At 60.7% G+C, this 113,701-nt stretch carries 100 protein-coding genes and 22 pseudogenes (1 of these 122 cut by a window edge); 59 read left to right on the top strand and 63 right to left on the bottom strand.

All coding sequences use genetic code 11. The features are described from left to right. From NKH17_RS23145 to NKH17_RS23135, 3 genes are all read right to left on the bottom strand, one after another. Nucleotides 1-1,178 carry the 5' portion of a restriction endonuclease subunit S gene (locus NKH17_RS23145; RefSeq protein ID WP_352972375.1) on the bottom strand. The gene continues 133 nt to the left of window position 1, outside the view, so 1,178 of the gene's 1,311 nt are visible here — the first part of the coding sequence; it begins with the start codon at nt 1,176-1,178; its stop codon lies beyond the left edge, outside the window. Next, the gene (locus NKH17_RS23140; RefSeq protein ID WP_352972373.1) at nt 1,168-2,742 is read right to left on the bottom strand and encodes a type I restriction-modification system subunit M; all 1,575 of its coding nucleotides are present in this window, start codon (nt 2,740-2,742) and stop codon (nt 1,168-1,170) included. The genes NKH17_RS23145 and NKH17_RS23140 overlap by 11 nt, the downstream gene beginning before the upstream one ends. A 110-nt stretch (nt 2,743-2,852) precedes the next feature. After that, entirely contained in the window at nt 2,853-4,631 is a 1,779-nt protein-coding gene (locus NKH17_RS23135) for a DUF262 domain-containing protein (protein WP_352972371.1), read from the bottom strand. Nucleotides 4,632-5,084: 453 nt separating this feature from the next. Here NKH17_RS23135 and NKH17_RS23130 point away from each other — a divergent pair, with 453 nt between their 5' ends. After that, nucleotides 5,085-5,969 carry a hypothetical protein gene (locus NKH17_RS23130; protein ID WP_352972369.1) on the top strand — a complete coding sequence of 295 codons (885 nt, stop codon included), beginning with the start codon at nt 5,085-5,087 and terminating at the stop codon, nt 5,967-5,969. A 143-nt stretch (nt 5,970-6,112) separates the two neighbouring features. On the opposite strand, the gene NKH17_RS23125 is transcribed toward NKH17_RS23130, so the two are convergent. The 4 genes and pseudogenes from NKH17_RS23125 to NKH17_RS23110 all read right to left on the bottom strand — a co-directional run bounded on the left by NKH17_RS23125 (nt 6,113) and on the right by NKH17_RS23110 (nt 8,604). Then, nucleotides 6,113-6,457 carry a hypothetical protein gene (locus NKH17_RS23125; protein WP_352816399.1) on the bottom strand — a complete coding sequence of 115 codons (345 nt, stop codon included), beginning with the start codon at nt 6,455-6,457 and terminating at the stop codon, nt 6,113-6,115. Continuing rightward, nucleotides 6,457-7,546, bottom strand: a pseudogene (locus tag NKH17_RS23120) (IS5 family transposase). The gene NKH17_RS23125 and the pseudogene NKH17_RS23120 overlap by 1 nt, the downstream one beginning before the upstream one ends. 229 nt (nt 7,547-7,775) lie before the next feature. Beyond that, nucleotides 7,776-8,180: a DUF1889 family protein gene (locus NKH17_RS23115; protein WP_352972367.1), complete on the bottom strand. Its 405-nt coding sequence runs from the start codon at nt 8,178-8,180 to the stop codon at nt 7,776-7,778. Nucleotides 8,181-8,412: 232 nt separating this feature from the next. After that, a complete protein-coding gene (locus NKH17_RS23110) occupies nt 8,413-8,604 on the bottom strand; it encodes a type II toxin-antitoxin system VapB family antitoxin (protein ID WP_352972416.1) in 192 nt (63 codons plus the stop codon). A gap of 216 nt (nt 8,605-8,820) precedes the next feature. Between NKH17_RS23110 and NKH17_RS23105 the strand changes: the two genes are divergently transcribed. Beyond that, nucleotides 8,821-9,918, top strand: coding sequence for an IS1595 family transposase (locus tag NKH17_RS23105; protein WP_352972364.1), 1,098 nt, complete (start codon nt 8,821-8,823; stop codon nt 9,916-9,918). A gap of 175 nt (nt 9,919-10,093) precedes the next feature. On the opposite strand, the gene NKH17_RS23100 is transcribed toward NKH17_RS23105, so the two are convergent. Both NKH17_RS23100 and NKH17_RS23095 read right to left on the bottom strand, forming a co-directional pair. Further along, nucleotides 10,094-10,366 carry a hypothetical protein gene (locus tag NKH17_RS23100; RefSeq protein WP_352972361.1) on the bottom strand — a complete coding sequence of 91 codons (273 nt, stop codon included), beginning with the start codon at nt 10,364-10,366 and terminating at the stop codon, nt 10,094-10,096. 44 nt (nt 10,367-10,410) lie between these two features. Further along, nucleotides 10,411-10,647: a phenylalanine--tRNA ligase beta subunit-related protein gene (locus tag NKH17_RS23095; RefSeq protein ID WP_352972358.1), complete on the bottom strand. Its 237-nt coding sequence runs from the start codon at nt 10,645-10,647 to the stop codon at nt 10,411-10,413. Between the two features lie 305 nt (nt 10,648-10,952). On the opposite strand from NKH17_RS23095, the pseudogene NKH17_RS23090 reads away from it, so the two are divergent. Further along, a pseudogene (locus NKH17_RS23090) lies at nt 10,953-11,484 on the top strand (IS5 family transposase); the annotation flags it as partial. 91 nt (nt 11,485-11,575) lie between these two features. Here NKH17_RS23090 and NKH17_RS23085 read toward each other — a convergent pair. Next, nucleotides 11,576-12,568: a LysR substrate-binding domain-containing protein gene (locus NKH17_RS23085; RefSeq protein WP_352972356.1), complete on the bottom strand. Its 993-nt coding sequence runs from the start codon at nt 12,566-12,568 to the stop codon at nt 11,576-11,578. A 99-nt stretch (nt 12,569-12,667) separates the two neighbouring features. Here NKH17_RS23085 and NKH17_RS23080 point away from each other — a divergent pair, with 99 nt between their 5' ends. The 8 genes and pseudogenes from NKH17_RS23080 to NKH17_RS23045 all read left to right on the top strand — a co-directional run bounded on the left by NKH17_RS23080 (nt 12,668) and on the right by NKH17_RS23045 (nt 17,758). Then, a complete protein-coding gene (locus NKH17_RS23080) occupies nt 12,668-13,135 on the top strand; it encodes an ATP-binding cassette domain-containing protein (RefSeq protein WP_352457358.1) in 468 nt (155 codons plus the stop codon). A gap of 96 nt (nt 13,136-13,231) precedes the next feature. Continuing rightward, nucleotides 13,232-13,849: pseudogene (locus NKH17_RS23075) on the top strand (amidohydrolase family protein); the annotation flags it as partial. A 35-nt stretch (nt 13,850-13,884) separates the two neighbouring features. Then, the gene (locus tag NKH17_RS23070; protein WP_352972353.1) at nt 13,885-14,637 is read left to right on the top strand and encodes an SDR family NAD(P)-dependent oxidoreductase; all 753 of its coding nucleotides are present in this window, start codon (nt 13,885-13,887) and stop codon (nt 14,635-14,637) included. 19 nt (nt 14,638-14,656) lie between these two features. Beyond that, nucleotides 14,657-15,496 (top strand): transketolase, encoded by an 840-nt coding sequence (locus NKH17_RS23065; RefSeq protein ID WP_352453734.1) that lies wholly within the window; start codon nt 14,657-14,659, stop codon nt 15,494-15,496. Then, nucleotides 15,493-16,515 (top strand): transketolase family protein, encoded by a 1,023-nt coding sequence (locus NKH17_RS23060; RefSeq protein WP_502895560.1) that lies wholly within the window; start codon nt 15,493-15,495, stop codon nt 16,513-16,515. The genes NKH17_RS23065 and NKH17_RS23060 overlap by 4 nt, the downstream gene beginning before the upstream one ends. Nucleotides 16,516-16,621: 106 nt before the next feature. Further along, nucleotides 16,622-16,908: pseudogene (locus NKH17_RS23055) on the top strand (transposase); the annotation flags it as partial. A gap of 71 nt (nt 16,909-16,979) precedes the next feature. Then, a pseudogene (locus tag NKH17_RS23050) lies at nt 16,980-17,135 on the top strand (ATP-binding protein); the annotation flags it as partial. A gap of 266 nt (nt 17,136-17,401) precedes the next feature. Then, the gene (locus tag NKH17_RS23045; protein WP_352457361.1) at nt 17,402-17,758 is read left to right on the top strand and encodes a hypothetical protein; all 357 of its coding nucleotides are present in this window, start codon (nt 17,402-17,404) and stop codon (nt 17,756-17,758) included. A gap of 138 nt (nt 17,759-17,896) precedes the next feature. Here NKH17_RS23045 and NKH17_RS23040 read toward each other — a convergent pair whose 3' ends face one another. Next, nucleotides 17,897-18,865: a glycosyltransferase family 10 domain-containing protein gene (locus tag NKH17_RS23040; RefSeq protein ID WP_352453731.1), complete on the bottom strand. Its 969-nt coding sequence runs from the start codon at nt 18,863-18,865 to the stop codon at nt 17,897-17,899. A 611-nt stretch (nt 18,866-19,476) separates the two neighbouring features. Between NKH17_RS23040 and NKH17_RS23035 the strand changes: the two are divergent. Next, nucleotides 19,477-20,509 (top strand): annotated as a pseudogene (locus NKH17_RS23035) (site-specific integrase). 242 nt (nt 20,510-20,751) lie between these two features. On the opposite strand, the gene NKH17_RS23030 reads toward NKH17_RS23035, so the two are convergent. Continuing rightward, entirely contained in the window at nt 20,752-22,413 is a 1,662-nt protein-coding gene (locus NKH17_RS23030; protein ID WP_352457362.1) for a tannase/feruloyl esterase family alpha/beta hydrolase, read from the bottom strand. Nucleotides 22,414-22,604: 191 nt separating this feature from the next. On the opposite strand from NKH17_RS23030, the pseudogene NKH17_RS23025 reads away from it, so the two are divergent. After that, a pseudogene (locus NKH17_RS23025) lies at nt 22,605-22,914 on the top strand (integrase); the annotation flags it as partial. A 2-nt stretch (nt 22,915-22,916) separates the two neighbouring features. Here NKH17_RS23025 and NKH17_RS23020 read toward each other — a convergent pair. The 4 genes and pseudogenes from NKH17_RS23020 to nadE form a co-directional block, all read right to left on the bottom strand. Further along, the gene (locus NKH17_RS23020; protein WP_352972350.1) at nt 22,917-23,174 is read right to left on the bottom strand and encodes an aminopeptidase; all 258 of its coding nucleotides are present in this window, start codon (nt 23,172-23,174) and stop codon (nt 22,917-22,919) included. A 56-nt stretch (nt 23,175-23,230) separates the two neighbouring features. Continuing rightward, nucleotides 23,231-23,383, bottom strand: coding sequence for an aminopeptidase (locus NKH17_RS23015; protein ID WP_352453905.1), 153 nt, complete (start codon nt 23,381-23,383; stop codon nt 23,231-23,233). A 452-nt stretch (nt 23,384-23,835) separates the two neighbouring features. Continuing rightward, a complete protein-coding gene (locus tag NKH17_RS23010; RefSeq protein ID WP_352541528.1) occupies nt 23,836-24,918 on the bottom strand; it encodes a sensor histidine kinase in 1,083 nt (360 codons plus the stop codon). Between the two features lie 404 nt (nt 24,919-25,322). Further along, nucleotides 25,323-25,654, bottom strand: a pseudogene (nadE, locus tag NKH17_RS23005) (NAD(+) synthase); the annotation flags it as partial. A 1,013-nt stretch (nt 25,655-26,667) separates the two neighbouring features. Here nadE and NKH17_RS23000 point away from each other — a divergent pair. From NKH17_RS23000 to NKH17_RS22975, 6 genes are all read left to right on the top strand, one after another. Continuing rightward, nucleotides 26,668-28,734 (top strand): carbamoyltransferase family protein, encoded by a 2,067-nt coding sequence (locus NKH17_RS23000; protein WP_352972414.1) that lies wholly within the window; start codon nt 26,668-26,670, stop codon nt 28,732-28,734. A 583-nt stretch (nt 28,735-29,317) separates the two neighbouring features. Beyond that, nucleotides 29,318-30,502, top strand: a complete 1,185-nt coding sequence (locus NKH17_RS22995) for a glycosyltransferase family 9 protein (RefSeq protein WP_352972347.1) — start codon at nt 29,318-29,320, stop codon at nt 30,500-30,502. Between the two features lie 538 nt (nt 30,503-31,040). Further along, the gene (locus NKH17_RS22990) at nt 31,041-31,325 is read left to right on the top strand and encodes a type II toxin-antitoxin system TacA family antitoxin (protein ID WP_352453587.1); all 285 of its coding nucleotides are present in this window, start codon (nt 31,041-31,043) and stop codon (nt 31,323-31,325) included. After that, nucleotides 31,326-31,835: a GNAT family N-acetyltransferase gene (locus NKH17_RS22985; protein ID WP_352457366.1), complete on the top strand. Its 510-nt coding sequence runs from the start codon at nt 31,326-31,328 to the stop codon at nt 31,833-31,835. A gap of 187 nt (nt 31,836-32,022) precedes the next feature. Continuing rightward, nucleotides 32,023-32,244 (top strand): hypothetical protein, encoded by a 222-nt coding sequence (locus tag NKH17_RS22980; RefSeq protein ID WP_352972344.1) that lies wholly within the window; start codon nt 32,023-32,025, stop codon nt 32,242-32,244. 452 nt (nt 32,245-32,696) lie between these two features. Continuing rightward, nucleotides 32,697-32,879: a hypothetical protein gene (locus NKH17_RS22975; RefSeq protein ID WP_352457368.1), complete on the top strand. Its 183-nt coding sequence runs from the start codon at nt 32,697-32,699 to the stop codon at nt 32,877-32,879. Nucleotides 32,880-32,906: 27 nt separating this feature from the next. Here the strand turns inward: NKH17_RS22975 and NKH17_RS22970 are convergent, their stop codons facing one another. The 13 genes from NKH17_RS22970 to NKH17_RS22910 all read right to left on the bottom strand — a co-directional run bounded on the left by NKH17_RS22970 (nt 32,907) and on the right by NKH17_RS22910 (nt 43,707). After that, nucleotides 32,907-33,041 (bottom strand): hypothetical protein, encoded by a 135-nt coding sequence (locus tag NKH17_RS22970; protein ID WP_352457369.1) that lies wholly within the window; start codon nt 33,039-33,041, stop codon nt 32,907-32,909. A gap of 1,127 nt (nt 33,042-34,168) precedes the next feature. Further along, a complete protein-coding gene (rlxS, locus tag NKH17_RS22965) occupies nt 34,169-36,139 on the bottom strand; it encodes a relaxase/mobilization nuclease RlxS (RefSeq protein ID WP_352972341.1) in 1,971 nt (656 codons plus the stop codon). 185 nt (nt 36,140-36,324) lie between these two features. After that, on the bottom strand, nt 36,325-36,981 hold the full coding sequence (locus NKH17_RS22960; protein WP_502910619.1) for a lytic transglycosylase domain-containing protein: 657 nt from the start codon (nt 36,979-36,981) through the stop codon (nt 36,325-36,327). A gap of 17 nt (nt 36,982-36,998) precedes the next feature. Beyond that, nucleotides 36,999-37,547 (bottom strand): signal peptidase I, encoded by a 549-nt coding sequence (gene lepB, locus NKH17_RS22955; RefSeq protein ID WP_352468502.1) that lies wholly within the window; start codon nt 37,545-37,547, stop codon nt 36,999-37,001. Beyond that, nucleotides 37,544-37,813, bottom strand: coding sequence for a helix-turn-helix transcriptional regulator (locus NKH17_RS22950; protein ID WP_352468501.1), 270 nt, complete (start codon nt 37,811-37,813; stop codon nt 37,544-37,546). The genes lepB and NKH17_RS22950 overlap by 4 nt, the downstream gene beginning before the upstream one ends. 151 nt (nt 37,814-37,964) lie before the next feature. Then, a complete protein-coding gene (locus NKH17_RS22945; RefSeq protein WP_023672372.1) occupies nt 37,965-38,288 on the bottom strand; it encodes a DUF736 domain-containing protein in 324 nt (107 codons plus the stop codon). A 544-nt stretch (nt 38,289-38,832) separates the two neighbouring features. After that, the gene (locus NKH17_RS22940; protein WP_352706931.1) at nt 38,833-40,554 is read right to left on the bottom strand and encodes a ParB/RepB/Spo0J family partition protein; all 1,722 of its coding nucleotides are present in this window, start codon (nt 40,552-40,554) and stop codon (nt 38,833-38,835) included. Between the two features lie 77 nt (nt 40,555-40,631). Next, entirely contained in the window at nt 40,632-41,051 is a 420-nt protein-coding gene (locus tag NKH17_RS22935) for a DUF2958 domain-containing protein (protein ID WP_023800968.1), read from the bottom strand. Nucleotides 41,052-41,096: 45 nt separating this feature from the next. After that, on the bottom strand, nt 41,097-41,267 hold the full coding sequence (locus NKH17_RS22930; RefSeq protein WP_352706928.1) for a hypothetical protein: 171 nt from the start codon (nt 41,265-41,267) through the stop codon (nt 41,097-41,099). Continuing rightward, the gene (locus NKH17_RS22925; protein WP_352753281.1) at nt 41,264-42,226 is read right to left on the bottom strand and encodes an ArdC family protein; all 963 of its coding nucleotides are present in this window, start codon (nt 42,224-42,226) and stop codon (nt 41,264-41,266) included. Before NKH17_RS22925 ends, NKH17_RS22930 begins: the two co-directional genes overlap by 4 nt. Before the next feature lie 487 nt (nt 42,227-42,713). Next, a complete protein-coding gene (locus NKH17_RS22920) occupies nt 42,714-43,034 on the bottom strand; it encodes a sunset domain-containing protein (protein ID WP_352502726.1) in 321 nt (106 codons plus the stop codon). A 58-nt stretch (nt 43,035-43,092) separates the two neighbouring features. Next, nucleotides 43,093-43,320, bottom strand: a complete 228-nt coding sequence (locus tag NKH17_RS22915; protein ID WP_023679647.1) for a hypothetical protein — start codon at nt 43,318-43,320, stop codon at nt 43,093-43,095. A 135-nt stretch (nt 43,321-43,455) separates the two neighbouring features. Then, nucleotides 43,456-43,707 (bottom strand): helix-turn-helix domain-containing protein, encoded by a 252-nt coding sequence (locus tag NKH17_RS22910; RefSeq protein ID WP_023722035.1) that lies wholly within the window; start codon nt 43,705-43,707, stop codon nt 43,456-43,458. Between the two features lie 128 nt (nt 43,708-43,835). On the opposite strand from NKH17_RS22910, the gene NKH17_RS22905 reads away from it, so the two are divergent. Beyond that, complete coding sequence (locus tag NKH17_RS22905; RefSeq protein ID WP_352453619.1) at nt 43,836-44,105, top strand: DNA -binding domain-containing protein; 270 nt, start codon at nt 43,836-43,838, stop codon at nt 44,103-44,105. Nucleotides 44,106-44,200: 95 nt separating this feature from the next. Here NKH17_RS22905 and NKH17_RS22900 read toward each other — a convergent pair whose 3' ends face one another. The 12 genes from NKH17_RS22900 to NKH17_RS22845 all read right to left on the bottom strand — a co-directional run bounded on the left by NKH17_RS22900 (nt 44,201) and on the right by NKH17_RS22845 (nt 57,347). After that, complete coding sequence (locus NKH17_RS22900) at nt 44,201-46,108, bottom strand: putative bifunctional diguanylate cyclase/phosphodiesterase (protein WP_352902708.1); 1,908 nt, start codon at nt 46,106-46,108, stop codon at nt 44,201-44,203. Between the two features lie 303 nt (nt 46,109-46,411). Continuing rightward, complete coding sequence (gene ubiM / locus NKH17_RS22895; protein ID WP_352453626.1) at nt 46,412-47,593, bottom strand: 5-demethoxyubiquinol-8 5-hydroxylase UbiM; 1,182 nt, start codon at nt 47,591-47,593, stop codon at nt 46,412-46,414. A 423-nt stretch (nt 47,594-48,016) separates the two neighbouring features. Further along, nucleotides 48,017-48,169 carry a cbb3-type cytochrome oxidase assembly protein CcoS gene (gene ccoS, locus NKH17_RS22890; protein WP_352453617.1) on the bottom strand — a complete coding sequence of 51 codons (153 nt, stop codon included), beginning with the start codon at nt 48,167-48,169 and terminating at the stop codon, nt 48,017-48,019. Continuing rightward, a complete protein-coding gene (locus tag NKH17_RS22885; RefSeq protein ID WP_352668540.1) occupies nt 48,166-50,454 on the bottom strand; it encodes a cation-translocating P-type ATPase in 2,289 nt (762 codons plus the stop codon). The genes ccoS and NKH17_RS22885 overlap by 4 nt, the downstream gene beginning before the upstream one ends. Then, the gene (locus NKH17_RS22880) at nt 50,451-50,948 is read right to left on the bottom strand and encodes a FixH family protein (RefSeq protein ID WP_352902704.1); all 498 of its coding nucleotides are present in this window, start codon (nt 50,946-50,948) and stop codon (nt 50,451-50,453) included. The genes NKH17_RS22885 and NKH17_RS22880 overlap by 4 nt, the downstream gene beginning before the upstream one ends. Next, nucleotides 50,945-52,504 carry a cytochrome c oxidase accessory protein CcoG gene (gene ccoG, locus NKH17_RS22875; protein ID WP_352756846.1) on the bottom strand — a complete coding sequence of 520 codons (1,560 nt, stop codon included), beginning with the start codon at nt 52,502-52,504 and terminating at the stop codon, nt 50,945-50,947. Before ccoG ends, NKH17_RS22880 begins: the two co-directional genes overlap by 4 nt. A gap of 111 nt (nt 52,505-52,615) precedes the next feature. Next, nucleotides 52,616-53,479 (bottom strand): cytochrome-c oxidase, cbb3-type subunit III, encoded by an 864-nt coding sequence (ccoP, locus tag NKH17_RS22870; RefSeq protein WP_352516163.1) that lies wholly within the window; start codon nt 53,477-53,479, stop codon nt 52,616-52,618. 2 nt (nt 53,480-53,481) lie between these two features. After that, entirely contained in the window at nt 53,482-53,631 is a 150-nt protein-coding gene (locus NKH17_RS22865) for a cbb3-type cytochrome c oxidase subunit 3 (protein ID WP_023679629.1), read from the bottom strand. Between the two features lie 11 nt (nt 53,632-53,642). Further along, a complete protein-coding gene (ccoO, locus tag NKH17_RS22860; RefSeq protein ID WP_352756841.1) occupies nt 53,643-54,374 on the bottom strand; it encodes a cytochrome-c oxidase, cbb3-type subunit II in 732 nt (243 codons plus the stop codon). After that, the gene (gene ccoN / locus NKH17_RS22855; protein ID WP_352818623.1) at nt 54,365-55,996 is read right to left on the bottom strand and encodes a cytochrome-c oxidase, cbb3-type subunit I; all 1,632 of its coding nucleotides are present in this window, start codon (nt 55,994-55,996) and stop codon (nt 54,365-54,367) included. Before ccoN ends, ccoO begins: the two co-directional genes overlap by 10 nt. 45 nt (nt 55,997-56,041) lie before the next feature. Next, the gene (locus tag NKH17_RS22850) at nt 56,042-56,344 is read right to left on the bottom strand and encodes a hypothetical protein (protein WP_352453610.1); all 303 of its coding nucleotides are present in this window, start codon (nt 56,342-56,344) and stop codon (nt 56,042-56,044) included. Between the two features lie 256 nt (nt 56,345-56,600). Beyond that, nucleotides 56,601-57,347 carry a Crp/Fnr family transcriptional regulator gene (locus tag NKH17_RS22845; RefSeq protein WP_352453609.1) on the bottom strand — a complete coding sequence of 249 codons (747 nt, stop codon included), beginning with the start codon at nt 57,345-57,347 and terminating at the stop codon, nt 56,601-56,603. Between the two features lie 154 nt (nt 57,348-57,501). Here NKH17_RS22845 and hemN (NKH17_RS22840) point away from each other — a divergent pair, with 154 nt between their 5' ends. Beyond that, nucleotides 57,502-58,851, top strand: a complete 1,350-nt coding sequence (gene hemN, locus NKH17_RS22840) for an oxygen-independent coproporphyrinogen III oxidase (RefSeq protein WP_352902697.1) — start codon at nt 57,502-57,504, stop codon at nt 58,849-58,851. A 559-nt stretch (nt 58,852-59,410) separates the two neighbouring features. Here the strand turns inward: hemN (NKH17_RS22840) and queE are convergent. Genes queE through queC form a run of 3 tightly spaced genes read right to left on the bottom strand, consistent with a single transcriptional unit; the run spans nt 59,411 to nt 61,196 of the window. Continuing rightward, a complete protein-coding gene (gene queE, locus NKH17_RS22835) occupies nt 59,411-60,145 on the bottom strand; it encodes a 7-carboxy-7-deazaguanine synthase QueE (protein WP_352453860.1) in 735 nt (244 codons plus the stop codon). After that, nucleotides 60,142-60,498, bottom strand: coding sequence for a 6-carboxytetrahydropterin synthase QueD (gene queD, locus NKH17_RS22830; RefSeq protein ID WP_352457393.1), 357 nt, complete (start codon nt 60,496-60,498; stop codon nt 60,142-60,144). The genes queE and queD overlap by 4 nt, the downstream gene beginning before the upstream one ends. After that, nucleotides 60,498-61,196 (bottom strand): 7-cyano-7-deazaguanine synthase QueC, encoded by a 699-nt coding sequence (gene queC, locus NKH17_RS22825; RefSeq protein ID WP_352902693.1) that lies wholly within the window; start codon nt 61,194-61,196, stop codon nt 60,498-60,500. Before queC ends, queD begins: the two co-directional genes overlap by 1 nt. 609 nt (nt 61,197-61,805) lie before the next feature. On the opposite strand from queC, the gene NKH17_RS22820 reads away from it, so the two are divergent. The 5 genes and pseudogenes from NKH17_RS22820 to NKH17_RS22800 all read left to right on the top strand — a co-directional run. After that, nucleotides 61,806-62,195, top strand: coding sequence for a hypothetical protein (locus NKH17_RS22820; protein ID WP_352902691.1), 390 nt, complete (start codon nt 61,806-61,808; stop codon nt 62,193-62,195). A 32-nt stretch (nt 62,196-62,227) separates the two neighbouring features. Beyond that, a complete protein-coding gene (locus NKH17_RS22815) occupies nt 62,228-62,356 on the top strand; it encodes a hypothetical protein (RefSeq protein WP_023722056.1) in 129 nt (42 codons plus the stop codon). 92 nt (nt 62,357-62,448) lie between these two features. After that, a complete protein-coding gene (locus NKH17_RS22810; RefSeq protein WP_352541546.1) occupies nt 62,449-62,592 on the top strand; it encodes a hypothetical protein in 144 nt (47 codons plus the stop codon). A gap of 279 nt (nt 62,593-62,871) precedes the next feature. Further along, nucleotides 62,872-63,749, top strand: a pseudogene (locus NKH17_RS22805) (IS1380 family transposase); the annotation flags it as partial. Nucleotides 63,750-63,939: 190 nt separating this feature from the next. After that, a pseudogene (locus tag NKH17_RS22800) lies at nt 63,940-64,082 on the top strand (LysR family transcriptional regulator); the annotation flags it as partial. On the opposite strand, the gene NKH17_RS22795 reads toward NKH17_RS22800, so the two are convergent. Both NKH17_RS22795 and NKH17_RS22790 read right to left on the bottom strand, forming a co-directional pair. Further along, the gene (locus NKH17_RS22795; protein WP_352453892.1) at nt 64,069-65,274 is read right to left on the bottom strand and encodes a beta-ketoacyl-[acyl-carrier-protein] synthase family protein; all 1,206 of its coding nucleotides are present in this window, start codon (nt 65,272-65,274) and stop codon (nt 64,069-64,071) included. The pseudogene NKH17_RS22800 and the gene NKH17_RS22795 sit on opposite strands and share 14 nt — an antisense overlap. After that, entirely contained in the window at nt 65,275-65,550 is a 276-nt protein-coding gene (locus NKH17_RS22790; RefSeq protein WP_352458906.1) for an acyl carrier protein, read from the bottom strand. A 575-nt stretch (nt 65,551-66,125) separates the two neighbouring features. Between NKH17_RS22790 and NKH17_RS22785 the strand changes: the two are divergent. Together NKH17_RS22785 and NKH17_RS22780 are read left to right on the top strand one after the other, a co-directional pair. Continuing rightward, nucleotides 66,126-66,227 (top strand): annotated as a pseudogene (locus tag NKH17_RS22785) (LysR family transcriptional regulator); the annotation flags it as partial. 97 nt (nt 66,228-66,324) lie between these two features. Beyond that, nucleotides 66,325-67,648, top strand: a pseudogene (locus NKH17_RS22780) (IS1380 family transposase); the annotation flags it as partial. Nucleotides 67,649-68,350: 702 nt separating this feature from the next. Here NKH17_RS22780 and NKH17_RS22775 read toward each other — a convergent pair. The 8 genes from NKH17_RS22775 to panB all read right to left on the bottom strand — a co-directional run bounded on the left by NKH17_RS22775 (nt 68,351) and on the right by panB (nt 75,788). Continuing rightward, complete coding sequence (locus NKH17_RS22775) at nt 68,351-68,566, bottom strand: helix-turn-helix domain-containing protein (protein ID WP_352453550.1); 216 nt, start codon at nt 68,564-68,566, stop codon at nt 68,351-68,353. Nucleotides 68,567-69,025: 459 nt separating this feature from the next. Next, complete coding sequence (glmS, locus tag NKH17_RS22770; RefSeq protein WP_352610861.1) at nt 69,026-70,849, bottom strand: glutamine--fructose-6-phosphate transaminase (isomerizing); 1,824 nt, start codon at nt 70,847-70,849, stop codon at nt 69,026-69,028. A gap of 809 nt (nt 70,850-71,658) precedes the next feature. Next, the gene (locus tag NKH17_RS22765; protein WP_245278728.1) at nt 71,659-71,970 is read right to left on the bottom strand and encodes a DUF2285 domain-containing protein; all 312 of its coding nucleotides are present in this window, start codon (nt 71,968-71,970) and stop codon (nt 71,659-71,661) included. A 157-nt stretch (nt 71,971-72,127) separates the two neighbouring features. Further along, complete coding sequence (locus tag NKH17_RS22760) at nt 72,128-72,502, bottom strand: transcriptional regulator domain-containing protein (RefSeq protein WP_352496584.1); 375 nt, start codon at nt 72,500-72,502, stop codon at nt 72,128-72,130. Nucleotides 72,503-72,524: 22 nt separating this feature from the next. Then, entirely contained in the window at nt 72,525-73,157 is a 633-nt protein-coding gene (locus tag NKH17_RS22755; protein ID WP_352496585.1) for an acyl-homoserine-lactone synthase, read from the bottom strand. A gap of 93 nt (nt 73,158-73,250) precedes the next feature. Then, nucleotides 73,251-73,976, bottom strand: a complete 726-nt coding sequence (locus tag NKH17_RS22750; protein ID WP_352496586.1) for a LuxR family transcriptional regulator — start codon at nt 73,974-73,976, stop codon at nt 73,251-73,253. A 94-nt stretch (nt 73,977-74,070) separates the two neighbouring features. Next, nucleotides 74,071-74,931 carry a pantoate--beta-alanine ligase gene (panC, locus tag NKH17_RS22745; protein ID WP_352972329.1) on the bottom strand — a complete coding sequence of 287 codons (861 nt, stop codon included), beginning with the start codon at nt 74,929-74,931 and terminating at the stop codon, nt 74,071-74,073. Continuing rightward, entirely contained in the window at nt 74,928-75,788 is an 861-nt protein-coding gene (panB, locus tag NKH17_RS22740) for a 3-methyl-2-oxobutanoate hydroxymethyltransferase (protein WP_352496588.1), read from the bottom strand. The genes panC and panB overlap by 4 nt, the downstream gene beginning before the upstream one ends. 173 nt (nt 75,789-75,961) lie before the next feature. Here panB and NKH17_RS22735 point away from each other — a divergent pair, with 173 nt between their 5' ends. The 13 genes and pseudogenes from NKH17_RS22735 to NKH17_RS22675 all read left to right on the top strand — a co-directional run bounded on the left by NKH17_RS22735 (nt 75,962) and on the right by NKH17_RS22675 (nt 88,839). Continuing rightward, complete coding sequence (locus NKH17_RS22735) at nt 75,962-76,930, top strand: NUDIX hydrolase (RefSeq protein ID WP_023722073.1); 969 nt, start codon at nt 75,962-75,964, stop codon at nt 76,928-76,930. Nucleotides 76,931-76,996: 66 nt separating this feature from the next. Continuing rightward, nucleotides 76,997-77,973 (top strand): annotated as a pseudogene (gene nadA, locus NKH17_RS22730) (quinolinate synthase NadA). Continuing rightward, a complete protein-coding gene (locus NKH17_RS22725) occupies nt 77,970-79,511 on the top strand; it encodes an L-aspartate oxidase (RefSeq protein ID WP_352972326.1) in 1,542 nt (513 codons plus the stop codon). The pseudogene nadA and the gene NKH17_RS22725 overlap by 4 nt, the downstream one beginning before the upstream one ends. Beyond that, a complete protein-coding gene (nadC, locus tag NKH17_RS22720; RefSeq protein WP_352503117.1) occupies nt 79,511-80,365 on the top strand; it encodes a carboxylating nicotinate-nucleotide diphosphorylase in 855 nt (284 codons plus the stop codon). The genes NKH17_RS22725 and nadC overlap by 1 nt, the downstream gene beginning before the upstream one ends. A gap of 95 nt (nt 80,366-80,460) precedes the next feature. Further along, the gene (gene bioB / locus NKH17_RS22715; protein ID WP_352972412.1) at nt 80,461-81,459 is read left to right on the top strand and encodes a biotin synthase BioB; all 999 of its coding nucleotides are present in this window, start codon (nt 80,461-80,463) and stop codon (nt 81,457-81,459) included. Continuing rightward, nucleotides 81,456-82,595 (top strand): 8-amino-7-oxononanoate synthase, encoded by a 1,140-nt coding sequence (locus NKH17_RS22710; RefSeq protein ID WP_352972323.1) that lies wholly within the window; start codon nt 81,456-81,458, stop codon nt 82,593-82,595. Before bioB ends, NKH17_RS22710 begins: the two co-directional genes overlap by 4 nt. 11 nt (nt 82,596-82,606) lie before the next feature. Continuing rightward, nucleotides 82,607-83,242, top strand: a complete 636-nt coding sequence (gene bioD / locus NKH17_RS22705; RefSeq protein ID WP_352972410.1) for a dethiobiotin synthase — start codon at nt 82,607-82,609, stop codon at nt 83,240-83,242. Next, on the top strand, nt 83,242-84,507 hold the full coding sequence (locus tag NKH17_RS22700) for an adenosylmethionine--8-amino-7-oxononanoate transaminase (protein ID WP_352972320.1): 1,266 nt from the start codon (nt 83,242-83,244) through the stop codon (nt 84,505-84,507). Before bioD ends, NKH17_RS22700 begins: the two co-directional genes overlap by 1 nt. Then, complete coding sequence (gene bioZ, locus NKH17_RS22695) at nt 84,504-85,487, top strand: 3-oxopimeloyl-[acyl-carrier-protein] synthase BioZ (RefSeq protein WP_352972317.1); 984 nt, start codon at nt 84,504-84,506, stop codon at nt 85,485-85,487. The genes NKH17_RS22700 and bioZ overlap by 4 nt, the downstream gene beginning before the upstream one ends. A 68-nt stretch (nt 85,488-85,555) precedes the next feature. After that, a complete protein-coding gene (locus NKH17_RS22690) occupies nt 85,556-85,822 on the top strand; it encodes an aspartate 1-decarboxylase (RefSeq protein ID WP_352474706.1) in 267 nt (88 codons plus the stop codon). A 103-nt stretch (nt 85,823-85,925) separates the two neighbouring features. Continuing rightward, nucleotides 85,926-86,090: pseudogene (locus NKH17_RS33460) on the top strand (NrtR DNA-binding winged helix domain-containing protein); the annotation flags it as partial. A gap of 624 nt (nt 86,091-86,714) precedes the next feature. Beyond that, entirely contained in the window at nt 86,715-87,371 is a 657-nt protein-coding gene (locus NKH17_RS22680; RefSeq protein WP_352474688.1) for an antitoxin Xre/MbcA/ParS-like domain-containing protein, read from the top strand. 316 nt (nt 87,372-87,687) lie between these two features. After that, nucleotides 87,688-88,839, top strand: coding sequence for a porin (locus NKH17_RS22675; protein WP_352492857.1), 1,152 nt, complete (start codon nt 87,688-87,690; stop codon nt 88,837-88,839). A gap of 459 nt (nt 88,840-89,298) precedes the next feature. On the opposite strand, the gene NKH17_RS22670 is transcribed toward NKH17_RS22675, so the two are convergent. Genes NKH17_RS22670 through NKH17_RS22660 form a run of 3 tightly spaced genes read right to left on the bottom strand, consistent with a single transcriptional unit; the run spans nt 89,299 to nt 90,374 of the window. Then, complete coding sequence (locus NKH17_RS22670) at nt 89,299-89,706, bottom strand: S46 family peptidase (protein ID WP_352972314.1); 408 nt, start codon at nt 89,704-89,706, stop codon at nt 89,299-89,301. Then, nucleotides 89,651-90,007, bottom strand: a complete 357-nt coding sequence (locus tag NKH17_RS22665) for a S46 family peptidase (RefSeq protein ID WP_352972311.1) — start codon at nt 90,005-90,007, stop codon at nt 89,651-89,653. The genes NKH17_RS22670 and NKH17_RS22665 overlap by 56 nt, the downstream gene beginning before the upstream one ends. Nucleotides 90,008-90,011: 4 nt before the next feature. Beyond that, nucleotides 90,012-90,374, bottom strand: a complete 363-nt coding sequence (locus NKH17_RS22660; protein WP_352972308.1) for a S46 family peptidase — start codon at nt 90,372-90,374, stop codon at nt 90,012-90,014. Nucleotides 90,375-90,798: 424 nt separating this feature from the next. Between NKH17_RS22660 and groES the strand changes: the two genes are divergently transcribed. The 5 genes and pseudogenes from groES (at nt 90,799) to NKH17_RS22635 (ending at nt 95,318) form a co-directional block, all read left to right on the top strand. Beyond that, nucleotides 90,799-91,095, top strand: coding sequence for a co-chaperone GroES (groES, locus tag NKH17_RS22655; RefSeq protein WP_352453535.1), 297 nt, complete (start codon nt 90,799-90,801; stop codon nt 91,093-91,095). Nucleotides 91,096-91,160: 65 nt separating this feature from the next. Continuing rightward, a complete protein-coding gene (gene groL / locus NKH17_RS22650; RefSeq protein WP_352566725.1) occupies nt 91,161-92,816 on the top strand; it encodes a chaperonin GroEL in 1,656 nt (551 codons plus the stop codon). Nucleotides 92,817-92,983: 167 nt separating this feature from the next. Then, nucleotides 92,984-93,259: pseudogene (locus NKH17_RS22645) on the top strand (ABC transporter permease); the annotation flags it as partial. Continuing rightward, nucleotides 93,256-93,414, top strand: a complete 159-nt coding sequence (locus NKH17_RS22640; protein ID WP_352972305.1) for a hypothetical protein — start codon at nt 93,256-93,258, stop codon at nt 93,412-93,414. The pseudogene NKH17_RS22645 and the gene NKH17_RS22640, both read left to right, overlap by 4 nt. Nucleotides 93,415-94,235: 821 nt before the next feature. Further along, the gene (locus NKH17_RS22635) at nt 94,236-95,318 is read left to right on the top strand and encodes an HPP family protein (RefSeq protein ID WP_352452638.1); all 1,083 of its coding nucleotides are present in this window, start codon (nt 94,236-94,238) and stop codon (nt 95,316-95,318) included. Between the two features lie 448 nt (nt 95,319-95,766). Here NKH17_RS22635 and NKH17_RS22630 read toward each other — a convergent pair whose 3' ends face one another. Beyond that, a complete protein-coding gene (locus tag NKH17_RS22630; protein WP_352530290.1) occupies nt 95,767-96,051 on the bottom strand; it encodes a hypothetical protein in 285 nt (94 codons plus the stop codon). 853 nt (nt 96,052-96,904) lie between these two features. Here NKH17_RS22630 and NKH17_RS22625 point away from each other — a divergent pair. Together NKH17_RS22625 and NKH17_RS22620 are read left to right on the top strand one after the other, a co-directional pair. Further along, nucleotides 96,905-98,560, top strand: a complete 1,656-nt coding sequence (locus NKH17_RS22625; RefSeq protein WP_352595614.1) for an MFS transporter — start codon at nt 96,905-96,907, stop codon at nt 98,558-98,560. Nucleotides 98,561-98,592: 32 nt separating this feature from the next. Continuing rightward, nucleotides 98,593-99,142: pseudogene (locus tag NKH17_RS22620) on the top strand (ABC transporter transmembrane domain-containing protein); the annotation flags it as partial. Here NKH17_RS22620 and NKH17_RS22615 read toward each other — a convergent pair. Together NKH17_RS22615 and NKH17_RS22610 are read right to left on the bottom strand one after the other, a co-directional pair. Then, a complete protein-coding gene (locus tag NKH17_RS22615) occupies nt 99,117-99,734 on the bottom strand; it encodes a cold-shock protein (protein ID WP_352972302.1) in 618 nt (205 codons plus the stop codon). The pseudogene NKH17_RS22620 and the gene NKH17_RS22615 overlap by 26 nt on opposite strands. Before the next feature lie 259 nt (nt 99,735-99,993). Next, a pseudogene (locus NKH17_RS22610) lies at nt 99,994-100,210 on the bottom strand (3-methyl-2-oxobutanoate hydroxymethyltransferase); the annotation flags it as partial. 147 nt (nt 100,211-100,357) lie between these two features. Between NKH17_RS22610 and NKH17_RS22605 the strand changes: the two are divergent. Continuing rightward, on the top strand, nt 100,358-101,320 hold the full coding sequence (locus NKH17_RS22605) for an NUDIX hydrolase (protein WP_352469024.1): 963 nt from the start codon (nt 100,358-100,360) through the stop codon (nt 101,318-101,320). A 73-nt stretch (nt 101,321-101,393) separates the two neighbouring features. Here NKH17_RS22605 and NKH17_RS22600 read toward each other — a convergent pair. Beyond that, a pseudogene (locus NKH17_RS22600) lies at nt 101,394-101,603 on the bottom strand (IS630 family transposase); the annotation flags it as partial. 209 nt (nt 101,604-101,812) lie between these two features. Between NKH17_RS22600 and NKH17_RS22595 the strand changes: the two are divergent. Then, complete coding sequence (locus NKH17_RS22595; protein WP_352452632.1) at nt 101,813-102,097, top strand: hypothetical protein; 285 nt, start codon at nt 101,813-101,815, stop codon at nt 102,095-102,097. A gap of 166 nt (nt 102,098-102,263) precedes the next feature. Here the strand turns inward: NKH17_RS22595 and NKH17_RS22590 are convergent, their stop codons facing one another. Continuing rightward, the gene (locus tag NKH17_RS22590; RefSeq protein WP_352474847.1) at nt 102,264-102,950 is read right to left on the bottom strand and encodes an isopentenyl transferase family protein; all 687 of its coding nucleotides are present in this window, start codon (nt 102,948-102,950) and stop codon (nt 102,264-102,266) included. Between the two features lie 727 nt (nt 102,951-103,677). Here NKH17_RS22590 and NKH17_RS22585 point away from each other — a divergent pair. After that, nucleotides 103,678-104,014: pseudogene (locus NKH17_RS22585) on the top strand (PIN domain-containing protein); the annotation flags it as partial. Nucleotides 104,015-104,241: 227 nt separating this feature from the next. Here NKH17_RS22585 and hemN (NKH17_RS22580) read toward each other — a convergent pair. Continuing rightward, entirely contained in the window at nt 104,242-105,582 is a 1,341-nt protein-coding gene (gene hemN, locus NKH17_RS22580) for an oxygen-independent coproporphyrinogen III oxidase (RefSeq protein ID WP_352972299.1), read from the bottom strand. 517 nt (nt 105,583-106,099) lie between these two features. Between hemN (NKH17_RS22580) and NKH17_RS22575 the strand changes: the two genes are divergently transcribed. The 8 genes and pseudogenes from NKH17_RS22575 to NKH17_RS22540 all read left to right on the top strand — a co-directional run. Next, nucleotides 106,100-106,465 (top strand): hypothetical protein, encoded by a 366-nt coding sequence (locus NKH17_RS22575; RefSeq protein ID WP_352972296.1) that lies wholly within the window; start codon nt 106,100-106,102, stop codon nt 106,463-106,465. Nucleotides 106,466-106,628: 163 nt separating this feature from the next. Then, nucleotides 106,629-107,789 carry a porin gene (locus tag NKH17_RS22570; protein WP_352972293.1) on the top strand — a complete coding sequence of 387 codons (1,161 nt, stop codon included), beginning with the start codon at nt 106,629-106,631 and terminating at the stop codon, nt 107,787-107,789. Between the two features lie 14 nt (nt 107,790-107,803). After that, nucleotides 107,804-108,012: pseudogene (locus tag NKH17_RS22565) on the top strand (bifunctional hydroxymethylpyrimidine kinase/phosphomethylpyrimidine kinase); the annotation flags it as partial. 401 nt (nt 108,013-108,413) lie between these two features. Beyond that, nucleotides 108,414-109,946 (top strand): Fic family protein, encoded by a 1,533-nt coding sequence (locus NKH17_RS22560; protein WP_352549307.1) that lies wholly within the window; start codon nt 108,414-108,416, stop codon nt 109,944-109,946. A 15-nt stretch (nt 109,947-109,961) separates the two neighbouring features. Continuing rightward, on the top strand, nt 109,962-111,731 hold the full coding sequence (locus NKH17_RS22555) for a prenyltransferase/squalene oxidase repeat-containing protein (protein ID WP_352972290.1): 1,770 nt from the start codon (nt 109,962-109,964) through the stop codon (nt 111,729-111,731). Between the two features lie 203 nt (nt 111,732-111,934). Further along, a complete protein-coding gene (locus NKH17_RS22550; protein ID WP_352549373.1) occupies nt 111,935-112,021 on the top strand; it encodes an N-6 DNA methylase in 87 nt (28 codons plus the stop codon). Next, nucleotides 112,006-112,493 (top strand): annotated as a pseudogene (locus tag NKH17_RS22545) (phosphomethylpyrimidine synthase ThiC); the annotation flags it as partial. The gene NKH17_RS22550 and the pseudogene NKH17_RS22545, both read left to right, overlap by 16 nt. 3 nt (nt 112,494-112,496) lie before the next feature. Further along, nucleotides 112,497-112,991: pseudogene (locus NKH17_RS22540) on the top strand (FAD-dependent oxidoreductase); the annotation flags it as partial. Nucleotides 112,992-113,701 lie beyond the last annotated feature (710 nt).

Here is a 113,701-nt window from a genome sequence, read left to right as displayed (position 1 = left end):
TCGGTTAATTTATCAAACGCCGCGAGGATATCAGGGCCACCTAAGCTAACCCGGAGGCGGGCCAAATCCTGACGAGTGATATGTCCAAGTCCTGTTGTCTGCTTGTCGCGTGCAATTTCGATCAGTTCGGGCTTGAAGTGCTTCAGCATGGAAAACAGCACAGACAACGGCGCCTGACCATTCGACCTAACGGCGAAGATATGCTGGTTGAGCCAAGCGTCGCCGTTGACCCAGATGAACGCATCGATCGACGTGTCGGGACTGCCCGACCACGAAAAAAGCAGTTCGCCGGCCGCGATCTTGTATCGGTCGCCAAGGTCAGTATTTGTATGCTTGGTGCTGTCCGTAATGCCATTCTTCAACTCTGCGATCTTGATAACAGGCAAGGCGTCAGGTGCATCGGAGAAATGCATGTCCTTGTAGGCCGCACCATTCACCCAATCCGCCTGATCCAACATTGGTTGGAACTGCCATCCCTCTGGCAGGCCGTTGTCGCCGAGGCGATTGGGGAAAAGCCCGGCGGTGTCGGCGGGGAGCCCAGTATCACGACAGCCAGCCTGGACGCAGACCGGATCAAAATCCACAAACCAACTCTTGAACAGCGCCCGCGACATTTCTTCTAGCGTTGCAGCCACGCGCCGGTTCACATCAATTTTGTCGTCGAGAAAACCGAGCATTTCCCCAATTGCCATCTGATCGGCAGGATCAGGTAAGGTTATCCACATTTGGCGCTGATCCCCCAGACTCACATACTCTGCCATGTCGGTTTGACCAGAAACGCCCTTATACTGAGTGTAAAATTCGGCACCGGAAAGCCAGTAGTAAAGATACTTGGGATCGATCAAATTCTTGTCGAGTGAGCGCCAATAGCAAAGCTGGGGCGAGTAGATGAATGGTCGTGTATTCTGCTTCACGAAGGCGAATCGACCAACAGTTCCTTTCGAGGTAAACACCGTGTCGCCAGGGCGGCTGATCTTTTCTTCAGGGACAGGAATTGCAGAGATATCGATGTAGTCAGCGTCGTTAAACGAGATCCCTCCATCGATGTTACCAGCTCTTGCAAATGGTATTCCAGTAAGGCTCATTTCCGAGTTTTTCGCACGGTAGCCATCGCCGATGGCGAGCACCTTTCGCGAAATCAAGTCGCTAACGCGTAGGCGGGATAAGTCACCAGCCATGGCCAACCCCAGCAAGCGCCTTGCGGATGCGTTCGTCGAGCGCCGCGCCCGCGGCCATCTGCTCTCGCAGCGCCTTGGTCAGACGCTGCATTTTGGCGTCGAAGGGTTCATCCTCGACATCGGCTTCCGGCGTGCCGACATAGCGCCCCGGTGTTAGCACGTATCCCTGACCAGCCACCTCCTCGATCGCAGCTGCCTTGGCGAAGCCAGGCACGTCTTTATAGCGGCCACCAACCTCGCGCCAGGCATGATAAGTATCAGCAACCTTGGCGACGTCCTGGCCGGCCAGTTCCTTCAGAGTCCGCGAGACCATTGTGCCTAGTCCGCGCGCATCGATGAAAAGGATCTCCTTCGTGCGATCGCGCAGTTTCTTGTCGCGCGATATGCCGTTGGATTTGTCGCGCGTCAGAAACCAGAGACAGACCGGTATCTGCGTCGTAGAGAATAGCTGCCCAGGGAGCGACACGATGCAGTCGACGAGCCCGGGAAGGAACGTCTTCTTTCCATTCGCTTCCGCGATCTCAACTCCCTCGATCATGGCCCGGCGGATGTCGCCTTCGCCGGATTGCTGGCTCGAGAGCGAACCGTTCGCCAGCACTACCCCTGCATATCCATCGGGGGCAAGATGGTGGATGATGTGCTGAAGCCAGGCGAAGTTGGCGTTCCCGGCAGGCGGGACGCCATACTTCCAGCGGCTGTCACGCTTCAGTTTTTCGCCACCCCAGTCACTGTCGTTGAACGGCGGATTGGCCAGGACGTACTTCGCCATCAGGCCCTTGTGCAAATCCTCATGGAAGGTATCCGCCCATTTTGGACCGAGGTTCGCCTCGATGCCCCGGATGGCGAGGTTCATCTTGGCAAGTCGCCAAGTCGTGGCGTTGGACTCCTGACCGTAGACGGAGATTTCGTTGAGCCGCCCACCGTGCTCTTCCACGAAGCGCTCGGACTGCACGAACATGCCGCCGGAACCACAGCAAGGGTCATAAACGCGGCCCTTGAACGGCTCCAACATCTCGACCAGCAGCTTCACCACGCAGCCGGCGGTGTAGTACTGCCCGCCGCGCTTGCCCTCCATTTTGGCGAACTCGCCGAGAAAGTATTCGTAGACGCGGCCTAGAACGTCTTGCCCCTTGTGGGAGTCGTCAAACTTGATGTCGGAGAACAGCTTCAGCACCTCGCCGAGCTTGGTCTGATCCAGTTCTTGGCGCGCATAATTCTTTGTCAGGACGCCGCGAAGGCTGGAATTCTCGGCTTCGATATCGAGCATAGCTTGATCCAGCAACTCGCCGACTGTCGGCTTGGTGCTGGTCGCGTTTTCTTTGAGAAAATCCCAGCGCGAGCGATCGGGGACGTAAAAGATCCCGTCGGCGAGATAGAGGTCGCGGTCGTCGACAAGATCTCTTTCTTCGGGGTCAATGAGTGCAGCTTTGCGGCGGGCGTCGAATCGGTCCGAGATGTATTTCAGGAATATCAAGCCAAGCGCGACATGCTTGTATTCGCCAGCATCCATGTTGCCCCGCAGTTTATCTGCAGCCGCCCAAAGCGTCGTCTCGATCGGAGGCATCGTTTTCTCGGGCTTTTTGCTCGCGTTCTTGGTTCCGGGTTTACGTCCTCGTGGCACTGCTATTCCTGACTTCTATGTCTGATGAGTTCGATTGGACAGTCAAAGCGCTGTCATTCTGCTGCGGCGGGTTGCATTGGCAGGGAGGTGGGACTTCCAAGCATCGTGGTGAGCTTGCTTCGGAGCCGATCGCGCCTTTTGGCATAGAACGTCTCGAATTCCTGGAGGTCTGCCGCCAGTTCGCCTAACTCGTGTTTTGTTCGGTAGTGAAGCTGCGACGTGGGATCCGGCAAATGCGCGGAAAGCCATGTCATCGGCATAGACGCCCGCTTTTCATTGTTGATGGCGCCTTCGAGAAGCTGAAGGTTGGGCAGCGTGTTCGCGTGACGAGCGACCACATCGACGTCGATTTCATCGAATCCTTGTTTCTGAAGCCGAGCCGGCGTGAACCGGGAAATTGGATAGATATGGTCGACGTGGAATTGATTGCGCAGATCGACAAAGGGAAACAGCAGCGAGAGCAGCGGGAACGTCCGCTTGTCGCCATACTCCATATGGAGGAGATCCTCGATCTCGGCCGGCTCGAAGGTCAACGATTTTCCCCGTTGGCTCATCACTTGGCGCAGCTGTGCCACCGGGAAGGTCGCCGGGTCATTTGCTTGAACAACCTCGCGAAGGGCGGTCAGAAGCGTATCAAGCCCGCTTCCCCAAATACCGGATGCCTTTACGATCGACCTCACCAGCCAGTCTCTGATCGCCGCGCGATCACCAGCGAACTGGCTATGGGTGACGTAGTTCGCAGGAGCGTTCCGCCGGTATAGATAGTAAGCGATCGGCAACAGGGCGCTGTCGGCCCTCAGCGTTTGCCCATTGAGGCCGAAGCTGGAAGCCAGTTCTACGGTCCTGACCAGAGCCGCCCGAATCGCGAACCAATTCGTCTCCAGCGCCAGCATGTTGGTGGTCGTAAAGTTTTCGACCTTGAATCCTACTGAGGCGATATCAGCCAGCATCAAGCCCGCTTTGAGGACGAAGTCCTGACTGAGCGCGAATCCCGACCCAATGTGGTTCAACTCGTCCACGAGCTTGTGGATCTCCGCGCGAGCGTCAACCTGCTTCCACTGGGCAACGGCAATGCTAAGCAACAGGTCTGAATAGGAGAGGATCGTCCCTCCTGAATTGAGCCGGATGAAAATGTTGAGAACCCGCTCGAGGTCCTGGGTTTCTTCCTCGTAGTAGTTGACAAGGTTGTGCGAGTGGACGACCCGATGCAGACGGTCGACTACCTCGTAGGCTCGTTCTAAAGGATCACCCTCGAGTCCCCGCCTTCGTAATCCGGACAGCATTGCCGGGCCGTCTTTCATCCCGAGAATGTCAGGGACTAAAAACCAGTGTGCTCCCTCATCGCGCGCGGCTTGCTGATCGTCCAGGAACTTGAAGCGATAGCGGATCCCGTCCTCGTCAGGCGACGGGGGCGCCAACAAATCAAGGCGCAACGTCCGCACAGGGAACGCATCAGGATTCGTCCACCACTTATTCGGCTGCTTGATAGCCATCGACCCGCGCAGGCCGATATTGAGTGCCGTGAGCCTCTGCTGCCCGTCGAGGACGGCCGTGACGCTCTGATGATGCATCTTGCCCAATTCCGGGCAGTGCGCAGCGTCGCGCTGATGGTAGTTCAGAACGAAATCGTAAAATTTGAACTTCCCGCTGGTCACCGCTTCTACTTTCCAGAATAAGAAAGTGCCGAAAGGATAACCTTGCATCAGACTGTCGAATAGCCGCTCGATCTGCTCCGGTTTCCAGACAAACTCGCGTTGGATTGCAGGCAACACGTAGGCCTTGGTCTGAATGCGGCCGAGTACCTCGGCTATCGTGCCTCCTGGTTTATACAATGGTGCTTCCCCCCGAACCCTATTTGGCGACTACCCTAACGGGTTGAACCCATCCGGCCAATATGGACCCTGAAGATTGTGCGAAACGGGAATGAGTTTCTCCATCCTGCCGGAATGTCCCGGCCTGCGATCCACGCATTGAGCCCGCCGCGGCAGACTGGTAGGCAGTCAATCGAACTCCCATGTTAGGCCATACAGAAATGGACTGGATCGTACATGTCGCTTCGGATGATAAACGACGTGCTCCGCCCCCGCGATATCTCCACCCACTGTACACTCTGTGGACGATCGACAAGCCGACAGCCCCATACTCAGGAACATATCTTCCCGCTCTGGCTCCAACAGAAGCATGGGCTACTGAACGCGAGGGTCACCATCCCCAACTTTACCGACAAGCAGTACCGATCTGTCAAAATCGGGATTTGCGGACGGTGTAACAATAAGACATTCGGCGTGCTGGAAACCCGTCTCGCGCCGGCCTTCACAGCCGCCGATCCGTTCGACGCTGTGAGCAGGCAGGATGCCGATACCTTGGCTGTTTGGCTTGGCAAGATTCATTGGCTGATGGCGCGCAAGAGTCATTCAGCAGTCGATCACAGAACCCGTCACGACAAGACGCCCGAGCGCATTCTGCCCGGAATAGTTCTCGACGGCATGCTCTATGCTGCGATGTTTATGCGTTGCTTCGCCACCAACAAGGGCATGTTTTCCTGTCACCTTGGTGACCCGCCTGTCCCCGAGTTCTTCTACGAGGCGCCGTATTCGCTGTATCGCTTTCGGATCGACGAGCGCGACGGCCGATTCGAATCGTTCGACTTCCTGAACAACGCTGTCGTCGGGGGAGTGGCACTACGCAGCGGGAGCGTCGGTCTTATCTGCTTGTTCGACGGTGGTCTTCACCGACGATATTTGAGCGAACGGTATCGATATCTGCATGGCCGAGCTCTTCATCCCAAGCAGTTCGTCGAACTCTCCGCCCACCTTTTCTACGATCAGACGGTGCTGCACGAGGATGCGCAGAAGGTCACGTACTACTGGAACGAGCCCCTGCGCGCCGTCGTGGCTCAGACAAATACGCCGCGGACATGGAACCCATATTTGCAGGAGTATCACGACCCGGAACGGCACGCTCATATGCTGGGTTTTTACACGCAACAGGATCCCAAAGACATCCTGTCAGAGGACGGGAGGCTCTTTACATCGCTCAAACGCCTCGACGGGACATTCCTGCCCTTCGCCGTTACTGAGGAGGAGCTTGCGATCGCCCGCGGGGATCCAACTCTCCAAGTTCGGCCGCCAGCCGATCCGGCAATCCGTCGGCGGCTCTTTGAAGGTTGAGAAAGCAGTGTCGGCCACTGTCCGCCATCGCCATCTGAGCAGAATTCCTTCAGTAGAAATGTGCGAATAGCAGATTTTCTGCATAAGATCTCGGTTCTCTAGCACAGACAGAGACCGCGCCGTCTAGCAGGCTGTTGAAGAAGTCAGGCTCTTTCGCAAACGAAGCCTGAATCGTCGGCGTTGTGGATGTAGAAGTGGCCGACGAGGCGGCCTGCAGTGCCAAAGACAGCCCAGCCGCGGCCAGAGGCTGGGTCGTTCTCATCGTGCCCCTCCCACGAGAATTCCGCGCATGCTGAGCCATCACGGGTGCCATATCGGACGTCGAGGAAGCCCTTGAGTGCGCCGAAGGCGATCTCGCCATCCGCCGAGCCTTTGAATGTCAGATGCGCTTCCTCGACGAGATCGAGGAAGTCGTTATCCCAAACATCCATCTCGACGATGCGCCAGCGGCCGGCAAAGGCCTTGGCGAAGCCGGGAACCTTGGCCATCAGCCGGTCTCCGCCATGAGCTTTGGCAGTCGCACCAGATTGTAGGCAGCGGCTGTGAAGGTGAAGGCCCATCCGACACGGTCGCGGCCGCGGAACCTCGTCTTGTGCTGGCCGGCCACGACCTTGATCCAACCGAATGCCTCTTCAATGCGCTTGCGAATACGCTGACTGACAGCATAGCCGCTATGCCGGGTGGTGCGCCCGTCGATGGCCGAACTGCGGCCGCTGGTGTTCTGCGCCACATGCGGCGTCACCTTCATCGAGCGCAACTCGTTGACGAAGTCCTCCGCATCGTAGGCCTTGTCGGCACCGAGCGTGATCGCCTGCGGTCGGTCGGCGCGAGGCTCGACCATGTGCAGTGCCGCTACCCGCTCGGCATGCCCGTCGGCCAGTGTCAGGCAAGCATCAACCAGCAGGCCGTGGCGGTTCTCCATCAGCCCATGTCCCATGAAGCAGAGCTTGGCCTCCTTGCCTTTGCCCTTGCGATAGAGCCGGGCATCCGGATCGGTGGTCGAGGCATGTGTGTCGTTCGAGCGCTTGTGGCCATGGAAGTCCGCTTCCGCGTTTCGCCCGCCCCCTTCAGCCGGAGGCTCGCCCGAGCCGTCCTTCGGTTTGACGCTCTTCATCGACGCCCAGGCCTCGATCAGCGTGCCGTCGACCGAGAAGTGATCCGTGGACAGCAGCTTCTTCACCTTGGGCTGCGCCAGCACCGCGCTCAGGAACTTTGCGGCGATGTCGCCCTCCAGCAGCCGGTCGCGGTTTTTGGAGAACACAGAATGATCCCAGGCCGCATCGTCAATGCCAATCCCGACGAACCAGCGGAACAGAAGGTCGTATTCCAGCCGCTCCATCAACAGCCGCTCCGAGCGGATCGAATAGAACGCCTGTAGCAGCATCGCTCGCAGCAGCTTTTCCGGCGGGGTCGACGGCCGCCCCATCGGCGAATACAGCGCCGCGAAGTCCCGCTCCAACGCCGCCAGCGCCTCGTTCACAATCGTCCGAATGCGGCGCAACGGATGATCGCGCCGCACCCGAGCCTCGAGATCAATAACTGAATAGTTCGCCAGACCGGTCGTCCCCGCCGCGCATGCCTCGTTCTCCGAATCTCTCCGGAGACACTGAATCACGCTCACTGCTTCGCTGCGAGCCACTTTTTCAACAGCCTGCTAGGTGATTATTCTCGACGTCTTCCTTGGTCGGGCCCTTTCGCGATCATGCGGTCCGCTCAAAGGTCTGGACGATGCGATTGTGCCATGGAGCCATATGCCCGATCGTTCAATTGAACGATAACCGATAACCGCCGGCCGGCTAGACGCATTCACGAGTCGGCCTGCCAGCGCTGGTAGCGCCCTGCGGGATCGTGGATGCCCGAAAGGCTCGGTTTGGCTCTCAGCGCCCATATCTTCCGTGCCAATGCTTCGAGATCTGCGGCGTCCTCGGGGCGCCATCCACGCCGAATAGCCCAAGACTTGATGTTTGCAGATTGGTCGGAGTGTCCCTTGGTTCGGAGAATACGCAAGATCTCGTTTGCCATCGCCTTGTCACGAGGATGCCCCAGACCGGTCAACAAGTTAATCACGCTGGTTAGCGTTTCGAGGGCGCGCACGAACACAGGGTCGTCTATCAGCGTGGGCGGCGGAGTCTGTTGTGCCTGACCATGCACGATCGCGCCCCAGCGGGCCACCCAGCTGTCCGCCTGTCCGGGGATGTCGGGGACGGCCACTACGCCTGCGATGTTATTCAGACCATCGACGTAATCGAGGATTTTCGGCTCAGCATAGTAGACGACAACTACAGACTTACGCCACGCCAGAAAGGTAGATTTTTGGAGTCTTTCGTGTCCCTGAACATCAAAAATCCGGCCACCGTCGCTCTCGCCGACGAACTCGCGCGCCGCCTTGCTGCCTCAGGCTCGCTCCGAAGGATGGCTACAACAGCTGAGGTGTCGATCACCATCAGTTAGGGATTCCATGCTCGTCATAGCCGATGATCTCCTCGCCGCTGCGACTATCCAGTTCGGGCAATCGTGCCACTCTTTCTCGGATGGCGCGCAATTCTGCCAGCAGACGCTCCTGAGCGGTCTCTCCAAAGCCCAAGCGGTGCAAGCGCTCGCTCAGGGCCTGATGAATGGCTGCTGTCTTACTGATACCCTGGCGAGCACAGCGAGCGCTGTATCCAGACTATCGGCGGCCGACGCTTCGTAGTCAGGCATGATCATCAACTGCGTTATGGCACGGCCCACAAGAGGGCATCGCGATAAAAGTACGCCAAACAACGCCGCCTTTATCAACCAAAGACAGCAATATCCTTGTTATCTTTGGCCTTCCATGCGATTCTTCGGGCATGATCGGAAGGAGATGAGAATGCCTGAAACGGTGCTGGCACCGCTTTCCAATATTGGGACCACTGAAGAGATGATCGTGGCGTTCCGTGATGAGGAGCATTGTCGCCGGCTGCTGGAAAGCATGGTGTGGCCGGATGGGAGAATTTGCCCCGCCTGTGGTTACAAACGCTCGATCGCGATAGCCGGCCGCGATACGGGCAAGCGGCGTGCGCGGCCGGGTCTCTATCAATGCTCCAGTGGCGATTGCCGGTTCCAGTTCACGGTGACGACGCACACGCCTTTGCACTCCACGAAGCTTCCCTTACGTGTTTGGCTGAAGGCCATGTGGCTGATGCTGCAGTCGGATAAAGGGTTGTCCTCGGTGCGCCTGGCCGAGGCTCTTGGGGTGAGCCAGCCCACGGCCTGGCGGATGGGGCACGCGCTGCGTCTCATGGTGGCGCGCCAGCACATGCTCGACGGCACGGTCGAGGTTGACCATTTCCATCTCGGTGGAAGGCCCAGAAAGCATTCAGACGATCCACCTCCCGGACGCGGCCGGAAAGGTCAGGCGAATACCGAGAAAACGCCGGTCATGGCGATGGTGCAGCGACCGAATGACGTCACACCCGGCACTCCGGCCGGCGACGCGCGCGCCGCGGTCGTGACCGGCCTTTCGTTGCGCGCGGCGGAGCGTGCTGTCGAAACGCAGATCGAACCCCATGCCCGTTTGATGAGCGATGAGGCGAAGGCGTTCACGGCCATTGGCGAGAGCTTCGCCTCGCATGAGACCGTGAAGCATTCCAGCCACGAATATGTCCGCGACACTGTCCACGTCAATTCGGTCGAAGGTTTCAATTCCCGCGTCCGGCGGACCATCGCCGGCGTCTTTCACCATATCAGCCCGCAGCATGCCGACCTGTATTTCCATGAGATCGGCTTCCGCTGGTCGCAGCGTGTCATCACAGGAAGCGCCGTTCGGAAAACTCGGCACGGCCGGGAAATCATGCGGACCCTCTGGTCGCGGGTACCGCCGGCGCTGCAACTGTTGAGCGTCTTTCGTGCCGCCACGGGGCGTCAAATGCGCCGAAGCCCAGACGGCGGAATCATCATCAAATCAGCCGTAGCTGTCTTTGGTTGATAAAGGCGAACAACGCTAAGGGAGAACAAACGGTGATCTGATTTCGTTCGACGCTCGTTTTCGAGAGCCGTTCTGGGTCGTTCGCAATCAACTGTGTAGGCCAGCGGAGCGAGCAAGGAGCGCCAGATCCGGACAGGGCTGAGTGGGGTGTTTCTCCGAAAGGTGGGGCCATACCCTAAGGAACACGAGATGTAGTGGACTCGTCGATTCGCGCGGTTTCGATTCGCGCACCCGGGCACAACGCTTGGATAAGTCCCATCAGATGCTCTCCGGTGGCCGTCATCTGTTTAGCTGACATTGGGCCGAGGGCTTCCAGCACGAGCCACATGGCGCGGGTATGGACCGTGACCATGGTGCGCCGCCCCTGCCGCCAGTTCCAGCGGCGGCACGTGACACCGGCATCATCGCACCAGATGACTTCGCCCGGTTCGGGATGCTCGGTTACCACTTCACCTTGCTGGATCGTGTCGAATGGCTCCGCTCCCTTCGCAATTAAAAGTCTCGGGACCCCTGGTAAAGATCGAGATCCTCCCCGCCAATCGGAACGCCATACAACACGCTGACGGCATTGTAGGCATCAACCAGTGGGGATATCCGCGGGAGAGAGCCATCTTTCCGCACCCGCTTGAGAAGCGCGGCGGCCGAGCACGGCGTTCGATTGGCCTTTGTGCCGAAAGCCTCGTAGGCAACGGCCCACGCCCGCAAGATGCGCGTCCCTTTGGGCGTCATCGCGAAGCGCGGCCTGTTCCGCCGCCGCAATCGTGTCGTTCAACGCCTGTGCATCCGGCACGTCGATTTCAGCGTTCCGCACCACAATGCTGATCAGATGAAAATCCGGGTAGCGGGCCTTGATCTCGGGGTCAATCAATGGCGTGAAAGACATGGGAAGCTCTTTTCTCATGGGGAGGCTTTGCGCTGCGGGTCGTTCGGGAAATGTTTGAAGAAAGGTGCTTGTCGAGGCGTTGGTGCGTGGAACATTTTTCAAGGGTTTGCCGATAGGCAGGCGAGATCGCCAACGACATGATCTTCGCCCGATGCCCTACAAACACAATGCCAGCCGCCGTCACCGAGTCGCGAAGATGAAATTCAAGGTGACAAACTGGCCGGAATACGAGGCGGGCCTTCGGCGGCGCGGCAGTCTGACGCTGTGGTTGACAGAAGAAGCCTTGGCCAGGTGGCATGCGCCGCGAAGAACGACCCGCGGCGGCCAGCCCCGCTATTCCGATCTCGCCATCGAGGCGGTCTTGACACTGGGATGCGTCTTCGGGCTTCGTCTGCGCCAGAGCGAGGGATTGGCGACCTCGCTGCTCGATCTGATGGGGCTTGATCTACCGGTTCCCGATCACACGACGCTATGCCGCCGGGCGCAGATATGGGAACCATCGGCCAAGCGGCAGCGGCATCCCGAGGACGGTCCGCTGCATGTGCTGATCGATAGCACCGGATTTGAAAGTCTACGGCGCCGGCCAATGGCTGGAAGACAAGCACGGTGCCAGATCACGCCGGACCTGGCGCAAGCTGCATTTGGTTCTCAATGCCGACAGCGGCGAGATCATCGCCGCAACCCATTCGCTTGCACACAGCCTGCGTTTTGCCAGCTCCTCAACCGCAACGTGCTGTCAATCTTCGTCTTGCCATGTCTTGAACGCCGAACTGTTCACGCCATTGGCGCCGCTTTGTCATCCCGTGCCCCGAAATGAGGCCGTCGTTCGAACGATATGCGCAGTTGCTTATCCGCCAGAAACCGGCGAGCCAGATCGGTGTCGCGCTTACCCACGCGTGACACCCAGTCCGAAAACAGGCGAACCGCGCGCCGATTCATATGCCGCGAAGGACAGACCAGCCAGTATCCCGAAAACTCGATGACCTCGAACTCTATCGAGACCGGAACCAGAGAACCCGACACCAGGTCCTCGAATGCGATGGATGTGCTTTCCAGGACCACACCTGCACCGTCCTTCGCCAGTTGAACCGACATTGACGAACGGTCGAAACGATAGGGATACGTCATGCGGGCGCCCTGGATACCGTTGCACGGCAGCCAATAATCCCACCGGAAATAAGCCTTCACACTGTCGATCAACCGCGCATGGCGAAGCTGCTCGCGCGGATCCGGTGAGATCGCGCGCAGTTCGGCAAGATAGGAAGGCGAGCACATCGGCAGGATCAGATCGTTGACGACGCAATCCGAATAAAGGCCGGCCCAGCCGCCGTCGCCATAACGAAGATCGAGATCGATGACCTCCGTTTCGAAATCCGAGAAATTGGGCGTGGCGTCGACGCGCAAATTCCAGCTCGGATAGCCCTTGCTGAACTCGGCCAACCGCGGCGCCAGCCACTTCTCGCCGAAGGAAGGACTGACGCGCAGGCTAAGCTGGAAGCTTTCGCGCTGCCGCACAATGGCATTACGCACCTCGCGTATGGATTCGAAAGCCTGGGTCGTGGTCTGGAAGAGCCGCTCACCGTCGATCGTGAGCGAGAGATGGCGCTTTTCGCGCTGAAAAAGCCGCACCCCGAGTTGGTGTTCGAGCAGCCGCAGCTGCTGGCTAACCGCCGAAGGTGTCACCTGCAATTCCTGAGCGGCCTTTGCCACGCCGCCGAGCCGCGCGACTGCCTCGAAATGCGTCATCGAATTGAATTGATGTCTCACCTCGTCCTCGTCAGTTAAGCTCAGCTACACAGAATGTTAAGAAACGAAAATTGAGCCGAATGTCAATCGGTCGCACAGTGGTCCCGGAAGGAGATACAGGTGGAGCCGAGTTCAACCCAAAGCTTGGGTAGCGCCGGCAACGTGCCGGGAGTTGGACAGGTATTGACCAGGAAGCCCCTGATCGAAGCTGCCAATATCGAGAAGAGTTATGACGCAACCCGTGTCCTGCGGGGTGTGAGTTTTCAGGTCCGGGCCGACGAAATCCACGCGCTCCTGGGCGGCAACGGCGCCGGCAAAAGCACTCTCATCCGCATCGTCACAGGGCTGACCTCACGCGAAGCCGGCGAGATTGGCTTCGCCTCGTCGAAGGCCGACCACAACAGCCCGATCATCGCGGTGGTGCATCAGGAGTTGGCGCTGTTGCCCGAGCTGTCCGGTCGCGGAAAACATCGGCATTGTGCATGCGAGGTCGGGCTGGTCGCAGATCAGCCGTCGCCGCACGCGCGAAACTGCGCTCGGAGCGCTCCAGCTGATCGACCCAGCGATCGGCGAAGCGATCATCGATAATGCCGGCACGCAAATTGTCCCTCCACGAAGGCCAGATCAGATCGCTCGTGCCCTTTCCACCGGAGCCGTAGTGCTGCTTCTCGATCCCGGCGATGCATCGTCGGCTATGCCGACCTGTCCCAACCCGACGTCGGCGACCTCCTCGACCGCCACATGGAATATCCGAACTTCCGCGGCATGCGGCAGCCTATGAATTATCATCCCGACCCCGCCAAGACCTATCTGGCGCGGCCGGAGGTCAGTCGTACGCCCGAATGGCCGCGCGGCTTCCGGGAGCTGGCGAAGCGCGGGCTGAGCTTCGACCCGCAGCTCTACTATCCGCAGATGAGCGAGTTCCTCGAACTGGCGCGCGACTTTCCCGACGTGCAGATCATTCTCAATCACACCGGCATGCAGGTCGACGGCGCCGAGCATTTTGGCGCCTGGAAAAAAGGCATGCACCAGTTAGCGCAAGCGCCGAACGTCGCCTGGATCTCGGGCCTCGGCATGGGCGACTGGACTTGGACCACGTTCTCGATCCGTCATTATGTCGAGGAGGCGATCGCAGCCTTCGGCGTCGGCCGCTCGATGTTCGCGACGAACTTCCCCGTCGACAAGCTGTTCTCGAGCTTCGACGCCATTTTGAACGCCTTCAAGGAAATTACGATCGCCCACCCGCACGAGGAGCGGCTCGCGCTGTTCCATGACAACGCCGCCCGGTTCTACCGACTTTAGATCACCGGCAAACAGAAATAGCAGGAGAGTTCGAGTTGTTGCTGAAGGGCAAGGCCGTGGTGATTTCGGGGGCCGCGGGCCCCCGGGGGATTGGCCGCGCCACGGCAGCGCTGATGGTACAGCACGGGGCTCGCGTTGCAATACTCGACCTCGATGACGGGCAAGCGCGTGACGCCGCTGCGTCGCTTGGACCCGACCATATCGGCCTTGCGTGCAACGTCGCGGACCTCGACGCCTGCAAGAGGGCGGCGGCGCAAGTGACAGAAACCTTGGGCAGGATCGATGTGCTCTGCAACAATGCGGGCGTCACGCAGCCGGTCAAGACGCTGGAGATCAGCGCGGCTGACTGGGACCGCATCCTCGATGTCAACCTACGCGGCGTGCTCCATCTCAGCCAGGCATTCATCCCGAACATGCGCGAAAATGGCGGCGGCTCGATCATCTGCATGTCGTCAGTTTCGGCCCAGCGCGGCGGCGGCATCTTCGGTGGCCCACACTATTCGGCTGCCAAGGCGGGTGTTCTGGGGCTTGCCAAGGCCATGGCGCGCGAATTCGGTCCCGAAGGCATCCGCGTCAACTGCATCACACCGGGCCTGATCCAGACCGACATCACCGGCGGCAAACTGACCAACGCCATGCGCGCCGACATCATCAAGGGAATCCCGCTCAGCCGGCTGGGCGAGGCGCGCGACGTAGCCGGCGCCTATCTCTTCCTGGCTTCCGATCTGGCCAGCTACATCACCGGCGCCGTGATCGATGTCAACGGTGGGATGCTAATCCATGGCTGAGTGGACAACGGAGCTTGAGATGCCTCGCGCTGGCAGCAATGTCAGCCTGGCCGAACGAGCCTATCGTATCCGCCGACACGCCGTGCGGATGGGTCAAGTCCAGGGCCAAGGTTATGTCGGACAGGCGCTGGGTGTCGCCGACGTGCTTGCCGTCGCCTATTTCCATGCGCTTCGTTACCGGCCGGAGGACACGTTGTGGGAGGGACGCGACCGCTTCCTGCTGTCGATCGGACACTATGCGATCGCGCTCTACGCGGCTCTGATCGAAGCGGGCGTGCTGCCGGAGGAAGAGCTCGAAACCTATGGCAGCGATGAAAGCCGTATGCCGATGTCGGGCATGGCGCCATACACGCCCGGCATGGAGATCACCGGCGGCTCGCTCGGTCACGGCCTTGGCATTGCCGTTGGCATGTGCATGGGGCTGACGCGCAAGCGAAGCGACAGTTTCGTCTACAATCTTTTGTCCGACGGCGAGCTCGGTGAGGGCTCGACCTGGGAAGCCGCGATGTCGGCCGCCCACCACAAGCTCGACAATCTCATTGCCATTGTCGACTTCAACAATCAGCAGGCCGATGGTCCGTCGACGGCCATGCTCTCCTCCGAACCGGTGACCGACAAGTTCGAGGCGTTCGGCTGGCATGCGCAGCGCGTCGACGGCAACGACATCGAGGCGGTCCGCAAGGCCTTCGACATGGCGCGCGGCCTGAAGGAACCTCGTCCGCGTGTGATCGTTTGCGATACGCGCATGGCCAAGGGTGTGCCATTCCTGGAAACCCGCGACATCACGCATTTCATCCGCGTCGAACCGCACGAATGGACGTTAGCGCTCGAAGCTTTGGAAAAGGGACGTCCGCGTTGAGGTTGTCAAAGTTCGCGCCGCGCCACGCCGCCAATGCCGGTGAGCGCAAGACCACATCGGCGATGATCGCGTCGATCGCGCCCGATGGCGTACCGACACGCAATGCGCCGTTCGGGCACACACTGGCCAGACTGGCGCACCAGCGGCCCGGGATAGTTGGCCTGACGGCGGACCTCGCGAAATACACCGATCTCCATGTTTTCGCACAGGAGCATCCGGACCGCTTCTATCAGATGGGCATGGCGGAGCAGGTGCTGATGAGCGCCGCCGCCGGCTTGGCGCGGGAGGGTTTTACGCCTTTCGCCACCACCTACGCCGTCTTCGCATCGCGACGTGCCTACGATTTCATCTGCATGGCGATCGCCGAGGAGAAACTCAATGTGAAGATCGTCTGCGCCTTACCGGGGCTGACGACCGGCTACGGCCCCAGCCACCAGGCGACGGAGGACATCGCGATCTTCCGCGGGATGCCGAACCTGACGATCATCGACCCTTGCGACGCGCTCGACATCGAACAGGCCACGGAGGCGATCGCGGACTACAACGGGCCGGTCTACATGCGGCTTTCGCGCGGTAAGGTTCCTGTCGTGCTCGACGAAGACGACTATACATTTGAAATCGGCAAGGCGCGAATGCTGCGCGAGGGCGCGGACGTATTGTTCATTTCCAGCGGCCTGATGACCATGCGCGCGCTGGAGGCCGCGAAGGCGCTTGAAGCCGACAGGATCGGCTGCGCCGTTCTGCACGTTCCGACGATCAAACCTCTGGATACGGAGGCGATACTCGCTGCCGCGCGCCGTTCGGGACGGCTGGTGGTGGCGGCGGAGAACCACACCATCATTGGTGGCCTTGGCGAAGGCGTTGCCGCGCTGCTGATGCGCGAGAGAGTGACCCCAGTCTTTCGCCAGATCGCCCTGCCCGACGAGTTCCTCGACGCTGGCGCGCTGCCGACGCTTCACGATCGCTACGGGATCTCAACTTCCGAGCTCGTGCGCCGCGTCCGCATTTGGAGCGAATGAGAAGTAAGAGCTCTCCCCACACAACAGTTGAGTCATCGACCTTGACCTTGCCCCTCTTATCTAATCCGGTTTGAAGTTCGTTCTGGCCCATCGAGAGGACCAGGACATGAAACGTAGCCGCTTCTCTGAAGAGCAGATCATCGGAATTTTGAAGGAACATGAGGCCGGGGTATTGGTTGCCGATCTGTGCCGCAAGCACGGGGTCAGCGACGCCTCGATTTACAACTGGAAGGCCCGCTTCGGCGGGATGGATGTCTGCGAGGCTCGGCGACTGAAGGCTCTGGAGGACGAGAACACGCGGCTGAAGCAGCTTCTGGCCGACGCCATGCTCGACAATGCCGCGTTGAAGGATCTTGTGGGAAAGAAATGGTGACGCCCGCGGCCAAGCGGAAACCTTTCCAGCGACCAGATCGATCAACTTCAACGCCGACTGCAACGGACCAGGCGATCAAGGAAAGGTGCATCATGAAGCATTCGCGGAGCCGACAATAGCCGACGCCATTCTCGACCGGATCATCCACAACGCCCATCGCATCACCCTCGAAGGCGACAGCATGAGAAAGCAAAAAACACCGCCGCCCTTGACCGGCGCCGAAAACGGCGAAATCAATCGCAAATGACTTCAACCAGGCAACCGAGCGCCGACCCCATCCTGCTGTCCGCGAATTAGTGAAACTGCTGTCCGCGATTTAGCGGAACGACTGTCCCGTTTTTGCGAAATACGCACGTCCGACGCAGCTTGCGTTGACAGAGGCGGTTTCACGCGCAGTTGCAATAGCACTTCCGCCGGCCTATTTTTGTGGAGTTCAATTGTGGTTCGGCCAAGGGCGCTTTGGGCGCCGGACCGGCCCCGTGTAAACCTCATTAAAGAGAGACGAACCCTGCCATGGAAGAATTCTTATCGCGCATCGCCACTGGTGCCGGCATCGGCCCGGCTCTCGCAGAGAAGGCCGTTGGGTTAATGCTGGGTTTCCTGCAACGCCACGCGGCCGACGGTCCCGTTGCGCGCATGATCGCGGCCATTCCCGGAGCTTCGGAATTAGTGGCGAAGTATCATGGCAACGACCCAGAGGGCGGAGGCGGCCTCATGGGGCTCGGCCAGCAATTGATGAGTGATGGTCTCAGCATTCTAAAGATCGCCGCCATCGCCAACGAGACGATCGCCTTCGCCAAGGAACATGCCGGCGACGAACTCGTGGACGAGGTCCTCAATTCCGTTCCTGGCCTTCCCCAGTTCGTCTGATCAGCGGCAGCCGGGGGCGCATGACCTCGTGCGCCCGTGCCGGCCCGTCTGCGCAGGTAGGCATTCTCCGCCGAGCGCTCCGTACCGATCTCGCCAGACCACCAACCGCCGGGCACGCGAAGCGAGCGTTGGAGTACTTCATTCGTCTGTCCCAAAATCGACCGCAGGCGAACCGATGTGTATAACTTCCGGCGGTAAGGGTTTATCGTGAACGCTTTCGATGAAGCCCGCGAGATAAGCAAACGTATTGTATTTCTCAAGAACCAACCGCTTCGCCTCTTGTATTGCGCCGCGACGCTCCTTCCAGAGGTCCGAGTCGATGATTTCTTGAATTTTTTGGATTACGTTCTTGTCCTCTGGGTCAATCAGAACCATTGAGTCGGAAGGGAAGAACCTCGTGATTGCCGGGCTGCCGTAATAGATCGGCATTGTTTCAGCAACGAAGCAGTCCATAAGCTTCTCTGTAAAATAGTAATCAGCACGAGTATTCTCGAAAGCTATACTGTAACGGTACGGTGCGAGTGCGTCCCATTTATCTCCAATCAGCCGAAAACCTCGGCCGAACAGGTCAAAGTCGAGCTCCTCTCTCAGCCGTTCCAGAAACGCCAGCCGATATCGATGCCCTTTAAGCAGGGCGATGTTACTGGTAATCCATGAGAGCCGAAGCGGCTTGTCCACGACTTCGCTGACCAGAAGTTGGTCATATGTCTTTGTTACAGACCAAGACCGAGTGATAGGTGGAGACAAAACGAATCGGCGCTCTGCATTCTGCCGAGCAGCCAGCTCTGCGTCAGACGTCAGGACGATGGTATTTTTCCCCTGCCCTTCATGAAATGCGCGATGAGCTTTCGTCGGCGGTTCGCCGATTGCAAAAATTGTCCTGTTTGGACTCGCCTCGATATCAACAGGGAGCCCAAAAATAGAAGCAGAGTTAAAGACAATATGCCAATCGGGCGCGAAGGATGTCCTGCGTACAAAAGCGACATTGTTCCAGATTCCACTGCCCTTTGGAGTGAGATGGTGGATTGCATCATCCAAAACGCCCCAAGAATCCAGACATGTAGCAACAATGGGCGCCGGACGTTCCGTCAACAATTTGGTCGACAAAGCAGTTCCACCCCATTCACTTCCGTTGGACCGGGAGCAACTCGTGCATCGGGCGCAAGACCTCTCTGCACCTGAAATAGCTCGCGATCCTGATCGGTATCAAACACACGATTCTGTGCGACTTCGCGATTCTGTGCGACTTCGCGCCATTCGACAACTCATCTCTAAGACCGCGGGAATCCCTTCACTCGTGAAGGTACTCAATCGCCATTTCGGATTGCGGTAAGATTGGGCAGCATAAACCTTCCGGGACCCGCTGTCGAGGCAATTGTCGCTTTGCACCTAACCAGGTTCTTCCTCACTTTGTGTGGTGATCAGGCCGGTTGAGTGGCAGCATGCGTGCCCTCTAAAATATGGAAGTTGACTACATTCTTATTATTAATCGGGATATACGACCAGTTTAGAGGCGGCTCGCCTCTCACAGGCGACGTTTGCAGCGGCGACGGCAGATCGAGATATTGGCGGGTTGATGCCGGGGCTTTGTCCGAAATCTGTGGTCCGATTTCGGACGAAGTGACGGTCAAGATGTCCGAAATATGCTACGAATTTCGGACAAGCTTCATACACAAAGCGCCGCGGCTTTGCCCGACATCATCGATATCGTCATGCAGATGGGCGATGCCGACCTAGCCTCGTCCCCTCCCCTTCCAGCCATTGCCAATCCCAGCCTGCCTGCGCAGCTTGAGGCGCTCGCCGGCCGCGCGCGCGATTATATCGAGGCGGCGAGTTCGGCCAACACGCGCCGCGCCTACGCAGCCGACTGGAAGCATTTTTCGAGCTGGTGCCGGCGCCAAGGCATCGAGATGTTCCCGCCCGATCCTGAGGTCGTCGGGCTCTATATCGCCGCCTGCGCGTCAGGTACGGCCACTGGCGACAAAAAGCCCAACACCGTTTCAACCATCGAGCGCCGGCTTTCGTCGCTCTCCTGGAATTTTGCCCAGCGCGGCCAGCCGCTGGACCGCAAGGACCGGCATATCGCCACGGTGATGGCTGGCGTTCGCAACACCCACGCCTCCCCTCCCCGGCAGAAGGAAGCGATCCTGCCCGAGGATCTGATCGCATGTTCGAGACCCTCGACCGCGGCACGCTGCGTGGTCTGCGCGACCGCGCCATGCTGCTTTTGGGTTTCGCCGGCGGCCTTCGCCGATCCGAAATCGTCGGCCTCGACGTCGGCAGGGATCAGACCGAGGACGGCCGCGGCTGGGTCGAGATTTTTGCCGATAAGGGTCTGCTTGTCACATTGCGCGGCAAAACCGGCTGGCGCGAGGTCGAAATCGGCCGCGGCTCCTCCGACGTCACCTGCCCTGTGGTCGCTCTGCAGACCTGGCTAAGACTGGCGCGCATTGCGCACGGACCGCTGTTTCGGCGCGAGCCGTCGGTGCCGATCGCTTGAACGACCAGGAGGTCGCACGCCTGGTCAAGCGCACGGCGCTCGCCGCCGGCGTGCGCGGCGATCTGTCGGAGGGCGAACGGGCCAAGAAATTCGCCGGCCACTCACTGCGCGCCGGCCTCGCCTCGTCGGCCGAGGTCGACGAACGCTATGTGCAAAAACAGCTCGGCCATGCCTCCGCGGAGATGACGCGAAATTATCAGCGCCGGCGCGATCGTTTCCGCGTAAATCTCACCAAGGCGTCCGGGCTCTGATGCCCCCGTTTTGTCCGCTGGGATGAGGCGGTCAGATCTCAGGCGATAACAATTACCTCATCGAGCACAGCGAGCGCTGTGTCCAGACTATCGGCGGCCGACGCTTCGTAGTCAGGCATGATCATCAACTGCGTTATGGCACGGCCCACAAATTCCGGGTTTAGCTTTTCCAACCGATCCTTGGTCCGGGAGACCTGTTCCGGGAATGCGCGCAGATTGAAGCGAACAAATGACGAGGTCTCTTATCCCCGACACGAATAGCTCGCGATCTCATCGGGATTTCCCTTACCGCCATAGGCAGCTTGAGTGGGATAAGCGCAGATCGGCTGGTGCTTGCCGGGGAATGCCTTGCTGCCAGCCGCGAGAGAATCCGGAGCCTTGTCTTGGTTTATCCAGCCCTCGATGGCGGCCAAAGGATCAAAGTCGTCGAAGGCTTGGCCATCGCCGCAGTGGGTCATCCCCGGGATTATGAACATGCGCACGAAACGGCGAGTCGCTTCCAAATCGCCGCCGCTTGTGACCTCGACGACTTGCTTGTACCAGCGCACCAGATCGTTGGCTGAGAAGACCGGATCGGAAAGTCCCTGAAACAAGAGCAGCTTTCCACCGTGGGCAGCGAAGCTGGCGAGATACGTGCCGGTCGCATCATTGAGCTTGGCTGTATCCGCAACGCGTGCCGGATCCTTGTCGAAGTCGAACTTCAGGGGGTCAAAATTCGGCGCCGGGGGCGTCATGAAGTAGTATTGAAGCGAGCGGGCTCCCAGAACGATGTTATTTGCATCCGACTGGGAAGTGGGGGAATTGCCCAGCTTCCACATTCTCCAGTCCGCGCCCGCAACGCCCGTATCATATGGCCAATCGCTGTAAAGCTTTTCGCCATCGGAGCTTTCCGGACCCGCGAACGCGCGGCTCATGGACTGCACTTGACCAGCCGTGAGGCAGCTGTCCGTCTTATCGCCTTGGCAGGACAGGACCTTTGGGTCGAACCGGCACTGCTGCCAGGCGTTGATGACGCCATCCTCAATGCCATCGCGGGCATCACAGGCAGCGAGAACCGCCTTGGCGACGATGTTCAGATCCTGCTGGGAGAAGGCGCGGGATAGAATAGGATGGCCGGCCTCATCCTTGGGAGCGATGCTCATGTACTGGCGAGTATCCCAGGCTTCGGCAATGTTGGCGGCACTGAGACGAAAACCCGGGCTACCTGCAACAATGCCGTCGAACTCGAGCGGATATCGCTGAGCCGCTATCAACGCCTCACGACCGCCATTCGAGCATCCCATGAACACCGACTTTTTCGGAGCCGCCCCATAGAACTTGGCAATCACCTGCTTCGAGACCGAAGTGACTTTGCCAATGGAGGCGTACGCAAAATCAATGCGTGCGGCTTGATCGACCCCGAAAGCCGGATCGGGGCTTGGGTGCCCGCCATCCATGCTTACAACAGTGTAGCCGCGCAAGAGCCCGGGAGCCGCGGTCGAGTTCCGGCAAGGAATGGTCCCGACGGCCGGCGCCAGGAAGCCATCAACTGCGCCGCCGCCCTGGAAAAGGAACATGTCGTTCCAGGTCGTCGGAAGACGCACCTCAAACCGGGTGCCATATGATTGACCATCGACCCCCTGGCGTTTCCCGATAACACCTCGGACAAGGCAGTGCCCGCCCACTTTTACCGCCTGAGGCGAGGCGCCGGTGAATGCAGTGAAGGGATCTGCGGGGATCTCCTGCGGCTTTTGAAGGCTAGCCTCGGTAAAGATCACGCTTGGAATTTTGAGCTTGGCGATGGACCGGCACGCCTGATCCGACGCGTTTGCCGCCAGTGCAGGCGCACATACACATATGATCGCCAACATCAGTGCCAGCGTGCACCCGCGGTCCCGCAGCTTGAGCCCGTTAGCCAAGAACATACCCATCCTCCCTGGATGCGCCCGATAGCCCGAAAGCTGATCGCATTGGTAGCTAGTTGTGAGCTTTCACTAGGTTGTCCATCCGGTCCGAACCGGGAAAGCTGAGATTGTCGAAGCTTCAGTGACTCCAGGGGGACCGGATGAACATCCATAAGAATACCGGTCTGACGCCGCTCGGTCGAGAGCGGATTTTTTGCGCCTGGGCGCGCCGGCAGCACCTCGAGGTGTTGCCGCCTGATCCGCAGACCGTCGGCCTCTACATGTGCATCCAGAAAGGTTACAGGAGACAAGAAACCAAACTCTGTGGCGACGATCGAGCGCCGTCTCTCCTCCCTGGCGTGGAATTATACGCAGCGTGGCGAGCCGCTCGATCGAAAGGACCGCCATATCGCCACCGTGCCCGCCGGCATCCGTAACAGCCACGCAAAACCGTCTGTGCAGAATGAGGCCATACTTCCCAAAGACCTGATCGCCATGCTGGAGACGGTGCTCCGCAAGACCCATCAGGTCGCCCCAGGCCAGAGCAACCGGCTGGTCCCCGGGGAGGACGGAACGGTCGACCACTCCGCTTGTTCGACTTGTGTTCGGGCGACTATCCCGGCTTCTATGCATCGCGCTTCGGCGCGGCGAGCTTTGTCCAACGCGCCAAGCCTTTGAACCGAATCGCTGTAGACGGAAGTCGCGGCGAGCTTCGCGTTGTTGATCGGAGCATCGAACCAGGCGTCGTATCCGCGGTATCCACCCCATCGTCTGTCGCGCAATCTGTTGGCGAGCGCGTCCTCAGCCGTTCGATCGCGGCCGTCTTTGCCGCAAACTATTATATGGCGGCCGCCGATGCCATTCGGGCGCGCAATATCTCAGGGGTTGAAGGATCGTCGATCAGTTTTCCGATGTCTTGGCGGGCCGCGATGATCTGCACATGACCCTGCAAAGATTGCGCGTAGTAGGAAATACTGGTGCAACTGGTCACCCCAGGCGTCAGGATAATCGTAGAACCAATCGAACGAATGCACGCATCGCGGTTTGCCTACAGCACTGCTCTCCTGTCCCGATAGCGCAAATTCGCGGTTACCTCCGGCCACGAACAGTCGGACCAATTTTATTTGTAGGTTAGACCTTCGTCCTCGGCAAGATTGGCCAAGCGATGACTCGCTGCTGAATTGCCGGCCCGCGCGTGATGAGCGCGAAGGCGTCAGGTAGCCCCCGCCGTCAAGACTCAAGCCGCAACGCAATCAGGCGGGAGTGCCTTCCGCTAGGTGGGGATGGACTGGCCGCCGAAATCAGAAGCAGCAAGCCTGGAGCATAATGGAAGACCTCGACCATGTGAAGCAGGCCGTGAAGGGCGACCTAGCCTATTTGCAGCCACCTGCTCAAAGCCGCGACATGAAGCCAGCCGCCAGCCTGCTAGTCGACAGCAACCGTTCAGCTTGCTGCCGCCGACCGCTTGAAAACGATGGTCACCTTCGTCCCTTTGTTGGCGCTGGACTCGACGGCTAGCTGCGCCTTGGCGTTCTCGGTCAGCGATCGCGCGATCAGCGCTCCGAGCTTGCCTGGTTTGGGCCACACGTCGCCTTCCGGCAGGCCGATTCCGTCGTCCGCCACTATAACCCGGCAGCCGTCGCCATCGACGACGCTGTGCAGTGTTATCGTGCCGCCATCGCGGCCCCGGAACGCATGCTTTAGTGAATTGGTCAGCAATTCGTTTACGACCAGCCCGGCCGGCATGGCGACGTTTATTGACACCGGATATGTATCCACCTTCATATCCAGCCGGATTCCCTCGACCGCATGCGAGCTCATGACCGCGGACGCGATCTGGCTGAGATAGACGCCAAGGTCGACCTCCTCCTTCGGCTCGTCGGCCGTTAGCGTCTGGTAGAGGATCGCCAGAGCGTCGACGCGACCGGCGAGCCGCTCAAACCGTCTCCGGTCGGCCTCGGTCGCGTTGCGGCTTTCCAGCCGGATCAGCGCGGTGATCATCTGCAGGTTGTTCTTCACCCGGTGCTGCAGTTCGCGCAGCAGCGTGTCTTTCTCGCTGACACGCTCCTCCGCCGAGCGCTCATCTCCTGCCTCGCCATGGGCGGATACGTCGACCAGGGCCACCAGTCGGAAGCACACCTTGCCGTTGTCGTCTTCGATCACGTTCGAATAAACGTCGACGATCGCGGGTTTGTCCTCTCCGCGCTCCAGCTTGAAGGTGCCGACCAAATCGGTTCCCTCGACCACGGCCTCGGCAAGCGGCCTGTCCTTTTGCTGATGGAGGCCTTTGCCCAAAAGGGCTGCCCAGTTTGCTCGTGTGAGCCTGGCGGCTGTCAGGCCTGACAGTTTCTCGAATTCCGGATTGGCGTAGACCACGCGCTCTTCACCGGCAAGGTCCGAAACGGCTATGGCGATCGGCACCTGGTCGAGGAATTTCTTGAACTGTTCGCTTTCCAGTGCGGTTGCAAGGTCAGGTGTATCAAGTAACTGCTCGACCGCCTCAGCCTTCTCTGAATCCGATGTCATTTGCGCGCCTGTTCTGTGCGGATGATATCAACAATGCGGCGAGCCCGCCATCGCCAAAACTGGAGCTGCATCTCACGTTTCGCATCACGCATCTGACAACCAGCTCTGCATATCGTAACGGCCGCACGTCTAGCATTGCGACCGGCCGAAGGAGAGCGGCAAGGATCGGCTACAATCCAGGTGCCTGGAATGTCGAAGCGACCGGTCAAGTGGGTACGCTGCGGAAGATCGATAGAGCAGGCATTCAGGGAGAATGAGTTCGCGTGCCGGCCTCGGCGATACGTGCCGACACTGTCAACCTCATGACCGCATGCGGGCTGAAAGAGCAGCGCTTCGCTCCAGCGGTAATTCAGGCCGCTAGCTGCCTAACTGCGGCAAGCCCATCGATCGTGTATGTTGAGACGCTATTGCCGATGCCTAAATATCGAACCCGTCATGGCAATCGTTGTGACGGGAAGCGCTCGCTTATGGGCTGTGCTGGAATGCGCATGAAGTATACGCCTGTGCGCCGCTTCGTTGATCTCTTGGCCTTCGAGGAAGTCGTCAATCTCATCGTATGTGAGACCGGCACGAGGTTCTCCAGGTCGGCGGTCGGGATCTTTTCAACAAGATCAGACGGAGCGCCCAGACACACTGCCAAGGCGCGAACTCTGCGCTTGTTCAGCCCGGAAAGAGGAAGAATGTCTGCGGCACCATCGCCGAACTTGGTGAAGAAGCCCATCAAGGCCTCGGCTGCTTCGAAGCGACTTCTGAAAAAGAAGTGTGGGTTTGCTCTCATACCCTTTGCTGAAAAATGTTGTCATAGAGCGCATGGAATGCCACGCGCTTCGAATCGGAGTAGCCATCCGGGAAGCCTGAAGCCCCTTTGAAGCGCATGTCCGGCAGCTATTCATAGCGTGGATGACTTTGATCGAAACAAACGATTTCATAACTCTTCGGAAATCTTGCATGGACAAAAGCACGTCCGCACCGGTCACCCATCCAAAGGAGAAAATCTTCCATGCGCCCTGACGTGCAGTGGAGGTCGTGCCGAGAAGTGAGTTGCAACTGGCCGATCATGTCGGCGGTTCGACGCTAGTCGTCCCCAATGTTCCTGAGCTGCGAAGTCTTGCAGGCGAGCCAGCTGCCCAGCGCGATTCTGCTTGTGGCGGGCTTTTTGCCGCAGGCAGTCCGCTCGTTTGGGCAGCGGATTGGAGACCCGGCCGGCAGCGCTACCATACAACATCAGCGCACTTTACATCTACGCGGTATTGCCGGGCTTCCAGTCGGTGCCATGTTTGGCCGACGAATGACGCGATACGGCCTCCTGCACAAGCGAAGGCGTTATCGGATGTGCGACCGGGAAGCAGGCGGACAGTGCAGCACATGTCAGTCGCCTGTGCGACGGCCTTTCGGGGAATGAAATCGGGCCAGTTCACGGCGCGGCATTATTCGTCAACAGCCGCCCCTTCGCAAGGATATAGGCAGCCCGCGTCACAAGTTCGTGCTGCAGATGAAAACGGCATCGCCGGCATGCAAGTCAGCAGCCGCTCAAGATTCGATGATCCAGCCAAGCTCTCGGCGTCATGGAACGGCAGGCGCCACGATCGAAGCATCTCATGTTGATTCAGGCGGACCCTTATGAGGCGTTCTTTGATGCCGGTGATGCCTGACAGGCGGTTGCAGCTGCAAGCGACAACGCGGCCTATTTAGTTGGAAACGGTCTGAGGCAGGCCAATTTGGCTTGCCCGTCACTATGTGGAGAAAGAAATGCTGTGTCTAGGAATTAGCGGCGGACTTGACCAAGTCCATGAAAACCGATTCGAGCTTCGGAACGCCTTTATGCACGATGGCGCCGCGGTGCTCGTCCGAGACGGACGGGTGATAGCAGCCGTCGAAGAGGAACGCCTCAATCGGATGAAACACTCCAACAAGCTCCCAATTCGTTCGATTCAATACTGTCTGTCAGCGGCGGGGGTTCAGCTCAACGACATTGATCGTGTCGCGCTCTACGCCAGCGAGCCCTATGCCAACGCCATGCTTGAAGGTATGTCCGCATCCCACCCGGACATTCTCTCCATTCCGTTGGATGCTAAAACGTTGGTGCAGGATCTGTTAACGCGTGAGTTCGGCACTAAGTTGGACAGTTCGCGTATTTCATTCGTAAGTCATCATCAGGCGCACGCCGTGAGCGCCTTTGCAATGTCGGGCTTCGAACAAAGTCTCATTCTAGCGATTGATGGCTCTGGTGATTTCCTATCGGGCCTCTTGGCGGTAGGGTCTGGCACAGAAATTACGCAACTCGAGGCTTTCCCCGAGAACAATTCTCTTGGGCTGTTTTATCTCGAGACGATCCGCTATCTCGGCTACGGCTTGTTCGACGAGTATAAGGTAATGGGACTCGCGCCCTACGGCGACCCCGCTCCCTATCGCGAGCTCTTCGAGCAGTTCTACGAGCTCTCCGCCAACGGCGGTGGCTACCGTGTTCACCTCGACCGCATCGGTCCGGCGTTGCTCCGCAATATCGAGGTCAGGCGAAAGGGAATGCCCTTCACCCAGCAGCATCGAGATGTGAGTGCGTCACTGCAGGAAGCGCTTGAGCGGATCGTGTTCCACATTCTCCGGCATCACCGTGAGGCCACCGGCATGAAGCGGTTGTGCCTGGCGGGGGGGGTGGCCCACAACTGCACGATGAACGGTAAGCTGCTGTATTCAGGGCTTTACGAAGACATTTTCGTGCAACCCGCGTCTCACGACGCTGGCTGCGCATTGGGAGCTGCGCTGATAGTCTCTAACGAGATGGGCCGCCCCGCGCCGTGTGAGCGACTGCAGGAGGTCTATTGGGGTCCTGATCTCGGGAGCGAGCGCGCCGTGCAACAGGAACTGAATGCATGGGCCGGACATCTCGAGGTTGAACGCTCTGATGACGTGGCAAGCAGTGCAGCCGACTGGATCGCCAACGGCGCCGTGATCGGCTGGGTGCAGGGTCGTTCGGAGTTTGGGCCACGTGCGCTGGGCAACCGCAGCATTCTTGCCGACCCTCGGCCCGCCGCAAACAAGGACCGGATCAATGCGATGGTCAAGAAGCGCGAAGGCTATCGGCCCTTCGCGCCATCTGTGCTGGAGGAGGATGCGAGCGAATTTTTCGACCTCCCGGACGGTAGGCACGAATTTCCATTCATGAATTTCGTCGTTCGCGTGCGTGACTCAAAGCGCGCCTTGCTCGGTGCCATCACGCACGTCGACGGTACCGCTCGCCTGCAAACAGTATCGCGCAACGCCAATCCCGCGTACTGGGAGGTCATCAATGCGTTCAAGAAGCGCACAGGCACTCCAATTCTGCTCAATACGTCCTTTAACAACAATGCCGAACCGATCGTGGATTCGGTTGCAGACGCGATTGCCACCTTTCTGACGACAGAGCTGGATGGACTTGTGGTCGGGCCCTTCCTGGTAAAAAAGCGGGCTGCAACGCTGCAGGATTGGACTGCGCTTGCGGTTTCGTTGCCGCCCTATGTGTCCCTCCATCAAACCCGCGCTTACAAAGCGCCAGATCGTCGGGAGACTTACTGCGAGATCAGCACGACCCACTTCAGCAGTGACAGTGTACGAATTTCACACGACTTGTTTAATCTGCTGATGCGGATTGAGGGCGAAGCCGTGTTGGGAGATCTCCTCAATACAATTGCGCCGGATCAGGCTAAGCGTGAAGCTCTGATGGAGGGCCTGCGACGGCTGTGGGAGCAGCGCCTCGTTCGATTGCATCCCTCACAAGCTGCTCGCATGGATCAAGACTGCGATCAAACGCTGGACCAGCATAACAGGCTCTCAGCGTGATAGAGGTGCCGCTATCCAAGCTCGGCGAATAAAGGTGTTCATCGACGCCGCCTGCCAGCTCACCGCTGGCAGGCGGTCGACTTCATCACAGGGTTGATTCGTCCACTTCATGTTGGACGACCCGGACGCGCAGAAAAAAGCGCCTGCGGCGGGTCCTTTGTAACCACCATGATGCGGGACCACAGCGACAGGGCGTGCCGGAGACAGTCAATCCGGCCGGCGATGTCGTCGCCGGCGGCGACGGTCTCATTCAGGATCAGCATCGACCAAAGAGCGAGGCCACTGCCGTTATGCTCCGAGATCTGGGGACGGCGGCTTGGCGATCACCGTCTACTCGGCGTTGCCGAACTCACTGCATGCGAGACCGTGACGAAGCCCTTCACATTGCGGGTCGGGACATAGCTGGCTTTCTTGGCGCGCTACCATCGCTAGAGATGCAGACTTCGCCCAACAGCTCCTGCTGGAGCGCGGCTTGGATCTGATGGCAGAATTCTTGCGGAGACGCGGACAAAGTGGGGAGCACTCCAACCTACACACGCGTCACTGGGCTATCAGTGTTGACCGTATAATCTTCGGAATGGCAATGGCATATTTTACAAAGCACGACGGCAATCAAATTATATACCGCAGCTGGGAAGAGCCGGAACAGTCAAGCGCAAGGATGAGAATTTTGGTCCTCAAGCTTGATCATGTCGGCGACTTTTGGATGTCTCTAGGGCCTCTAAAGGACCTTCGTCAGCGTTTTGCGCATGCCCACATTACGCTGGTGGTGGGAAGCTGGAACATCGCTACTGCAAAACAGTTTGACCTCGCCGACGATCACGTTGCTTTTGACTTTTTTCCTCGCAACCCAAAAGTCAAAACGCGCAAAGAAGCCGCGGACATAAGGCCGCTGCTGACCGGCGAGTTTGATCTTGCCATTGATATGCGTGTTCCGGAAGAAACAAGGCCGATCTTGCTTGAAGTTCCCGCCAGGCACCGTGCGGCGATAGTTGATCCGTACAGCATGCATCAGATCGATATTGCGATAGCGCCATTCAATCTGAAACTGCGCAGAACCATTTTCTACAAGCTGGTCCAAAAAATAGGGCTTGCTAACAAAATCCCCCGTAGATGGCTTGATTGGTTCATTGACCGTAAGCAGGTGCGTCTCCAGCATGTGTCAGAAATCCTCCTCTTTCTGGTCGCAAAGGCAGCTGCCTATTTCGAAAGCGGAGCGGGTCACCCACAGAATTCGACTACAGGCAATGCCCCGATTGTCGTGGCTCCGTTCTCCAATTCCAGCCTGCGAGATTGGCCCATTGAAAGTTTTGGCAAAGTTGTCGCTGCTCTTTCGACCCGTGGTGAGGTGGTCCTCGTTGGCCGTGGCGAATGCCTGGAAGCGCTTGAGGAGGTTGCGAAGATGGCTAGGGAACGTGGGGCCGCGAACATTCGGACGGCTGTCGACTTGTCAGAATTGGAATTCAATTGTCTCGTGAATTCGGCCGCGCTCGTCGTTTCGAACAATTCAGGCACCGGCCATGTCGCTGCCCAGCTTGGCCGCCCTACTATCGGCATTTTCACGGCGTCACATCTACCGGAGATTTGGGGGTTTCGAGGTCCCTTGGTCAGCATGCTTATGAGTGTTATTGAATGTCGCGGATGTGGTCTGGACCAAGTGCGGCATTGTCCGGTCAAAGTCCGATGCAAGTTCGACATCACGCCGGATCTCGTGATTGCCGAGGTAAACGCCTTGATGAATCATTGTAAGGGTACGGCACAAGCTTAGTGGCTCGCGGTCACCACAACCGCGATTGCCCAGCCCTTGTCGCTGATTCAATCGCTACAATCATCTAAAGGCCGAAATTCAGAATCGAATCGACTTGTTCGAAGGACCGCAGTGGCGATGTCACATTGGCCGACAGGTGGCATAGAGCGGCGCCTGAGAATGAAAGTGCCGCCGCCCAGCCTTCATAGCCGTTCCTCCTTTGTTGCGTGACGGCCCGAAAGTCGCCATCGCGTCAGATGTTCATCAGGTTCGGGATAGCCGGGGCTCGTCCGGCGACAGTCATGGCAGCGACTTCGCTTCTGGACCCGCTCATCCGGCCGCCAAAAACAAATGCGCTTTCTAAGCCGTAATTGATCCGCCGGAGCTGACCAAAGCCACCTTGCTCTGGGTTGCGGCAATGGCGACTGGGGCGAGAAGCCGAGAAGAACCGATGCGGCGAGAAATCCTGAGACCATCCGCCACGAGACGTCGCCAGGGAACGTAGTATTGCGTTCCGCGTTACACTAACGTATATACGTCCGCAGCACAGGAGCGCGCCATGGCCACCACACCCACCAGGAAGGAAGCACCCGTCTCGATGCGGTTTCGCGACGATGATCTCACCATCATCGACCGCGGCGCGGAGCTGCTCGGCCTGTCGCGCACGGAGTTCATGCGGCGCGCCGCGCTGCACGAGGCGCAGGCGGCCATCCTCAACGAAACCGTCATCCGCGTGTCCCCGGAAGCCTATGACGCCTTCATGCAGGCGATCTCAGCCCCGGCCGCTGCGCCCCCGGCGAAGGCGGCCGAGCGGCTGCGTCGGTCCCCGCCCTGGGACCGCTAGGTGGCGCTTTCAGGCATCGAACTCCTCGACGACGCGCACCGCCTCGACAGCTTCGATTGCGGCAAGCCGGCGCTCAATGCTTGGCTGGCCGGCTTCGCGCGAACGAACCAGGCCCGCGGGTTTACCCGCGTCCTGGTCGTTCACGACGAGGGAACAGTCGTCGGGTATTATGGCCTCGCGCCGGGCGTGATCCAGCCAAATAGCGCACCGCGCGCCATCCGCACCGGACGCCCGCCCGATCCGATCCCCTGCCTGCTGATCGGACAACTCGCCGTCGACCACCGCTATGCCGGACAAGGCGTCGGTAGCGGCTTGGTCAAGGACGCGCTGTATCGCTGCGTCGCCGGCGCCGACATCGTCGGCGGCCGCGCGGTGGTGGTGCGGGCGATCGACGCCGAGGCAGAGCGCTACTGGCAGAGCTGGGGCTTCATTCCCGCGCGGGACAATCCGTCGGTGCTCATGCGCTCGATCCAGGACGTGAGCCTCTGGCTGGCCGACAAAGGCCACTAGCTCCGCGCGCGTAGCGCCTCCGGAAGCGGCAGGTCTGCGCGCGGGCCTGCCGCCGACCGGGCTCTAGTTGCGGCGTCCCGCCGCTCCCCGAGCCGGCTTCGCCGTCTCGGCGTTCGGGTGACCCCTCACGCAGGGCCAGAGGGAGACGGCGGTCAGAGCGAGGGAGCCCTGGAGAGAAGGGAAAGTCATGATGTCGATGATATTCATAGGGGGTTCACGCGAGATATTTGAGCTGATGGAACCTGCCATCGCTCGGATCCGCCCAATCGTTGTTGCCGTGCACGGCGTGCTGATTGGCGACGCGTCTGGAGCCGATGCCGAGGCGCAGGGCCTGCTCGCGGGCTACGGCTACAAACATGTCGGGGTCTTCCATGCGGCCAAGGAACCCCGCAATGATCTGGGCGACTAGGCTGCCTACCGGGTCCCGTCTCCTGAAGGTGCTAGAGGATACTGGATCTACGCCGCCAAAGACCGGGAGATGGCGCGCGCCGATTTTGGGATGATAGTCTGGGACGGCGCATCACCCGGCACGGCCGTCAACGTGCTTCGGCTCGCCATGGCGAACAAGCCGAGGTCATCTACGATCTGGCCAGGGGCAGCATGGCGACTACGCACCATGTCGTAGACTGGTGCGCCATTGCTCCGCGATGCCGGTCCAGACATTCGGCGCGCCAAGCCGAAGCCCGCATGACGCGAGGCGAGCGCCTGGCGTTGCCGGGATGATGGACGCGCGGTCCCGGCGGGTCCAACGCGATAGGCTTGATCCGGCCCCGCGCCCCCAACTCCACTTGTATGAACGGCCGGGGCCGGCCCTTTTCGAAACCGGCTCACCGCCGCGTGGCGTTGTGCAGGATGATTGTCTTGACCCGTCTCGCATCTGAAGCGGGTGCAAGCCTGCCGCACATGCCGCTGCTTGGTCATGCGAGGCATCGCTACCGTGGGGCGTGGCGTTCGCCGATCTCCAAACCGCTGTGCCGCCATACCGAACACGCAAGGCGGTTTAACCGCCAGGCTGCTGTCTGGGTGGAGATCCGCCTGATCTAAAGCGTCACCCACCCGACGGACAACATCTCACGACGCGCCGAGCAGCTTGGCCAAGAATCCGCACTGGCCGATCTCGCGCTGCGTGCGATCGCCTCCTCGATAGCATTGGAGCAACACCTTCTTGAAATCGGCCTCTGCCGGCAATTTTGTCGTAAAGCTCATGGTGGCGACTCCCGCACGCGCGCAGGACAGCCGGCAGATCGCGCATCTTGGCGATCAACCCTGCCATTCGGCCCGTCGTTCTTCTTTATTCCAATGGAGATCGTAATCAGGTCCGGCCGGTCACGGAGTGAAGTGTTCTCCCTTCGAGCAGCCACGTCGGCGCCGCTCAGAATCTTCGACGAGCGCGCCATGACAGCATCGATCTCCGCAAATTCTTGCCAGCAGATCGTCCTCACATCATCATGCCCTTGGCTTCAACCGGGCTGGTGCCCTCCCCTTCCCGGCTTTTTGTCCCGACGCTCGGGTCGCGTCGCCCGGCCCGGTCAAGGCCCGGCGCGATTGGTCGGGTCTCACGCCCAAAGCTGCCTCGGTGCCAGTAGCGGCACCGCATGGCCCCACCCAGGCTTGCGCCAGTAAAGCGTCGGCGAGCCAGCATCCGACGGTGCGTTCGAGCGATCTCATTCGGCGGCCATGATCGCGCACGTCACCATGCTGCAGCGGAAAGCTGCCGAAGCTCGTCTGGCCAGGTCGCTGACCGCCTCGTCGTCGCGGGCGACGACCGAAATCTTCCCCACCGCAGCGAGGTTTCTCCCGTTAGAAGATCCTCAGCGGGATGGGCTGCCAGTTCACGCCCGGCCAACAAGCATCCGGCCCGCGGGACAGACCTCGTCTCCCGGTCGTGTGAGCAGAAGAACATCGCGAAGTGCGGCTTCATCCTCGACGCCGCGAGCCTGCTCGCTATACCGCCCTAGGCGCTGTCACCAGGCGCCAGCCCACCTTTCTAGCTGGCGGACCATCTCATCGAGCGCGCCGATGGCCGCACGGTCAGTGATTGCAATGTCCTCAATGCGCCGCAACTGTTTGGGTCGGGGGCAGCCCTGCGCAACCAGGCCGGCACCGCCGTCGTCGGCGCGGCTTCCGTGGCACCGGGAAGAGTGCCGTGGTGGCGCAGGAGGGTTTTGGCTCAGAATCATGGAACACGATGAATCATCGCGGCGCTTTTTGTATAGCGAACGATAAGTCTTGCACGACCAGCCATTTATCCCTCGCCAAATCAATGCCGCGGGCGCAGGCGAACTCCGTCCGGACTAAGTTCAACGCGGGCAAAAGAAGTTGTGTAGGCCATGTCACGAAATGCTTGGTCCGCTTCTCTGCCGGCCGATGGTCCATGAAATCCCCTCCCCACCCACGACACCAGACACCTCCTTGCCAATATGCCGATCAAGTACTGGCCTCCATGGTACCAGCATGAACTCACGCGCCTTCTCGACTATCACGTACTTGCCGCTGGCAAGGTCGATCGAGCGGCGCAATCGACCCTCTATTCGATCACCAGGCTGCGCTTCGGAATACGAGAGTCCGAGTTCGTCAGACAGTTGACCGGCAACACGGTTCAGCTCACGTTGACGCAGGATCGAAAGCATGTTGGCGCGATAGACGATCCGGTCCTGCTCTTCCCGAGCAAGACCTTGCGCAATCAGCCACTGCCGTCGGCGGCCTTGCGCCTCTCGGACATCGCGGCCGAAACCAGAGCTGTGCAAGGCCTCCGGTGTGTCGGAAACCAGCTCTCGATCGAGCCAGGTGGCGCCGTCGAAGCTGACTTGTTGTTCCAGCGGCGTCGATGAGAGCTTGTCAACCGTGACAGGCTCGGCCCCGGCCCGCTGACGCTCGTAGTCAGACACACGGTCGAGATGATCCGGTGCGACGATCCAGGTGCCGTCCGGCTCGCGCTCGACACGACCGGTCGCCCGGCGGATCGCCTCCAGTCGCCGCACGTGCGTTTCGGCAAAGCGTTCGGTGGCCGACGGGTCATGCTTGAGATGGATATCGATGCTGTAGCGCCCGTCATGGGCCGTGGCGATCTCGGCAATTGTGCGGTCGACTTGCCTTGGCCCGGTGTCCCTCGGCGTGACCCGCACTATGCAGCCCTCTGGCGTCGGTTGGGTTGCCTCGCCTTTGCCGATATCAACATAGTGGCTTTTGCCGTCCACGGCGTCGACGACGAGGTAATGGCGGTCAGTGATTTCGTCGGCCAGGCCGCGCGCAACGATGCAGCCGACGACAGGCTGCATCTGCTCTGCAGATCGATCATGGATAACATAGTCGGCGGCACTGCGGGCGAGCCCCTTGCCGGTCAGTTCGCGGTGCATGGTCTTGATGATGTCGCCCCGCTCGCCGATGCGGCGCAGCGTCGCTTCAAGCTCGCCATCAAGGCGCCAGCGGCCCGAGCCGACTTCCTCAGCCAGACCCATCCGCTCGAGCTTGCGCAGGCGGCCCTGGTGCAGCGTCTGGCGAAACGTGTCTCGGCTGGCCGGTGAGACATGCCCATCATGGTCGCGCATGCGGAGCAGCTGCCGATCGATGCTGGTGAAGCGTTCCCGCTCCATTTCCTGGCGCAGGCGTTGCTCGATCTCGCGGTCCGTTCTCGGGCCAAGGTCGAGGCTGACCAGCTCGGCCGCCCGTTCACGGATTCCAGACGAGATGTAGTCTCGCGCGATGACAAGATTTTCGCCGCGGTCGTCCTTGCCGCGGACGATAATATGGGTATGCGGATGACCAGTGTTGAAATGATCGACAGCGACCCAGTCGAGCTTGGTGCCGAGGTCTTCTTCCATCTGCGCCATGAGGCGCCGCGTGAGCGGCTTGAGGTCGTCATACTCGATGCCGTCTTCAGGTGCGACGATGAAGCGGAACTGATGCCGGTCCCCATCGGCACGATCGATGAAGGCCTTGCCATCAACGCTGTCGCTGTCGGCGCTATAGAGCTCGCCAGGCTCGCCTTCGCGGGTGACGCCGTCGCGCTGGAGGTAGCGAAGGTGTGCACGTGCCCCGTCAACACCCTTGCCAGCCAGCTTGACGATACGCGCCTTGACGACGGCGCGCCGCTGCCGAAACGCCGCGTGGGGGTCGCGCGCTCTGAGAACGGCGGCAGCAGCCCCGCCGCGCCCCGCCCGGCTTCCGATGAAGCGGCCACGGCGACCGCTGCCGCCGCCGGCTCGGTTGATCGCGGCGCGGATCTGGCCGACGAAACGCTTGCCTGCCTTCGAGCCGCGCGATCCGATTTTGCCCAGGCTCGGCTTGAACTCTTCATCCTGCATTGAGCCTCCTAGTAATCTTGAGAAAAATCAAATCTTTGTCGGCAGAAGCTCTCCTGACGCTGAAGGCAGCCTCCATGAAAAACGATGTGCAGACAAAGACTTCGCCGCCTCCAGGAGGCGATGCCTTTATCTTGCCTTCCGCGGACCTGCCTCCCTGCCCCGCCCGACCCACGGTACCCCTGCCCTCACCTGCGATCCGGCCGGCCTGACCTTGCTCGCTCCGATCCGAGCGGCACCACAATTTGGCCATTCGGATCGGTCGCGGAAACACCGTTTCGCAGGAAAAACAGCGACTGCCCGGACGGGATTTCCGGCGCTTTTCCGGAACGGGATTTGCCGGTGAACGCGTCCATGTCGGCGGCCGAGATCCCCGCCGCCTTGAGCTCTTCCAGATACGAAACCGTCTCGCTGGGCAGCGGTCGCCCACGCTGCAAATGCTGTTCGTAGCGGTCCGGCCCAGCGTTATAGGCGGCAAACAGGCCGGGAAAGCCGAAGCGGTCATACATGGCGCGCAGATAGGCAGTGCCTGCCAGAATGTTGTCGCGAGGGTCGTGCGGATCGGCCCCCAGGCCAAGCTCTGCGCGCATCTCCTCATAGGTGCCGGGCATCACCTGCATGAGGCCAATGGCGCCGGCGTGTGACGCGATCGGCCGTCCGTCCACCATTGTCTGCCCCCGGCTTTCGGCATCCATGACGGCATAAATCCAGGGCTGTGGAATGCTGAATCGCCGGCTTGCTTCGGCCACCAAGGGCTGCCATCGTTGGAGCTGCGGACCACGGGAGATGGCGGCCGGCTGAGCGTCGGTCGCGGCGGAACAGGCGCATGGCGCTATCGCGACCATGCCCAGCATCAGGAGGGTTACTCGGTCCATAGCGGCACGAGCCTCCCGGCAATATTTTCGGCCGGCACCGGCCCGAAATAGCGGCTGTCGAAGGAGTGATTTCTATCGTTGCCGAGCAGGAAAAACTCGTCGGCGGCGAGCTTGCGGCAGGCATTCCACCAAGGCAGCGGACGGTGCTGCGTGTCGGTTGCCAGCCGGCGCGCGACGATCTCGCCGCCGATGATGATGGCGTCGCCGAAGGCGCAGACATGCTCGCCAGGCAGCGCGGCAAGGCGCTTGACCAGCGGCACATTGCTGGGCAGATAGAAGCGTTCGGCGGCGAGATCGGCGACCGGTTTTGGCGGGCGGACGAGCACCAGATCGCCACGAGCCGGTGATCCGGACGCGACGCGATAGAGGCCGACCGGCGCACTGGCCGAGGCGTTCCAGACCAGCCAGGGCGATGGGTTGTCGAAAGCGGCGAAGCCGATCAGGCCGAGGCCTATTGTGGCCACGGCGATCGTCTTGCGCGCCCGAATGCGCCGCAGATGGCTGCCGATCAGACGGATAGTGGGACGCCGGCTCATGAGCGGCCTCCCGCACCGGCCGAGCCGGAATCGTGGCCGCCATCCTCGGGCCTGGTTTCCTGCGCGCGCCCTTTCGACCAGTCGTCGAGCTCGTCGATGTGATACCGAACATAGCGGCCGTGCTTGCGGAATTGCGGGCCACCGCCTTTGAGCCGCATCTTCTCCAGCGTGCGCTGGGACAGCCCGATATAGAAGGCGGCCTGCGCGGTGTTGAGAAACGGACTGCCCTTCTTGGCACGGGCCGCGCGTTCGTTTTCGTCGTCCATGATGATCCTCGTTTCGCTACGGACAAGCGAAGGCGAGGATCGGCGAGCGAGATCGTTTTGGGGACGGGCGAAGAGTGGGGGGCGAGTTTTCGCCGCCCCTTCTTGAGAAGAGCCCCGCGCCGGTTGCGGCGCGGGGCTCGAGGCAGGCGGTTCAGTCGACCGGGTTCCAGATGATGGCGTATGTGTCGTCGTCATCCTGGCCGGCGGCGCGGCCGAGATTGGCGTAGAGCTTGCGCGGGCCGAACTCCGGGGCGGCAATCGACAGGCTCACATAGTCCTTGCCGGAGGTCTCGCCGGTGCGGATCCAGCCGGCCCCTACTTCGACCCCTTGCGTCAGCACCCGGAAGTCGGGATGGGTGTCGGCGCTCTTTGCCTGATTGGGCACGATGTCGATGTCGGCGCGGACGCTGAGCGTCTTGAGCTGGCCCTTGTAGCCGCCGTTTTCCTGTTTGGTGACGTATCCGATCGCGGTCATTTTCAGTCTCCTTTGGTGCTCGCCGGGGACCATTCCCCTGCGATGGCGGACCGTGATGGGCGCGTCCGGACCGCCGGAACCGGGACGGCCGCAGCGATAGCGGAGGACCCGAGCGGGCAGCTTTTTTGAAGCGAAGCGGCGCGAGGAAGCCGCCGCAGGCGGCGGGGAAAAAAGCTGCTGGCGAGGGTTTCGGGCGGGCCGGATCCGCCCATAGGTCGTCAAGCCAGCCGCAGGGGAATGGTCCTGAGACACCATGGAGACAGGTGGCGCGATCGGTGGCACAAGAGCGTGCGGCAATGCAGGGGGCTGGCTGCGCGGGCTCTGTCGGGAACCGGATCGGACAATTGGCCCCATGCGCCTGGCGCCTCGGCAAGCAAACCCGGCGTGGTGCAGGGCTGCCGAGATGGGCGCGAGTTGGCGCCGGGATTTCTCGCGCGCGGCACTGGCTCGACAAGACGACCGATCGGCAGCCGGTGCGGCCCGGAGCGGCGCGCGCGACCTGAGCGGCGGCACTCGAAAGAACCGCCGCTCGGGCCCTGATCGACTATTCGCGCGCGAACAGCGGCTGCACTTGTGTCCACTGATCGGCGGTGCGGAAACCGCCGCGGCTGGTGTAGCTTTCGGCGGGGAATTTCATCCAGCGCGGCAGCCAGGTCTCGAGCCTGAGGCGGCCATTCTCGCCCGCAAGGAAGTCACGGATGATCTTCTTTTGCGTCTTGACCTTCTCGGCGACATTGCCATCCGCGACCAGCTTGCCGCCGACCTCGGCCAGCATCGAATTGGCGATTTCCTTGTCGCGCAAGAGGTCGAAGAAGGCGTCGTCCGGTTGCCACCATGCGCCCATATCGACATTCAGATCGTTGCCGAGCGCCTCGATGACGGCGCTGCCGGCTGCAAGCGTCTCGGCCATGACAAGGGTGAGAACGCGCATGACATCGTCGTCGCACAGCGCCAAGAGGCGCGCGAAGACGCCGGCGATAGCAAAGGCGTCGCCATTGCCGCCGGCGACCACGCCATCCTCATCCGGTGATCCGAGCAGGGCCAACACCTCGCGCCGCTTTTTGCCGAATGCAGCTTCGGCCTTGCAGCCGGCAAGGCTGGCAGTCACCGTTTCGTTGACTGCTCGCTGTGGCTCACGGCGCACCTGCCACAGGCCGGAACCGGTGATGGCGTGCGCCACCACGAGGCGCAGCGCCACGGCGGGATGGTCGAGCATGGCCGCGCGCACGGCGGCATGGCGATGCAGATCGACATAGTTCTGCATCGGGCCGGTGAGTTCAGGGCGCGGCGGCTTGGCGGCTGTTTCTTCTTGCTCGCCGCCCTCGCGGGCGCGGCGGGCTTGCTTGCGTGACAGCCAGCCCTCGTGACACTCGACCTCGCCGCGATGCGTGACCGCGATGAAGACCTTGCCGCCCTTCTTCTTCGGGGTCTTCTCGTGGTCCCATGGGTGGAAATACTGGCCCGGCTCCAGCAGCACCACCTCGCTCCAGCCGTCGTTGAGATAGGTGTCGCGTCTGGCGGCAATCGCTTCGTTCTGCTTTTGCCAGAACAGGTCGGCATCGGCGAAATAGCTGTCATCGCCGAACAGGTCCGAGGTGATCAGGCCGGGATATTCGTCGATGGCAAACAGCGCCACCTTGGTGGAAATCGACTGGCCGCCGAACAGCCATTGCTTCAATTGAAAGCCACGCGGCGCGTATTGATCGGGATCGGCAGACAGAGCCAGCCAGTCCTTCTGCTGCGCCTTGGACGCCATGGTGAGATGGCGCACCGTCTCGGTATCGATCTCCTCGCGCCGGTAGGCTTCGCGGATTTTGGGCAAGAGGTCGCCAAGCGCCAGAATGCGTTTGACCTTCAGGTCAGTGATGCCGAAGGTCGCAGCGATATCGGGAACGGTGCGGCCTTGCCTGACGAGCCGCGAAAACGTCTCCCATTGCGAGACTTCGTCAGGATCGAGGCGGGCGAGGTTTTCGATCAGCGAGGCTTCCAGCGCATCGGCGTCGTCACTGTCCTCCATGATGGCGCAGGGCAAGGGATCGCCTTCGCCGCGCTCGTCGGCAAGCGATTTCGCGGCGAAATAGCGCCGCCTGCCGGCGACGATCTCGAAGGTTTCCGGCTGGCCGTTCGGCCGCACAAGGAGAGGCACCAGCACGCCGCGCGCACGCACGGATGGCAAGATGTCGGAAATGTCGGGCGCGCGTTTTCCATGGCGCATGTTGAGCGCGGAAATGTTGAGCTGATCCAAGGGGATGTGGGCAAGCTGCATGGTTACTCTCCTTCGCTTTGGTTGAGGTTGTCCCCCCGCAGAGGCCGAAGGCCGGCGCGGCGGGACGGTTTTTGCGCCTATCGGCGCTGCTGTTCCGCCGTGTCGGGCGGAAGCTCGGAATGGGGCTTTGAAAGGGCGTCTGCTGCCTGCCGCAGAAGTCGCTCGGCCTCGGTGATGTGGCCGCAAATGCGGGCGGCTTCGGCATAGACGGAGAGCGTAAAGCGCGCCTGGAAATGCAGGTCGCGCTCGATGCCGAGGCCAAGCGGACCTTTTACGGATGCAAGCTCGGCCAGACTGACGCTGCCGAGTTCGGGGAAGCCGAAGCCGAGATCGCAAAGGCCGAACAGCGTGTCGCCATCGGCGTCGAGTTCGCTCAGAAGCCACGTCGCGGCACCTGTGGGATTAAACAGTTTCACAACGGGAAAATGGTCGATGTCGGCGTCGGCGGCGCCATTGGCGAGCAGTCGTGCGCGCAGCGGATCGGTGATCAGGATCATGGAAAGACTCCTTGTCCGAACAGGTCGAGTTGATTTCTGCTGGCTTCATCGAAGAGGCCGATATCGAGCGGCTTTTGCGCCGCGCGCGGACACATCGGCGTCCATCAGGAGGGTGAGCCGATCGCGCGTGGTGATCGGCCGGACACCGGGAATGAGCATCTGCTCGCCTTGCGGCGTCGGCTCGCTCGCGGTCAGTTGAGGATCGCGCATCGTCATGCCGCAATCCCTTCCTGCGCCTCGCCTTCGGCATCGGCCTGAAGGCCAAACAGGAAATCGGCGGCCTTGGAGGCAAGACTGGCGGCACGGAAGATGGCGCGGTTGTCCTCGCGCAGCACCTTCAGCCATGAGCCGATGTAATCGGCATGACGCACGGTCGGCTCGATACCGAGATTGCTGCAGACGAAGGCGGCAGTGATTTCGGCGACCAATTCTTCACGCGCGTAAGCCTTGGAGCCGAACGAGCCGGAGAGGTCGCGAGCAAGCCGCGTCGGGTGGCCGGTCCAGTGGCCAAGCTCGTGAAAGCAGGTCCGGTAATAGTCGATCTGGTGATGGAACGCCGGCTGCGGCGGCACCTGAATGTGGTCGCTGCCCGGCATGTAGAAAGCGCGATCGCCGCCGATCCTGAAATCCGCACCGCTGGCGCGAATGAGCGTCTCGGCCTGCGGCACGATCTCGCACTGAGGCAGCGGCTCGGCGGCGGCATAGAGGTCTTCCGGAAGATTATCGCACTGCGCGACATTGAAGACGGTGAAGCGCTTCAAAAAAGGCACGGCCTGTGGTTCATCGCCCTCGTGGCGTGCGCGCTCCTTCTCGTCCTTGGGGACAAAGCGGTCGGCATGCACGATGGTCGTGCCGCGCTCGCCCTTCCTGACATTGCCGCCAAGGACGAGCGCCTGCCGGAAGGTGAGCCAGTTCTGGCTGGGATAGCTGCGCTCGATGACCGCGCCCCACAGGATGAGGATATTGATGCCGGAATAGGTGCGCCCAGAGGATGCATTCCTCGGCAGGCCAAGGCCTGCCTTTGCGCTGCCCCATGGCTTGACCCATGGCACGGTGCCGCGCTCCAGTTCGGCAATGATGCGGTCGGTGATCTCCTGATAAAGGCTGGCGCCCGGGCGCCCGCCCTTGCCTGCGCCAGCCTCTGTGCTGGCACAACGCTTGCTGTTTGCATGCATCGTCTCATCCTCCGCTCGCCAATCGCCGCGCCTTTCCCCGGAAGCGGGGTGGGCGGCGAGTCGCGACCGGAAAGGCCCGCCGTGGTAGGCGGACCGCATCCGAAGGACCGGAACGAAGAGGAGGACCCTGAGCGGCACGCGAAGGGTTGCGGGCTGCCGCGGCGGGCCTAGAAGGGAGTGCCGCCCACCCCGCGCCACCGGGAAAGGCCAACAGACAAACCGCGCCGCCCGCAAGGGCGGCGGCCGTCTCAGCCCGAAGGGCTGCCCACGCCAAGGGGCGAAGCCGAATGGCCGAGACCGCCTGAGCTTGCCGAAGAAAAGCGGGCTCGGTTCACGAGCACCTGGTGCGCGTCGTCAGGCGCGCGGGCGCCCGCCAGGACGGCAGGCTGGACAGATTTTTCGAACGGATCGCGATAAATACTTCAAATGAATGCTGCACCGAAAACATGTGCGATGCAGCATTTTCGCAAGCATTTACCACGGACGCTCAGACCCGAGACTTCCGCCACCCAGCCTTGCGCGCGGCTTCCTCCGAACAAAACCAGCGCTCGCCTTTCAACAGGTTGATGCGCGTCTCCCAGTAATATTCCTGTCCGGGAACATGATAGATGCGCTCGCCCGTGTTATAGCTGATATTGGCTTTGATGTTGCAGCCGAGAGCGGCAGGGCCGATTTCGAAGGCAAGAAAGCCAGCCAGGATTGTTCCACCAGCAACGATCTTTGCCCACAACGGAACGTCGTTCGAACGATGGCGCTCGCCATACCTGCGACGGTTGTACCGATTGTCCTGATAGCGATGGTTGCCCACGCCCCTTCCCTCCGAAGAGAGAGTGCGACGTTTGCGGCCTAGAGTCTACAAGTCGGGTCTAATTCACCGGTCCTGTTCCGAACCATTGAATGAACGGCGCATCCTTCCCCGTGATATCCTTCACCGTCTTTAACAGCGCTTCATGGGTGCGCTGGAGAGCCAGGTAATGGTTGCTGGTAGGTGATAGAAGCGGCTGGACGATGCTCTTGTGCAGCCGTTCCGCCTCCGCCAGAAAGCGCTCGATTTCAGCCTGTGAAAGCTGCTTGGAAAGTTTGGTCCTAGCCATTGCGATCTCCGTTGAGGAATCGCCCCACCTAGGATTATCATCCTATATCGGCATGGGTTGGTAAAGACCCACCCGCAGCGGAATGGCAGCTTGCCGAAGAAAAGCACGCTCGGTTCACGGCACCGGCGCGAGCCGTTAGACGCGCAGGCGCCCGTTAGCCCGCAGGCTGGACAGAATCTCGCACGGATCAGCGTCAAGCGCCGCAGTTAAGTCGAGAAACTCGATGACATCGAGACGCCGCTCTCCACCCTCGTACTTGGCCACGAAGGATTGGGGACGATCAAGCTTCTCGGCCACCTGCGCCTGAGTCAGGCCTTTGGCCTTGCGCAGGGAAACCAGCTGGGCCAGAAACCGCTGGTGGCGGGGCGAGCGAAGAGATTTGGGCATGTAGGCGAACCGGTCGGGTAAAGACCGGATCAGCGACTAATCCCGGTTTCGGATTATCCCATTTTGGGATATGCTGCGTTGCATCCAGCGCTCAACAGCCGAGGCTCGCAACAGGCATGAATCGATCAATGGGAACAGATGAGACTCGAAACTCAACTCTGTGCGACGAAGTCCCCTGGTCGGAGAACCTGACGGCCTACGATAGGCAGCATTTCACGATCTACCTGCGGATCCTGGATGCCTGCGCCGACAATGCCAGCGAAGAGGAGATGGCCGATCTCATTCTAGGCATCGACCCGGCCCTTGAACCGGTCCGCGCCCGCAAGGCTCTTCGCAGCCATATCGACCGGGCGAACTGGATGGTGACGACCGGCTACAAGGAACTGTTCGCCGGCTGACGCACAGCACGGATTGTCATGCTCTTCAAACAAGGAAGTTCAGATACCCGTCACTCATGAGCGCACGGCCGCGAGAGACGGCGCGGCGGGAGCGGTCACAACTGCTTCGCGTGCTGTTTGACTGCCATTTCCAGTGCTTGGCTCAGAGGCACAGCCTTGGAGAACAGGTAGCCTTGAGCGGTTCGGCAGCCAAGCTTGTGCAGGGTTTGCCGATCCGCCTCTGTTTCGACGCCCTCGGCCATGACCTCGATCCCGAGCATGTTACCGAGATCGATGACCGATTTGACAAGCAGTCGGTCCTCTCGGGACTTGGCCAAGCCGCGAATGAAGCCCTGGTCTATTTTGACCTTGCGTATCCGACTGTCCTTGAGCGATGCCAACGTAGAAAAGCCGGTGCCGAAGTCATCGAGCGCGATGGAAATGCCCGCATGTGAAAGCCGTCCGAGCTTTTCATCCACTCTGTCCGGGTCCACCGGGGATTCTTCGGTAATCTCGATTTCGAACATCGTTGCAGGGAGGCCTTTTGCCGCCAGACCATCCAAAACCATGTCGTCGATATCGCCGGCTTCCAGTTCGCGCGGCGAAACATTCATCGCCACACGGAAATCACGACAGTCAGCTTTCACCAAGCCGTCGATAAAAGCACAACAGTCGGCGAATACGGTTTGCGTCAGCAGCTGAAGCATTCCGGTTTCGCGTGCAGCTGTGATGATTTCGGGTGGAGAGATGGCACCATGAATCGGATGGGACCACCTCAGCAAGGCTTCAAAACCGACCACGGCCTCGGTGTCGAGTTTCACGATCGGCTGGAACCAAGGTTGCAAGCTTCTCGTCTTTATCGCCGAATGAAGGTCCCGTTCGACGGACTGGCGGCGTTGCAGTTCCCTGTCGAGTTCGGCATCGAACAGGCAAAATTCGTTCCTGCCACGACGCTTGGCCGTATAAAGGGCGATGTCCGCCCGCAACAACATTTCGGTCAGGCCCGGGCTTTCCGCCAGGTATATTCCTATCGATGCCCCGACACGGACGGACGCGACCTCGATATAGGGTCGGGCAATTTTGGCTATGATATTGGAGGCGAGATCACTGGCAGAAAGCGAAACCCTCGTTGAGGGAAAAAACAGCACGAATTCGTCGCCGCCGATACGAGCGAGCGTTGAGCCTTCCGGTGCTTCCTCCTCTATGCGGCGGGCGATCCTGACAAGCAGTTCATCACCGGTCCTGTGACCGTAGGTATCGTTGACGGATTTGAACCCGTCCAGATCAACCAGCATTGCCACGAAGGGGCCATCCGCGGTCTCGAAACGTCCGATTGCGTGTTCGAGGCCACGCCTGTTGAGAAGGGCCGTCAGGTGGTCCTGCCTGGAACTGGCCTTCATCTCCGCCGCAAGCCGCTCGGCCTCATGCCTCAGGCGGCTCGCTTCGCGGAACCGTGCTTGCCCAACAAACGAAGCTCGAACCAAGCCGCCCATGAAGAGCAGAACGGTAAAAGCCAGAATGTAGTCTTCAAAATTGCCTTTCGCCAAAAGGCAAGCCACCGTGATGAGGAGCGGAGGTGTGATGAAGTTGGTCGCCGCCGCGGCATACGAACTGCCGTATGTAACCGCACCAGCTGAAATGCCCGCCAGAATGACCAGATGCAGAGGTGCTTGAGGTGTCGTGTATCCAACAGTCAGGACGGCCAGGAAGGACCAGGCAAACCCTGCCAGAAGAGCAAGGATGCCAAACCAGCGAAGCCGCGGCAAAACCCCCACTAATCCGTCATGGCGCCCCGTTTCCTTTAGCTGATAACGCGCGAGTGCAAGGCGGGCGGCATTTATCGCATTGACGACCAGGAACCAGATTGCAGCTGCAAAGCCGCTGCCAGAAAGGGCGTGCACCGCCCAAATCAGGCCTGACAGGATAGCGCTTATCGGCATCGACACGAAGAGGCCGGCCCTCAGGTCAGCAAGCTGATCCTGACGGATTTTGGCCTCCAGCGTGTCTTCATTCTTCGGGGCCATGGACGGACCAGCTTGCTCCCATCGTTGTTCGCGAGGACAAGCCTACGCAGGCCCACTGAAGGACGGGTTAACTATCCAGCGGGGATAACCAGTGTGCTCACCATGTCTTCGGGGCGCACGTCTGCCTCTTGGCCTTGCCGTCTGACCATCGAGCTCTTGCCCGCACGCGTGCCTTGATCCGAATCATCCCAGGATCGGCAACGTCACCATGGAAGCAGCCCTACCAACGGCATCAACGCGCCCGGCGAGACAAAAGGAAGCCGGGCCGAGATAGCGTTCCAGAGCGGCAGCGCTGCCTGCGATTCACCGCCTGAGCATGGCCGAAATGCCAAGGCGGATAAAGGGAAGATATTGGGCAAAGCGAAGCCCTGCATGTCTTGCAAGCCGTGCCGCCGGGTGCTCGCCTGAGTAGAGAGCGACAAGTGCATTCGTAGCATGATAGAGCGGTGCCGCCGACAGACGCAGCCGGCTTTCGTATCTGCCGAGTATGTCGGGATCAGCAATGTCGCGGCGCTCGCGACATGCCGCCAGGATTCTATCGGCGAGTTGCTTCTGGCCACTGAGGCCGATGTTGAAGCCATGCGCGGTCACCGGGTGCATGCCGAGGGCAGCATCGCCGATCAGTGCCGCACTCGGAGCCCAGAACTTGTGCGCCCAGGTCGTGACCAGCGGATAGGCATGGCGGGTGCTTGCCAAGGTCATCTCTCCGAAGCGTCCTCGACACCGGCTCGTCGATTCCATGAGGAACAAATCGTCGTCGAGAGCAAGCAGTCTGTCGGCCTCGCTTGAGCGCAAAGTGAGAAGCAGCGACGACACGCCTTCCATGAGCGGCAACATCGCTATCGTCTGATGGTGATCGAACCATTCGACCGCGATCTGGTGATGGGCGCGCTCGTGCCTCACCCGGCAAATCAGCATGGAGTTGCCAAGCCGATTGATGTCGGCGCCAATGCCGAGCAGGTCGCGCGTCGCGGACAAACGCGAATCCGCTGCAACGAGCAGCCGAGCGGCCAATTGCCTGCCATCAGAGAGCGTTATGACTGCTTCTTTGTGGCTGGTTGTTGCATTGACGACCGAGCGGCCGCACAGCAGCTGGGCATGATCCTGGAAGTGGACAAGCTTGAACAGGGCGTCGCGGATCCGACAATTTGGGACCAGAATTCCGAGTGGTTCCCCAGATCCGCTGGGAGAATCGAAGCTCAGGGCGAAAGGGCTCGATCCGTTGAGCACGCGCGCGCCTTGTAGCGGTGATTTGTCCGAAGCGGGGATGGCATCCCAGGCGCCGAGCTCGCGAAGGATTCCAACCGATGCGTGGGTCAGCGCGATCTCGCGACCGTCGAAAGCCGGATTCGCCAGGCTTTCGAGCGACTGCCGTTCAACCACTGCCACCTTGAGTCGGCTCTGGGCAAGCGACGCGGCGAAGGAAAGTCCGACCGGCCCGGCTCCGACCACAATAACGTCGAATCTATCGACAGAGCCGGCCATCAGCGTGCCGCCATTGCGTCGGCTATCTGCGACGAAGGGCACTGGAACGCATCGCAATCGATCCACGGTTTGCGGCTCATCTCCCCAAGCGTCTCCACGCGACCTAACCGTCCGTTAGACATCCGTTCTCCGTTCAAAAATGCTCAATGAAACCATGCCTATGAAGAGATAACCCTGATGTGGATCAACCAGGCTCGATAAACGCGGCAACGGCGGGTTCACGGTCGACTGGTCGACCGCCACGCCATGGTCTGGTCAGGTCATCATGGAATGGCCGGCTTCCCGTTCGGTGCGGCCCTTTCCTGGCCGAAAGTTCGGCAACGTATTCTGGCTGATCCGTTCGCACCCGTCGCGCGCCGAAATCGGCATGACGCGAAGCAACCGCGGAAAATATTCGAGCGAGTCCTCGCAGGGCAGGCTGGGTCAACTGCGTTGCTCGTCGCGGTCGATCAGGATCCGCTCGGCGGCGCCATCGAGATCTTCATATTGGCCGCTCCTCAAGGCCCACAGGAACCCCGCCAGCCCAAGCGCTCCGAGGAACAGGGCCACAGGTATGAGGTAGGCGAGCGTCGTCATGAGGATTGTGCCAGTGCGCCAATGTCCGAGCGCCTGTCATGTCGGGCATCTTGCACCGATGCATTTGACACGAAACCTTGCAGACGTAGCGCATTGCCGATGACCAGGAGGGACGAGGCGGACATCGCGACCGCCGCGATCAGTGGCGTAACGTGCCCCAGAATGGCGACCGGCACGGCGATGCCATTGTAAACGATCGCGATGGCGATGTTCTGCCGGATCAGCCGTCCGGCCTTCCGCGAAATGTCTAAAGCAAGTGGGACCGCCAGAAGACTTTTACGCAGGAACACGAAATCCGCGGCGTTGCGACCGATATCCGCCGCCGTGGCCGGAGCGATCGAAACGTGTGCGGCGCCCAATGCAGGCGTGTCGTTGAGCCCATCGCCGACCATCAGCACCTTGTGGCCAGTTCGCGTCAATGCTTCGATGTGTTCGACCTTCCCGGAGGGAAGCAACGAGGGAACGAAGCGCTCGACGCCCAGTGCTTCCGCGACTTCGCCGCAGGCAGCCTCTGTGTCGCCCGACAGCATCTCCACCGACACGCCGGCGCCGTTCAGTTGCTCGATGGCCGCCTTGGCATCGGCACGCAGCTCATCCTCGAAATCGAAAGTCGCGACAATGACCCCGTCCTTCGTCAGAACGGTTCCGCCATAGCCTTGTTTGCCTTCGCCGCCGATCCGAGCTTTCCACTCACGCCATCCGCGGCGACCCAGCCGCCAGGTACTGCCCTCGCCGATGGCTTCGATGCCGAAGCCCGGATGCTCGCTGACGGACGCGAGTTTCGGCTGGCCGGCAAAGGCTGCATTGCCAGCGATTGCCTTCGAAAAGGGATGGCGGGAATGCGCTGCCATCTCGGCCGCCATGGCGAGCATCGTCGGATCGATGGACGGCGCATTGATCAGCCTGGGCAGTCCGAGCGTAAGCGTGCCGGTTTTGTCGAACAATGCCGTGTCGATCCCGGCCAGGCGCTCAATGGCGGAGCCGTCCCTGACCATGACGCCGCTTTCAAACAGCCGCCGCGCAGCGACCACCTGCACGATCGGCACGGCGAGACCGAGCGCACACGGGCATGTAATGATCAAAACGGCGATTGCGATTGTTATTGCCCGGTGCCAGTCGCCGGTCGCCGCCATCCAGCCGAGGAACGTCACAAAGGCGGTGAGGTGGACCACGGGGGCATAGAGCGCGGAGACGCGATCGGCGATCCTGCGATGGCGGGCGCGGCCGCCCTCTGCCGCTTCCATCAGCCGAACGATTTCGGCCAGGAATGAATCCTTCGCGGCGGCCGTCGCCTCGATGGTCAGCGGACCGGTGAGATTGAGTGTACCGGCCTGGACCTGCGCCCCCGGGCCCACCGTTCTGGGCGTGCTTTCCCCGGAAACCAGGGAACAGTCGAGATCCGATGCCCCGCCAATGATCCTGCCGTCGATGGGCACCCTCTCGCCAGCCGCAATCAAGAGCTCCATTCCTGGTTCGATCTCGCCAACCGGCAAGTAGTCGCGCGAACCATCCTCGCGCAGCACCATGGCGCCGCGCGCCGCCAGCCGAGCCAGTCCGTTTACGGCCGTCCGTGCCCGTTCCCGCATCACGTGATCCAGCGTGCGGCCGATCAGCAGAAAGAACAGCAGCGACACCGACGCGTCGAAATAAGCATGGTCGCCATGGTTGATCGTCTCGTAGAGGCTCATGGCGTAAGCGAGCGATACCCCGACCGCGATCGGCACGTCCATGTTCATGCGGCTGTGGCGCAGCGCATTCCAGGCCGAGCGAAAATAGATGCCGCCGGCGAAAGCGAGCGCAGGAATGGCAATCAAGGCCGAGACCCAATGGAACAGGTCGCGGGTCGCGCCTTGCGCGCCGGACCAGACGGAGACTGATAGCAGCATGATGTTGCCCGCCGCAAAGCCGGCGACCGCGACGGCGCGGATCAGTTCCGAGAGCGTCCTGTCCTTCCCGTCAGCCTCGGGATCGAACAGGTGCGCGCCATAGCCCAGCCGTCCAAGTGTGGCGACGAATGGCGGAACCTCGTCGCCGCGCCACCGGACCGAAACACGTTTCGTTGAAAGATTGACACGAGCGCCTTCGACGCGATCCAGCTTACCGATCGCCGTCTCGATCGTCTGGATGCAGGCGGCACAATGCACGGCCGGCACCGAGAGGTCGGTCTGGCGAAGATTTTCGCCGATCGAGCGGCTCGCCAGTCTGATTTCCTGGCCAGAAGGCAGGACCAGTGTGACCTTTTCCAGGTCCAATGCCATTTCGGCGCCTGGCGCGCAGCAGCTCATTGCAGCGCCCCGTGGGAAATCATGATCCGGCGAACGTCGCGATGGGGTTCCGCAAGGCTCGCATCGGCGTCGATTTCGACGATCCAGACGCCATCCGTGGGCATGTGGTGCGCGGCGAATATCTGACCGGAGGCAGCGGCAAGAGTGACGGATTTGTCCTCGGCCTCGTAGGCGGGATGACGAAACAGCACCTTGACGCCATGCAAGGCAACCGGCTTGCCGACAGCATCGGTGAGGCTGTAGCGGACCTCACCGCCTGCGATGGTCAGTTTGCCAGTCCAGCCGAGGGCTGCCTGAGCTCGCCCCTCCTCGGCCTTCTTGTTGAACTGCTGGCTCGCCACATAGGTGTTTTCGACGACAAGGCCGGTCCAGCTCGTGTTGGCGAGCGTCGCCATCGTCAGATTGACCGCTATGACCACGCCGAAGAAGCCAAGGATGGTGAACAGCATATGCCTGCCGGTGAATTCGCGAGATTGTCGCGAGGTGTCGCTCATCTGGCGCTCTCCGGTGCGTTGAAAGTGGCCGTGTATTCGTCCGACTCGAACGGTGCCTTGTTTTCGACCCGGAACTTGAAGCTTTGCGCTGCACCCCGAACCTGATCTGCCGGCTGACGCACGAAAACCTTGAGCATCTTGAGCCGGTCGGGTTCGACCGGGATGGCGAAGGAGCGATCCGCCGGCAGGTCGATGCCGACAACGCTCATTTCGGCTCCATGCAGGCCCTGCATCGTGACAATGATCGTTCTTGGTTCGGGGATCATGTTGAGCAGCTTGACGGTGTAGCCGTTGCGGATCGAACCGTCGGACAGCGTCACGAACTGCGGGTTGCGATCGTGCAGGACATTCAATTCGAGCCGTTCGCGGGTCAGCAGCGAATAGAGCAGCGCGAGACCGACCGCCGACCAGGCGCCCATGTAGATGAAGGTGCGCGGGCGAAAGATCTTGCGGATATGGAAACGGGCCACCTTGTCGGAGAACAGGCCGTCAGCGCTCCTGACCAGTGACGGGTTGACTGAACCGGAGCCGCCCGGGGTCGCCAGCATCATATTGGCGTTGTAGTCGGCCAGCGTCGCATAGGAAATCAGTCCGCGCTCCCTGCCGAGCTTGTCCATGATACCGTCACAGGTATCGATGCAGAGCGCGCAGGTGATGCATTCAAGCTGCTGGCCATCACGAATGTCGATCCCCATCGGGCACACCGCGACACAGGCATTGCAGTCGACGCAGTCGCCGACGGGCTGCCCGGCGGCAAGGACCCTCTTGGCGTGACGCGAGCGCGGTTCGCCGCGCCAGTCATTATAGGTGACGGTGAGGGAATTCTCGTCGAGCATGGCCGCCTGGATGCGCGGCCATGGGCACATGTAGGTGCAGACCTGCTCGCGCATCAGCCCGCCGAACGTATAGGTCGTCGCCGTCAGCACGGGCACGGTGATGTAGGCGACGGGGGCGGCGGTGCCGGTGAAGAGTTCCCCAACCAGCGTCGGCGCATCGGCGAAATAGAAAATCCAGGCGCCGCCGCTCGCCGCGCCTATGACCAGCCAAATGGCGTGTTTCCATGTTCGCAGCACGAGTTTGCGCGCAGTCCAGGGCCCGGCATCGAGCTTCATGCGCGCGTTGCGGTCGCCCTCGATGGCTCGCTCGACGACCAGAAACAGATCGACCCACACGGTCTGCGGACACGTATAGCCGCACCAGGCCCGGCCGACGGTGGATGTGATCAGGAAAAGGCCGATACCGGCCATGACCAGCAGGCCGGCCACATAATAGAATTCCTGCGGCCATATCTCGATGAAGAAGAAGTAGAAACGCCGGTTGGCAAGATCGACCAGCACGGCCTGGTCCGGGGCAAATGGCCCGCGATCCCACCGCAGCCAAGGTGTCAGGTAGTAGATCCCCAGCGTGATTGCCATCACCGACCACTTGAAGCGGCGGAAACTGCCAGAGGCCCGGTTCGGGAAGATCTTCTTGCGTGCGGCATAGAGCGGCTGACGGGTCTTGGCGGAGTTGACCGCATCGGCTTCGAGCCGTTCTATTTGCGTGTTATCGAGCACGAGAAGCTCCAGTCACCAGCGACCCATCGGTTTCTGGATGATGCCGAGGCCCGGCTCGCGCCGGGCCTCGTCGCTTGGCGGTGGGGGGGAGGACGAGAATAGGCTGCGTACCTATTCTCCGCCACCAAGCGAATGGACATAGACCGCGAGTTCCTTGGCCTTGATCTCGCCGAGACGCCCGATCCAGGCCGGCATGACGCCGTGCTTCGGCGCGCGGACCTGCGCGGCGATGGCTGTTTCGCCAGACCCGTATAGCCAGATCGCGTCGGTCAGGTCGGGTGCGCCGAGCTCCCTGTTGCCCTTTGCATTCTCACCATGACAGGCCGCACAATTCTCGGCGAAAACATTGGCGCCGAGTTCGATCAGGCTTGTGTCCTGAACAGGATCGGAGAGGCTTGCGACATAGGCGCCGACCTGCTTGATCTGATCCGTCGTGATGATGTCGCCAAAAGCAGGCATTTCCGACAGGCGCGTATCCGGGTCTGATGCGAAGCGGATGCCGTGCGCAATCGTCTGCTGGATCTGTTCGGCGTTGCCACCCCACAGCCAATCATCGTCGTTTAGGTTGGGAAAACCCTTGGACCCTTGAGCGCCCGAGCCATGGCACTGCACGCAATTGACCTTGAACGCGGCGCCACCTGCGGCGACGGCGAATTCGCGTAGCGTATCGTCGGCAGTAATCTCGGAGACGGTCTTCGCCTGAATGGCAGCGACAAATTTACCCTTGGCCACTTCGGCCGCGGCCAGTTCATTCTTGACGTCTCTGCGGCTCGAATACCCCAGCACACCCCTGGTCGCGGAAGTCAGCATCGGCCATGCCGGATAGACGACGGTGTAGCCGATCGCCCAGGCAATGGTGATGTAGAAGGTGATGACCCACCAGCGGGGAAGCGGGTTGTTGAGTTCCTTGATGCCGTCCCACTCATGGCCGGTCGTCGAGATACCCGAAACCTCGTCGATATGCTCGCTGCCCATGATCAGTCGTCCTTGAGAGGAATGTGAGCGGCTCTCTCGGCTTGCCTGCGGCTGCCGGGACGAAGTGCAAAGGCAACGCATCCGAGGAAGAAAAGCGCCATGGCAAGCAGGCCCCAGCTGTCGGCAAACTCCCGCATGAAATTGTAGGTCATCGCCATTCTCCTCAGCGGTAACCGGCGGCTTCGTCATAGGTCCTGAAATCGACCAGCGTGCCGAGCATCTGCAAATAGGCGACCAGCGCATCCATTTCGGTGACCTGCTGCGGATCGCCGTCGAAGTCCCCAACCTTGGCTTTCGGATAGCGTCTCTCCAGGCCCGATGTGTCGGCATTCGCATCGGCCTGCGCCATGAGATCGGCATTGGCATGAGCGATCATGTCGTCTGAATAGGGCACACCGACACGGCTGTTGGCGATCAGATGCGTCGAGAAATCCTTCACCTCGATGGGCATGTCCTTCAGGAACGCGTAGCTCGGCATGATCGATTCCGGCACCACCGAACGCGGCTCGGTGAGATGCTGGACGTGCCATCCGTTCGAGTAGCGGTCGCCGACCCGGGCGAGATCCGGCCCGGTGCGCTTCGAGCCCCACTGGAACGGGTGGTCGTACATCGACTCGGCCGCCAGGCTATAGTGGCCGTAGCGCTCGACCTCGTCGCGGAACGGCCTTATCATCTGGCTGTGGCAGAGGTAACAGCCCTCACGCACATAGATGTTGCGCCCGGCGAGCTCGAGCGGCGAATAGGGCCGCATGCCTTCCACCTTCTCGATGGTGTTGTCGAGATAGAAGAGCGGCGCGATCTCGACGATACCGCCGATCGTCACGACCAGCAGGGACCCGAGGAGAAGAACTGTGGCGTTCTTCTCGATGACCGCGTGTCTGTCCATCAGGACCATTTTCTGGCTCCTGATCGCACAGGCTGGAGGGCGGGGATGGAGCGCGGCATCGGATCCTCCTCGCGCTGGTAGCCGAGGATAGTCATGGCGATGTTCCAGGCCATGAGGAGGGCGCCCGACAGATACATCGCGCCGCCGATGGCACGCATGATGTAGTAGGGATGCATGGCGGCGACGCTTTCGGCGAAGGAGTAGACCAGGAAGCCCTGCTCGTTGTATTCGCGCCACATCAGGCCCTGCATGACGCCGGAGACCCACATCACCGCGGCGTAAACGACGATCCCAAGCGTCGCCAGCCAGAAGTGCCAGTTGACGAGCCGCAGCGAATAAAGCCGGTCGCGATTCCATAACTTCGGGACCATGAAATAAATCGCGCCGAACGAGATCATGCCAACCCATCCGAGCGCGCCCGAATGGACGTGACCGATGGTCCAGTCGGTGTAGTGCGAGAGCGAGTTGACGGCCTTGATTGACATCATCGGGCCTTCGAAGGTCGACATTCCGTAGAAGGCGATGGCCATCACCATCATACGGATGATCGGGTCGGTGCGCAGCTTGTCCCAGGCGCCCGAGAGCGTCATCAGGCCGTTTATCATGCCGCCCCACGAGGGCATCCAGAGCATGATCGAGAACACCATGCCGAGCGTCTGGGCCCAGTCCGGCAGGGCGGTGTAGTGGAGGTGGTGCGGACCGGCCCAGATGTAGAGAAAGATCAAAGCCCAGAAGTGGATGATCGACAGCCGGTAGGAATAGACCGGTCGGTTGGCTTGCTTGGGCACGAAATAATACATCATCCCGAGGAAGCCGGCGGTGAGGAAAAAGCCGACGGCATTGTGGCCGTACCACCATTGCGTCAGGGCGTCCTGTACGCCGGAGAAGGCTGAATAGCTCTTGGAGCCCAGGAAGGAGACCGGCATCGACAGGTTGTTGATCACATGCAGCATTGCGATGGTCACGATGAAGGCAAGGTAGAACCAGTTGGCGACATAGATGTGCGGTTCCTCGCGCTTTAGGATCGTGCCGAGGAACAGGATGAGATAGGCGACCCAGACAATGGTCAGCCACAGGTCCACATACCATTCGGGCTCGGCGTATTCGCGGCTCTCGGTGATACCGAGCAGGTAGCCGGTTGCCGCCATGACGATGAACAGCTGATAGCCCCAAAACACGAACCAGGCGAGATCGCCGCCGAACAGCCTGGCACGACAGGTCCGCTGCACGACATAAAGTGACGTGCAGATGAGTGCATTGCCGCCGAAGGCAAAAACCACGCCGGAAGTATGCAAAGGCCGCAGTCGGCCGAAATTGAACCAGGGCTGGATGTTGAGATCGGGGTAGGCGAGCTGCAGGGCGATGACCACGCCGACCAGCATGCCGACGACGCCCCAGAATACGGTGGCGATGGCACCGTAGCGGATCGGCCCATCCATGTAAGCGGCGGGGTCGATCGGAACTGCCGGCTTGAACTCCGTGTTGCGCAACAGAATCGCAGTGAAGCCAGCCACGGCGAAGAACAAAACCCACATATGCCGGCGAAAAGGTTCATCTACGCCGAAGCCGGCAGCCACCAGGGCCGCAAACGCAAACAGGCTTAGAAGGACGATCTCTGTGCCGAATTTCATCGCAAGCCCCGATTTCCAATTCCGGCGGGCGCCAACCGCAGTGCCTTATTGCGCAGCCGTGGCCTGCTCGCCCTGATCCATGTCAGAGCCGCACGATTTTGCTTCGAGCAGCATCGAGTTCGGTGCGATCAGACTGTGGCGATCGAATGTGGAAGCGCGGCACCGGCCGCCACGCTTACGGACAGGCCCCGCGTCCCCGGTCGGGCCGGGTATGGAGGCGATCGCGGGCGTGTGGGGAAGCGCGCCTTCTGTGACGCTGGAAAGTAGGCCGATGCCTTGCCGAACGTCGATCGTTTCAATGCCTTGGGACATCCAGCGCCAGCGTTGCGCTGCCTTCGTGACATTCATGGTTCGGGGAGACGGCGATTTTCCCCTGCGTATGAGGCGTATTGACTTCGGCCGAGTGCAATCCTGCCTGGAACAGCCGGTTGCACGTCGAGCACCTCGAGGATGGATGCTTCGCCGACGAGTTGGCCGAAACACACCTGGCTCAGGCGATCGGATGGAGAGCGGGCTGTCGCTATGCGGCTTCTTCTAAGCCCAACGCGAGCATGCCCTGCCCCGAACGAAATAAGTGACGTAGGCCATGCAGCTTCGATGTCATTCAAAGGGCGGTTGCGCCTCGGCCGCCGCAGCGCCGTTCCAGCCGGCTCATGCTGTCCACGGTGACACGGCGGTTGTTCTCGATCCGAATCACGCCGTCCATTCTCAGGCTGGTCAGCTGACGGCTCACGGTCTCGTTTGTAATTCCAAGGAAATCAGAGATGTCGGCACGCGTCATCGGCAGCTCGAAGCACGCCGACCTAGCCGCCGGGTCAACACTGGAATCGATGTTCCGGGCGATCATGAGGAGAAAGCTCGCCACCTTCTCCGGTGCGGTCTTGCGCCCCAGAGTCACCATCCATTCGCGTGCCTCGTCGAGTTCGTTCAGCGCCTGCTTGAACAGGCGATGCACAAATTCCGGTGATTCCTTCATCAACCGTTCGATGGCCGCTCTCGGAAACGAGCATAGCGAGACAGCTGTTGCCGCTTCCGCATTGATCGCGCTTTTCATCTTGAAGGGCCGTCCCAGAAAATCCGGCGCGAACTGGAGACCGACGATCTGCTGGCGGCCGTCCGAAAGGCTCTTCGTCAGCTTCACCACGCCTGAAAGCACGTTTGAATAACAGTCGACCGCCTCGGCGTCGCCGATCAGTTCGACCCCCGGCTCGATATTGTGCCGCGACGACGTCTTGGCGAGCTGAGCCAAATGGTCTGGTTCGAGCGCACCACAGACACCGCGGTGCCGTGCCTCGCAAGACAGGCAAAGAACGGGAATGCCGGAACTGTGAATGTCCTGCCGTAATGTCATTCGATCGCTCTACTTGTCCAGTGCGGGCAGGATAGCAATCGACGGTAGAAAAATCCTTGCGGCAGTTTGTCCGTGCTGAACGCTGATCGAAATCAGGGCTTAGGCTCATCCAAGCATCCACAGTTCCGGCGACGCAAACACGGTGGACCACGACATGCGACTGGAGCTAGCTGCCAGACTTGGCGAGAACGTCCCGCGCTATACCAGTTATCCGACCGCGCCGCATTTCCATGCGGGGGTCGATGCCGTCGTTTACCGAGGCTGGTTGGAGGCGCTCGAAGGTGGTGACGAGATATCGCTTTACCTGCATATTCCCTATTGCGACAGGCTCTGCTGGTTCTGCGCGTGCCATACCAAACAGACGCGCCACTACGAACCAGTGACCACATATCTCCGTTCACTGCATGCCGAGATCGCCACCGTCTCCAGTCTTGTCACCGGCAAGGGCCGAGTTCGCGCGGTTCATTTCGGCGGCGGTTCGCCGACGATGCTCAAACCGGAAGATATCGTGGCGCTGGGAACCGTCCTGCGCAACAGCTTCACGTTTCTCCCCGGTGCAAAGATCAGCGTTGAGATCGAACCCAACGATATGGACGATGCCCGCCTCGATGCACTTGCCGAAATCGGCATGACAAGGGCGAGCCTCGGCGTCCAGGATTTCGACCCGAAGGTGCAGAAAGCGATCAACCGCGAGCAGACCTTTCTGCAGACCAAGACGGTTGTTGATGGCGTTCGTTCGCGCGGCGTCGAATCCGTCAATCTCGATCTGCTCTACGGCCTGCCGCATCAGACCAGGGAGAGCGTCGCCTCCACGGTTGCACAGGCACTGACCCTGGAACCGGATCGGATCGCGCTTTTTGGCTACGCCCATGTGCCGTGGTTCAAGAAACATCAGACGATGATCGACGAGGCGTGGCTGCCAGGTCCGGCGGAGCGGTTTGCCCAATCGCAATTGGCAGCGCGGGCGATCGTGGACCAGGGATACGAAGCAATCGGCCTCGACCATTTCGCCAAGCCCGGCGATGCGCTGGCGCTTGCGGCCCGCGCCGGGACTTTGCACCGGAACTTCCAAGGCTACACCGAGGACTGCTACGAGACATTGATCGGCCTCGGCCCATCGTCCATCAGCCAGTTTCGCCAGGGCTATGCACAGAATATGCCTTCGACCGCCGAGTATGGACGCATGGTTGCTCATGGCGGGCTGGCCGCCGTTCGGGGTATCGCGCTTTCTGACGACGACCGTGTTCGCGGCTGGATCATCGAGCGATTGATGTGTGACTTCGCCTTCTCGGCGATTGAGCTGGTGGAGCGCTTTGGCGAAGCCGGCCAAAGACTTCTCGTCCGAGCGAGTTCCACGGCCCTCCAAGATCCTGCGCGGTTGCTTGAACTTGATGGTGACCGCTTCGTCGTGCCTGCGGAAAGCCGGCCCTTTGTCAGGAGCATCGCGGCAAAGTTCGACAAATATTTCGAAAGTGGAACGGCCAGGCACTCAGCGGCAGTCTGAGCACCGCAGAGGAACGGTCATGGTTCTCAGTCGATCGTGAACCGATTGCGCTACATTTTTCACTGTTGATCGGCGACCGTCGTGTCGAGACAGGATTCGGAGCGGACCAGACGCGTCTTGGTATAGCGACGATATCGTCCGGTCGTGCCTTCCGGCGCCGTATTCCATTTCGCAGTCCCTGAAGCGCCACGTCGAGTGCGGCCTCTTTTCTGTATCGGAAGCAGTCGACAATCGTCCTGGCCAGATCATGGTTGTCGGCCGACAGCTCCCTTCGGCCTTGCAACAAGAATCCGCAAGGACCCTGCCAGCTGCAGCAGGCGCCGCCGCATCGCACCACCACACTATCCACCCGTGGCTCGCGCTAACCTTTGATTGGTTCGCGCCAAGCCGACGCCCGTCGAAACCGAGCCTCGGCAACATTCCGAGTCGTAAGCGGCTGGCCACGCTCCTGGTGCCGGTGGCAGAAAGTCCGCAAGCACCCCGGCAGCGCCGTCAAGCGTGGGACAACCCGTCCACCCGAATATCCGCCGGCGCAGTTTCAGTGAAAAGCGGGCCCAGGCTAGACGGCTCTCTTGTTACCCCAGAGCATAACGTGCAGCTGCGGCAGCACACGGGCTTCGAACCACCTGTCGCGGGTCACGCTATCAACCAGCCACTCCATGCGCTTCAATATTCCGTCAAGGTCGACAGGCGCGTCTTCATTTGCGGGGCGTGGCGGCGTGTGATTGCCGGGTTGCAGATAGATCGGAAGTCGCGGAAATCTCGCAGCGGCGTCTTTCGCGTAGGCGTAGTCCCTTTCGTCGAAAACAATGAGCTTGAGCACGACTTGCGGCCTGCCTTGTGCCGCCTGGAGGCACGCCTCGAAAGCGGCCCAATCGGTCGTCATTTGGCTTGACGGCGGCTTTGGGCTGAGGACTAGCACGTCGAGGTCGGCAAACCAGTCCCTGGCCACCGAACCTTGGGTTTCCAGCGCAAAACGGTAACCTTCACCATGGCCTCGCTCGATGAGCGCGCCGAGCGGCTGGATGGCCGGATTGCCGCCTGACAGCGACACCATCAGCGGGCGGCCACCGGAAAGCGCAAGCACGTTTTGCCACACCGCGCCAATGGACATCATCTCCCATTCATGGCGGAATTGATTGTCCACCGCATGCAGGCTGTCGCACCAGGAACAGCGATAGTCACACCCGCCGGTTCTGACGAAGACCGTCGGCAAACCGATGAGCACGCCCTCGCCCTGGATCGTCGGCCCGAAAATCTCACTCACGCGGATTGCGGGATGCGTATCGGTCATGGCCGGTATTCCGCCCAGGTTTTCGGCGTTTCGCTCACCCGCACGGCCGAGGTTTCGCGCAGGCGTGCCTTGCACCATTCATAAAAATGTCTGGCCAGATATTCCGCCGTGACTTGCTCATGTCCCAGCACGTCGTTGAGATGTCGATGGTCGAAGCTCTCGTCGATGTAGCGTTTGAATGGCGCCAAATCGTGATAGTCGCGCACGAAGCCGTTCTCGTTCAGTCCATTCGCTGAAAGCTCCACTTCAACGATGTAGTTATGCCCGTGCAGGCGCGCGCATTGGTGATCGGGTGGCAACGAGGTGAGCTGATGCGAGGCTGAGAAGTGGAATTCCTTGGTGATGCGGAACATTACGCGGTCCTCCTTCGCAGCGCATCGAGCCAGAAGTCGGAGTCCTCGTAGTCGGTGGGGTCCGGCTGCCCAGAGAGATGAAACGCCTCGCGCCGCTCGACACAGGTCCCGCACCTCCCGCAGTGACGCTCGGCGCCCATGTAGCAGGACCAGGTCTGCGCAAATGGCGTGCCGTATGCTGCTCCATTCCTAACAATGTCCGCCTTCGTGAGATTCACATAGGGTGCATAAATGCGAATCTTCGCGTAGCCGTCGAGCGCGTGGTCCTGCATCATCTGGAAAGCGTCGATGAAGGCCGGACGGCAGTCGGGATAAATGAAATGATCCCCACCATGCACGGCCGTCGCCACCGCGTCAGCGTCGTGCGCTGCGGCGAAGCCGAAGGCAATGGCCAACATGATGGCGTTTCGGTTCGGCACCACCGTGACCTTCATCGTGTCTTCGGCGTAATGCCCGTCGGGCACGTCCACATTATCGGTCAGCGCGGAGCCGGAAAGGCCGCCGCCGATCTCGTGGATGTCGATGATACGGTGCGGGACGCTCAGTCGCTCCGCGCAAAGGGCGGCGAAGCCCAATTCCTTCCTATGCCGTTGGCCGTAATCGAAAGATAAGAGGCCGGCGAGTTCGTGCTCCGCTGCCACCTTGTGAGCAAGGGTGACGGAGTCCAATCCGCCGGAGCAGACGACGAGAGTCTTCATTGTTGGGTCCTTGTTTTAACCGGGTAGGCTGCGACCGGAGATTTCTCTGCGCTCCCAGTACTTCAGGAAATCCATTTTGTGAAGTGAACGGGGGCGAGTTTCATGCGCTGACGTGCCGCTGTGTGCAAGGCGCCCTCGCAGTGAGCCTGCAAGGAACACGGACTAGCGAAACGTCACGCTTCAGCGGAATGCTCAAAGGCGAGCGCACCAGAATATGCTCTGCAGGAGGTCCGGACCTTCGTAAACAAAGTTCTCGACGATCAAGCGCCCGGCGGTCCCGAGCTTCGAGGGACGCCACCGCGAGGGTTTCAGGTACAAGACGGCCCAAGGATGGGCTTGCCGCAAAGAACGGAATTGCCAGTGGGATGTTCAGCGACGCCGATGCAGATGTCTGGAATGATCACGACATCAATTGTCGCGGCAACTTTGGCTGGCCTGCTCCTCGGGTTCCGTACATCCAGCGCATTCCGCTTCAGGATCGGTTCGAACCGGAGCACGCCCTCGGTCAATGGACGTCCGGCAAACCCTGAATGATCGGTCGTGAGCCGACATCTGTGAACAAGCGGTGTGGTCGATTGCTATCACCCATGTGTTGCGCGCAGGTATCTTATGGCAGTGGATGAACTGGATTTGATGGTTTTACAGCTGGCGGTCGAAAGCGTCCGCTCGCTCTCCTTAAGCTTCGCTGAAAAGGCCGCCGAGGTAGCCACCAGGAGCCGCGGCATCCTGCTTTTCGACGTGCGGGTCGACGGTGACGCGGAGGTCCAGCGGGTCGCAGCCATCCGATATCAGGGCGACCAGATCGGCGTGCTGGCGTTGGACAGACAGGGCCTTGTTACCCACCATTGCATCATCAACGGTACGTTCTCACATTTCACTGCGCCCTTGGAGAACTGGCACAGCATGCCCCTGTCGATGCAGGCCAAGATCGATGCCAACGGCCATGCCAGTCTCTTCCTAGGCGCCTTGCGAAATGCCGGACATTTGCTGGGCAGCTAGCATTTGGCTAGAATGCATCTGTGAATTTTTGCATGCGCATCGCTGCCGACAGCGCCGGCATGATTGTCGTGCTCGAAAACGGCTGCGGCGATCGCGGCAAAGCGATCGCCGCGATGATGGCGATCTACGCGTGGGCGTTGCATCGATGCGCGATCGTTTAGACAGAGGTCTCCGCCTGGCATCGAGCAACATGCACGGAGGTACGCAAAGCGCAAATGCATCAAGTATTTGAAGGGACGAGCCCCTCGCGCAAATGGAGCTTGCGCTGCCGTTGTCGTCCCATCGTGCCGCCGAACTCGGGGGCGTGACGATCGACCACGATGGCCTATTTTTTTGCAAAGCCGAATGTCCCGATTCCGAAGCCAAGGAAAAAAACTCCGACCACAGCGAAGAATAGTAACAACACGGGCGACGCAAGCCGCCTTGCCCTCTAGCAGGGGAGGTGCTTGCGGTGCTCTCACCGACACAAGATCGCAAATGGCACGTGGGTGAGCACCAGAACTGGCGACACGCATGGTGATCGGCTTGACTCGCTGGAGGAAGCACAAGGCCTCAGTGGGCGGAGGCGCCAGCGACGGTCGAATACTGGCTGGCTGCTCGGGATCTGATCGTTGAAATGACGTAGGATTTGGTTGCTTAAGCCGATCCGAACCATTTCCCGGAGACCACACCCACCATGAACGATCTTGCGCTGCCGCTGAGCGGTTTGTCATCAGTCGGCGGCAAGTCCGTCGTCGCCCGTTTCGACGGCGGCATGCTGTCGTCCAACAGCGGCGTTCTGGCCTTGGCCGAGGTGGAAAAGCGGTTGCGGGTGGCCGAGCGTCTGGCGCGTTGCATCGACGATCCGCGCTGCCCGGACCAGGTCGTCCACAGCCTGGCGGACATGATCGGCTTTCGCATGAAGATGATCGCCGCCGGCTACGAGGACGGCAACGACGCCAACCGGCTGCGCCGCGATCCGGTCTTCAAGATGGCCCAGGATGCGCTGCCGTCGGGTCGGGATCTGGCGTCGCAATCGACGCTGTGCCGGCTGGAGAACCTACCCGGCGTGCGGGAGCTGGTCGCGATGGGACGGGCGATGGTCGATCTCTATTGCGCCTCGTTCCGGCAGGTGCCGAAGCGGATCGTACTCGACATTGACGACACCTTCGACGCTGTGCACGGAGGCCAACAGCTTCGCCTGTTCAATGCCCACCATGACGAGTACGGCTTCCAGCCGATCGTCGTGTTCGATGGTGCGGGACGGTTCGTCAGCGCGATCCTGCGACCGGCCAAGCGGCCGAGTGGGGCTGAGATCCGCCCCCACCTGCGCCGTCTGGTGCGGGCGATCCGGATCAACTGGCCGAACATTCGAATCCTGCTCCGCGGCGATAGCCATTATTGCAACCCGCCGACTGGTGCCGCGCCAACGACGTCGACTTCATCTTTGGCCTCGCGCCCACCACGACCCTGCGCAAGCATGTCGCGGATCTGGAGGCCAGCACGACGGCGCGCTTCGAAGCGTCGGCCAAGACAGGCAAGGTCCGCAGGTTCAAGGAGTTCGTTGACGGCGCCCGCGGCGCGGCCGGGCCGGCAGCACTCAGGCGACTATAACGGGCGCAGAGCCGACCCTGCGGCTTCCAGACATTGTCGTGTACAGCTTCAGACCCTCAAGCCGAGCCCGCAGGGCCTCGCTTACCTTTTACGGGGCGGCGGTACGTCCAAGCCGCTTCAACAGTTAAGAATTTCGCAAAGACGATACACCCGGATCGTCGAGCTTCCGCTGCCACTTCCCGCATTCGCCGAGGCGGTCAATGACCCGCCCTTCACAATAGTTATCCGGCAAGCATCTGGATGCGAGAGATAATGTTGCCGGAGGCATCTCTCATGGCTTCTACACCTGCCTGAACGCCAGAACCGCGTTCGTGCCGCCAAAGGCGAAGGAGTTGCTCAGTGCCACGCGCACCTTGCGCTCGCGTGCCACATTGGGCGTGACGTCGAGATCGCAATCGGGGTCCAGCTCACGATAATTGGCAGTCGGCGGCACGACGCTCTCGCGGATAGCCATCACGCAGGCGATCAACTCGAGCGCGCCGGACGCGCCGAGGCAATGCGCGTGCATGGACTTGGTAGAAGAAATGGACATTGAGAAGGCGTGCTGACCGAAGACGCGCTTGATCGCCGCCGTCTCGATCTGGTCGTTGGCCTTGGTGCCGGTGCCGTGCGCGTTGAGATAGTCGACATCCTCGGCGTCCAGCCTGGCATCGGCAAGGCAGGCCCGCATTGCTGCCTCCGGCCCCTCGACAGTCGGCGCGACGATGTCGGACGCATCGGCGGAAAGGCCGGCACCGGCAATTTCGGCAAGGATGGTGGCGCCCCGAGCCAGGGCATGCTCGTAGCTTTCCAGCACCGCCATGCCGGCGCCTTCACCAAGCGACAGGCCCTGGCGATCGGCCGAGAATGGCCGGCAAGTATCGGGCGAAAGCACGCGGATCGCTTCCCATGCCTTCAGCACACCCCATATGAGCGGCGCTTCGCTGCCGCCGGCAAGCATCACGTCGGCCCGGCCGAGCCTGATCTGGTCCACCGCGCAGGCAATCGCATGGTTTGCCGAGGAACAGGCGGACGTGACGCCGAAGACCGGCCCGCGCAGACCAAGACTCATGCTGACCTGGCCGGCAGCGGCACCCGGCATCGCCTTGGGTACAGTCAAGAGAGCGGCACGCTTACCGCCCAGAAGGATGGCGCGGTAGGTTTGCTCGATCGCATCCCACCCGCAGCCGCCAACGCCCACCGTCGCACCGAAGCGATAGCTATTTCCCTCTTTGGAGGAAAGTCCGGCCTGACGCATGGCTTCGCGCGCCGCAAGCACAGCGAGCAGGCTGAAGCGGTCCATGGAGATGAGTTGCTTGCCGTCGATGTCATGCTCCGGCAGCGCCTTGATCTCGGCACCGATCCTGACCCTCAATTCATGGAGCTCGGAGTTGACGATTGGGCCGATGGCGGAGCGGCCTTCTCGCATCTCTGTCCAAATGGCGGCGGCGTTGGTCCCAAGCCCGCAAATACCGCCAATCCCAGTAATCACGACGCGCCTATCCATTCACACCCCCTTAGCGAGCAAGCTGCGCACGGCTTCCACCATGTCCCCAACATTCTGGAGATCCGACCATGCCTCGGCCGTATTCATCTCGATCTGGATGCCGTAGGCCTGCTCCAGGTCCCAGAGAACGTCCGCCAATCCCAGTGAATCGATACCGAGCGAAGTCAGTCCCGTGGCAGCCGTTATCTCGCCGCCTGTGGCAGGCGCTATGCCGCCCTCCGACGCGGCGCGCTTCTTGATAATGGCGATTATTTCGTTGGCGAGTTGATCTGCCATCTTGTTCCTTTCCAGCTTGCGTTTTCGGCGTCGTTCAAAACCCGAGTCGCGTCGCGTTGCCAAAATTGCCCCTCATAGAGCCTGTGCGACCGACCAAGCCCAATGCCCATAGGAACCGGACGAGTTCCGGCTTCTGCGGCGTCAGCCCGATGACGAAGAAAAGTCGCCGGCCTCCCGCTTTTGCGCCAGCACATCAAGAATCTGCGTGTAAATGGATAGGAACCGTCGTCAAACGTCAGCTAAACGCTGCGACGGTGGGTGCTGTCAGCGTATTCACTCGGCACCTCATATGTAATCGAGATGTTTCATAGCTCCGGACCAGTTGCGATCAACTATTGTACCGGTCCGCCATTCGTCGGAGAGTTCGACATGATCGGAGCGCTGCCTCTCATTCCCAGTACAATCTCCACCGCATGCGACAGATTTCCTCTTTCGGGCTCTTCTCAAGGGACTCGCCACGCGATAGAGGCAGTGATCGGCGCACGTGAGGTCCTGCCAAGTCCATGCGACATTCCGGAAAATTGGTAAAATCGTTTGTTTCAATCAAATGCATCCACGCTATGGATAGCTAAGACATGCGTTTCAAAGGGCTCGATCTGAATCTTCTCGTCGTTCTCGACGCGCTGCTGAGCGAGCGCGGCCTCACGGCGGCGGCACGCCGCATCAACCTAACCAAATTCATGGGGGTTGGTGGATGTGGCGCAAGCCGTTGAAATGACGTAGGATTTGGTTGCTTAAGCCGATCCGAACCATTTCCCGGAGACCACACCCACCATGAACGATCTTGCGCTGCCGCTGAGCGGTTTGTCATCAGTCGGCGGCAAGTCCGTCGTCGCCCGTTTCGACGGCGGCATGCTGTCGTCCAACAGCGGCGTTCTGGCCTTGGCCGAGGTGGAAAAGCGGTTGCGGGTGGCCGAGCGTCTGGCGCGTTGCATCGACGATCCGCGCTGCCCGGACCAGGTCGTCCACAGCCTGGCGGACATGATCGGCTTTCGCATGAAGATGATCGCCGCCGGCTACGAGGACGGCAACGACGCCAACCGGCTGCGCCGCGATCCGGTCTTCAAGATGGCCCAGGATGCGCTGCCGTCGGGTCGGGATCTGGCGTCGCAATCGACGCTGTGCCGGCTGGAGAACCTACCCGGCGTGCGGGAGCTGGTCGCGATGGGACGGGCGATGGTCGATCTCTATTGCGCCTCGTTCCGGCAGGTGCCGAAGCGGATCGTACTCGACATTGACGACACCTTCGACGCTGTGCACGGAGGCCAACAGCTTCGCCTGTTCAATGCCCACCATGACGAGTACGGCTTCCAGCCGATCGTCGTGTTCGATGGTGCGGGACGGTTCGTCAGCGCGATCCTGCGACCGGCCAAGCGGCCGAGTGGGGCTGAGATCCGCCCCCACCTGCGCCGTCTGGTGCGGGCGATCCGGATCAACTGGCCGAACATTCGAATCCTGCTCCGCGGCGATAGCCATTATTGCAACCCGCCGACTGGTGCCGCGCCAACGACGTCGACTTCATCTTTGGCCTCGCGCCCACCACGACCCTGCGCAAGCATGTCGCGGATCTGGAGGCCAGCACGACGGCGCGCTTCGAAGCGTCGGCCAAGACAGGCAAGGTCCGCAGGTTCAAGGAGTTCGTTGACGGCGCCGCTAGTTGGAGCCGCGTCGAGCGCATCATCGCGCGGGTCGAGGTCGGCGCCCAAGGTGGCGATATCGCTTCGTCGTCACCAACCTTGCCGGTGGGAAGGCCAAGGCGCTCTACGAGGATGTCTACTGCCGGCGCGGCGCGGCCGAGAACCACATCAAGTCGTGGAAGACGCATCTTGCCGCCGACCGCACATCCTGCACCAGAGCGACGGCCAACCAGTTCCGGCTATTCCTGCATGCCGGTGCTTACTGGTTGATGTGGGGCTTGCGGGCCGCGATGCCGAGGCGCTCGAGCTTTGCCGTCGCCCAATTCGACACGCTGCGATTGCGCCTCATCAAAATCGCTGCGCGGGTGGTCGAGATGAAATCGCAAATCCGCCTGCACCTGCCGACATCGTGCCCCGACCAGCGCATCCTGCGCATCGTCCTCGATCGCATCCCCCAACTCGCGACATACGATGGGGGCAGACGCCCCGAAACGAACCCGTCGACCGCAACCTGCAAACCCCCGCCTGCCATCACGACGGAGCAATCCCGGCGCCTGACGAGGCGCGTGGAAAAGCACCGCAACGGCGACCACAACGTCGCTTCAGGCCGTCAAAAGCTTATCGCCGTGCATCAAGGCGGCTAGAAGCGCGCCGGCAGCCTGGCGGGGGGCTTGGGGTTAGACTGCCGGCGCACGCCACTCATGAAGAGCGGCCCCTTTTTGCGGTTCCGACACCCATAGTCAACCCGGCAGCGTCTGGATGCCCGCTGTGCTCTTTTCAGAGCGGCTCGCGATGCCGGCCATGTCGGCCGATCCTGCCTAGGATGGGGGGCCACTCTCGTCGGCCGAGTTGATGCTCCAGCCAGTATCGCCTTGCCAACCAGCATGGGTTCGCCGTTAGCAATCCATCCTCGCGAGCCAATGCTATCGTGCACGTGTCGCAGCACTCCGGGCGGCTATATCGCCTAAGACAGCATGACGAAGCGTTCCAACTTCCTGTTCGGCGAGCCCGTGTGCAGTTCCTGACTCGGACAGTGGACGAGAATTCTCTTGGCGGTACTGCGCCAGAAGGCATTCGCGTCCAACGGAATCAAGCGACGACTATCAGCCGCAAACGTCACATCACAAGAGCGGTCTTCCACCCATTGCAGATTATCCGACTGATCAGGCGGCGTCCGATATGTCCGACTCTGCCTCAAGAATTCCCACAGGTATGGACAGCGATCTCGCTATCCGATTCCGATAGCCCTTATTGTACTTTAGACCCCGCTCGATGTTTTGGATTTCCTGAGCGGCAAGCCCGCACGCGACCGCGAGGTCCTCGATTGAATACCCAAGGTGCTCACGATAAGCGCGGATGATGTGGGTCCCCTGCGACATAGCCGTCAAGACTGGCTCGGGAATGCGCGAATCCTTCATAAACATCTCCAAGAAGATGGGAGCGCCTGACAAATCGGGAGATTTCCTCCCCGACCCTGGCGCACACCCAGCAAAAAAAAAAATGGACGTCCATTCGGCCGGACCGGCCTCATCCATGGAATGGGCCACTTGAAATTGGCAGCCGGGTCGGAATATGGCGGCTCACCTGCTTCTGATCAAGTTCTAAGAACCTGCCCGCCATGAGATGGCCTGATCGGCTGTAGCGCATTCGACCTGCGATCTTACACGACTCATTCTCCCCGATGGCTTTCTTGAACAGCAACTCGAACTCTCACTGACGCCTCCAGTGGCTATTCGCGGCACCGTCCACCCAGCCTCGCGGACGCTGATACCTTCGACCAATTTCCACCGCCGATGCAGCGAAGATGGACAAGCATCGCCACCTATAAAGGTTCACAATCATTCGACCGTGACCGATTTTGCGAGATTGCGCGGCTGGTCTACATCTGTGCCCATGAAGAGCGCCGTGTGGTAGGCAAGAAGCTGTATCGGCAGCGAGAAGATCATCGGCGCGATAATCTCGTCGACAGCCGGCAGCACGAGCGTGTGCATGGTGTCGAGTTTCGATGCGGCTGCCCCTTTTTCATCGGTGATGAGGATAATCCGCCCTCCACGGGCAGCCACTTCCTGCATGTTGGAGACGGTCTTGTCGAAAAAGCGATCATGGGGCGCGATGACGATCACTGGCATGTTGTCGTCTATCAATGCGATCGGACCGTGCTTCAATTCACCCGCCGCATAGCCCTCGGCATGGATGTAGGAAATCTCCTTGAGCTTCAGCGCACCTTCCATCGCTAGCGGGAAACTGGTGCCACGGCCGAGATACAGGACGTCACGACACTTTGACAGTTCGCGCGACAGGAACTCGATCTCCGGCTGGATGCTGTTGAGTACCTGGCCCATGACGCGCGGCACTTCGGCGAGGCTCCTGACGAGCGCCTGCAGCTCGTCTTCGGTTACGGTCCCGCGGGCTCTGGCGGCGCCGATGGCGAGTGCGGCTAGAACGGCAAGCTGGCAGGTAAACGCCTTGGTGGAGGCGACGCCGATCTCCGGTCCGGCAAGGATCGGGAAGACCGCATCGGCCTCCCGAGCGATGGTCGATTCGCAGGCATTGACGATAGCGCCAATTTTCAGCCCACGCTCCTTGCAGTACCTCAACGATGCGAGCGTATCAGCGGTTTCGCCGGACTGCGAAATGAAAAGAGCCGCCGACTGCGGCGACAACGGGATCTCGCGGTAACGGAATTCGGACGCAACGTCGATTTCAACTGTCAGGCGCGCATAGCGCTCGAACCAGTATTTTCCGATCAGTCCGGCGAGATAGGCGGTCCCGCAGGCCGAGATCGCCAAGCTCGGGATCCTGGCGAAATCGATGCCAGAAACCGTGTCGGCGCGATTCTCTATGATGTTGCTATAGTGACGGAGAGCATGGGCGATGACTTCGGGCTGCTCGTAGATTTCCTTCTCCATGAAGTGGCGATGAGTGCCCTTGTTGGCCAGATCGGCCGCGGCCGTGGAGGTATGGCGCGGACGCTCGACGGGATGGCCGTCGAAATCGAAGATATGGGCGCCCGAATTGCCGACAACGGCCCAGTCGCCCTCGATGAGATAGGTAATTTCATTGGTGAAGGGAGCGAGCGCGATCGCGTCGGAGCCCAGGAACATCTCGCCGTCGCCGTGACCGATCGCCAGCGGTGGTCCGTTGCGCGCCGCCATGATGGTCGACGGATCATCTTCGAAGAGGACGGCAAGCGCATAGGCGCCCCTGACGCGTTTCAGCATGGCACGCATCGCCTCTTGCCGCCTCATGCCCTCCCGGCGGTGTCTTGCCAAGAGATGCGCGACGACCTCGGTGTCGGTATCGGTCTGGAACTCGGCGCCAGCCGCCGCCAATTCGTCCTTCAGCTCGGTGAAATTCTCGATGATCCCGTTATGGACGACGGCGACACCGTCGGTAAAGTGCGGGTGCGCATTGCGTTCCGTCGAGGCCCCATGGGTTGCCCAACGCGTGTGGCCGATGCCGATGTTGCCGCTCAGCGGCTCTTCCTTCAGTCTCCTCTCGAGATTGACGAGCTTGCCCTCGGCGCGCCGGCGGTGCAAGGCACCTTCGGTGATCGTCGCAACGCCGGCGGAATCATAGCCGCGATATTCCAAACGCTTCAATGCGTCGACCAACCGATCCGACACCGGCTGTTGCCCAACGATGCCAACAATCCCGCACATGTTCGTCTTCCATTCTTGCCGGCAGCTTCAGCCCACGCGAGACGGATACCCATCCGGCCGCTTTCATTGGGAGATCTTCTAGTAGTATTGGGTAATATTGGTATAATTGATTGTAGGGATAGCTATCATCCACCCCATGGATAAGACGCGTTTGGGGCCCTGATCTAACTTCCTCGTTGCGCCTGACGTCCTCATGACCGAACGCAAGCCCACACCCCGCGGCACGAAGGAACAATCGGCCATGCGCGATCATCCCGGCCACGCACCTGACCACGAACCGCCGCCGCTCGTGGTCACGCGGTGATCGGCATGATCACACAGCACTGTAGTTAGGCAGCATCAGCGACGCATGGTCGGCATCATCATCATCGGCAACGTCGGCGCCGTCGGCATGATTCACGTTCGTCACGTTGATCATAATCATCGTCGCCGCCGATCTAGTTTCTGATTGCCTGCCGCTTTGACGCGGCTTTCGCCGGTAGAGCTTAGCCCGCGATGGCCTATCAATACGCTGTTAGTCGGCATGGCCGAAACCGAGAGTCAGGCGGCGCAGGCCACAGAGCACGTTCAGCGACCGTTTCAGTCAGCGCCGGCTTTGTCGGGGTTCGTAACGGTCATCAGGATTCTCGGGGCATGAATGCACTATCACGAAAACGTTGGTTCTCAGTGCTTGGTCCGTATTACTCAAACCCGATTCCCGCAGCGGAAGAGGCGCGTGTCACGTCTTGTACAAGGCACAATAGCAGTGAGAAATGGAGATTGATGCCTGCGCGTTTTCGAATAAGACAATCACCAAGCTGTCACCCGAATTACATCAGGAACTGTCTATAGCCGCCGCCCATCAGGTAGCGGCCACGTTGGATGGCGCGACGCACCTGATCGCGAAGATGGCTACCTGGATGAGACCAATCTTCTTCGACACGGCGTCTCCCGAACAGGGCAATGGCGATCTCCTGATGAGATGCTCCCGCAAGCGAGCCATCCAAAGCCTGGAGCACGATACGCAGACGCGCTCCGCGGGGTTCCGGCGGAAAGCAAGCAGCTGCCAGGCGGCCGCAACCATTGATGTCGTTCAGGAACTGAAGGGCAGCGACATGGAACTTCAGGTGCTGCGGCTGCACGATCGCGTCGACATATAGCCGCAACGGGCGGAGAACGGATGCACCGGAAAGGGCGATCTGCAGACTCCGGCAGTCCTCCCTCAGCAGCACGTGCTGCACGCCGGCAGGTGTCAGCAGGATGTCCTTGCAGCATGAGAGCGAAGGGAGATCAAGCGGTTCAAAATCGTGGTCGAGCCCAACCGGCTCCGCGGCCGCTCGTAGAATACGGGCGCAGTCGCGCGGATCCCAAAAGACCCTTGCCGACGTAGCGTCCGACTGTGGCGCGTCCGCGAAAAAGGAGGCTCCATTGTCTTAGGAAAGATGATCCTGTCGTCAACTCGATTATCTTCATGTCGGCCTGGGCTCCGACAATGTAGGCGGACGGTGCCATTTTGGCGTGGTCGCGCTGAAATTGTGGATTGCGCCGAAGAAACTCCCAGGCCCAGGCAGTGCGTGGCAATCGTCTGGCGTAGTGGTAAGCTTCGTGACGACGCCAGTCCGGCCAGCATACAAGACCGACCGTCGCTTCCTTGGGCAGACCAGCATCCTTCACGGCTCAGGTGTCCACAATGGCGCTATGCCGACGGGCCTAGAACCGGTTGCCACAGTACCGGTCCGCTCAGACGTCCCCTGCTGCGGATGCGCAAAAGGCTCGCGCGGGAAATCTCGAGAAACCCGGCCACCGCCTCCGTTTTGCCGACGGACTTGGGTTGTCCGATGCGCGACAATGGCCACGTCGCGAGGCGAAGGATCCGTTCCATGCGCGTGTCCGTCACCGTTACTATCCGGGTCAGATCCTTGGCCAAGCCGAACTCGATCATGCCCGCGAAGAGCTCGTAGGTTGCCTGGGCCAGTCCGCCCGCTGCCTTGGGCGCCGACGGAGGAAGATCGAGCGCGAAACGACTGCTCTCCCATATGTCGGAGGTCGAGGGCACGACGTCAGCACCCAGCAGCACCGGGAACGTGTCGCGCAACATTGTGGGTCCGGTGCTGGGCAAAAGACGCACGCAACCGCGAATTCGCCAGTCGGATCCCTTGAGGAGCAGATAGACAGGCTTCAGACCATCAAACGGGTCTGTTTCCATCTGGTCTTCGGTATCAACTTCCCAATCGAGCCTTTCCTTGAACACCCGAAACCTGAGCCCGTGCATCTCTTTGAGCTCGCTTGCGAACTCGTCGTAAAGGTCTGGTGTTATCAGCTGCATCATGGTCGCCTCCGTGCGGGATGTGTTCCCGCCATCGAAGGGCAAAGCCGGCAGCGATGCAGCCTGTAGAGGTTTACAGCTATCGTGGCCGACGAATCAGGATCTCGCCTGGCCGGAGGCAGCCAGTCGTGCAACGGCCTGGTTGATCGTTCGAACGCCAAGCTTTGCCTTGGCGTTTTCCAGATGAAAGGTCACGGTGCGCTTTGAGACGCCGAGAAGCTGGCTGATAACCCAAGCCGACTTGCCGCGCGCCGCCCATTTCAGGCACTCGAACTCCCGCGGGGTGAGCGTTACACCATCCACCACGCGATCGTCGGCGAGCCTGCGCCGGACATGGATATGAAAGTTGATGGCCACCAGCTGCAATGCTTTTTCGTAACGTGTCAGTGACCGCAACAGAGGCGGACGGGACTCGTCGGAAGCAAAGGTCAGGGCAGCAAACCGGCCGCGATGATCATGCATGGACATCGTCAGGCCGCCGCGGATGCCAAACTCAGCCGCACTCTCCAGAATTTGTTGCTGCGAATTCGGCAGACAGTGCCGAGCGCGATCCACCCCCCAATCGAAGGTATCCCAGCCTTGCAGCCCGCGCAGGATGACCGGATCAAGACTGTGGTATCGCTGTTGCAGATAACGTGATGTCCAGGATGAAGGATAGTTTGAGATCAATTGCGGGGCGTCGCCGGAGGCCGACGGGTAAGTGAAATAGGCGAATAGCGGAAAATCGAAGCCGGCTGCAGCGGATGCCATTGCCTCACGGAGATCGGCAGCATCAACACTTGCAGACAGTTGCTCGACGAAGTTCTCAAACACGCGATGCATTTGCGCTTTGCGTAACCTCCGTGATCGCTCGATGCCAGGCAGAGACCTTGTTTTAAACGATCCCGGACGGATACAGCGCGTGCCGAGAACCCCGTTAACGTGTTGAAACCCGTGATATTCTGACGTTGTCTATGAGACGTGTACCGCCGAGCCAGGCCGCGACAAGCAAGCGTGCAGGTCGGTCAAGGCTTGTCATCGGTCGCAGATCTGCCTCGTCGCGAAGTTCCAGGTATTCGACCTCGCGATAGCCCGCAGCCAGAATTGCTGCGCGCGCTTCGGCAAGCGTTGGCAGGACGGGCGAGTCGCGGGCAAGCCGCTCAGCCGTCTCGAGCAAGACCGATGATAGCTCGGGGGCAACAGCACGCTCTGCTGGCGAGAGCCGGACATTGCGCCATGATAGTGCAAGACCGTCGGCTTCGCGGACTGTCGGACAAGGAACAATGGTGATTGGAATATCCAGGTCCCGGGCCATACGCCTGACTAGCTGAAGCTGCTGAAAGTCCTTTTCGCCAAAGAAGCCGAAGTCAGCGCTGGTCTGCAGGAAGAGCTTGGCGACGACGGTCGCCACGCCATCAAAATGTCCCGGCCGGAAGGCACCGCACAGGCCCTCGCTGACACCGGACACCGAAACGGTCGTGGCGAAGGCCGCCGGATACATTTCCTCTGCATCCGGCGCATAAAGCAGGTGCGCGCCAAGCGGTGCCAGCTTGGCGGCATCCTCGTCCTCGGTGCTCGGATACGCGGCGAGATCGGCCTGGCTGTTGAATTGCTTCGGGTTGACGAAGAGCGTCACGATCACCCGGTCGGCCTTCTCGAGTGCCGCGCGCACCAGGCTGAGATGGCCCTCATGCAGGACGCCCATCGTTGGCACCACGGCAATCCTCACGCTCTCGCGGCGCCATGCGGCGACAATTTCGCGAAGCTGGGCAACGCTCCTGACAATCGGCACGCTCACGCTGCTTCTCCGCTCTTGGTGGCGTCCGCGTCGGCGGGCTTGCGCGCATCGGCAAACACGTGCTCGGCGGCCGGAAACTGGCGCTCCTTCACCTCCCGCGCATAGGCCGCGATCGCAGCCGCAGCGGCCTCCCCCATTTCAGCATAGCGCTTGACGAATTTGGGCCGGAAGTCGCCGAAGAGGCCCAGCATGTCGTCGACGACGAGAATCTGGCCGTCACAGGCTGCCGAGGCACCGATGCCAATGGTCGGGGTCGCCACCTCCCCGGTGATCCGGCGGGCGAGCGCCTCGGGAACCTTCTCCAGCACGACCGCAAAGGCGCCCGCTTCGCTTACCGCAAGCGCGTCGCGCCTGATGCGCTCGGCATCCCCGCCTCTGCCCTGCACGCGGTAGCCACCGATGGTGTTGATCGCCTGCGGCGTCAAGCCGACATGGGCCATGACCGGCACGCCGCGCGCGGCGAGGAAGCCGATCGTCTCTGCCATCGTTTCGCCGCCTTCGAGCTTGACGGCCGCGCAGCCGGTCTCGGCCATGACGCGCGCGGCATTGCGGAAAGCCTGCTCGGGGCTTTCCTCGAAGGAACCGAACGGCAGGTCGACGACCATCAGCGCCTGCTCGAGGCCACGGCGCACGGCCTGGCCGTGCGTGATCATCATCTCCAGCGTCACACCGAGCGTCGAGGGCAGGCCGTGGAGAACCATGCCGACGCTGTCGCCGACCAGCACCACATCGCAATGGGGATCGACAAGCCGGGCGACTGGCGTCGTGTAGGCGGTAAGGCAGACGAGCGGCGTCCCACCTTTGCGCGAACGAATATCCGGCGGTGTGATCGCCTTGGTGTCACCAAACGCACTCAATGGACCCTCCTTCCCCAACGTTACCAACCGCGGGTGTCGCGTTTGCCACATTTTTGTGCAAGTGCGAAGAGCTAAAAATGGCCGTGCAGCTGTGCGGTGTTGACGTGCGGACAGGCGCGCTTACACTTAAATCGATTCAGGCGCCCCCGAGCTGGCCAACCACTTTCGCGAACATGGACGATCAGGCAAAAGGACCCAGGAAAGACAGAGCCGCCGTCAAGGCCGACGAAGTCAAAGTGGACCTGATCGCCTTTGTCGTCGCCGTAAACGACAGTGAACCGTGTGTCCTCACCATCGGCCAGGCGGACACCCTTCCCTCCGGACCATTTGCGCTTGAGCACCGATCGCTGCAATCCGGTTTGAGGGGGTGGGTCGAGCAGCAGACCGGCCATCCCCTGGGGTATATTGAGCAACTCTACACCTTCGCGGATCGGGATCGCATCGGCGCCGAGCGCCAGCAGCGCGTCATCTCCATCAGCTATCTCGCATTGACCCGCAAGGAACAGGCAGCTGGCTCGCCCAAGTGCGGCTGGCAGAGCTGGTATGAATATTTTCCATGGGAGGACCACCGCTCCGGCACGCCTCCGGTCGTGCTGGACGTTCTGCGACCGCGCCTGATTGAATGGGCAGACGGCGTCAGCGACGCGGCCACGCGACGTGAACGCTGGCAGCGGGCGACGATAGCCTTCGGCTTCGACGACCGCCTTTGGAACGAGGAACTCACGCTTCAACGCTATGAGTTAGTCTACGAAGCAGGCCTGGTCCAAGAGGCCGGAAGCGGACGGGACGCGACGCTGCCTCCGCTGGTGCCCAGCAAGTCTATGGTCGCCGATCATCGCCGCATCGTGGCGACCGGCATTGCGCGGCTGCGCTCCAAGATCAAATACCGGCCGGTCGTCTTTGAGCTGATGCCGCCGGTCTTCACGCTTTTGCAGCTGCAGCGAACCGTGGAGGCGCTTGCCGGCAGGCTCGTGCGTAAGCCGAACTTTCGCCGGCTGATCGAGCAGCAGGAGCTGGTCGAAGAGACCGGAGAGGCAACCGCGGAGACCGGCGGCCGGCCAGCGAAGCTTTACCGGTTCCGCCACGCCGTTCTCGACGAGAGGGTCATCGCCGGGACAAAATTGCCGCTGGCGCGGGGTTGACATCGCTTATACTCACAGCAAGTATATGCTGGTTATTTTCAACTAGAGTATAAGCTGGAGGGGTCGATGAGCGCCGTGCTGCCTGCGACCGCGTTTCTCTACGAGCGCGTCCGACGAGTGATCCCGCCGATCGAATGGCCGGCTTTCGTCGAGGATATCGAGGCGATCCTTGCACTGAAGCGCGAGCGCAACGCCATCATCCTGGCGCACAACTATCAGACCCCCGAGATCTTCCATTGCGTGGCCGACATCGTCGGCGACAGCTTGGCACTGGCCCGCACGGCTGCGACGATCGAGGCGCAAGTCATCGTGCTGGCCGGCGTACATTTCATGGCCGAAACGGCCAAGCTGCTCAATCCGCAAAAGACGGTGCTCATTCCCGACCTGCGGGCAGGCTGTTCGTTGGCGGAATCGATCACGGCAGAAGACGTGCGCTTGATGCGCCAGCGTTATCCCGGCGTGCCTATCATCACTTATGTCAACACGTCGGCCGAAGTGAAAGCCGAGTCGGATATCTGCTGTACATCCGGCAACGCCAAGGCGGTCGTCCAATCCCTTGGCGTTCCCCAGGTGATCATGTTGCCGGACGAATATCTGGCCCAGAATATCGCCGCCCAGACCGATGTGCAGATCATCGCCTGGAAAGGGCATTGCGAGGTGCATGAGCGCTTTACACCGGCCGACATCCGCGAGTTGCGCGAAAGCCATCCCGGCGTGATCGTGCTCGCGCATCCCGAATGCCCGCCCGACGTCGTGGCTGAAGCAGATTTTTCCGGCTCGACCGCTGCCATGTCCGACTATGTCGAAAGGCAAAAAGGCCGGCACGTGTCGTGCTGATGACGGAATGTTCGATGAGCGACAACGTCGCGTTAGCGCACCCAGAGGTCGAGTTCATCCGGCCCTGCAATTTGTGCCCGCACATGAAGCGGATCACGCTTGCCAACATCCGCATGGCGCTCGAGCAGAACCACCATATCGTAACCATCGAACCCGGGATCGCCGGGCGCGCGCGGCTTGCGGTCGAACGGATGCTGGCAATTTGAGCGCCGATGTCCGCAGCATCTTCGGGCGGCCGATCATCATCGGCGGCGGCATCGCCGGACTGATGACCGCGCTTCAACTGGCGCCGGAGCCGGTGCTGCTTCTGTCCAGGACGCTGCTGGGAGCTGACAATTCGAGCACGTGGGCACAGGGTGGTCTGGCTGCAAGTTTCGGCGAAGACGACGATCCGGAACTGCACCTGGCCGATACGCTTGCCGCCGGGGATGGTCTCTGCGACACAGACGTGGCGAGCCGCATCCTCCAAGCCGCGCCCAAGGCGATAGAGGGGCTTGCGGGCTTTGGGGTTCCCTTCGACCGTACGTCGAAAGGATCACTGTGCCTCGGATTGGAGGCCGCACACAGCCGACGTCGCATCGTTCATGCGCATGGTGACGGCACCGGGCGTGAGATCATGCGTGCCCTGATCGCGGCTGTGCGTTCCACTCCGTCGATTGTTGTCGTGGAGGGCGTGGAAGCGCGCCGACTGGCGGTGCGAGAGAATGCGATCCGAGGCGTCTGGGCGAGCGGTTCGATAGGACCTGTCTTCTTCGGCTCACGGCGGGTCGTCCTCGCCACCGGTGGGATCGGGGGACTGTTTCTCGACACCACCAATCCTTCGGGCAGTTGTGGACAGGGCCTGGCGCTTGCGGCCCGCGCTGGAGCTGTCCTTGCCGACCTCGAGTTCATCCAGTTCCACCCGACCGCGCTTGACGGCCCGGAACGCCCTATGGTGCTGCTCAGCGAGGCCGTCCGCGGCGAAGGTGCTGCCCTGATCGACGAAACCGGCCAAGCTTTTCTCCAGAGCGTGCCAGGGGCGGAACTCGCGCCTCGTGATGTCTTGGCGCGCGCCGTCTGGAACCATCTTGCCAACGGCCACCGTGTTTTTCTCGACGCGCGGCAACGGCCTGGCCCGGAATTTGCACGACACTTCCCGACAATTGCATCAGCCTGTCGTGGAGCCGGCATCAATCCCGCGCGCGATCTCATCCCCATTCGTCCGGCCCAACACTACCACATGGGTGGCGTTGCCGTGGACGGCTCCGGTAGGACCTCCGTCAAGGGGCTGTGGGCCTGCGGCGAAGTCGCTTCGACAGGACTGCATGGCGCCAACAGGCTCGCCAGCAATTCCTTGACCGAGGCCGTCGTGTGCGCGCGCTGGGTCGCTGAAAGTGTCGCCGGAACGCCTGCTCGCAGAACAAGGCCTGCGGTTGCGGACGTTCACCCATCGCCCGCTCCGATACCCGTGCGTGTTTTCCTGTCGCGCGCACTCGGCATCGTCCGGGATGGTGAAGGTCTGAAAGCAGCCGCATATGCCTTGTTGCCGCTCGCCGAAAGCAAGGACGCGGCCTCGGATCCGGCGGCTGTCGGGCTAATGATCGCGGTTGCCGCCCTGTTGCGCGAAGAAAGCCGCGGCGCTCATTACCGGACAGACTTTCCTCATCATGCGACTGTCGCCCGACGGTCCGAAATCACCCTCGAAGCCGCCTTGGCCGCTGCGCGGGAACTCGGACACTCGCCAAGCCTCGAAGGGGCAAAATGATGACGCTCTCACCGCTTCCCACGGTCATGCTTGAGCCGCTTGTAAGGGCAGCTCTTCTTGAAGACCTTGGCAGAGCCGGCGACTTGACCACGGAGGCCATCATCCCGAAGGCACACCAAGCGGGAACCGTGCTGGCGGCGCGCCAGTCCGGAGTTGTCGCCGGCCTCGATCTGGCGATGCTCGCTTTCCGCTTGATTGATCCTGATGTCGAAATTTCGGTGGAGCGGGCAGACGGCTGCAATGTCATGGATGGAGAGGTCATTGCATCAGTGGTTGGCCCTGCCCGGGGCATTCTCACAGCCGAACGGACGGCACTCAATTTTTTGTGCCATCTGAGCGGCATCGCTACAGCAACGGCATCGATCGTCGCTGCGGTTCGTGGATATGGCGCGAAGATCGTCTGCACGCGCAAGACGACGCCCGGATTGAGGGCAGTCGAAAAGTATGCGGTGCGCGCGGGTGGCGGATCCAATCACCGTTTCGGCCTCGACGACGCAATTCTGATCAAGGACAACCACATCGCCATCGCAGGCGGCGTTCGCCCGGCGCTCGAGCGAGCACGAAGACGGGCCGGTCATCTCGTCAAGATCGAAGTCGAGGTCGATACGCTGGCCCAGTTGGAGGAGGTACTTGGCTTCGCTCCCGATGCGATTCTGCTCGACAACATGTCCCTCGCCGATCTTCGCCGGGCCGTCGCAATCGTTGGCGGCCGTGCTATCACCGAGGCTTCTGGCGGGATCGCATCCGATACAGCGCGAGCGATTGCCGCGACCGGCGTCGATCTGATTTCGGTCGGCCGACTGACCCACAGCGCGCCGATCCTGGATATCGGCCTCGACTATTGGGGCTCATGATTGTCTGAGGAACGAACAGGATCGAATCAACTGTCCTTTCCGATCGTCATCAATCAGACAGCAAAGCAAGGCAGAACCGGAGGAACAGCATGGACATGCAAACAGCCAGTCCAACGCAGACATCGCCACAGGCTCAATCCCCTGACTCTGGAGCGTGGACCCTGGAGAAGGCTCGGGCACTTCACGATGCCCCCTTCAACAATCTCCTCTTCCTCGCGCAAACCGTGCACCGCCAGAATTTCGATCCCAACAAGGTCCAGCTCAGCCGGCTTCTCAGCATCAAGACAGGCGGATGTCCGGAGGATTGTGGCTATTGCAGCCAGTCGGCGCAGCACGAAACCGGTCTGAAGGCGTCGAAGCTGATGGAGGTCCGGCGCGTCATCGCCGAGGCGAAGAAAGCGCGTGACGCCGGCGCCACCCGCTATTGCATGGGTGCGGCCTGGCGAAACCCCAAGGCGCGCGACATGGATGCGGTAGTGGCCATGGTCGAAGGCGTCAAGGCGCTCGGTATGGAGACCTGCATGACGCTCGGCATGCTCGATCTTGCGCAAGCCTCTCGTCTGAAACAGGCGGGCCTCGACTACTACAACCACAACATCGATACGTCGGAACGCTACTATAGCGAGATCATCAGCACGCGCAGCTTTGCCGACCGGCTCGAGACGCTCGAGCACGTTCGCCAATCCGGCATCAAGGTCTGCTGCGGCGGCATTGTCGGCATGGGCGAGGAGCCGGTGGACCGGATCGGCATGCTCGTGACGCTGGCCAACCTGCCGGAACATCCGCAAAGCGTTCCGATCAACATGCTGATCCCGATCGCCGGCACCCCGCTTGCCGACGCCAAGCCCATCGAGCCGATCGAATTCGTGCGCGTGATCGCGCTGGCGCGCATCATGATGCCGAAATCGCATATCCGTCTTTCCGCCGGCCGCACCGCCATGACCGACGAGATGCAGGCGCTGTGCTTTTTTGCCGGCGCCAACTCGATCTTCGTCGGCGACACGCTGCTGACGGCGGACAATCCCGGTGAGGACAAGGATACCCTGCTGTTCCGGCGCCTTGGCATCGAGCCGATGGAACTCGAGGCGCAATGAACGGGGCACCGCTTGCCCGCTATGAGGCGACCTTGCAGGGACTGGCGCGCAAGGACCGGCTGCGGACGCTGAAGCCGCGCGCCGGGCGCGACTTCTCGTCGAACGACTATCTCGGGCTTGCCGCCTCCAAAAGACTTGGCGAAGCGGTTGCGGCGGCGATTGCGCGTGGCACGCCGGTTGGCGCCACCGGGTCGCGGCTGTTGCGCGGCAATGCGCCGGAACACGAGCAGCTCGAGGCAGACGCGGCGGCATTCTTTGGAGCCGACCGCGCGCTGTTCTTCGGCAGCGGCTACATCGCCAACTTCGCTCTGCTGACGGCGCTGCCGCAGAAGGGCGACCTTTTGATCCTCGATGAGCTCGCCCATGCCAGCATGCATGAGGGTGCGCAGGCCGGGCGCGCACAGTTGGTGCTGGCCGCGCACCACGACGTCGATGCTGTCGAGGATGCGATCACACGTTGGCGCGCCGAAGGCGGCATGGGATGCGTCTGGATCGCGGTGGAAAGCCTTTACAGCATGGATGGCGATTGCGCGCCTTTGGAGAGCCTGGTCGCGCTTGCCGATCGGCACGACGCATTCATCGTCATTGACGAGGCGCATGCCACCGGCGTCTGGGGACCGGACGGCCGGGGGCTGGCCGCCGCTTTCGAGGGCCGCGACAACATCCTCGCGCTCCACACCTGCGGCAAGGCGCTCGGCGCATCTGGTGGGCTCGTGACCGGGCCGAGGACACTGTGCCAGTATCTGATCAACCGTTGCCGGCCATTCATCTACGCCACAGCGCCATCGCCGCTGATGGCGGTCGCGGCGCGCGAAGCGCTCGCAATGCTCGCCGACGAGCCTATGCGGCGTGTTCAGCTACATGAACGCGTTGCCCTCGCAGGCCGCCAATTGGTCGATCGCTGCGGCGTCACGCCCAGCGGCTCGCAAATCCAGCCATTTGTCATCGGCGATGTCAGGCGCACCATGGCAGTGTCGGCGCGCCTGCAGGCCCGCGGCTTCGACATACGCGGCATTCGTCCGCCGACCGTGCCCGAGGGCACGTCACGGCTGCGCATCTCACTGACGCTCAATATCGGCGAAGCCGACATTTCCGCCATGGTCGAGGCGCTCGTCGAGGTGTTGGCCCAGACATGACCGTAGGCGACATGACCAAGCGCATCGTCATCACCGGAACAGACACCGGAATTGGCAAGACGGTGTTTTCGGCCGGGCTTGCCGGCCTGCTTGACGGTTTCTACTGGAAGCCGGTGCAATCGGGCCTCGACGGCGAGACCGACAGCGAGGCGGTTGCGCGACTTGCCGGGCTGCCGTCGGGGCGCGTGCTGCCGGAAGCCTACCGCTTGAAGAGCCCGCTTTCGCCGCATCGTTCGGCCGAAATCGACGACGTTTCGATCGAGGCTGCCGATCTTTCGTTTCCGGTCCTGCCGACACCGCTCGTCATCGAAGGCGCCGGCGGGCTGATGGTGCCGCTGAACCGCCGGACAAGGTTCATCGACATATTCGAGCAATGGCAGTTGCCGGTCATTCTGTGCGCCCGCACCGCGCTCGGAACAATCAATCACACCCTGCTGTCGATCGAGGCCCTGCGGGCGCGCGCTATCCCGCTGGCTGGCATCGCCTTCATCGGCGATGAGATCACCGATACGCAACGGACGATCGTGGAATTCGGCGACGTGCCGCAACTCGGCAGGCTGCCGCACCTCGATCCGCTGACGGACAAAACGCTGAGACAAGCGATGATTGCCGGCTTCGACCTCGCTTTGATTGCCGGAGGCGAGTGATGTCGCATTCCCGTGTGTGGCATCCCTTCACCCAGCACGCGCTCGAGCCTTCGACCCCTGAAATCCTGCTGACTGAAGGGGCCTATCTCCACAAGGCCGACGGAGCGCGCATTCTGGACGCCATTTCCTCCTGGTGGGTCGTCACCCATGGCCACCGCCATCCCCGCATCATGAAGGCCATCGAGACGACCGCGTCGAGCCTCGATCAGATCATCTTTGCGGGCTTCACCCACGAGCCGGCCGAACGGCTGGCCAGGGCGCTTGTCGACCTCGCACCCGCCGGCCTCGACCGGGTGTTCTATTCCGACAGCGGCTCGACCGCCGTCGAAGTCGCGCTGAAGATGGCGCTCGGCTATTTCCGCAACATCGGCGCGCCGCGCTCGCGCATCGTCGTCATGGAGCACAGCTATCATGGCGACACCATCGGCGCGATGAGCGTCGGCGCCCGCGGCGTGTTCAACGCCCCCTATGAGCCTTTGCTGTTCGAGGTCGACACCATCCCCTTCCCGGCGGCCGGGCGGGAGCAGGAGACGCTGGATCGGTTCGAAGCAGTCTCCCGCGACCGGCGCCCCGCTGCGCTGATCGTCGAGCCGCTGCTGCTTGGCGCCGGCGGCATGCTGATGTATCCGGCCTGGGTTCTCACCGAATTGAAGAAGATCGCCGAAGCCTCCGGCACGCTGCTGATCGCCGACGAGGTGATGACAGGCTGGGGACGAACCGGAACCATGTTCGCCTGCGAGCAGGCGTCGATCTCTCCTGATATCCTTTGCACCTCCAAAGGCTTGACCGGCGGCGTGATCCCGCTGGCGGCCACGCTTGCCACCGATGCGATCTTCCAGGCTCATTATTCAGCGGATCGCAAGAAGACGTTTTTCCACTCGAGTTCCTACACGGCCAATCCGATTGCCTGCGCGGCAGCACTCGCCAATGTCGAGATCTGGCGTGACGAGCCGGTGGCCGAGCGGATCGCGGCCTTGAGCGAGAGACAGGCCGCCGGGTTTCGACGCTTTCGCGACAATGCCAACTTCACCGACAGTCGCGCGATCGGCACGATCCTGGCTCTCGACCTGCGCGCCGGCTCTGCCGGCTATCTGGCCGAGATCGGACCTAAGCTGCGGGCCTTTTTCCTCGAGCTCGGCCTGCTTGTGCGCCCGCTCGGCAATGTCCTTTATCTCCTGCCGCCCTATTGCGTCACCGGCGACGAGCTCTATCGGCTCCATGACGCGATCGAGGAGGCCGGCGAACGCTTCGGCTCAAAGCCATGAGCAGGTTGTCGCGCCTTCTCGGGTTTGGCCATCATGCGCCTGGGCGAAAGGTGGCGAATGCCGAAATCGAGACCAATCTCGGCCTCGAACCGGGCTGGATCGAGCGGCGTACTGGAATCCGGTCGCGCTTCTGGGCAACGGACGAAGACACGCTGTCTGGTCTTGCTGCGCAGGCCGGCGCGATGGCGCTGGCCAGCGCCGGCATTGCGCGCCACGACATCGGTCTGCTGCTGCTTGCCACCTCGACGCCCGATCACCTCCTGCCGCCCAGCGCGCCCCTGGTCGCACATCGGCTGGGGCTCGGCCGCGCCGGCGCGATCGATCTCACCGGCGCCTGCGCCGGCTTCATCTATGCGCTGATGTTTGCGGACGGATTTACCCGCCTGCACGGCAAAGCGAGTCTTATTATCGCCGCCAATATCCTCAGCCGCCGCATCAATCCCTCTGAGCGCGCCAGCGCCGTGCTGTTTGCCGATGCCGCCGGCGCCCTCGTGATCGGTCCCTGCGAGGATACTGATCGGGGGATTCTCGGTGCCTCCGTGGATTCGGACGGCTCGCGATACGGGCTGATCCAGATTCCCGCAGGAGGAAGCAACAAGCCGTTCCACGGTGACCTCGACCTCGCGCAAACCCGAATGACGATGACCGACGGCCGCGAAGTGTTCGCAAAGGCCGTCGAGATGATGACCGATTGCTCGATAAGCGCGCTAGCCGCTGCCGGAGTGCGACGACAGGATGTCGACCGGTTCGTGCCGCATCAGGCCAATGCTCGCATTTTCGATGCGGTCGGGCGAAACCTCGGCGTTGCCGATCACCTGATCGTCAAAACGATCGCCGAATATGGCAACTCTTCCGCCGCGACGATCCCGCTCTCACTGTCGCTCGCCAACCAAGCGGAGCCGTTTCGGCCGGGCGAGAAAATACTCCTGGCGGCGGCAGGTGCGGGACTCAGCGGCGGGGCGCTCGTAGTCGGGATTTAGCCCAGCGAAGCTGCTCAACATCAGGACTGACTTTGTGAGATGAATAGGACAACGGGACCAATGCGAAAATAGTCGCCGGCAAGCTGCACGGCATCCACGTCACCGAGCAAAGCTCAACTACCACGGTTCGATACTGCTCGACCCTGACCACGCCAAGAACCCGGGATCCTGCCAATGGATTCGTGGAGACATGGAGCAAGACTTCCGGCGCACGAATCTCGACCTATGTCATCCTCGGCGAGCGCGGCTCTCGATGCTGCATCCTCAACGGCGCGGCCGCCCGGAACCTGCCAGCCCACTCCATCCATCTGGACGAAGCGCACATTCCTGTCTGAAGCCGCGGATCGTTACGTTCGTCATCAACAATGTCGTCGGCTTCTCGCCGATGGCAATGCGCTGACGCGGACGGCGTTGACGATTACATCGGCAGGGGCGCTTCAGCAGAACTTTCGCCGGTTGATGGAGCAGCAGGAACTGGTGGAGGAGACCGGCGAAAGTGCTTTTGATACCGGCGGTCGGCCGGCGAAGCTTTATCGCTTCCGCCACCATGTCCTCGACGAAACGGCTGTCGCCCGGACAAAATTGCCGCTGGCGCGGGCTTGACATCCTTTATACTCAACGTAGAAATATACCCTTATAGTCAATTCGATTATAACGAGAAATTCATTCGCAAGTCCGAACCCGCGGTCTCGCTCGGGAAGCCCGTATGAGTGGATCGAAGTGATCTTGGAAATGAAACGCCCGAGGACGGGCTTTCAACCTTTGTCGTGAAGGAGGTGCCGCGCGAGTGGGCCAATGCCTTGCGGCAACGGTGAAGGATGTATACCACCAGTAAACGCGTGCGTCAAAGTCGCAGTCGAATGTACAGTTCGTCTAAATGTGCGATACGTTCGATTTGTGCAAGTAACACTTGGAAAAGTGTTGCATAAAAGAAACGTCTAATTATATAAAGCTGGCAAGCTAAACTTTAAACTTGCACAAATGAGCGTCGCGGATAGCGTCCCACTGTGAAGCGTGCACTGCGATGTGCGTCTGTTTCGATCGTGGGGGCAAGACGGTCGTCCATTGATGTTCTTCCCTTTTTTATTGAGAGGCAAAAGTTGAAGCCGCAAGACGGCTGCTAGGTTGCGCGCATACGAAAACGCAACACATCGCCGTCCCCCAAACTTCATGTCTTCAACGCTCTTTCGGAGGCTTGCTGAGGGAATGCTATTGGGAAAGCCAGATATGTCCGCGTCGAGTGATCTTGGGGATGAAAAGCGCAAGACCGAGCTTTCAAGCTTTGTCATGAGGGAGGTGCAGCGCATTCTTGCCCAATGCGATGAGGCGAAGCAGGGTGACAAGGCTGCCGTTGCGCCTTCGGGTTCTCCTTCCAATGAATTGACCGCCGTGGCCGCCGAATTTCTTGGTAGGCTCGAGGCCGAAGCAGCGCGACGGCTAAACGCCCAGGCGGGTGAGATCGCTTCGCGACCACGGGCAGCCGATCATCCGCTCGGGCATCCGGTTCTGAAAGATTGCCCGAGAGAAGGCGCGCGCATTGCAGAATGGGCCGGTCCAGTTGCGGGGTCGACGCATCTCGAGAGACGTTTTGGAATACCGCGGTCCACTTTGTACTGGTGGCAGCGACACAATGATGTGGTTGCCTTTCGGAGAGGCTCCCGGAAGCATGTATTTCCCCTAGCTCAGTTCATCGACGGCAGGCCTATGCCCGGAATCAGGCAGGTCCTTTCCTCGATCTCCGATCCCAGACTGGCTTGGCTGTGGCTGATCAGCCCCTCGCCTCTTCTCAAGGGTCGCGTCCCTATCGAATTGCTCAGAGAAGGTATGAACACAGAAGTTGTTTCATCCGCCGCCCAGGCTGTTTCTCTGATTGAATCTATCTGACAATTGGCCGGATGCCGATGGCTTTCCGCGCATTATGTAAGTGCGCACAAGCAGATGTACCAATTGTGCGATTTGTTCAAATGTACAGTTGTTCAATTTGTGCAAGTAATACAATGAATTTAGTGACAATAATGCAACGGATACTTCTATATATGGTTGGCAAACGGAATTTGAACTTGCACTAATTCGCCCGGTGAATAGCGTTCGAGCCGGGAAGGATGCATTGCGATGCGCATCTTTTTCGATCGTGGGGACAGGGAGCGGTTCGTCCATCGACGTCCTCGCCCCTTTCAAAATCATTGAATGGAGATCAAGTATGAACATCAAGAGCCTTCTTCTCGGCTCAGCTGCGGCTCTGATCGCAGCTTCCGGTGCTCGCGCCGCCGACGCGGTGACGGTCGCCGAGCCGGAACCGGCAGAATACGTCAAGATCTGCGACGTATATGGCTCGGGCTACTTCTACATCCCCGGCACCGAAACCTGCCTGCGCATCGGCGGCTATGTCCGTTACGACATCAGCGCTGGCGACGTTGGCTCCTACGATGGGGCGCGGACCCACGACGTCCAAGACGGCAGCGACCAGGGCACCTGGCGCAAGAACGCCCGCTTTGACCTAAGGACTTGGACCGGCCAGGAAACCGAACTCGGTACTTTGAAGACATACACCGAGACCAAATTCAATTTCGGTAACCGCAACGCCTATTCGGGTCCCGACAGTCCCCAGAACTATGCCTTCAACAGGGGCATCACACTGAACTTCGCCTGGATCCAACTCGGTGGCCTTCGCGTCGGCAAGGACGAATCGGCCTTCGATACGTTTATCGGCTATGCCGGCAACGTCCTCAACGATACGCTCGTTCCCTACGGTGATTTCGACACCAACGTCGTGCAGTACTACTTCGACGCCGGCAATGGCTTCTCCGCCGTGGTATCGCTCGAAGAGGGGTCTGGCGTCGTCGGCACGATCGACAGCTACGTTCCGCATCTTGTCGGCGGCGTGAAGTACACGCAGGGCTGGGGCGCCATCACCGGCGTCGTGGCTTACGACAGCAACTACGAAGAGGTAGCCGGCAAGGTCCGCTTGGATGTAAACGCCACCAACGAACTGTCGCTGTTCATTATGGCTGGCTATGGGACCGACGACAACCTAACCGATGGGACCTACGCTATTCCTGCCGGCGGTCGCGGCTTCTACAAGCAGTGGGGTGGCAACTGGGCCGTCTGGGGCGGCGGCACCTACAAGTTCAACGAGAAGACCTCTTTCAACCTTCAGGCGGCGTATGACGAGTGGAAGAACCTCGGCATCGCCGCCAATGTCGCCTACGATATCGTTCCTGGTCTGACGATCACGGCCGAAGTCGACTATCTCCACGCTGGCAAGTTCGGGGATGTGGACTTCTCTAACTGGACCAATGCCGACAAGAAGAACAGCGTCGGCGGTCTCCTCCGCTTCCAGCGCTCGTTCTGAGGATTGAAGAGCCCGTTGCCGCGTTCGAAGCAGTAACTGTGAGCCTAATTTGCGGCTGAACCATTGTGTGAGGCTTGTAGAGGCTTTCGGCGAATTGCTTGATCACGGACCTCCAATCCGAGCATTTCGTCGATGAGAAGGGCGCCCTGTTCCCGGGCGCCCTTTTTTAAGGGTTATCATCAGACTCTCTCCCGGGGAAACTGTGGGTAAGAAACAACGCATCGTCCTGCAGGCAGCTGTTTTGGCGTCTGCCTTTGGCTTTTTTTTGCTGATCCTGATCCTGCAGATGGTCAGTTTTTTGGTTGACTAGGCACGCGCAAGCGGGAGGAATCGCGCAGAGACACACGGAAGTTTTTTTCGCCAGCGAAACCCCGACGACCTGATGGGAGTCGCGCCAGCAGGGTGGGTGCCACGTCCGGTGCCACGGACCATGCGAGATGCCGATTGTTGGCGCGTCTGTCAGTTCGCGCGGCCATATTCATTCTGGTGCCGATCTGTTGCCTTTTCTGCTTTTCCCATGCGTTTTAGACCGAGCCATTTGTGAAGCGGGCGGTCAATGGATCTGCGCCTCGCGATTGCCTGCCGTTGCCTGGTTGATCTGGCCGGCATAATCCGAGAGCGAAGGCTGCAACCGCGGTTCGAATTGCGCGAAGTTGAACCGGACTTCATCCGCCGCAGGAACTGGTGGGTTGCGCCGGGAAAGCCGGCGACCATCACAAGGTCGCCTTCCTTGACGCCTTCACAGGCTATGGGTAGCCAACTCTTCGGCCGGTAAGGCACATTGTCGCGCGCATATGGCCGGGAGGAACCATCAGGAGCGACATAGGCGCGATAAAAGCCGAAGTCGCCTGTGTGGCGCGGCCACATCCAATTGTCCGTTTCGCCGCCGAAGTTTACCGATGCCGAGCGCGGGCGCATAGACAAGGCGCACGTCCTCGATTTCGAGCTTCTGCTGGAGATAGTAGGAGGCGCCGCCATAATAGGCCCCTACGTCGCAGCGGCGATTGGGCTGTCCTTCACATGCGGCGATCAGGGCCTTGCGGTTCGTGGCGAGCCGCTCATAGCGGGCAAACTCATTCAGCTTGTCCGAGACGCCCTTGAGCATTTCGGCGGTCACATCCCGCATGTCCTCGATCACATAGATTCGGCTGCCTGGCGCCGCGGGCAATTCTTCACCCAGGGCTCTTCGCCAGAAACCCGTCTGTGAGATAGTCCTGGCCCTCCTTGCGGTGGTATTGGATGGATTCGAACACGCAGTGATGATTGGTTGCGACCAGCCCTTGTGGACTGACGAACGAGGCGGAGCATCCGCCCAGTGATACGATCGCGTTGAGCGGGTCAGCGTCCAGACGGCCCAGCTGGGCGGGATCGATCTGGAGCCCATCCGCGCGCATGGCCGCGCCCACTTCCGCAGTCTGGCCCGGCATCCACATACCTTCGTCCGCCGACGTAGCCGTGACCGTCCAGAGCAAGGCGATGGCAGTTGCTTTGGCCAAACATTTCAAATTCGAGTTCATGCTGACTGTCGCGCTCATCTTGCCTCCTGTTCTCCGCAGATTGGATTGGTGACTATCGGGATGGCCGGAGTCCTGGCGCCCGCGCGGCGGCCAACACCGTAAACACCGAGTGGACCCGTTAACCGCAAGAGTCCTGATGGCGTTCACCTCTCATATTTGTCGCGCGCAACGTTTGCGGATCATCCGCTGCACCAATCGTGCCAAATGAATAAAGCCTTCAGTTACAAATGGTGAGCCGCCCCATCCATGTCCGATCTCCGACGTCTTTCACGTAAAGGGCTCGGTGCTTCCACGCTCGTGCTCTTCGCCCGTCCCTCTTCCGTCTTGACTAGCAGGAGCCTACGGCCTATCTCACTGCCGCGTTAGCACTCGCTTCTGGTGAGTGCTAACCACGCTCCGGCAACGGAGAACCGTTCAACATCCGCACCAGGGAAATCCAAAAATGGCAAAGTCGAATTTCCGGCCGCTGCATGACCGCGTGGTCGTTCGTCGGGTTGAGTCCGAAGCGAAGACCGCCGGCGGGATCATCATCCCCGATACGGCTAAGGAAAAGCCGCAGGAAGGCGAGATCATCGCCATCGGTTCCGGCGCCCGTGACGAGGTCGGCAAGCTCGTCCCGCTGGACGTCAAGGCCGGCGACCGCATCCTGTTCGGCAAGTGGTCGGGCACCGAAGTCAAGCTCAATGGCGAAGACCTTCTGATCATGAAGGAAGCGGACATCATGGGCGTCATCGGCTGACACGCCGCCGCCTTTCATCCGCACCATCCAATCTGAATTTCGGGCGAAATGCCCAGGAGTAAAAAATGGCTGCCAAAGACGTAAAATTCTCCCGCGACGCTCGTGAGCGCATGCTGCGCGGCGTCAACATCCTCGCCGACGCGGTGAAGGTCACGCTCGGCCCCAAGGGCCGCAACGTCGTCATCGACAAGTCGTTCGGCGCACCGCGCATCACCAAGGACGGCGTCACCGTCGCCAAGGAAATCGAGCTTGAGGACAAGTTCGAAAACATGGGCGCGCAGATGGTCCGCGAAGTTGCTTCGAAGACCAACGACATCGCCGGCGACGGCACCACCACCGCGACCGTTCTGGCACAGTCGATCGTTCAGGAAGGCCACAAGGCGGTTGCCGCCGGCATGAACCCGATGGACCTCAAGCGCGGCATCGACCTCGCCGTCGCCGACGTCGTCGCGACGCTGATCAAGAACGCCAAGAAGATCAAGACCTCGGAAGAGGTTGCCCAGGTCGGCACCATCGCCGGCAATGGCGACGTGTCGGTCGGCTCGATGATCGCTGAAGCGATGCAGAAGGTCGGCAATGAGGGCGTCATCACCGTCGAGGAAGCAAAGACCGCCGAGACCGAGCTTGAAGTCGTTGAAGGCATGCAGTTCGACCGCGGCTATCTCTCGCCCTACTTCGTCACCAACGCCGAGAAGATGGTTGCGGATCTGGAAGACGCCTACATTCTTCTCCACGAGAAGAAGCTCTCCAACCTGCAGGCCATGCTGCCGATCCTCGAGGCCGTCGTGCAGACCTCGAAGCCGCTGGTCATCATCTCGGAAGATGTCGAAGGCGAGGCCCTGGCCACGCTGGTCGTCAACAAGCTGCGCGGTGGCCTGAAAATCGCCGCCGTCAAGGCGCCGGGCTTTGGTGATCGCCGTAAGGCCATGCTGGAAGACATCGCCATCCTCACCGGTGGCCAGGTCATTTCCGAAGACCTCGGCATCAAGCTCGAGAATGTCGGCCTCAACATGCTCGGCCGCGCCAAGAAGGTGTCGATCTCCAAGGAGAACACCACCATCGTTGACGGCGCCGGCAAGAAGGAAGAGATCCAGGGCCGCGTCGCCCAGATCAAGCAGCAGATCGAAGAGACTACCTCGGACTACGACAAGGAGAAGCTGCAGGAACGTCTCGCCAAGCTGGCGGGCGGCGTTGCCGTCATCCGCGTCGGCGGTGCGACCGAGATCGAAGTCAAGGAAAAGAAGGACCGCGTCGATGACGCCCTCAACGCGACCCGCGCGGCCGTCGAAGAAGGCATCGTTCCCGGCGGCGGCGTCGCCCTGCTGCGCGCTTCGCTGGCCATCACCGTCACTGGCGCCAACTCCGACCAGACCGCCGGCATCGCCATCGTGCGTCGCGCGCTGCAGGCTCCGGCCCGTCAGATCGCGGCCAACGCCGGTGCGGAAGCATCGATCGTTGCCGGCAAGATCCTTGAGAACAAGGGCGCGACCTTCGGTTACAACGCCCAGACCGGCGAATATGGCGACATGATCGCCATGGGTATCGTCGATCCGGTCAAGGTTGTGCGCACGGCTCTGCAGGACGCGGCCTCGGTCGCCGGCCTGCTGGTCACCACCGAAGCCATGATCGCGGAGGCTCCGAAGAAGGAGTCGGTTGGCGGCGGCATGCCGGCTGGTATGCCCGGCGGTGGCATGGGCGGCATGGGCGGTATGGATTTCTAATCCAGCCCTCTATCAACCTACAGCGGAAAGGGCGGCAGCAATGCCGCCCTTTTTTGTGTGCCGAGCATGATCGACAGCTTTAGACGTGCAAGTCCTCTACCCAGCCTGATGGCAGCGAAGCGCAACGGCGTCGTCGTGAGACGGGGTCTGGCCGTGTCCTTTCGTTCAGCCGCTGGTCGAAACTCGTGCTGCCTTCCGCCGTGCCGTCGATCTTTACAGGGCTGCGAGAAGGCCTTGCCAACGGCTGGCAGACCCTGGTTGCGGTAGAACTCATCGCATCGTTCGAAAGGCTCCGATACCTGATCGCCTATGGTCGTCAGCTCTTTCAATTGGAACTCGTTCTTTCGGCCATGATCGTGGTCGGCCTGACCGGATTGGGACCCACGGCCTGCTCACGCTTGCCTAAAACCATCTGCAACGCTGGCGTCCGGAGACCCAGATGAGCCTGATCACGATTACAGGTCTGGATAGGCTGTCGCACGGCGCTTCCATCGCACCGCCGCCCTTCCGCTTCATCGGCCAACATCTGCGGCCGCTTGCGGAGCCGATGGCGCTGCTCGCGATTTTGGGAGTTGCTCGCCCATGCCGGCGCTGCTGACCCACGTTTCTACCGCGGCTGGAAGAGGTGGCGGCCGCGGCATGGCAGAGTTCAGCCGAGGTGGCCTTGGCTCCAATCTTCTGGCGAGCCTGGAACCCTGATCGGTTTCGTGTGTGGCAGTGTGGCGGAAACGCGTTTGGTCTGGTGATCGGATTTTCCCGCCTCATCGAACGCCTGAGAGGCTCGTGGTCGCGGTTGTATTACCGCTATTACGTGACCTGATCACGTTGACGATGCCAGCACCTTCATTGGCCACTTTCTGGACCATGTACGTCATATCAGGCTCCCCCGCCCGATCGACACGAGCCGGCTCTGTAACCAAGCCGCCGTCATATGGCGGTTCCACGACGGCACTGGCGGCAGTCGTCTTCTCAGCGGCTACAGGTGGACGTTTCAGCAGCCAACGAATCCGATGGTGGCAAGGACAGGCAGACCAAGCACCGCGTAGAAGCCGTACTCCGCTGGAGTTCGCCTCGGAAGTGGAGCGACAAGGGCCTGATTTGTCTTGCCATGCCGACATTGTCAGCACGCTTTTCGAAGCCTCTGAATTCCTTAGTGTCCATCCCAGCTCGACCTCCGACCATCCCCATTTCCGGCTGCCCGCGGCACGACAGCCCTTGGCCTCTAGCTGCGCTCGAGCGGATCAGCGTGCCGTCCGCCTCCTCTGGCTGATCAAAATGTCTGCACCCATTTGGCAATGGCCGCTTCGCGCAAAAGTATTCCCCCGTGAGCCGGCTTTCCGAATTGGCTTAACTTCCAAATCTGTGGCTTTGCCTGCATTGCGGAGCGCGGAGTTCCGACCACTCGCCCAAGGGTATGCCATGGCGTTTCGTCTCTTTGTTCCGATCCTTGCCGGTGCAACGCTGCGCGAGCGGCTGCTCGCCTGCATCGGGGCCATGATCGGCATCGCATTGACTGGCGTGATCAGTGCGCTGGCGAACGGGTCTGGCCCACATGTCGCACTGCTGGTTGCTCCAATGGGAGCATCGGCCGTGCTGCTCTTTGCCGTGCCTTCAAGCCCGCTGGCGCAACCTTGGTCGATTATCGGTGGCAATACGATTTCGGCGCTGGTCGGGGTGATCGTGGCGCATTTCGTGCGTGAACCCGTTCTTGCTACCGGCATTGCGGTGGCGCTGGCCATCGCCGCCATGTCGTTCACGCGCTGCCTGCATCCGCCGGGTGGCGCCGCCGCCTTAACTGCGGTGTTCGGCGGACCGGCCGTCTTCAGTTCCGGCTTGCTGTTTCCCTTCGTTCCGGTAGCGCTGAACTCGATCGTGCTGGTCGCACTCGGCTACGGCATCCATAAACTGTCGCGGCGCAACTATCCACATGTGGCGGCCCCCGCCCTTAAAAGCGCGCATGGAACCATCGATCCGCCGGCGCGGGAGCGGGTCGGCTTCCAGCCCGAGGATATCGATGCCGCGCTCGGCGCGCTGGAGGAAACCTTCGATATCGACCGCAACGATCTTGAGCGGCTGCTGCGGCAGGTCGAGTTGCAGGCGATGGTGCGCTCCCACCGCACCCTGCTGTGCGAGGACATCATGTCGCGCGATGTGATTTCGGTCGATGAACATGCGCCTGCCGACCAGGCGCGTCATTTGCTGCTCGATCACAACATCCGGACGCTGCCGGTGACCGACGCCGACGGCGGGCTGGTCGGTGTAGTTGGCCTGCGCGAGCTGACGAAGGCGACCGACGCGGTGAGGGCTGTGATGTCGAAGGCTGGCACCGCCTCTCCCGATACGCCGGCGATGAGCCTGCTGCCGGTCCTCACCGACGGCCGCAGCCATGCCGTGGTCATCGTCGATGCCGAGCGACGCATTATTGGGCTGATCACCCAGACCGACCTGCTGGCAGCGGCAGCGCGCGTGCACATGGCGGACACAACGCTGGCAGCGGCATAAAATAGTGATCCGGACTTGCTCAATCCGGGAACCCGATGGGGCGCCAATAGGATAGTGGTATTAAGTGCGCCTTCCGCCTAAGACAATTCCTTTTTACGAGTAGATCAACCCTGAAACGCGACCGCGTGCTCAGGCATCTGGTTCACGTAGGCCAAGTACGACTGCAACAACGGAACACTCTTCAACCTTGCCGGTGGCCGGAGCCAGTCCGCTATGTCGACTAAAGGCGTGCGGACTACAAATGGAACCATCTGGTGGACGGCTCCTCTGCAACGATGGTAGCGCGGTTCGCATGTCCAAGGCTGGCTTGAAGCTCTACGTCGCGGGTTGAATGATCCTTGGCAAGGGTCGCGGCTCAGACGCCGAGGACGCGGTTCGCAATTCCATGCAGGTGGTCCTTTCCTTTGGTTCCTGCATTTCGCCTATGGTGAGGCGCGGCCGACTCCCCTCATGCATCACGCCGACGACCGCCGCTTCCTCGCCGCGCCAAGGGTTTGACTAGGCCGACGATAGACCATGCGATAAGCAATTCCGAAACGATGTGGCTTCCTTGCGCCAAGTCGGCTCTGTCGAACAGCGATGTCAACATGATCCTGAGTTCGGAGGGTTCGCCGCGCATCAATCCTATAACCTTGATGACGTTCCTGACTAGGAGGATGAGGCTGCTCCAACACGTCCACGGTGTTAGGAATTGCCATTGCACGAGTTGATCTCGGACTTCTTCGTCGCGCATCGCCAATTTCCAGCCCAATACCGCGCCTACGCTTGGTACCCCAACCACGCGGCCTATCGCCCTCATGCCCGCTTCGAGGACCCTCCAGGATCGGGCCTGTTCGGATAGGTGTGGGAGGCCGAGGCATCAGAGGGAACGGCCAGACGCTACCATGAGGATGCGCCAGCTGCCGAAGAGCCGTACCGTTACCTTCGTCACTGTGCGCAACGCGGGGCGACCGTCGCTTCAGCCATCCGGCTTTGGGTGTCATTTCTCCCCTGGCGGAGTTCACCGCCCCCGACAAAAGCCTGACCTTTGCCAGTCTTCTACGGGCAAGCGTTCGCGCCAAAAGTTCAAAGCCGCGTCCATAACATTCAACAATGAAAGCCAGCCTCATCAGATCGAGCAGAAAGTCGTCGATGGCATGTGTGAGCGCGTCAGACTTTTGTTCAAGCTGAAGCAGCAAGGCGCGCGCCTCTTCGATCGCGGCCCGGCAACCGTCTGCGATTATCAGGAATCAATCCTGTCTAAGATCTGCAAGCCCTCACCTCGCCCCAAGCCAGACTCAGCGCATTGAACGCCGTTGGAGAGAGTTTCCGACGAAAGAACATCGTCGCGTTTCGCGAAAAGGCATCGCTGGGCAAAGTGCCCGTTGATGAAGCATGCTGCGTCAAACGACAAGCAAGAATCCGGGCTCCACCCCGTGATGTCTTCGAAGGCGGGGTGGGCCGGCTCGGGCATGCGTCTCGGCCGCAACCCTTAATCACGAGGAACTGTGCCGCAAGGCAAACAGTTTCTCTCTATTCTTCTAGCCGCCACGGTTCAGCCTAGATTACATGGGAAACGGCAATAACGCAAAGCAAAGGTTGGCAAAATGAGTAGGGTGGCTGGATCAAATGATGATTTGGCTGCACCAACGACCTTTGCGCCACTTTTGCAGCCCACCTTTCGTTCGATCTGGCTCGCCACGCAAGTCTCGAGCCTCGGCTGGTTGATGCAGACTGTTGCCATCAGTTGGCTGATGGCTACCATCTCGACTTCCGATCTGATGGTTGCGCTGGTGCAGGCTTCATCGAACCTGCCCGCTTTCATTTTGTCCGTGTTCGCCGGGGTTCTCGCTGACAATTTCAGCCGTCGCAGGGTTATGTTCGCGGGCCGCTGCCTTATGGTGATAGCATCTGCGATGCTGACCGCTGTTGTAGCGCTGGGCTTTCTCGACCCATGGATGATTCTCGGCTTCAGCTTTTTAATCGCATGCGGCGGCGCTCTCAACGATCCCGCCTGGCAGGCGTCGGTTGGCGATATGGTGGACCGGCGCGATGTTCCCGCTGCCGTTACCCTGCTTTCCGTTGGCTTCAACACCGTACGGACCGTGGGCCCGGCGCTCGGCGGCATCGTGGTTGCCTCCTTCGGGCTTTTGGCCGCTTTTACCGTGACCACCCTCACCTATTTGGTACCCTTGGCCACCATATGGCGCTGCAAGTGGAAGGTCCGCTCGTCGCCTCTTCCGCGCGAGTCGATGAGGAGGGCCATCTATGACGGGCTGCGCTTCACGGCGATGTCATCGGAAATCAAAGCGGCGATCGCACGCGGAACCCTCTTTGGCCTGGCGAGCATCGCCATACTCGCGCTGCTGCCGCTGATTGTCCGCGACCAGTTGGGAGGAGGCCCGCTCGCCTATGGCACGCTCATGGCAGGTTTCGGAACAGGCGCGGTCTTCGCCGGCCTCTCCAACAGCCTGTTCAGACGGAGCTTGTCGCAAGAACAGCTGATGAGGCTCTCCTGCGTCGCCTGCGCGGCGTGCTCCCTCTCCCTGGCGCTTACCTCTTCGATCGGCGTGGCGGCAATTGCACTTGCTTTGGGCGGCGCAGGCTGGGTCACTGCCTGGTCCGGGGTTGGCGTGAGCGTGCAGCTGGCAAGCCCGCGCTGGGTCGTGGGGCGCACGATCTCCATCTACTATGCATTGATAGACGGCGGCATAGCGGCCGGCAGCTGGGTGTGGGGCACCGTTTCCCAGAACCATTCGCTGACCTGGGCGCTAGAGGGTTCCGCTGCGGCCCTGCTGCTCGTTGCTGCAGCCGGCGTTCTGTTTCCTCTTCGCGAGCGCCGCGAGTCCGAGCCCGATCCTTTGGAGGAATTCGACGCCCCAGCTGTCGCTCTCAGTTTGAAGCCGAGAAGCGGCCCGATCGTGGTCAAGATCGAATATCTGATAGCCGAGAGAAATGTCGAGGCCTTCCTCGACCTCATGCGGCAGCGGCGTCATGTACACAGCCGCGTCGGTGCTCGGAACTGGACGCTCCAGCGCAACCTTCAGAAGCCTATGCAGTGGACAGAAACGTTCCGAACGCCGACCTGGACCGACTACCTTCGCCTCAATCATCGTCTCACGGAAGTAGACAAGGAACTGGACGAGCGTGTCTTCCAGTTACACGCGGGAGAGAAAGCGCCTCAAATGACGCTTTCGATTGAGCGGCCGACAAGCTCGGCCCGGAAACCCGACCAGTCAATCCTACACCTTCCCCGTCATTGAAGCCTGACCTTCCCATATCTGGGCATCAGCGATCGTTAAAGATCCGGGTGATGGATGAGAATCTCGGCGGCATCCGTGTCGTGCGTGCCTTCGCCGCGCAGCCGCACGAGCTGGAAAAGTTCGACCGCGCCAAGCAGGACGCGCCTTGATCTCGCCAATGAGCGCGTTGACATCCGTGTCGGCAACACCAGCGCCATGAATTTCTCGTTCCTGACCGCCATGGGCCTGGTGCTCTGGTTCGGTGGCCAGAAAGTGATCGCAGGTCAAATCAGCGTCGGCACGCTGGCCCTGTTGCTCACCTTCATGACCATTCTACAGATGCCGGTGCGCCAGCTCGGATTGATGGTCAACTCGTTCGCGCGCGCCTCGACCTGCGGCACGCGGCTGTTCGAGTTGCTCGACGCCGAACTTGACATCGAGGACGCGGCGGGCGCCAGGGATCTCGTCGTCACCGACGGCGTGCTGCGCTTCGACAATGTCGGTTTCTGCTACGCGGGCTCGGGCGGCCGCCCGACGCTCTCCGGCATCTCCTTCGAGGCGAGCAATGCATCGCCGTCTAGGCAAGGCGAATGCTCCGGACTTCCCAGCCTTGCTTGCCTTCCCCGCATTCGACAAACACCTTCTGTCCCGCCACCAGCACGCTGAGCCCTGAGCGCGTCAGGGCGCTGGCATGAACGAAGACGTCCTTCTCACCGTTGTCAGGAGCAATGAAGCCGAAGCCCTTTTCGGGTTTGTACCACTTGACCGTGCCCCCGCTCTCCAGCTGCGCACCGGTTTCAACGAAGGTCCCTCCAGCGACGCGCGTATGTGACGGAGTTTTCGCGCGGTGATCGCCGATCTCCAGCACCTGCGCGACTTGATGACCTTTTGGACTTTTTTCGACCGTGATCTTGAGAGGCGTTCCCGCGGCAACATCCCGGCTTCCGGCCGCCTCTAACACTCGCACGTGCAGATAGGCCTCCGTGCCGTCCGACAGTTTGACGAAGCCAAAACCCTTGCTGACTGTGAACCACAATACCTCCGCATCGACAGGATCTGCCGTCACGGTCGGCGGGCGCTGAAAATAGCTTGGCTCGGAAGTCCGTTCCGAAAAGGAAACGGGGTCATCGTCATAGCGATGCCGGCGTGGCTCGCGATGGTCTCGATATTTGCCCATGATCATCTCGAATGGCATGGATGGCGCACTGCGCTACCGTCAAGATAATCTCAATCGGGCGACGCGTGTATGTCAAAAAGGCCGTGAAGACCGCAGCTGTGCCCGGCCTATCGGCCGAACCCTTTGAAACTAGATTCATTTCCCCTGAAACAATAGTGCCGGCGAGTCGATTTACTGACTCGCATAGGTTGTGTTGGAGCGAGAGTGCGATGATGCTGGCGCGGGCGCACTGGAAGGGCTTTATCAGGCAGCGGAAAGCCTGCTCCGGGTTTCTTCAAAAGGAACCGAACGGCGGGTCGACGACCATTTGCGCCGGCTCCAGGCCACGGGGCAGGCCTGACCGTGCATGATCATCATCTCCAGCGTCACACCCAGCGTCGACGCCAAGCCGTGGAGAACCATGCCGCGCTGTCGCCGACGAGAACAACGTCGCAATGTCGATCGACGAGCTTTGAATCGGCGCACTCAATGGGCCTCCTTCCCCAAGCACGGATGTCGCGTTGGCACTTTTTGTGCAGCTGCGAAGAGCTAAAATCGCCACGACGGGTGGTGTTGACGCGCCGACAATTATCAGACAAAAACGGAATTCAATCGGTTCAGCCGCCTACGCGGCAGGGCTCTGCTCAACGACGTCGGGGACCATGGACGATCGCGCAAAAGGGATTAGGAAAGGCGGAGCTGGAGGCAAGGCCAACGACGTCAATGCGGACTTGATCGCCGTTGTGGTCGCCATGGACAGCAGCGCCCCCTGCGTTCTGACCATCCCGCAGGCAAACGCCCTGCCCTCCGGCCCGTTCGAGCTTGCTCACCGTTCGCTGCAGTCGGGCCTCAGGGGATGGGTGGAACAACAGACCGGCCAGCCGCTCGGCTATATCGAACAGCTCTACACCTTCGCCGATCGCGACAGGGTTGGCGCTGACGACCGCGTGGTCTCTATCAGCTATCTGGCGCTCACCCACCAAGACGAAGCTGGCGACCCGGCCGGGCGACACTGGGGAAGCTGGTACGACTATTTCCCGTGGGAGGATCACCGCTCCGGCACACCGGCGGTCGTGTTGGACGAATTGCGGCCGCGCCTGATGGAATGGGCGGATGGCACTGACGACGGTACGACACGCCTCGACCGACGACGGCGGGCGGCGATCGCCTTCGGCTTTGACGACCGCCATTGGAACGAGGAACTCGCGCTTCAACGTTATGAGCTGCTCTACGAAGCCGCCCTGGTGGAGGAAGCAATACGCGCCGGACATTCCGCTGCGCCCACCTCGGTGTCGGGCAGATCGATGATCGCCGATCATCGTCGCATCCTGGCGACCGGCATTGCGCGGCTGCGCTCCAAGATCAAATACCGGCCGGTCGTATTCGAACTGATGCCGCCGGTCTTCACGCTTTTGCAGCTGCAGCGCACCGTGGAGGCGCTTGCCGGCAGGCTCGTGCGTAAGCCGAACTTTCGCCGGCTGATCGAGCAGCAGGAGCTGGTCGAGGAGACCGGTGAGACAACCGCGGAAACCGGCGGCCGGCCGGCGCAACTTTATCGCTTCCGTCACGCCGTTCTCGACGAGAGGGTGATAGCCGGAACAAAATTGCCGCTCTCGCGGGCTTGACCCGCCTTGCGCCAGCAGCCCTGACGGTGTCGCGGACGGCTTGGCCCTTGTGAGAACCGGGATTGTCGAGAATGACGATGTCGCCCGGCTTCAGTGTTTTGTTGAGTTCGGTTTCGACATAGACGCGAAAGGCCTGCGTATTGATGGGTCCGTCAATGACCCAAGGCGCCTCCACCCGATCATGCCGCAGCGCGGTGATGAAGGTCATCGTCTTCCAATGGCCATATGGTGCGTGGGCCATCAGCCGCTTGCCGCGCACACCCCAGCCGCGCAACGGCGCCATGTTGGTCTTGACCCATGTTTCATCCAGGGAGACCAGGCGCGTAGGGTCAATGCGGGTCTGATAGCGCATCCATTGCGCACGCCCGCGCATCAGCTTTGGCTTGAGCTGCTCGGCCGGCAGAACGGTTTTTTTGAAGCTCTTGCCCTCGCGGTGCAGGAAGCGACCGACGCTCGCAGGAGACCACGTTCAGCCAGTGCCGCCGTCAATTGATGAAGCGTCATGTTGGCATCTCGCTCAACCTCGCCCAGGACGAAAGCACGGTGCTCCCCGTCGATCAGATAGGGCCGATGACCACCCATCTTGCCGGGTGCCGCACTGCCACGGCGACGCTTGCGGCCTCGGGCGTTTCCTGGGCGAAGGCGGTGGCGATGAAAGCCGAGACGACGCCACAGACCGGGCTGGCGGATAGTAGTTCGCGAGTCAGCCACGGTAGCGGTCGCTACGAAGCGCGCAGCACTTTGTCATCGGTACATTCCGTCCCATGCCTGAAATGAGCAGTGCAGCCATGTCGCCTCCTCCGCAGTCACCGTGGCGAAAGCAATCCTTCCGCTGCCACACGGACCTAATGTCGCCTGGCACTAGCTTGCTTCAGCAAACCACTTAGCGCAATTCTCAGGAGCTACCGTGCCCGCATCGCAGGCGAGGTCCGGGGAGGCTTGCTCACTCAGTTTGCCATTCTGGAAAGTCGCGTTCTTGCCAACGCGCATATTCGAGATATTCTCTCGCAATCGCCTCTACAAGATCTTGTTGGAGCTCTTTGCGAAGGCACGGCATTTCGCTGATTGCCAAGCTGTGCTCTCTCGCAAAATGAATGGCGCAACGATATCCGTCAACGTCTTCCAAAGTGGGACGGACTGCATCTTCCTTCCACTGATCCGCAAGTTCCTGCAACAATGAAGGTTGTCCTTCTCTTGTGACAAACATGTCTGTGACCCGACGCTTGGCTCTCTCCAGAAAGGCGTCCGAGTTGCCGAGCCGCAACCGCCTTACATGCCACCGAAAAGCGCCATCCCAATGCTGACTTCGCGCCATTAAATTGAGAAGGGAGATCGAACCGCCTTCGAGGATGAGCCCCGGCTGGGAACTACGCTCATCCACTTGCATTATCAGCTTACGATGGGCGGTCTCGGCGTCGATGATGCCCGCGGTTAGCGGGCGCGAGTCCAAGTAGATCCGCTGGGTAGATTGCAGTTCGGAATCCGAGGGACGCCCGCTGCCGGTGGCGATTTGAGGACAGCATTGTACACGATCCAGCGCAATGACCGGCCATCCGGTCTCTCGTGCAATTTGGATTGCCGCGTCTGTTTTGCCGCTGCAGGTCGGCCCGTAAATCAAATAGATTAGCATGTGTATGCCGCTCTCGGAACTAACCGCCCCCCAAGCACAAGATACTCGGTAGGCTTTCACCGGACTTGTCGCAAACATTTTGACAAGCGGCGATTATGCCCTGAAACGACGCCATTTTCGAACTTTGTGAAGTCCGAAAGGGCGCAAGCAGCCCGTTCTGGTCGTTCAGTCCGGTCACCAACGCCTCTGTTTGACGTTTGACGACGGTCCACTTTGCACATCTCATGCCGACTGTGACGCAACGCAGCACCGCAGGATGGTGACCTCGTTGTCTCCGGCAAAAGATCCTTGCGCGTCTTGGGTTAATCGAGGCGGCGGCGCACGGGCGCCTTATTGTCTCGGAACATGGCCAGGAAGGCGGCTGATCAACAAAAGTGGAAGACGGTGTCCCGACGACCTCACCGATTTGTGAGGCGACCGAGGATCTGCCCGACATCGTCGATCTCGTCCTCGAGGTGGGCCGTGTGCCGGCCGCGCCGCCAAAGCCTCCTCCCTGCCGGTCCGGCTGGAAGCCTCGTCGAAACGGCACAGGAGTACACCAAAGCCGCCAGCGCGCAAACACACAGACCGCCGGCGCCAAGGATTTGGCGCTTTTTGCGTGGCGTCCGCTCCGATCTTCCGGAAGGGGAGCTGGCTGCTGTTTTCTGGGCACTCGCTGCGCATCGCCGCTGCGCAACGCCGAACTGGACATCGAGCGGCTACGCGATGAACCGCATGGTCTGCCATTGTGAGGCTCTTGCTCGACACTAATGGCCTCTCCGAGGTGACGAGGCCGAGCCCTGACGCGCGCGTGCTGGAATGGATGACGGGCTCGATGAAGACCGCTCATTTATCAGCGTTGTGTCGATCGCCGAGATCCGGCGCGGCGCTGCCCTCATGGACAAAGGTCGGAAACGTGACGCACTGGCCGGATGGCTCGCCCGGGACCTGCCGCAGCGCTTCGAGCCGAGAGTCCTGCCCGTGGACGAACTGGTTGCCCTGGCCTGGGGCGACCTGACGGGCCTCGCGAAGCGGCGTGGCCGCGGTCTGTCATCGACGGGCTGATCGCAGCCACCGCGATTTCCTGACCCATCACATGGCGGGGATATTCATGCGCTGACGGCGAAACACCCAGATGCCCCGCACCTACCACGATCAATATGGAAACGCCTCGGTGGCAGCCACGAGGTCGATGTCATTGAAGATGAGATGAAATAGGCGGATCAGCTCTGCTTTTCGCATCCTTGACGCGCGCTTCATGACAGGCCTCGGCCAAGGGCGTCGAGTTTAGCTTCCGGTTGGATGCTTGCCCTCACCTGTGGCTATGCTTACGGCCATCCCGATCGAGAAAAGCATCGAACGCGGCAGCGACAGCGCGAATTACAAAGCGATGCTCCCGCCGTACGCGGACAAAACCGTTTTCGAAGTCCACTATCCCGTCCTCGGCCAGCATCGCCAAGCGTTCAGCTGAATCGAGAAGACGGATCGGATCAGATCCGTGGGCGGCACAGATTGCCTGCACATCGGCCTCGAGATCGCACATTAGTCGCTCGATAATTGCGGCTCGCACGCGGTCGTCGTCGGTGAGGCGATAGCCCTTTGACGTCGCCAGACGGCCAGCTGCGATGTGCTGGATGTAGGAATCCCGTGTAACTTCGTTTTGGACGTACCCCTCGCCGACGCGGCCGATAGCCGACACGCCGAAACCGATCAGGGTTCTGCAGGTGGTGGCCGAGTAGCCCAGCGAGTTACGCCGCAGGCGACCCGTTTTCTGTGCCAGCGCGAGCTCGTCGTCCGGCAAGGCGAAATGGTCGAGCCCGATCTCGCGGTAGCCGGCGGCAATCAGCGTCGCGGCCACGGCCGCATACTGTTCGGCGCGGGCAGCGCTGCCCGGAAGAACTGCCTCCTCGATGAGGCGCTGATTCTTTATAAGCGACGGGATGTGCGCATAGCCGAACACCGCAAGCCGGTCGGGGCGCATTGCGACCGCCGCCCTCGCGGTCTCGACGCAGGACTGCACCGTTTGATGCGGGAGACCGAAGATGAGGTCGAAGTTGATGCGGCTTACTCCATGCCGGCGCAGCATTTCCACGGCAGCCGACGTCTGCGCCTCACTCTGAACCCGGTTGATTGCTTTTTGAACAATGGGATCGAAGCTCTGCACGCCGAGACTCACACGGTTCACGCCGGCTGCTCCTAAGGCCTCGGCCATCTCGGCCGTGAACGTGCGCGGATCAATCTCGACGGCAACCGTAGCTGTTTTCGTGAGAGCGAAGCGGCGTCGCAGGAACTCCATCAGAGCCAGGAACTCGGCTGGTCCTATGAGAGACGGCGTTCCGCCGCCGAAATGCATGTCGCTCACGGGCAGCGTCTGCGGCGCTCGCTCCGAGACCAAACGGATCTCGTCACGCAGGGCCGCCAGATAGTTGACGATCGGCGCATCATGGCGGGTGATGGTGGTGGGGAAGCCACAATACCAGCAAGCTGATCGGCAGAACGGAACGTGGAAATAGAGCGACACCGGATCGTCAGCCGGCAGGTTCCTGAGCCATTCCTCGTAAGCCTCGGCGCCGACCGCCCCAGAGAACTCTGACACAGTCGGATAGATAGTGTACCAAGGCAGGCCGGCCTCGCGATATTTTGTGGTCTGCAACAGTTACCGTCCCATGCTGATAACCGCCAACCTTACCGCTGCGCTCGCCTGTGTCTTTGCGCTATGTCAGTCCGTTCCGCTTTGGGCTCGAAACTTGTATTTCTCAGCAATAGCGGCCGTTCAGTCTTGGCTGGACGGTCAGCGACTGGCCATGGCTGTTCCCGCCGCGACCCTCACGCGCACCGTTGGGTTCCACCATCCCTTCCCTTCAGCCTGCGCCTGGTCGAGTAGATTCTGCTGAGCGCGGCTGCCGCATCCAACGAGATAACACCGCGTTGGGACCAGACTTTGCTCGCCAGCTAGCGCAGCCCCATAGTGATCTCTGGCATCTCGATGAGCTCGTTGTGTGAATTGCTGGCAAGAAGCATTAGCTGTGGCGCGCCGTCTATCAGGACGAGAGGCTGCTCGACGCGACCGTCAGGTCGGCCGCAATGCCAAGGCCGGCGCGCCTACTGACTCCGTGGCGGAGGCAAGGCTGCGCGTCAGCGCGTGATTACCGATCATCGCGCTCGCCAAAATGACGGCGTCGTACCGAGCGGTGCCGCCGCATGATGTCTCAACGTCGGGGCTCACAGCAAACAAAGCTGTCGCCATTGAACGAAACTGTCGCGAAGCGAACAGACGAACCGTAGCCGAAACGTTTGCCATTCGTGCTTGGGTTGATCCGCAAGGCAAAAAGGAAGGAAGAGCGAACCAAGGTCCGCCGGCAACCTTGAGCTTCAAGCCGCAGCTGCGTCGTCAGGATGGCATGTCATTTGCAGTAGAAGCCTTTGTGACGGCCCGCCCACAACTAGCGGAGATGACGGGGATGATTTGTACAGAAATGTTGGATGGCGTCGTTTCGGCGATTATTATATTTGTAATAACAATGGCATATTTGTAACAATAACAGCCAAATCATATTCTCAATTTCTGATGAATATCTGGCGTGACGAGCGCATCAAAACTGCTAAAATTCAAATCAATGCGCATCGTTATCGATTGTTTCCTTAGCAAGAGTTCATCACTAACGTCCATTCCTTTTACTCTTTGAACGGAGATCAACAATGAACATTAGGAGCCTCCTCCTCGGCTCAACTGCGGCACTGATTGCCGTTTCCGACGCTCGCGCCGTGACCGCCGTTGCCGAGCCTGACCCGACTGAGTACGTTAAAGTCTGCGACGTCTACGGCTCGGGCTACGTCTACATTTCAGGCACTGAGACCTGCGTGCGCATCGGCGGCTATGTCCGTTACGACGTCGGCTTGGGCCATGTCGGACTGGTTGATCACGCAAGAACGTCGGATGTGAGAACTGGTGAGCATCAGGGCACATGGCAAAACAACACGCGCTTCACATTGAAAACTTGGACCGGCCAGGAGACCGAACTCGGTACGTTGAAGACCTACACCGAAACCCGCATGAACTTCGGCAACCGCCACACTTCGGTTTCGGACAGTTCTCGGTCCTATGCCTTCAACGGAGACAGCACCTTGACTTTCGCCTGGATTCAGCTTGGTGGCCTCCGAGTTGGTAAGGACTGGTCGGCCTTCGACATGTTTATTGGCGGCGCGGGTGACGTACTCAACCAGACGCCGGTTCCATACGGCGCTTTCGATACCAATGTGGTTCAGTACTACTTCGACCCCGGGAACGGCTTTTCGGCCGTGGTTTCGCTCGAAGAAGGCTCGGGCGTGGTCGGCACAATCGACAGCTACGCACCGCACGTAGTCGGCGGCTTGAAATACACACATGGCTGGGGCGCGATCACCGGCGTTGCCGCTTATGATAGCAACTACGAATCGGTGGCCGCCAAGGTCCGTGTCGACATCAATGTCACCAACGAACTGTTGCTGTTCGGAATGCTCGGCTACGGTTCCAACGGCAAGCTCAACGACGACTCCACGAACGCCATCGACGCTCATGGTCGCGGCTTCTATAAGAGTTGGGGCGGGAACTGGGCTTTCTGGGCTGGCGCCACTTACAAGCTCAACGAGACAACTTCGTTCAAGCTTCAGCTCTCCGGTAATCAGCTCAAGAACCATGGTGTCGCTGCAAACGTCGCCTATGCGTTTCTTCCAGATTTCACAGTTACGGCGGAACTCGACTATGGCCGATACGGTAACTTCGCCGTCGGCAAGGTGGACGGCGCTTCCAACATGAATTGGACCAACGCCAACAAGAAGAGCAGTGTCGGCGGAATCCTGCGTTTCGAACGCTCATTCTAACGGATGAAAGGGCGCTGAGGCAGGCATCGCATGTACTTGTCGTCGGCGGATCGGACTCCAGTGGGGGTGCCGGAATCGCGCGCGATATCGAGACGCTCTCCTCCATGGGCGTGCGCAGCTGCCTTGCCGTCACTGCGCTGACGGTGCAAACACACGACAGCGTCACGGACATCCTTCATCTGCACCCGGTCTGGTGGCCGATCAGATGCGTGCAGCGATCTCGCGGGCGTCGCGGCGTAGTGAGCGCGGGCGCGGCCGTGATGATCGTGGCGGGAGGGAGAGGTAAGGAGCGTCTTTCCTTTGAGAATTCGCGTTTACGGGTACCCACGATGCACAACGGGCGAGTTTTTCAAAGAGGCGCGTCCTCCTTCGAAGCGCTTCGGAGGGCCAGGCTCTAGGCTCGCCCCGAGCCCCTGCGTAGCCTGCGGGGGAGCTGGGTCTCGGCCCATCCGGGTAGTATCCTTCGCGCGGCTATGGAAACGATCGCACTTGCCGATTGTCGCATAAAAAACTTGTTATCGCACGACTTAAAAAACTTGCAACTTCACAGCATCATTGACTTGTCGCCTATCAGCACTATATACTTGTAATCGCCCAGCTCTAAAAACTTGCAAAGGCACGGCCATGGCCAAGCCCCATGAAAAACTAGCTGTATCACTGGCCGTCCTCAAAGAGCTGCAGGAGGGTGGGCGGCGCATATTCAAATCAAATGAGCTGACCCGCGTCCACCGGGAGCGGCTGCTGCAGAACGGGTTCCTGCGCGATGTTATCAAAGGCTGGCTCATGTCGACCGGCCCGCAGGCACGGCAGCAAGACACCACCCCTTGGTACGCGAGCTTTTGGGAGTTCTGCTCCCTTTACTGCAATGACCGGTTCGGCAAGGACTGGTTCCTGTCACCGGAGCAGTCGCTGCTTCTGCACGCGGAAGCGCCCACTATTCCGCCTCAGGTGGTGGTGAACACCCCCAAAGGCACGAATAACAAAATCGACCTGCTGTTCGGCACTTCGCTCTATGACCTCAAGGTCAAGGAGATGCCGGCCGAACTGACAGAGAAAAACGGCCAGCGCGTGTTCACTGTCGAGGCCGCCCTTACCCGGGTGCCGGAAGCGTTCTTCCAGCGCGCCCCTATCGAGATGCAGATCGCCATGGCGTCGGTGCGCGACGTATCAACCGTTCTGGCCCTGCTGCTTAATGGCGGCCATTCCGCCGTGGCGGGACGGCTTGCGGGGGCCTTCCGTCGCGTAGGACGCGACTCCTTTGCCGATGAAATCGTGGCCGCCTTCAAAGCCGCCGGCTATGACGTGCGCGAATCCGATCCGTTCGCGGGACAAATTGGAGTGACAACCATTGCGGCGGGCGTACCGCCGTTGGTCGCCCGCCTGCGCGCGATCTGGCAATCGCAGCGCGAAGCCATCATCGAGATATTCCCGAAGGCACCCGGACTGCCGTCCGACAAAGACGCCTACATGAAGTTCGTCGAGGATATCTACGAAAGCGACGCCTACCATTCGCTGTCGATAGAAGGGTACAGCGTCACCCCGGAACTCATCGACCGGGTGCGCGAGGGGAGCTGGAATCCGCAGATTGATGAAGAGGACCGCAAGAACCGAGATGCGCTTGCCGCGCGTGGCTACTACCTCGCATTCCAGAAGGTCAAAGACTCTGTTGCCGCGATCATCAACGGCAAGCCAGCCGGCGCGCTGACGCGGGACACTCACCGGGAGTGGTACCGGGAGCTGTTCGCGCCGTCAGTGACCGCCGGCATCCTCAAAGCCAGCGCGCTTGCGGGATATCGCAATCACCCTGTGTACCTGCGCGGCTCGCAGCACGTGCCGCCGCGTACCGAAGCGGTGGCCGATGGTATGAATGAGCTGTTCGACCTGCTGGAGGCGGAGAAGGAGGCCTCCGTGCGTGCCGTGCTGGGGCATTGGCTTGTGGGCTATGTGCACCCCTATCCGGACGGCAACGGACGAATGGCGCGGTTTCTCATGAACGCGATGCTGGCTTCAGGCGGTTACCCCTGGACAGTCGTCAGAGTCGATGACCGGAAGGCCTACCTCGCAGGGCTGGAGGAGGCGAGCGGCAATATGAATGTGAAATCATTCGCCGCCTTTCTCGCCGAACGGGTGAAGTGGTCTATGGAGAAGGCGGCGTGAGGTCGTTGGTGTGCCATGTTTAACTTGCTTGTCTCGGGCCACGGCGAGTGGTGGGAAACGCCGCCGTTCACGTCAACCATTGACCGGTTCAAGGAATATAGCGGCGCCGAGGCCGAGGCTATCGACCTCGCGCGCCCTGAAACATTGCGCCGGCTGGAGGAAATCCCGGCGCTGTTGATGTACGAAGTCGGGGCGGGAGGCCCGCACGCGCGCGTGGTCCGGCACGGCCGCATACGCAATATCGTTCGGCGCGGACACGAACTGGCCTTCACCTTCGAGCCCGATCCGGAACATGCCTTTCTCGACCGGTCAGCGGTGTTGAGAATTGCGGACCGGCTGGGCGTTCAACAGTTCGAACAGCACCGTACGCACTGGGCTATCAAGGATGGTGACATTCCGGCCGAGCTGATTGCCACCGGCACTGCTGAACGGGCGCAGCGCACCGTTGCCGTGGTTGCGGCAGAATATGTAGAAGCGCGCCGCGAGGGACGAAGGAGAGAAGCTGCCGAACTGGCCGAAGAACTGGAGGATTTTCCTCCCTCGCTGGAGAAAGCACTGTCGCTCGTGCCGGCGCGTATCCTTCAGCAGCCGACGCCCGAATTATACCCGATCCTTGGGATAGAGCCCCGCACGCCCGAAGGCCGCAACGCCGTCGTGGCCGTCGTCGCAAGGGATCACAATGGGCAGGACTTGCCTGCCGACTGGTCTTATTCGCTGGCGTGGTTCCTGGACCTTTACGGCAGCGCCACGGAAGCGGGGCGCCTTGACGGCGCGCTGGCCGAATGCGCAACGCATATGATCGCGCTCGGCACTGGCGAGGGAGAAGCCGCCGCCCCGGTTGAAGATATCGGCTACGCACTCTGGCGCTGTTCGCGAAGCCCGAAACTTATCGGCGATCTGCGCCGGGAAATTGCGGTCCTGACTGATCGCCTCGTGCGCCGCCAGGAGGGTGGGGGCTACTGGAATGAAACTAGAGAAGGGGTTCCCCGGCCCGGCCTGCGCGCCACGGCCCTTGCGACAGTCGCCCTTCAGCGGCTTGGCGATGACCGCTACCACGACGCAATTCGGAAAGCCGTGTCATGGCTGATCACACAAGTTATTCCTGACACAGGCGCGCTTCCGCGCGACGCGGGCGACGACGATCCCGAGGTCATCGCCACGACACTCGCGATGGAGGCTATTCGCCGGTCTGATTTTGTCGATGACGTGCCCCACGTGCTGGCGGCTGGAGATGCCTGGCTGGTCTCCGGTCAGACCGTGCTGGGAGGCTGGCAGGCAGAGCCGTGGGCAGAGGATTTTGTCGCGGCCTTGGTGCTTGAATATCTCGCGCGCCAAAACGAGATGCTGCCGCAGGTCGATGGCTTTCTCCTGATGGCGCGCGACTTCTTCCGCAAGGCAGAAGAGCTGCAGCTGGAAGGCGGCGCCAATAATCGGCGGCTTGCTGCCATAGCGACCGTGCATGCTGTGGAAATGTTCCTCTATGGGCTGTTTGAGCGGCGGGAAGATTTGGCGCTGTCAGCCTTCCGCGAAAACGGCACTGAGACGCTCGGCCCCCGGGAAGCGCTCGGCGCTCTGCAGGCTGCGTTGCAACGGATCGAGGTGCTGCACGCGCCGCAACGGCTGTCCCACCGCGACAATCTGAGTGCGTTGGTCGGGCGGCGTGACGGGATCATCCATCGCGCTCACGAAATTAGCGAAGCGGAACTCAGAGACGGGATGAAGCATGCCCGGCGCTTTATCGAAAAGTATGCCCGGTCGCTGCTCGACTTGAACCTGTTGCAGTGAATGTACGTGATTGAGGGGGATGATGAAAAGAAGCGATATTCCAAAGGATGTTATGGCGGCTATTCCGCAAGGCTGCGGAAGAACATGGGGGCAGCGATGCCCCGGCGACATGGCCCCGGATGTGCTGATGACCGGACGTTACCAGTTCGGCAGCAACGAGCGCCGATGGCGACGACATTCTCGGCGATGCCTACGAATATCTGATGCGCCATTTCGCGACTGAGAGCGGAAAGAGCAAAGGCCAGTTCTACACCCCCGCCCAAGTCAGCCGCATGTCGGCGCGGCGATGATCGGTTGGTTCGGCACCGCCATGCTCTGCTACGTCACGCCGAAGGAGCATCTCGGTCTTCCCGATCGCAACGATGTCAAAATCGGCGTGATCACCTACAAGATAGCCGCCCATGCCGCCGACCTGGCGAAGGGTCACCCGGCGGCAAAGATCCGCGACGAAGCGCTGTCGCGGGCCAGATTCGAGTTCCGCTGGGAGGACCAGTTCACCTGTCGCTCGTTCCCGAAACAGCGCGGTCCTTCCACGATCAGACCTTGCCCAAGGAGGCGCACAAGCTGGCGCATTTCTGCTCGATGTGCGGACCGAAATTCTGCTCCATGCGCATCTCCCACGACATTCGGGCCACGGCGCAGAAGGAAGGCATGGCGGCGATGGCGGCGAAATACCGCGCAGGCGGCGATCTTTATATGCCGGTGGAAACGCCCGCGGTAGAAAAACAGGCCTCAGTGCAGGAAGATCAGGGGGCGCGCTGAGCCATGCGCCGCATTCTTGTCAAAGGCGCCGGTATGGCAGGCCTCACCGTCGCCCATGAATTGGCCGCGCGGGGTGCATCCGTCACGGTTGCTGAAATTCGCAGCCAGATCGGCGGCAATGCCTCCTGGCTCGCCGACGGCATGCTCGCCCCTTGGTGCGAACGCGAAAGCGCCGAGGAGGCGGTCGTCACTTTCGGCAACGTTGCAGCCGACTGGGGCGTCGTCTTCCTTTTCGAGACGGGCGAGGTCGGCCTTTCCGGCTTTGATCAGGTGATCGACTGCGCTCATCCGGCGTTCGGTGAGGCCGAAATCGTCGAGACGGGAGTGGGTGTGCGCCCTGCCTATCCCCACAATCTGCCGCGGGTGAAGCGCTGGAAGGACGGCACGATCACGATTAACGGCCTTTACCGGCATGGTTTCCTGCTTTCACCGGCCATGGCCGAGCAGGCTGCCAGCGTTCTCTTCAATTCATCTGCCGACAAGGAGCCTGAAAATGAGCTGATCGTCAACGGTGAAGCGCTTGAAGCCAAGGCAACGACGCTCGACGCTCTTTTGAAGGAGCTTGACTATGAGGGCGGCTGGCTCGCCACAGCGCTCAACGCAAGCGATCCGCGCTTGACCTGGTCTCGGTCGGTGCCGCCACCGCGTCACCAGCCTTTTCGACTTTCTCCGCCAGAGCAATATCACAGAGCGATGAAAGCGACGCGAGCCAAGTCACTGCTTCACGCTACTACCTTCGCCTTCCCTCACTGATCCCCGAAAAGGTATCCCGAGGTTCACCCAGCGCGATTTGTCCTCGTTCTGACAAGTCCGCTTTCAGCCTATCGAGCGCAACACGGGCCGCAGGCAGTGCCGTCTCCGAACCGTCTCCGAACAGACAGTGCAGCGGCCGCCATGCATTTGGCTCTGCGAGATGAAAGTCACCTTCCGTCGCGCTTGGGACTCCGATAACAAGGTTCTCGGGCGAACCGAGGCGCGGGGATAAAAGCACCGGCGCCCACAATGCCCGGATGTGATGAGCTCGGCGAGGAAAGTCACTACGGTCGTGTCCCATAAGGTGGTGTAGCTCGGCGGTTACGAAGCCGCTCGCGAGCGCGCCCTCAACAGCGCTGTAGATGCTATGGGCGGCGGCGAGCGTGTGGCACCCTCGACGCTGTTGAGCAGCTACCTAAGGAGCGCCCCATGTCACCATCCTTTGATGCAAGCAA

Source organism: Mesorhizobium sp. M1334, from assembly GCF_040317995.1.
Taxonomy (GTDB): Bacteria; Pseudomonadota; Alphaproteobacteria; order Rhizobiales; family Rhizobiaceae; genus Mesorhizobium.
This window is presented reverse-complemented; position numbering and strand designations above follow the sequence as displayed.

Bases quoted from the DNA above. Each gene is read 5' to 3' on its own strand.
- NKH17_RS22625 (WP_352595614.1), top strand. From the start codon at position 96,905: ATGAGTAGGGTGGCTGGATCAAATGATGATTTGGCTGCACCAACGACC.
- NKH17_RS22880 (WP_352902704.1), bottom strand. From the start codon at position 50,948: ATGAGCGACACCTCGCGACAATCTCGCGAATTCACCGGCAGGCATATG.
- NKH17_RS22915 (WP_023679647.1), bottom strand. From the start codon at position 43,320: ATGGCTAGGACCAAACTTTCCAAGCAGCTTTCACAGGCTGAAATCGAG.
- bioD (WP_352972410.1), top strand. From the start codon at position 82,607: ATGACCAAGCGCATCGTCATCACCGGAACAGACACCGGAATTGGCAAG.
- NKH17_RS22660 (WP_352972308.1), bottom strand. From the start codon at position 90,374: ATGAGCGCGACAGTCAGCATGAACTCGAATTTGAAATGTTTGGCCAAA.
- NKH17_RS22710 (WP_352972323.1), top strand. From the start codon at position 81,456: ATGAACGGGGCACCGCTTGCCCGCTATGAGGCGACCTTGCAGGGACTG.
- NKH17_RS23030 (WP_352457362.1), bottom strand. From the start codon at position 22,413: ATGTTCTTGGCTAACGGGCTCAAGCTGCGGGACCGCGGGTGCACGCTG.
- NKH17_RS22930 (WP_352706928.1), bottom strand. From the start codon at position 41,267: ATGACGATGCGCGATCCTCAACTGACCGCGAGCGAGCCGACGCCGCAA.
- ubiM (WP_352453626.1), bottom strand. From the start codon at position 47,593: ATGGCCGGCTCTGTCGATAGATTCGACGTTATTGTGGTCGGAGCCGGG.
- NKH17_RS22885 (WP_352668540.1), bottom strand. From the start codon at position 50,454: ATGAGCTGCTGCGCGCCAGGCGCCGAAATGGCATTGGACCTGGAAAAG.
- NKH17_RS22570 (WP_352972293.1), top strand. From the start codon at position 106,629: ATGAACATTAGGAGCCTCCTCCTCGGCTCAACTGCGGCACTGATTGCC.
- NKH17_RS23045 (WP_352457361.1), top strand. From the start codon at position 17,402: ATGGAAGAATTCTTATCGCGCATCGCCACTGGTGCCGGCATCGGCCCG.
- ccoO (WP_352756841.1), bottom strand. From the start codon at position 54,374: ATGGTCCTGATGGACAGACACGCGGTCATCGAGAAGAACGCCACAGTT.
- NKH17_RS22960 (WP_502910619.1), bottom strand. From the start codon at position 36,981: ATGGTCGCGATAGCGCCATGCGCCTGTTCCGCCGCGACCGACGCTCAG.
- NKH17_RS22560 (WP_352549307.1), top strand. From the start codon at position 108,414: ATGGCCAAGCCCCATGAAAAACTAGCTGTATCACTGGCCGTCCTCAAA.
- NKH17_RS22680 (WP_352474688.1), top strand. From the start codon at position 86,715: ATGTCCGCGTCGAGTGATCTTGGGGATGAAAAGCGCAAGACCGAGCTT.
- NKH17_RS22820 (WP_352902691.1), top strand. From the start codon at position 61,806: ATGGCAGTGGATGAACTGGATTTGATGGTTTTACAGCTGGCGGTCGAA.
- NKH17_RS22845 (WP_352453609.1), bottom strand. From the start codon at position 57,347: ATGACATTACGGCAGGACATTCACAGTTCCGGCATTCCCGTTCTTTGC.
- NKH17_RS22935 (WP_023800968.1), bottom strand. From the start codon at position 41,051: ATGATCCTGATCACCGATCCGCTGCGCGCACGACTGCTCGCCAATGGC.
- NKH17_RS23140 (WP_352972373.1), bottom strand. From the start codon at position 2,742: ATGCCTCCGATCGAGACGACGCTTTGGGCGGCTGCAGATAAACTGCGG.
- NKH17_RS23000 (WP_352972414.1), top strand. From the start codon at position 26,668: ATGCTGTGTCTAGGAATTAGCGGCGGACTTGACCAAGTCCATGAAAAC.
- glmS (WP_352610861.1), bottom strand. From the start codon at position 70,849: ATGTGCGGGATTGTTGGCATCGTTGGGCAACAGCCGGTGTCGGATCGG.
- NKH17_RS22790 (WP_352458906.1), bottom strand. From the start codon at position 65,550: ATGGCAGATCAACTCGCCAACGAAATAATCGCCATTATCAAGAAGCGC.
- NKH17_RS22990 (WP_352453587.1), top strand. From the start codon at position 31,041: ATGGCCACCACACCCACCAGGAAGGAAGCACCCGTCTCGATGCGGTTT.
- groL (WP_352566725.1), top strand. From the start codon at position 91,161: ATGGCTGCCAAAGACGTAAAATTCTCCCGCGACGCTCGTGAGCGCATG.
- ccoS (WP_352453617.1), bottom strand. From the start codon at position 48,169: ATGACGACGCTCGCCTACCTCATACCTGTGGCCCTGTTCCTCGGAGCG.
- NKH17_RS22630 (WP_352530290.1), bottom strand. From the start codon at position 96,051: ATGCGCGACGAAGAAGTCCGAGATCAACTCGTGCAATGGCAATTCCTA.
- queC (WP_352902693.1), bottom strand. From the start codon at position 61,196: ATGAAGACTCTCGTCGTCTGCTCCGGCGGATTGGACTCCGTCACCCTT.
- NKH17_RS22865 (WP_023679629.1), bottom strand. From the start codon at position 53,631: ATGACCTACAATTTCATGCGGGAGTTTGCCGACAGCTGGGGCCTGCTT.
- NKH17_RS22550 (WP_352549373.1), top strand. From the start codon at position 111,935: ATGCGCCATTTCGCGACTGAGAGCGGAAAGAGCAAAGGCCAGTTCTAC.
- NKH17_RS22590 (WP_352474847.1), bottom strand. From the start codon at position 102,950: ATGCTAATCTATTTGATTTACGGGCCGACCTGCAGCGGCAAAACAGAC.
- NKH17_RS22595 (WP_352452632.1), top strand. From the start codon at position 101,813: ATGAAGCGTCATGTTGGCATCTCGCTCAACCTCGCCCAGGACGAAAGC.
- nadC (WP_352503117.1), top strand. From the start codon at position 79,511: ATGACGCTCTCACCGCTTCCCACGGTCATGCTTGAGCCGCTTGTAAGG.
- NKH17_RS23065 (WP_352453734.1), top strand. From the start codon at position 14,657: ATGCCTCGCGCTGGCAGCAATGTCAGCCTGGCCGAACGAGCCTATCGT.
- NKH17_RS22925 (WP_352753281.1), bottom strand. From the start codon at position 42,226: ATGCATGCAAACAGCAAGCGTTGTGCCAGCACAGAGGCTGGCGCAGGC.
- NKH17_RS22795 (WP_352453892.1), bottom strand. From the start codon at position 65,274: ATGGATAGGCGCGTCGTGATTACTGGGATTGGCGGTATTTGCGGGCTT.
- NKH17_RS22945 (WP_023672372.1), bottom strand. From the start codon at position 38,288: ATGACCGCGATCGGATACGTCACCAAACAGGAAAACGGCGGCTACAAG.
- NKH17_RS22700 (WP_352972320.1), top strand. From the start codon at position 83,242: ATGTCGCATTCCCGTGTGTGGCATCCCTTCACCCAGCACGCGCTCGAG.
- NKH17_RS22980 (WP_352972344.1), top strand. From the start codon at position 32,023: ATGATGTCGATGATATTCATAGGGGGTTCACGCGAGATATTTGAGCTG.
- NKH17_RS23095 (WP_352972358.1), bottom strand. From the start codon at position 10,647: ATGACGCCCAAAGGGACGCGCATCTTGCGGGCGTGGGCCGTTGCCTAC.
- NKH17_RS22910 (WP_023722035.1), bottom strand. From the start codon at position 43,707: ATGCCCAAATCTCTTCGCTCGCCCCGCCACCAGCGGTTTCTGGCCCAG.
- hemN (WP_352902697.1), top strand. From the start codon at position 57,502: ATGCGACTGGAGCTAGCTGCCAGACTTGGCGAGAACGTCCCGCGCTAT.
- NKH17_RS22810 (WP_352541546.1), top strand. From the start codon at position 62,449: ATGGAGCTTGCGCTGCCGTTGTCGTCCCATCGTGCCGCCGAACTCGGG.
- NKH17_RS22905 (WP_352453619.1), top strand. From the start codon at position 43,836: ATGGGAACAGATGAGACTCGAAACTCAACTCTGTGCGACGAAGTCCCC.
- NKH17_RS22675 (WP_352492857.1), top strand. From the start codon at position 87,688: ATGAACATCAAGAGCCTTCTTCTCGGCTCAGCTGCGGCTCTGATCGCA.
- lepB (WP_352468502.1), bottom strand. From the start codon at position 37,547: ATGAGCCGGCGTCCCACTATCCGTCTGATCGGCAGCCATCTGCGGCGC.
- NKH17_RS22755 (WP_352496585.1), bottom strand. From the start codon at position 73,157: ATGATGCAGCTGATAACACCAGACCTTTACGACGAGTTCGCAAGCGAG.
- NKH17_RS23105 (WP_352972364.1), top strand. From the start codon at position 8,821: ATGCCTGAAACGGTGCTGGCACCGCTTTCCAATATTGGGACCACTGAA.
- NKH17_RS23125 (WP_352816399.1), bottom strand. From the start codon at position 6,457: ATGGCCAAGGTTCCCGGCTTCGCCAAGGCCTTTGCCGGCCGCTGGCGC.
- ccoN (WP_352818623.1), bottom strand. From the start codon at position 55,996: ATGAAATTCGGCACAGAGATCGTCCTTCTAAGCCTGTTTGCGTTTGCG.
- bioZ (WP_352972317.1), top strand. From the start codon at position 84,504: ATGAGCAGGTTGTCGCGCCTTCTCGGGTTTGGCCATCATGCGCCTGGG.
- queE (WP_352453860.1), bottom strand. From the start codon at position 60,145: ATGACCGATACGCATCCCGCAATCCGCGTGAGTGAGATTTTCGGGCCG.
- NKH17_RS22555 (WP_352972290.1), top strand. From the start codon at position 109,962: ATGTTTAACTTGCTTGTCTCGGGCCACGGCGAGTGGTGGGAAACGCCG.
- NKH17_RS22735 (WP_023722073.1), top strand. From the start codon at position 75,962: ATGGACGATCAGGCAAAAGGACCCAGGAAAGACAGAGCCGCCGTCAAG.
- NKH17_RS22815 (WP_023722056.1), top strand. From the start codon at position 62,228: ATGCGCATCGCTGCCGACAGCGCCGGCATGATTGTCGTGCTCGAAAAC.
- NKH17_RS22635 (WP_352452638.1), top strand. From the start codon at position 94,236: ATGGCGTTTCGTCTCTTTGTTCCGATCCTTGCCGGTGCAACGCTGCGC.
- ccoP (WP_352516163.1), bottom strand. From the start codon at position 53,479: ATGGGCAGCGAGCATATCGACGAGGTTTCGGGTATCTCGACGACCGGC.
- NKH17_RS22995 (WP_352972347.1), top strand. From the start codon at position 29,318: ATGGCATATTTTACAAAGCACGACGGCAATCAAATTATATACCGCAGC.
- NKH17_RS23010 (WP_352541528.1), bottom strand. From the start codon at position 24,918: ATGACATCGGATTCAGAGAAGGCTGAGGCGGTCGAGCAGTTACTTGAT.
- NKH17_RS22640 (WP_352972305.1), top strand. From the start codon at position 93,256: ATGAGCCTGATCACGATTACAGGTCTGGATAGGCTGTCGCACGGCGCT.
- NKH17_RS22670 (WP_352972314.1), bottom strand. From the start codon at position 89,706: ATGTGGCCGCGCCACACAGGCGACTTCGGCTTTTATCGCGCCTATGTC.
- bioB (WP_352972412.1), top strand. From the start codon at position 80,461: ATGCAAACAGCCAGTCCAACGCAGACATCGCCACAGGCTCAATCCCCT.
- NKH17_RS22850 (WP_352453610.1), bottom strand. From the start codon at position 56,344: ATGAATGTCACGAAGGCAGCGCAACGCTGGCGCTGGATGTCCCAAGGC.
- NKH17_RS22940 (WP_352706931.1), bottom strand. From the start codon at position 40,554: ATGCAGCTTGCCCACATCCCCTTGGATCAGCTCAACATTTCCGCGCTC.
- NKH17_RS22605 (WP_352469024.1), top strand. From the start codon at position 100,358: ATGGACGATCGCGCAAAAGGGATTAGGAAAGGCGGAGCTGGAGGCAAG.
- NKH17_RS22950 (WP_352468501.1), bottom strand. From the start codon at position 37,813: ATGGACGACGAAAACGAACGCGCGGCCCGTGCCAAGAAGGGCAGTCCG.
- NKH17_RS22900 (WP_352902708.1), bottom strand. From the start codon at position 46,108: ATGGCCCCGAAGAATGAAGACACGCTGGAGGCCAAAATCCGTCAGGAT.
- NKH17_RS22575 (WP_352972296.1), top strand. From the start codon at position 106,100: ATGACGGCGTCGTACCGAGCGGTGCCGCCGCATGATGTCTCAACGTCG.
- groES (WP_352453535.1), top strand. From the start codon at position 90,799: ATGGCAAAGTCGAATTTCCGGCCGCTGCATGACCGCGTGGTCGTTCGT.
- queD (WP_352457393.1), bottom strand. From the start codon at position 60,498: ATGTTCCGCATCACCAAGGAATTCCACTTCTCAGCCTCGCATCAGCTC.
- NKH17_RS22970 (WP_352457369.1), bottom strand. From the start codon at position 33,041: ATGAGCTTTACGACAAAATTGCCGGCAGAGGCCGATTTCAAGAAGGTG.
- NKH17_RS22615 (WP_352972302.1), bottom strand. From the start codon at position 99,734: ATGCCATTCGAGATGATCATGGGCAAATATCGAGACCATCGCGAGCCA.
- NKH17_RS22750 (WP_352496586.1), bottom strand. From the start codon at position 73,976: ATGCATCGCGTGTTTGAGAACTTCGTCGAGCAACTGTCTGCAAGTGTT.
- rlxS (WP_352972341.1), bottom strand. From the start codon at position 36,139: ATGCAGGATGAAGAGTTCAAGCCGAGCCTGGGCAAAATCGGATCGCGC.
- NKH17_RS22775 (WP_352453550.1), bottom strand. From the start codon at position 68,566: ATGTCGCAGGGGACCCACATCATCCGCGCTTATCGTGAGCACCTTGGG.